This is a genomic window from Natronococcus pandeyae (assembly GCF_008122205.1).
GTDB classification, from domain to species: Archaea; Halobacteriota; Halobacteria; order Halobacteriales; family Natrialbaceae; genus Natronococcus; species Natronococcus pandeyae.
Map to the genome: position 1 here is coordinate 55439 of NZ_PHNJ01000012.1, position 97500 is coordinate 152938.

The 97500-nt window shown below is 63.4% G+C and carries 94 protein-coding genes (1 of these 94 running past the window's edge); 41 read left to right on the forward strand and 53 right to left on the reverse strand.

Features of this window, described 5'->3' with window-relative positions; all coding sequences use genetic code 11:
• The 3 genes from CV102_RS18715 to ggt all read right to left on the reverse strand — a co-directional run.
• A protein-coding gene (locus CV102_RS18715; RefSeq protein ID WP_148859551.1) for a 1,4-dihydroxy-2-naphthoate polyprenyltransferase crosses the window boundary here: on the reverse strand, positions 1-378 show its 5' end (the start). It extends 567 nt beyond the left edge of the window; the window shows 378 of its 945 coding nt (coding positions 1-378); it begins with the start codon at positions 376-378; its stop codon lies beyond the left edge, outside the window.
• 171 nt (positions 379-549) lie between these two features.
• On the reverse strand, positions 550-1443 hold the full coding sequence (locus CV102_RS18720) for a 1,4-dihydroxy-2-naphthoyl-CoA synthase (protein WP_148859553.1): 894 nt from the start codon (positions 1441-1443) through the stop codon (positions 550-552).
• A gap of 93 nt (positions 1444-1536) precedes the next feature.
• Positions 1537-3351, reverse strand: a complete 1815-nt coding sequence (ggt, locus tag CV102_RS18725) for a gamma-glutamyltransferase (RefSeq protein ID WP_148859555.1) — start codon at positions 3349-3351, stop codon at positions 1537-1539.
• Between the two features lie 296 nt (positions 3352-3647).
• On the opposite strand from ggt, the gene CV102_RS18730 reads away from it, so the two are divergent.
• Together CV102_RS18730 and CV102_RS18735 are read left to right on the forward strand one after the other, a co-directional pair.
• Positions 3648-4658, forward strand: coding sequence for a M14 family zinc carboxypeptidase (locus CV102_RS18730; RefSeq protein ID WP_148859557.1), 1011 nt, complete (start codon positions 3648-3650; stop codon positions 4656-4658).
• A 235-nt stretch (positions 4659-4893) separates the two neighbouring features.
• Entirely contained in the window at positions 4894-6270 is a 1377-nt protein-coding gene (locus tag CV102_RS18735; RefSeq protein ID WP_233710742.1) for an LVIVD repeat-containing protein, read from the forward strand.
• Between the two features lie 48 nt (positions 6271-6318).
• On the opposite strand, the gene phoU is transcribed toward CV102_RS18735, so the two are convergent.
• From phoU to CV102_RS18755, 4 genes are all read right to left on the reverse strand, one after another.
• A complete protein-coding gene (gene phoU / locus CV102_RS18740; protein WP_148859559.1) occupies positions 6319-6978 on the reverse strand; it encodes a phosphate signaling complex protein PhoU in 660 nt (219 codons plus the stop codon).
• A 112-nt stretch (positions 6979-7090) separates the two neighbouring features.
• The gene (pstA, locus tag CV102_RS18745; protein WP_148859561.1) at positions 7091-7990 is read right to left on the reverse strand and encodes a phosphate ABC transporter permease PstA; all 900 of its coding nucleotides are present in this window, start codon (positions 7988-7990) and stop codon (positions 7091-7093) included.
• Entirely contained in the window at positions 7987-8979 is a 993-nt protein-coding gene (gene pstC / locus CV102_RS18750) for a phosphate ABC transporter permease subunit PstC (RefSeq protein ID WP_148859562.1), read from the reverse strand. Before pstC ends, pstA begins: the two co-directional genes overlap by 4 nt.
• Positions 8980-8994: 15 nt before the next feature.
• Positions 8995-10029, reverse strand: coding sequence for a PstS family phosphate ABC transporter substrate-binding protein (locus CV102_RS18755; RefSeq protein WP_148859563.1), 1035 nt, complete (start codon positions 10027-10029; stop codon positions 8995-8997).
• Positions 10030-10449: 420 nt separating this feature from the next.
• Between CV102_RS18755 and CV102_RS18760 the strand changes: the two genes are divergently transcribed.
• Positions 10450-11445: a phosphate uptake regulator PhoU gene (locus CV102_RS18760; RefSeq protein WP_148859564.1), complete on the forward strand. Its 996-nt coding sequence runs from the start codon at positions 10450-10452 to the stop codon at positions 11443-11445.
• A gap of 280 nt (positions 11446-11725) precedes the next feature.
• On the opposite strand, the gene menD is transcribed toward CV102_RS18760, so the two are convergent.
• From menD to CV102_RS18775, 3 genes are all read right to left on the reverse strand, one after another.
• Positions 11726-13528 carry a 2-succinyl-5-enolpyruvyl-6-hydroxy-3-cyclohexene-1-carboxylic-acid synthase gene (menD, locus tag CV102_RS18765; RefSeq protein ID WP_148859565.1) on the reverse strand — a complete coding sequence of 601 codons (1803 nt, stop codon included), beginning with the start codon at positions 13526-13528 and terminating at the stop codon, positions 11726-11728.
• Entirely contained in the window at positions 13525-14874 is a 1350-nt protein-coding gene (locus CV102_RS18770) for an isochorismate synthase (protein WP_148859566.1), read from the reverse strand. Before CV102_RS18770 ends, menD begins: the two co-directional genes overlap by 4 nt.
• A gap of 62 nt (positions 14875-14936) precedes the next feature.
• Complete coding sequence (locus CV102_RS18775) at positions 14937-15542, reverse strand: sulfite oxidase-like oxidoreductase (protein WP_148859567.1); 606 nt, start codon at positions 15540-15542, stop codon at positions 14937-14939.
• Between the two features lie 295 nt (positions 15543-15837).
• Here CV102_RS18775 and CV102_RS18780 point away from each other — a divergent pair, with 295 nt between their 5' ends.
• Both CV102_RS18780 and CV102_RS18785 read left to right on the forward strand, forming a co-directional pair.
• Positions 15838-16137 (forward strand): hypothetical protein, encoded by a 300-nt coding sequence (locus tag CV102_RS18780; protein ID WP_148859568.1) that lies wholly within the window; start codon positions 15838-15840, stop codon positions 16135-16137.
• Positions 16138-16307: 170 nt separating this feature from the next.
• Positions 16308-16532: a ribbon-helix-helix domain-containing protein gene (locus CV102_RS18785; RefSeq protein WP_148859569.1), complete on the forward strand. Its 225-nt coding sequence runs from the start codon at positions 16308-16310 to the stop codon at positions 16530-16532.
• A gap of 3 nt (positions 16533-16535) precedes the next feature.
• Here the strand turns inward: CV102_RS18785 and CV102_RS18790 are convergent, their stop codons facing one another.
• Positions 16536-16730 (reverse strand): DUF7550 family protein, encoded by a 195-nt coding sequence (locus tag CV102_RS18790; protein ID WP_148859570.1) that lies wholly within the window; start codon positions 16728-16730, stop codon positions 16536-16538.
• Positions 16731-16914: 184 nt separating this feature from the next.
• Here CV102_RS18790 and hisF point away from each other — a divergent pair, with 184 nt between their 5' ends.
• Positions 16915-17730 (forward strand): imidazole glycerol phosphate synthase subunit HisF, encoded by an 816-nt coding sequence (hisF, locus tag CV102_RS18795; RefSeq protein WP_148859571.1) that lies wholly within the window; start codon positions 16915-16917, stop codon positions 17728-17730.
• A 286-nt stretch (positions 17731-18016) separates the two neighbouring features.
• On the opposite strand, the gene CV102_RS18800 is transcribed toward hisF, so the two are convergent.
• Complete coding sequence (locus CV102_RS18800; protein WP_148859572.1) at positions 18017-18454, reverse strand: TIGR03668 family PPOX class F420-dependent oxidoreductase; 438 nt, start codon at positions 18452-18454, stop codon at positions 18017-18019.
• Positions 18455-18574: 120 nt separating this feature from the next.
• Between CV102_RS18800 and CV102_RS18805 the strand changes: the two genes are divergently transcribed.
• Positions 18575-19405 (forward strand): hypothetical protein, encoded by an 831-nt coding sequence (locus CV102_RS18805; protein ID WP_148859573.1) that lies wholly within the window; start codon positions 18575-18577, stop codon positions 19403-19405.
• Between the two features lie 86 nt (positions 19406-19491).
• Here the strand turns inward: CV102_RS18805 and CV102_RS18810 are convergent, their stop codons facing one another.
• Positions 19492-19776, reverse strand: a complete 285-nt coding sequence (locus tag CV102_RS18810) for a DNA-directed RNA polymerase subunit L (protein WP_148859574.1) — start codon at positions 19774-19776, stop codon at positions 19492-19494.
• A 115-nt stretch (positions 19777-19891) separates the two neighbouring features.
• Between CV102_RS18810 and CV102_RS18815 the strand changes: the two genes are divergently transcribed.
• Complete coding sequence (locus tag CV102_RS18815; protein WP_148859575.1) at positions 19892-21691, forward strand: rhomboid family intramembrane serine protease; 1800 nt, start codon at positions 19892-19894, stop codon at positions 21689-21691.
• Positions 21692-21738: 47 nt separating this feature from the next.
• Here CV102_RS18815 and CV102_RS18820 read toward each other — a convergent pair whose 3' ends face one another.
• From CV102_RS18820 to CV102_RS18835, 3 genes are all read right to left on the reverse strand, one after another.
• Positions 21739-22896 carry a DHH family phosphoesterase gene (locus CV102_RS18820; protein WP_148859576.1) on the reverse strand — a complete coding sequence of 386 codons (1158 nt, stop codon included), beginning with the start codon at positions 22894-22896 and terminating at the stop codon, positions 21739-21741.
• 364 nt (positions 22897-23260) lie between these two features.
• Positions 23261-23896, reverse strand: coding sequence for an METTL5 family protein (locus tag CV102_RS18830; RefSeq protein WP_148859577.1), 636 nt, complete (start codon positions 23894-23896; stop codon positions 23261-23263).
• A 10-nt stretch (positions 23897-23906) separates the two neighbouring features.
• Entirely contained in the window at positions 23907-24308 is a 402-nt protein-coding gene (locus CV102_RS18835) for a hypothetical protein (RefSeq protein ID WP_148859578.1), read from the reverse strand.
• Between the two features lie 154 nt (positions 24309-24462).
• Here CV102_RS18835 and CV102_RS18840 point away from each other — a divergent pair, with 154 nt between their 5' ends.
• Positions 24463-24633 carry a zf-TFIIB domain-containing protein gene (locus CV102_RS18840; RefSeq protein WP_148859579.1) on the forward strand — a complete coding sequence of 57 codons (171 nt, stop codon included), beginning with the start codon at positions 24463-24465 and terminating at the stop codon, positions 24631-24633.
• 76 nt (positions 24634-24709) lie between these two features.
• Here CV102_RS18840 and CV102_RS18845 read toward each other — a convergent pair whose 3' ends face one another.
• Positions 24710-25741: a hypothetical protein gene (locus tag CV102_RS18845; protein ID WP_148859580.1), complete on the reverse strand. Its 1032-nt coding sequence runs from the start codon at positions 25739-25741 to the stop codon at positions 24710-24712.
• 95 nt (positions 25742-25836) lie between these two features.
• Positions 25837-26748 carry a DUF7139 domain-containing protein gene (locus CV102_RS18850; protein ID WP_148859581.1) on the reverse strand — a complete coding sequence of 304 codons (912 nt, stop codon included), beginning with the start codon at positions 26746-26748 and terminating at the stop codon, positions 25837-25839.
• A 333-nt stretch (positions 26749-27081) separates the two neighbouring features.
• On the opposite strand from CV102_RS18850, the gene CV102_RS18855 reads away from it, so the two are divergent.
• The 5 genes from CV102_RS18855 to CV102_RS18875 all read left to right on the forward strand — a co-directional run bounded on the left by CV102_RS18855 (position 27082) and on the right by CV102_RS18875 (position 31126).
• Complete coding sequence (locus CV102_RS18855; RefSeq protein WP_148859582.1) at positions 27082-27321, forward strand: hypothetical protein; 240 nt, start codon at positions 27082-27084, stop codon at positions 27319-27321.
• A 142-nt stretch (positions 27322-27463) separates the two neighbouring features.
• Positions 27464-28513: a diphthamide biosynthesis enzyme Dph2 gene (gene dph2 / locus CV102_RS18860; protein WP_148859583.1), complete on the forward strand. Its 1050-nt coding sequence runs from the start codon at positions 27464-27466 to the stop codon at positions 28511-28513.
• A 336-nt stretch (positions 28514-28849) separates the two neighbouring features.
• Entirely contained in the window at positions 28850-29287 is a 438-nt protein-coding gene (locus CV102_RS18865; protein ID WP_267903133.1) for an ester cyclase, read from the forward strand.
• A gap of 377 nt (positions 29288-29664) precedes the next feature.
• On the forward strand, positions 29665-29997 hold the full coding sequence (locus CV102_RS18870) for a group I intron-associated PD-(D/E)XK endonuclease (protein WP_267903134.1): 333 nt from the start codon (positions 29665-29667) through the stop codon (positions 29995-29997).
• A gap of 562 nt (positions 29998-30559) precedes the next feature.
• Positions 30560-31126: a DoxX family protein gene (locus tag CV102_RS18875; RefSeq protein ID WP_148859586.1), complete on the forward strand. Its 567-nt coding sequence runs from the start codon at positions 30560-30562 to the stop codon at positions 31124-31126.
• Positions 31127-31243: 117 nt separating this feature from the next.
• Here CV102_RS18875 and CV102_RS18880 read toward each other — a convergent pair whose 3' ends face one another.
• Positions 31244-32041 carry a superoxide dismutase gene (locus CV102_RS18880; RefSeq protein WP_148859587.1) on the reverse strand — a complete coding sequence of 266 codons (798 nt, stop codon included), beginning with the start codon at positions 32039-32041 and terminating at the stop codon, positions 31244-31246.
• A gap of 193 nt (positions 32042-32234) precedes the next feature.
• Between CV102_RS18880 and CV102_RS18885 the strand changes: the two genes are divergently transcribed.
• The 3 genes from CV102_RS18885 (at position 32235) to CV102_RS18895 (ending at position 35813) form a co-directional block, all read left to right on the forward strand.
• Positions 32235-33068 carry an MBL fold metallo-hydrolase gene (locus CV102_RS18885; protein ID WP_148859588.1) on the forward strand — a complete coding sequence of 278 codons (834 nt, stop codon included), beginning with the start codon at positions 32235-32237 and terminating at the stop codon, positions 33066-33068.
• A 63-nt stretch (positions 33069-33131) separates the two neighbouring features.
• On the forward strand, positions 33132-34844 hold the full coding sequence (locus CV102_RS18890) for an AAA family ATPase (RefSeq protein ID WP_148859589.1): 1713 nt from the start codon (positions 33132-33134) through the stop codon (positions 34842-34844).
• A gap of 45 nt (positions 34845-34889) precedes the next feature.
• A complete protein-coding gene (locus CV102_RS18895; RefSeq protein ID WP_148859590.1) occupies positions 34890-35813 on the forward strand; it encodes a hypothetical protein in 924 nt (307 codons plus the stop codon).
• A gap of 198 nt (positions 35814-36011) precedes the next feature.
• Here the strand turns inward: CV102_RS18895 and CV102_RS18900 are convergent, their stop codons facing one another.
• Together CV102_RS18900 and CV102_RS18905 are read right to left on the reverse strand one after the other, a co-directional pair.
• Positions 36012-37052, reverse strand: coding sequence for a tyrosine-type recombinase/integrase (locus CV102_RS18900; protein ID WP_148859591.1), 1041 nt, complete (start codon positions 37050-37052; stop codon positions 36012-36014).
• A complete protein-coding gene (locus CV102_RS18905) occupies positions 37042-37431 on the reverse strand; it encodes a DUF5805 domain-containing protein (protein ID WP_148859592.1) in 390 nt (129 codons plus the stop codon). Before CV102_RS18905 ends, CV102_RS18900 begins: the two co-directional genes overlap by 11 nt.
• A gap of 1879 nt (positions 37432-39310) precedes the next feature.
• Here CV102_RS18905 and CV102_RS18910 point away from each other — a divergent pair.
• Positions 39311-41362 carry a bifunctional metallophosphatase/5'-nucleotidase gene (locus tag CV102_RS18910; RefSeq protein WP_148859593.1) on the forward strand — a complete coding sequence of 684 codons (2052 nt, stop codon included), beginning with the start codon at positions 39311-39313 and terminating at the stop codon, positions 41360-41362.
• Between the two features lie 56 nt (positions 41363-41418).
• Here CV102_RS18910 and CV102_RS18915 read toward each other — a convergent pair whose 3' ends face one another.
• The 8 genes from CV102_RS18915 to CV102_RS18950 form a co-directional block, all read right to left on the reverse strand.
• On the reverse strand, positions 41419-42996 hold the full coding sequence (locus CV102_RS18915) for a PH domain-containing protein (RefSeq protein ID WP_148859594.1): 1578 nt from the start codon (positions 42994-42996) through the stop codon (positions 41419-41421).
• Positions 42993-43481 carry a PH domain-containing protein gene (locus tag CV102_RS18920; RefSeq protein WP_148859595.1) on the reverse strand — a complete coding sequence of 163 codons (489 nt, stop codon included), beginning with the start codon at positions 43479-43481 and terminating at the stop codon, positions 42993-42995. Before CV102_RS18920 ends, CV102_RS18915 begins: the two co-directional genes overlap by 4 nt.
• Before the next feature lie 53 nt (positions 43482-43534).
• Positions 43535-44002 carry a DUF4395 domain-containing protein gene (locus CV102_RS18925; RefSeq protein ID WP_148859596.1) on the reverse strand — a complete coding sequence of 156 codons (468 nt, stop codon included), beginning with the start codon at positions 44000-44002 and terminating at the stop codon, positions 43535-43537.
• Between the two features lie 122 nt (positions 44003-44124).
• Complete coding sequence (locus CV102_RS18930) at positions 44125-44358, reverse strand: transcriptional regulator (protein WP_148859597.1); 234 nt, start codon at positions 44356-44358, stop codon at positions 44125-44127.
• 303 nt (positions 44359-44661) lie between these two features.
• Complete coding sequence (locus CV102_RS18935) at positions 44662-46077, reverse strand: class II fumarate hydratase (protein ID WP_148859598.1); 1416 nt, start codon at positions 46075-46077, stop codon at positions 44662-44664.
• A 20-nt stretch (positions 46078-46097) separates the two neighbouring features.
• Positions 46098-47813 (reverse strand): PH domain-containing protein, encoded by a 1716-nt coding sequence (locus tag CV102_RS18940; RefSeq protein ID WP_148859599.1) that lies wholly within the window; start codon positions 47811-47813, stop codon positions 46098-46100.
• Complete coding sequence (locus CV102_RS18945; RefSeq protein ID WP_148859600.1) at positions 47810-48271, reverse strand: PH domain-containing protein; 462 nt, start codon at positions 48269-48271, stop codon at positions 47810-47812. Before CV102_RS18945 ends, CV102_RS18940 begins: the two co-directional genes overlap by 4 nt.
• Before the next feature lie 141 nt (positions 48272-48412).
• On the reverse strand, positions 48413-48664 hold the full coding sequence (locus tag CV102_RS18950) for a BolA family protein (protein ID WP_148859601.1): 252 nt from the start codon (positions 48662-48664) through the stop codon (positions 48413-48415).
• A gap of 90 nt (positions 48665-48754) precedes the next feature.
• Here CV102_RS18950 and CV102_RS18955 point away from each other — a divergent pair, with 90 nt between their 5' ends.
• The 4 genes from CV102_RS18955 (at position 48755) to CV102_RS18975 (ending at position 53106) form a co-directional block, all read left to right on the forward strand.
• The gene (locus CV102_RS18955) at positions 48755-49267 is read left to right on the forward strand and encodes a DUF7523 family protein (RefSeq protein ID WP_148859602.1); all 513 of its coding nucleotides are present in this window, start codon (positions 48755-48757) and stop codon (positions 49265-49267) included.
• A 412-nt stretch (positions 49268-49679) separates the two neighbouring features.
• The gene (locus CV102_RS18965; protein ID WP_148859603.1) at positions 49680-50657 is read left to right on the forward strand and encodes a patatin-like phospholipase family protein; all 978 of its coding nucleotides are present in this window, start codon (positions 49680-49682) and stop codon (positions 50655-50657) included.
• 80 nt (positions 50658-50737) lie between these two features.
• Positions 50738-52246 (forward strand): cysteine--tRNA ligase, encoded by a 1509-nt coding sequence (gene cysS, locus CV102_RS18970; protein ID WP_148859604.1) that lies wholly within the window; start codon positions 50738-50740, stop codon positions 52244-52246.
• Positions 52247-52416: 170 nt separating this feature from the next.
• Positions 52417-53106: a DUF6517 family protein gene (locus CV102_RS18975; protein WP_148859605.1), complete on the forward strand. Its 690-nt coding sequence runs from the start codon at positions 52417-52419 to the stop codon at positions 53104-53106.
• Between the two features lie 586 nt (positions 53107-53692).
• Here the strand turns inward: CV102_RS18975 and CV102_RS18980 are convergent.
• From CV102_RS18980 to CV102_RS19005, 6 genes are all read right to left on the reverse strand, one after another.
• On the reverse strand, positions 53693-54112 hold the full coding sequence (locus CV102_RS18980; protein WP_148859651.1) for a universal stress protein: 420 nt from the start codon (positions 54110-54112) through the stop codon (positions 53693-53695).
• A gap of 82 nt (positions 54113-54194) precedes the next feature.
• Complete coding sequence (locus CV102_RS18985) at positions 54195-55361, reverse strand: inorganic phosphate transporter (RefSeq protein WP_148859606.1); 1167 nt, start codon at positions 55359-55361, stop codon at positions 54195-54197.
• Between the two features lie 438 nt (positions 55362-55799).
• Positions 55800-56828, reverse strand: a complete 1029-nt coding sequence (locus CV102_RS18990; RefSeq protein WP_148859607.1) for a presenilin family intramembrane aspartyl protease PSH — start codon at positions 56826-56828, stop codon at positions 55800-55802.
• A 99-nt stretch (positions 56829-56927) separates the two neighbouring features.
• Complete coding sequence (locus CV102_RS18995) at positions 56928-57170, reverse strand: H/ACA ribonucleoprotein complex subunit GAR1 (protein ID WP_148859652.1); 243 nt, start codon at positions 57168-57170, stop codon at positions 56928-56930.
• Positions 57170-57451 (reverse strand): signal recognition particle subunit SRP19, encoded by a 282-nt coding sequence (srp19, locus tag CV102_RS19000; protein WP_148859608.1) that lies wholly within the window; start codon positions 57449-57451, stop codon positions 57170-57172. Before srp19 ends, CV102_RS18995 begins: the two co-directional genes overlap by 1 nt.
• Positions 57452-57536: 85 nt before the next feature.
• On the reverse strand, positions 57537-58649 hold the full coding sequence (locus CV102_RS19005) for a PGF-CTERM-anchored ABC transporter substrate-binding protein (protein ID WP_148859609.1): 1113 nt from the start codon (positions 58647-58649) through the stop codon (positions 57537-57539).
• Between the two features lie 59 nt (positions 58650-58708).
• Here CV102_RS19005 and btuC point away from each other — a divergent pair, with 59 nt between their 5' ends.
• From btuC to CV102_RS19025, 4 genes are all read left to right on the forward strand, one after another.
• Positions 58709-59731 (forward strand): vitamin B12 ABC transporter permease BtuC, encoded by a 1023-nt coding sequence (gene btuC / locus CV102_RS19010; RefSeq protein ID WP_148859610.1) that lies wholly within the window; start codon positions 58709-58711, stop codon positions 59729-59731.
• Positions 59728-61086 carry a heme ABC transporter ATP-binding protein gene (locus CV102_RS19015; RefSeq protein WP_148859611.1) on the forward strand — a complete coding sequence of 453 codons (1359 nt, stop codon included), beginning with the start codon at positions 59728-59730 and terminating at the stop codon, positions 61084-61086. The genes btuC and CV102_RS19015 overlap by 4 nt, the downstream gene beginning before the upstream one ends.
• A 74-nt stretch (positions 61087-61160) precedes the next feature.
• A complete protein-coding gene (gatE, locus tag CV102_RS19020) occupies positions 61161-63077 on the forward strand; it encodes a Glu-tRNA(Gln) amidotransferase subunit GatE (RefSeq protein WP_148859612.1) in 1917 nt (638 codons plus the stop codon).
• An 808-nt stretch (positions 63078-63885) separates the two neighbouring features.
• A complete protein-coding gene (locus CV102_RS19025; protein WP_148859613.1) occupies positions 63886-64113 on the forward strand; it encodes a hypothetical protein in 228 nt (75 codons plus the stop codon).
• On the opposite strand, the gene CV102_RS19030 is transcribed toward CV102_RS19025, so the two are convergent.
• Positions 64110-64589 (reverse strand): Lrp/AsnC family transcriptional regulator, encoded by a 480-nt coding sequence (locus tag CV102_RS19030; RefSeq protein WP_148859614.1) that lies wholly within the window; start codon positions 64587-64589, stop codon positions 64110-64112. The two genes, CV102_RS19025 and CV102_RS19030, sit on opposite strands and share 4 nt — an antisense overlap.
• A gap of 186 nt (positions 64590-64775) precedes the next feature.
• On the opposite strand from CV102_RS19030, the gene CV102_RS19035 reads away from it, so the two are divergent.
• The gene (locus CV102_RS19035) at positions 64776-65822 is read left to right on the forward strand and encodes a DMT family transporter (RefSeq protein WP_187433040.1); all 1047 of its coding nucleotides are present in this window, start codon (positions 64776-64778) and stop codon (positions 65820-65822) included.
• 373 nt (positions 65823-66195) lie between these two features.
• Positions 66196-66924 (forward strand): HTH domain-containing protein, encoded by a 729-nt coding sequence (locus CV102_RS19040; protein WP_148859616.1) that lies wholly within the window; start codon positions 66196-66198, stop codon positions 66922-66924.
• 90 nt (positions 66925-67014) lie between these two features.
• On the opposite strand, the gene CV102_RS19045 is transcribed toward CV102_RS19040, so the two are convergent.
• Positions 67015-68067 (reverse strand): hypothetical protein, encoded by a 1053-nt coding sequence (locus CV102_RS19045; protein WP_148859617.1) that lies wholly within the window; start codon positions 68065-68067, stop codon positions 67015-67017.
• Positions 68068-68203: 136 nt separating this feature from the next.
• Positions 68204-68989, reverse strand: a complete 786-nt coding sequence (locus tag CV102_RS19050; protein WP_148859618.1) for an RNA methyltransferase — start codon at positions 68987-68989, stop codon at positions 68204-68206.
• A gap of 1006 nt (positions 68990-69995) precedes the next feature.
• Between CV102_RS19050 and CV102_RS19055 the strand changes: the two genes are divergently transcribed.
• The 3 genes from CV102_RS19055 to CV102_RS19065 all read left to right on the forward strand — a co-directional run bounded on the left by CV102_RS19055 (position 69996) and on the right by CV102_RS19065 (position 73423).
• The gene (locus tag CV102_RS19055; RefSeq protein WP_148859619.1) at positions 69996-71225 is read left to right on the forward strand and encodes a Cdc6/Cdc18 family protein; all 1230 of its coding nucleotides are present in this window, start codon (positions 69996-69998) and stop codon (positions 71223-71225) included.
• A 61-nt stretch (positions 71226-71286) separates the two neighbouring features.
• A complete protein-coding gene (folP, locus tag CV102_RS19060) occupies positions 71287-72480 on the forward strand; it encodes a dihydropteroate synthase (protein ID WP_148859620.1) in 1194 nt (397 codons plus the stop codon).
• Between the two features lie 244 nt (positions 72481-72724).
• Positions 72725-73423: a 6-hydroxymethylpterin diphosphokinase MptE-like protein gene (locus CV102_RS19065; RefSeq protein ID WP_148859621.1), complete on the forward strand. Its 699-nt coding sequence runs from the start codon at positions 72725-72727 to the stop codon at positions 73421-73423.
• Positions 73424-73503: 80 nt separating this feature from the next.
• Here the strand turns inward: CV102_RS19065 and CV102_RS26420 are convergent, their stop codons facing one another.
• Positions 73504-73653, reverse strand: coding sequence for a hypothetical protein (locus CV102_RS26420; RefSeq protein WP_306438862.1), 150 nt, complete (start codon positions 73651-73653; stop codon positions 73504-73506).
• A gap of 384 nt (positions 73654-74037) precedes the next feature.
• On the opposite strand from CV102_RS26420, the gene CV102_RS19075 reads away from it, so the two are divergent.
• A complete protein-coding gene (locus tag CV102_RS19075; protein ID WP_148859623.1) occupies positions 74038-74367 on the forward strand; it encodes a hypothetical protein in 330 nt (109 codons plus the stop codon).
• Positions 74368-74556: 189 nt separating this feature from the next.
• Here CV102_RS19075 and CV102_RS19080 read toward each other — a convergent pair whose 3' ends face one another.
• Together CV102_RS19080 and CV102_RS19085 are read right to left on the reverse strand one after the other, a co-directional pair.
• Positions 74557-75561, reverse strand: coding sequence for a TIGR04024 family LLM class F420-dependent oxidoreductase (locus tag CV102_RS19080; RefSeq protein WP_148859624.1), 1005 nt, complete (start codon positions 75559-75561; stop codon positions 74557-74559).
• 201 nt (positions 75562-75762) lie between these two features.
• Positions 75763-76923, reverse strand: coding sequence for a tubulin/FtsZ family protein (locus tag CV102_RS19085; RefSeq protein ID WP_148859625.1), 1161 nt, complete (start codon positions 76921-76923; stop codon positions 75763-75765).
• A gap of 366 nt (positions 76924-77289) precedes the next feature.
• Here CV102_RS19085 and CV102_RS19090 point away from each other — a divergent pair, with 366 nt between their 5' ends.
• The 4 genes from CV102_RS19090 to CV102_RS19105 all read left to right on the forward strand — a co-directional run bounded on the left by CV102_RS19090 (position 77290) and on the right by CV102_RS19105 (position 81968).
• On the forward strand, positions 77290-79035 hold the full coding sequence (locus tag CV102_RS19090) for an ABC transporter substrate-binding protein (protein ID WP_148859626.1): 1746 nt from the start codon (positions 77290-77292) through the stop codon (positions 79033-79035).
• Between the two features lie 109 nt (positions 79036-79144).
• On the forward strand, positions 79145-80020 hold the full coding sequence (locus tag CV102_RS19095; RefSeq protein ID WP_148859627.1) for a phosphatase PAP2 family protein: 876 nt from the start codon (positions 79145-79147) through the stop codon (positions 80018-80020).
• Between the two features lie 88 nt (positions 80021-80108).
• Positions 80109-81509: a cryptochrome/photolyase family protein gene (locus CV102_RS19100; RefSeq protein ID WP_148859628.1), complete on the forward strand. Its 1401-nt coding sequence runs from the start codon at positions 80109-80111 to the stop codon at positions 81507-81509.
• Positions 81510-81656: 147 nt separating this feature from the next.
• Complete coding sequence (locus CV102_RS19105; protein WP_148859629.1) at positions 81657-81968, forward strand: HalOD1 output domain-containing protein; 312 nt, start codon at positions 81657-81659, stop codon at positions 81966-81968.
• A gap of 32 nt (positions 81969-82000) precedes the next feature.
• Here the strand turns inward: CV102_RS19105 and CV102_RS19110 are convergent, their stop codons facing one another.
• The 6 genes from CV102_RS19110 to trmB all read right to left on the reverse strand — a co-directional run bounded on the left by CV102_RS19110 (position 82001) and on the right by trmB (position 89497).
• Entirely contained in the window at positions 82001-83068 is a 1068-nt protein-coding gene (locus CV102_RS19110; RefSeq protein ID WP_148859630.1) for a Gfo/Idh/MocA family protein, read from the reverse strand.
• 186 nt (positions 83069-83254) lie between these two features.
• Complete coding sequence (locus CV102_RS19115; RefSeq protein ID WP_148859631.1) at positions 83255-84442, reverse strand: ABC transporter ATP-binding protein; 1188 nt, start codon at positions 84440-84442, stop codon at positions 83255-83257.
• A gap of 51 nt (positions 84443-84493) precedes the next feature.
• Positions 84494-85579: a carbohydrate ABC transporter permease gene (locus CV102_RS19120; RefSeq protein WP_148859632.1), complete on the reverse strand. Its 1086-nt coding sequence runs from the start codon at positions 85577-85579 to the stop codon at positions 84494-84496.
• Entirely contained in the window at positions 85579-86607 is a 1029-nt protein-coding gene (locus CV102_RS19125) for a carbohydrate ABC transporter permease (RefSeq protein ID WP_148859633.1), read from the reverse strand. The genes CV102_RS19120 and CV102_RS19125 overlap by 1 nt, the downstream gene beginning before the upstream one ends.
• Complete coding sequence (locus CV102_RS19130; protein ID WP_148859634.1) at positions 86597-88057, reverse strand: extracellular solute-binding protein; 1461 nt, start codon at positions 88055-88057, stop codon at positions 86597-86599. Before CV102_RS19130 ends, CV102_RS19125 begins: the two co-directional genes overlap by 11 nt.
• 375 nt (positions 88058-88432) lie before the next feature.
• Entirely contained in the window at positions 88433-89497 is a 1065-nt protein-coding gene (trmB, locus tag CV102_RS19135; protein WP_148859635.1) for an HTH-type sugar sensing transcriptional regulator TrmB, read from the reverse strand.
• A 131-nt stretch (positions 89498-89628) separates the two neighbouring features.
• On the opposite strand from trmB, the gene CV102_RS19140 reads away from it, so the two are divergent.
• Positions 89629-90621: a mechanosensitive ion channel family protein gene (locus CV102_RS19140; protein ID WP_148859636.1), complete on the forward strand. Its 993-nt coding sequence runs from the start codon at positions 89629-89631 to the stop codon at positions 90619-90621.
• A 28-nt stretch (positions 90622-90649) separates the two neighbouring features.
• Here CV102_RS19140 and CV102_RS19145 read toward each other — a convergent pair whose 3' ends face one another.
• Positions 90650-91063: a universal stress protein gene (locus CV102_RS19145; protein WP_148859637.1), complete on the reverse strand. Its 414-nt coding sequence runs from the start codon at positions 91061-91063 to the stop codon at positions 90650-90652.
• Positions 91064-91201: 138 nt separating this feature from the next.
• Here CV102_RS19145 and CV102_RS19150 point away from each other — a divergent pair, with 138 nt between their 5' ends.
• Positions 91202-91441, forward strand: coding sequence for a DUF5816 domain-containing protein (locus CV102_RS19150; protein ID WP_148859638.1), 240 nt, complete (start codon positions 91202-91204; stop codon positions 91439-91441).
• Between the two features lie 243 nt (positions 91442-91684).
• Positions 91685-91990 (forward strand): DUF7116 family protein, encoded by a 306-nt coding sequence (locus CV102_RS19155; RefSeq protein ID WP_148859653.1) that lies wholly within the window; start codon positions 91685-91687, stop codon positions 91988-91990.
• A 50-nt stretch (positions 91991-92040) separates the two neighbouring features.
• Here CV102_RS19155 and CV102_RS19160 read toward each other — a convergent pair whose 3' ends face one another.
• Complete coding sequence (locus CV102_RS19160; RefSeq protein ID WP_148859639.1) at positions 92041-93243, reverse strand: pyridoxal-phosphate-dependent aminotransferase family protein; 1203 nt, start codon at positions 93241-93243, stop codon at positions 92041-92043.
• 168 nt (positions 93244-93411) lie between these two features.
• Between CV102_RS19160 and CV102_RS19165 the strand changes: the two genes are divergently transcribed.
• A complete protein-coding gene (locus tag CV102_RS19165; RefSeq protein WP_148859640.1) occupies positions 93412-93612 on the forward strand; it encodes a dodecin in 201 nt (66 codons plus the stop codon).
• 107 nt (positions 93613-93719) lie between these two features.
• Here the strand turns inward: CV102_RS19165 and CV102_RS19170 are convergent, their stop codons facing one another.
• The 4 genes from CV102_RS19170 to CV102_RS19185 form a co-directional block, all read right to left on the reverse strand.
• On the reverse strand, positions 93720-94094 hold the full coding sequence (locus CV102_RS19170) for a HesB/IscA family protein (protein WP_148859641.1): 375 nt from the start codon (positions 94092-94094) through the stop codon (positions 93720-93722).
• Between the two features lie 180 nt (positions 94095-94274).
• Entirely contained in the window at positions 94275-94490 is a 216-nt protein-coding gene (locus CV102_RS19175; RefSeq protein ID WP_148859642.1) for a hypothetical protein, read from the reverse strand.
• Between the two features lie 87 nt (positions 94491-94577).
• On the reverse strand, positions 94578-95876 hold the full coding sequence (hisD, locus tag CV102_RS19180; RefSeq protein ID WP_148859643.1) for a histidinol dehydrogenase: 1299 nt from the start codon (positions 95874-95876) through the stop codon (positions 94578-94580).
• A 37-nt stretch (positions 95877-95913) separates the two neighbouring features.
• Positions 95914-96135 (reverse strand): hypothetical protein, encoded by a 222-nt coding sequence (locus tag CV102_RS19185; RefSeq protein ID WP_148859644.1) that lies wholly within the window; start codon positions 96133-96135, stop codon positions 95914-95916.
• A 288-nt stretch (positions 96136-96423) separates the two neighbouring features.
• Between CV102_RS19185 and CV102_RS19190 the strand changes: the two genes are divergently transcribed.
• The gene (locus tag CV102_RS19190) at positions 96424-97050 is read left to right on the forward strand and encodes a metal-dependent hydrolase (protein ID WP_148859645.1); all 627 of its coding nucleotides are present in this window, start codon (positions 96424-96426) and stop codon (positions 97048-97050) included.
• Positions 97051-97500 lie beyond the last annotated feature (450 nt).

Here is a 97500-nt window from a genome sequence, read left to right on the forward strand (position 1 = left end):
GACCACGAGGATCGGCACGCCGCCGACGTAGACGAGGTAGGTCCCGGAGACGATCGCCAGCGCGAACGTGACGATCGTCGCGAGTTTGACCCGTTCCGGCGAGATGAGGCCGGACTGGGTAACGCGCGTAAAGCCCTCCCGATCGTCGGTATCGGCGCCCTTGATCGCGTCGTAGTAGTCGTTGGCGAAGTTGGTTCCAATCTGAATCAGTGCTGCACCGATTACCGCCATCAGCGCCGGTAACGGGGCGAACACGCCCTCGTGAACCGCGAGCCCGGTCCCGACGATGACGGGCGCCGCCGCTGCCGGCAACGTCTGTGGGCGTGCGGCCATCACCCACGCTTTCGTCCGCGAAATATCGACTTCCGCCGTACTCATTGGTCGAGTAGTCCCACTCGAGGAAGTGTCAACGTTGGCATTGCGATCCGCCGTCGATCCCGGACCCGAACCGAGTCGGCCGATCTCTCACCGCGTGGTCCCGACAGAAATCCACCGCTCGTGTCCGTCAAACGTGAGAGGCTGTCGTTCAGCGACGCTTCGCGGATCGGCTCAGTAGTGCCATGGGTAGTCGTCGAAGTCGGGGTCGCGGCCCTCGACGAAGGCGTCGCGTCCCTCCGCTGCCTCGTCGGTCATGTAGCCCAGCCGGGTCGCCTCGCCGGCGAACACCTGCTGGCCGACCATCCCGTCGTCGGTCATGTTGAACGCGTACTTGAGCATCCGCATCGCCGTCGGGCTCTTCGAGTTGATCCGGTCGCCCCACTCGAGTGCGGTCTCCTCGAGTTCTTCGTGGGGAACGGCTTCGTTGACCATGCCCATCTCTGCGGCCTCTTCGGCGCTGTACGTTTTCCCGAGGAAGAACACCTCGCGGGCCTTCTTCTGCCCGATCTGCTTGGCGAGGTAGGCCGAGCCGAAGCCGGCGTCGTAGCTCGCGACGTCGGGGTCGGTCTGGAGGAACTTCGCGTGTTCCTCGCTCGCGAGGGTGAGATCGCAGACGACGTGCAGCGAGTGGCCGCCGCCGACGGCCCAGCCCGGCACGACGCAGACCACGACCTTCGGAATGTGGCGGATGAGTCGCTGGACCTCGAGGATGTGCAGTCGACCCTGGTCGGACGCACGCTCTTCCTCACCCTCGTACTGATAGCCATCTTCACCTCGAATCCGCTGGTCGCCGCCGGAACAGAACGCCCAGCCGCCGTCCTTCGGCGAGGGACCGTTCCCGGTCAGCAGGATGCAGCCGACGTCGGTCTGACGCTTGGCGTGATCCAGGGCGTCGTAGAGTTCGTCGACCGTCCCCGGCCGAAAGGCGTTGCGAACCTCGGGTCGGTCGAATGCGATCCGGACCGTTCCGGAGTCGACCGCCCGGTGGTACGTGATGTCGCGAAAGTCCCGATCGACGTCCTCGATCGGCTCCCATCGTTCCTCGTCGAAGAGTTCCGAAACCATTGGCTCGAGTTTGGTGGCCGTCGGGTGAAATAGGTTCGCGTCGCCGGCCGACGCGCTCCCGAACCTCTCCGAGAGGCGACGGTCTTCGCGCCGTCAGTCGTCGCTTCCGCGACCGGGAGCGCGGTCGAAGCCGACAGCCTGCCCGTCGCGGTTCGGGTCAGCCGCACCGGTCAGCGTGTCGTTCTCGGCGGCGATGACCTGAACGTTGCCGATCTCACCCGGCTCGTCGTCTACGTCGTGACCCCACTCCGCGAGCGTGTCGCGGGCCTCCTGTGGCACGCCCTCGTCCCACTCGATCCCGCCGAAGGAGTGGGTGTAGATGGTCGGTTCGGTGATCGACTCCAGGGGATCCAGCTCGTAGGCGTAGCGGTGGAGGATCGCCTGGAACGTCGCGCTGACGATCGCCCAGCCGCCCGGCGAGCCGGCCGTGAACTCCGGTTTCCCGTCCCGCATCACCATCATCGGGCTCATGCTACTCAGCGGGCGTTTCCAGGCGTCGGGCTCGTTCGGTCCGCCCGGCTCGTCGTCGAAGTCGGTGAGTTCGTTGTTGAGCAGGAACCCGCGTCCGGGAACCATCTTCCCCGAGCCCATGAACTGCTCGATTGTGGAGGTGTAGGAGACGGCGTTGCCCCACCTGTCGACGACCGAGAAGTGGGCCGTCTCTCCGGGCTGGCCCGGACCCATGGGCCCGTCCTCCGGGAAGACGGTCTGCCCGAACTCGATGGGGTCGGCCCGCGACCGGAGGTAGTCGTCGGAGAGCAGGGCATCGACGGGAACGTCGACGAACTCGTCGTCACCCATGTACTCCATTCGGTCGGCCCAGGCGGAGTAGATCGAGTCGGCGATCAGGTGATACTTCTCCGCCGAGCGGATGTCGTACTCCTCGACCTCGAGGAGTTCGAGCATCCGCAGGACCATCGCACAGACGGTCGGCCCGGAGCTCGGCATCGGCTGGCCGACGAGTTCGACGTCGTACCACTCCTTGCGAACCGGATCGTCGATCGTGACGTCGTACTCCGCCAGGTCGTCCTCGTCGACGACCTGATCGGGGTCCCGGGCGTACTCTCGGATCGTCGCGGCTATGTCCTCCGCGACGGGGCCGCGGTAGAAGCCGTCGGCGCCCCGCCGCCGGATACACTCGAGGGTGTCGGCGAGGTCCGGGTTGGTCATCGTGTCGCCTTCCTCGTAGAGACTCCCCTGGTCGTCGCTGTAGGTCTCGATGGCCGCGTCGTTGAACTTGTCCGTGTTCTCCGCGATCTCCTCGGCGAGGAACCAGTCGACGGTGAACCCCTCGCGTGCGAGGCGAATCGCCGGATCGATCAGCCGCTGGCGCGAGAACGTCCCGTACCGTTCGCGGGCGGTTTCGAGCCCTCGCACCGTCCCCGGCGCCCCCATCGCCTCGCCGGTCTCGATGTTCTGGTCGTACTCGCCCCCGTGTCGAAACAGCTCCGGCGACGCGTTCTGTGAGGCGCGTTCCCGGCTGTTTACGCATTCGACCGTCTCCGAGTCGGCGTCGTAGACGACCATGAAGCCGCCTCCACCGATCCCCGACCCGTGGGGCTGGGTCACGGTCAGGACGTACTGCAGCGCCACGGCGGCGTCGATGGCGTTGCCGCCCTCCCGCAGGACCTTCGCGGCGACCCCGGAAGCGATGGGGTCGACGCTCGAGACCATCCCGTCCGCGGCGGTGACCTCCCGTCCGCACGTGAACTGCGGCTGGTCGCAACTGAAGCCGGGAACGTCGGTTACCTCCTGGACGTCCGCGCCTGCGATGGTCGAGCCGCCGATGGCGAGCGCACCGGCGGCGACCCCCGTCCGGGCGAGGAACGCTCGGCGCCGGAGGCCGGTCGACTCGCTCGGTTTACGCGTGCGGTTCTCGTTTGCAGAGTTCGTGTTATCTCGTGTCATGAAGTGGTGCGTCGTCCGAACCCTCAATATTATTGGTAAAAGCCGTTTCGGAAAATGTAATTTCCTACACCGCTATATTTTCGCCTACTCGACTAATCGATGCGGAACGTGTGGATGATCCAACACGATCGACGAACGAATCTAAATTCGAGAGCGATCCAGCTAGCAGATATCACTCCCGATCAAAATGGTTGAAGAAACCAACGTATACTCCTATTTAAGATTGTCCTACTAATTCAAATTTTGTTAGTTCCAGATGTTTGTATGTCCGTTGCGCCCCCTCCACCGAGTGTATCATGCATCGACGTGACACACTCAAGCTGGTCGGTGGAATCGCGGGAGCGGGTCTGGCTGGATCCGGCATCGTGAGCGCCGAAGGGACGTGGGCCCGCGAAGAGACTCGCCGGTGGTTCACTCACCGCGAACTGTTGAACGAACTCGACCGCATCGAGAGGAACGCGACCGGGAACGTCGAACTCGAGCAGATCGGCGAGAGTCTCGAGGATCGCGAACTCGTCGTCGCGAGAGTCGGCAACGGCGAGACGGACGTCTTCATCACGACCGAACAGCACGGCGACGAGCCGACGGGCACGAACGCGATGTTGAAAGAACTGCAGCACCTGTCGGCGGGCGGTTCCGACTACGCCAAAACGGTTCGCGAGGAGCTCACCGTTCACGTGCTGCCGATGCACAACCCCGACGGCGGGATGCGCAACCAGCGGGTGAACGCGGACGGCGTCGACCCGAACCGCCAGCACCACTACGAGCCCGGATCGACGGACAACCCCTCGCCCGAGACCCAGGCGATGATCGACTACGTAACGGACCTCGACCCGCTGTGGGTCGCCGACCTCCACACGCAGGGCGGTCCGTACTACGGCGACGGCGACAACCCCGGCGACAACTACACCTCCTCGAACTTCTGGCCGATTAACGAGGACGCCGATCCGGACGCTGTCGCGCTCTCTCGACGACTGAACGTCGCGATGTGGGACGAGGTCGAAGGCTTCGGGAACGCCCAGCTCTCGGTCTACCCCGGCGGCACGGGCGCGAACATCGCCCGCAACGCGTACGGCATCCGCGGCTACGGCAGCGTGCTGAACGAGATGACCGGCCAGATCTCGGACAGGGGAGAACGGATGGAAGGCCAGATGATCCGACAGTGCCGGAAGGAGAACCAGGTCATGCTCGCGGAAACCGCCACGGGGACGGTGTTCGACCGAGATTCCGACCGAACGGACGAGATTCCCGACCGTCCGGGCTGGAACGAGGGCGGTGAGTGGCCCTGGGAGAACAAGCCGGAGTGATCAGCGGACGGTCGTAACGCCCCGCCTGCTCCTGCTTCTTTCGCGTTTGCGGCTCGACAAGACCAACTGATTGTTTCGGCCCTCGTGGTCGATAGTACGAGTCGAATGATCGATGGTGTAAATATAGTATATGGTTAGTATCAATTCCTGAATCTAGAATAGAACGTCATTATCTGTGGATACTATGGGTACCGTGAATCGTTCGTCGAGTACCCTCCGTAAACCAACCCAGATAATGAACGCAGATAACTCGGCTCGTCGTGCATTTCTGAAACGACTCGGCATCGCAACCGCAGCAGCTACCGCGGTCGGCACCGGAACCGCGGCCGCGTCGCCGCCGGCCCACGCCAACGCTCGCACTCGAGGGCGAATCGATAAACTCGGACAGGCGCTTCCCGAAGACGCGCCGCGGTACACGTACGGCCACGTCCGCGAGGACGGGCTGTACGGCGCGGTAAGTAGCTTCCCCCGGGGTGGAAACAACTACGGGAGTACGCTATACGATCTCGAAGACCTGGAGAATCCCACCGAAGTCCACCGGCTCGAAACCGCCAACGAGGCCACCCGATCGAACAACATCAAGTTCGACGGCAGCCGCGACGGACTCTACTACCGAACCCAGGAAGCCGACGACCTCGGCGAGGACGACCAGATCGGTCAGATGGGCTTCGAAGTGATCGACTACGGCTGGGGCGAGGGCACTCCCGAGGAGCCGAAGATCATCGCGCAGGTCGACACCCCGAACACGGGTGTTCACACGCTCGCCGAACATCCCGAAGAGCCCATTATCTACGTCATCGACAAGGCCGCGAGCGAGCCTGGCGTGATCCCGGTCGACGTGAGCGACCCGGCGAACCCCGAACTCGCCGGCCTCTACGGTCCACCGGGGTACTGCCACGACACCGAGGTCGATCCCGTCCGGAACGTGCTCCACTGTGCGTACATCGCCGGCGATTTCGAGGGGTACGCGATCCTCGACCTCGAGGAGCCGCTGGCGCCGACGGAGATCGGTCGGTTCGACTACGACGACCACCCCGACTACACCGAGGTTGGCGAACCCGGCTTCGAGGACTGTCACCAGGCCAGTTTCGACCCCGAGCGCGGGCTTGCGATCGTCGGCGACGAGATCTGCGCCGCGCCCGCGATCCCGGGCGGCAAGCACGTCTTCGACATCGGCTGGGGCGAGGGGAGCCTCGAGGAGCCGAAACCCATCGGCTTCACGCACGCACCCGACGCCCGGGAACAAGAGAACTTCTGCTTCTGGACGACGCACTTCCACGACGTCGTTCACGACGGCGACGAGGTGTTGCTCGTCGACGGCGGCTACCGGCAGGGGACGTGGGTCGCGAACATCACCGATCCGACGAACCCGGTTCCGACCGAGCGGTACGCGACCGACGACCGACTGGAGGAGGCCGAGGACCATTCGCCGGGAACGCCGCCGTACTGCTGGTCGGCGGTCTACAACGAGGCCCGGGACTTCGTCTTCGCCAGCGACACCCTCACCGGCGCCTACACGTTCGATATCTCCGCGAAACCGGCCCGGGGCGAGGACGGCGGCGGCCCGGACGGCCACTACGACCTCGAGGCGATTCTCGAGCGCGGTGAGTAAGCCGGCGCGTCGATCGTCACGAACCGACTTTGCGCCGGTACGGACCCATCAGTAGATGAGTTCGTCGTCGTTATCGACCATGTACAGCGTCCGCGCGGCGATGTTCACCGCGTGATCGCCGACGCGCTCGAGATCGCGGATCGTCAGCAACATCCGGGAGACGTCTTCGAGCAGCGGTTCGCCGCCGGCCTCGGTCTCGAGCAGGTCCTGGATGACGACCTCGCTCGCCCGTTCGCAGAGCGCATCGATCTCGTCGTCGGCGGATGCGATCTCGTGTGTCGCCGCGGCGTCGTCGCTCGCGTAGGCATTCATCGCATCCTCGATCATTCCGATCGTCTCCTCGCCGATGTACGCGATGTCGATGTCCGAGTATCGGTCCTGTTTCGCCTGCTGGGTGTACTCCCCGATGTTCACCGCCAGATCGCCGATGCGCTCGAGATCGGTGATGATCTTGAACGACGCGGCGATAAACCGCAGGTCGCCCGCGACGGGTTGCTGGAGCGCGAGCAGGTCGATACACTCCTGCTCGAGGTCGAGGTACAGCTGATTGATCTCGTGGTCGCTCGCGATGACCGACTCCGCGAGCGCGTCGTCTTTTCGTTCGTACGCCTCGAGGGCTCGTTGCAGCCGTCGACAGACGGCGTCGCTCATCTCCACCACGTTCGTTCGCAGTTGCTCGAGTTGGTGCTGATAGTCAGTTCGTGCCATGAGTAACGGGATATTCGGGTGCTGTAGTTCTGAACTTGCCGACGACGGACTCGAGTACGGCCGCTGGCTCGTCGGGACGAGTAGCAAACGATCGCTATCCGACGGTGCTGGCTTAGATATCCGTCTCATATTTATTTCGCAGGTAGACCGCGATCCCGTTCATGACGAACACGAACGCGAGCAACACCGCAATTCCGGTCGCCGCGAGGTGGACGAAGTGCTGGCTCGGCTCGGCCGCCCAGTTGTAGATCTGCGTCGGCATCGCGCTAAACCGATCGAACGGGCCGAACGGGGTTCGGTTGACGAACAGCGCGCCGACCATGATCAGTGGAGCGGTTTCGCCGATCGCGCGGGCGAGCGCCAGGATGGTTCCCGTCATGATCCCGGGCATCGCCGCCGGGAGCACGACTCGACGGATCGTCTGCCACTCGGTTGCGCCGGTGGCGTAGGAGCCGTTCCTGACGCCGTCGGGGACCGACCGGAGTGCTTCCTGCGTGGTGACGATAATGATCGGCATCACCAGCAGCGCGAGCGCGACCGAACCGGCGATCAGGATCGGCCCGATACCGATCCCGTTGACGAACGCGGCCAGCGCGAGCAGCCCGTAGACGATCGACGGCACGCCGGCGAGGTTCGCGAGGTTCGCCTCGATGAGCCGCGTGACGCGTGTGTCGGGCGCGTACTCCTCGAGGTAGATCGCCGAGCCGACGCCGACGAAAAAGGAGAGAATCGCCGTCAGGACCATCAGCATGATCGAGGCGACGATCGCCCCCCTGAACCCCGCGAGTTCTTCGCGACGGGAGCCGTCCCGGGTGAAGAACTCGCCGAGACCGATGTCGTACTCGGTAACGCCGACGTAGAAGTCGGTCGCGACGTCGAGCAACAGCAGCGCCAGCATCACGACGCCGAACATCGAGGCGGCGAAGATGACCCCGAGAAAGAGGCGGTTCTTCAGGTGTTCCCACTCGAGGTCGATTTCGGTGAACAGGGGGTCGTCCGTCTCCGTGCTCATCGGTACTCCTCCTGGAATCGGCGTTTGAACCGGTCGTTGAGCAGATTCATCGTTAGAGTCATCACGAACAACACGAGGCCGACGGCGAACAGGCTCTGGTACTCAACGGTGCCGACCGCGGACGTTCCGCGGGCCATCGAGACCATGTACGCCGTCATCGTCATGATCTCGCTGAACGGGTTGGCGGTAACGTTCGCGTTGAAGCCGGCCGCGAGCGTGACGGCCATCGTCTCGCCGATCGCCCGCGAGACCGCGAGGATGTACGACGCGAAGACGCCCGAGATCGACGCCGGCAGCACGATCTTCGTCGATACGTCGAACCGCGTCGCGCCGAGGGCGTACGCGCCGTTTCGGAGGTCGTCGGGTACCGCCGACATGGAGTCCTCGCTGATCGAGGAAACCATCGGAATCGTCATGATACCGACGACGAGAATCCCCGAGAGCATGCTGTAGCGGCCGATGTTGATGCCGAACAGCGCCTCGGCGATCGGAGCGAGGACGACCGGATTGATGAAGGCGATCGCGAAGTAGCCGTAGACGATCGTCGGAATCCCGGCGAGGATCTCGAGCGTCGGTTTGAGCTTCGCCCGGACGCCGTCGGAGGCGTACTCCGAGAGGTAGATCGCCGTCGCGGTCCCGATCGGGATCGAGACGAACGCCGCACCGACGGTGATCGCGAGCGTGCCGAAGATGATCGGCAGCGCGCCGTGGGCCGGCGTCGCGTGGTCGGGCGCCCACCGCGTTCCGGTGAAGAACTCGGTGAACGTGACCTTCTGCTCGGCGCTCGCACCCAGCAGCATCTCTGTGATCCTGGCGCCGAAGAAGTAGCTCGCGGCGTTGTCGATCAACACGAAAAAGATCGCGAGCGTCGTAAGGACTGTGATGGCAGCGCAGCCGAAGAGCGCGCGTCTGGCGCGTCGATTGGCCTCGAGGTCGCGCCTGGCCGTCCCGCCGGCGATCCCCGGTCTCGGCTCGGTATCAGTGCTCATTGCGTTCCCTCCTCGTCAGTCCCGTTGCACGGTGAGATCGTCCGGCGATGCGCCGACCTGGTCCAGCCAGTCGTCGATCTTGTCGTGATTTTCTTCCTGGGCCTCGTCCGTCGTCGCGTAGAACCCCTCGTCGCGGGCGAGTTCGTGCTGCCCGTTGGTATAGAAGCGAGCGAACGACCCGAGGAGGTCGGTCCGTTCCTCGAGACTCGCCATACTGAAGAACGCGAACAACGGCCGGGCGAGCGGCGAGTAGAGTCCCTCCTCGATATTTTCCTGCTCCGGCAGGTAGAACTCGCCGTCCTCGTCGCTCTCGACCGGGACGGCTTCGATCGGTTGGTCGTCCTCGATGTCCCGCAGGTAGCCGAGGCCACCCCAGCCGAAGCCGTCGACGTTGTCGGCGACGGCGCCCATGATCTCGTTGGTCTGGCTGGTCGCGGAGTAGTCGTCGCGGATGTTCCCCATCTCGCCGTTGATCTCGCGCGTAAAGTAGTCGAATGTTCCCGACGCACTGTCGCGAGCGTGGAGTTCGATCTCTTCGTCCGGCCACTCGGAGCGGACGTCGCTCCAGGTCTGGACGTCGGACTCGAACTCCCACACCTGCCGCAATTCGTCGAGCGTGATCTCGTCGAGCCAGTCGTTTTCGGAGTTTTTGACGACCGCGAGCCCGTCGAGGCCGACTTCGATGAAGTCGTAATCGACGTCGTTCCCGTCACAGAGGTCGACTTCGTCGTCCGTGATCTGTCGGCTCGCACTCTGGACGTCGGAGTTTTGCTGACAGAACTCCTGGAAGCCGGCACCGGTCCCTTCGGGTGCTACGTCGACGAGCACGTCCGGGAACTCGTCGGAAAACTGTTCACCGGCCCACGAGGTGATCGGTGCGACCGTATTCGAGCCGGACGCGTCGATCGTTCCGGACAGTTCGTCGCTACCGCCGCCCGACGCGCCGCTGCAGCCGGCAACGCCGACGATTCCGACTGCGCTCGCTCCGGCGAGGAATTTCCGCCTCGATGCAACCCCGGTAGTGTCGTTCGCGGACAGGTCGTCCGTCATCACTCGATCGATGCCAGGGAACGTATAAAGACGATGCTAATATCTATATAGTTTCCCACCCACATCAATAGTTCATTACGTAGCCGACTATAGGACGACGTATCCGGTTTAGCGGCGATCGTAATACTGCCCTCAGCGACCGCAACTATCCCAACAGTCTCGAGATAGCGGATCTCCGACCGATCGGGGGAGTCGGCCGTCTGGCCCAACTAATCGAGGGACGATGATCGTTCTCGACCATCGAATTCGGAACGCTGTTTTACTATATAGCAATATAAAATTCTATCGAACGGAGAGTACTTCTCCGTTCTAGTATAGTCTAAAAACACCAGAAGGTAGTCTGAAAACGGCACAAAATGGCAGAGCCGAATTTTCTATAGAGATGGGTGGATTTATATTGTGGTTCCCAAAAAGCAGCGTATGGAGACGCGAAAGGTCCAGGTGACCGGGGGGTCGACGTACACGGTTTCGCTGCCGAAAACGTGGGCGACGGCAAACGACGTCAGCAGCGGGACGACCGTCGAAATCTACGCCGAGGACGATACGCTTCTGATCACCCCACAGAGCGACGTCGACCATCAGGAGGGAACCCTCGAGGTCTCCGCGCTCGACGACGAACAGCTAAAGCGGGCGATCCTCACGATGTACGTCAGCGGCTTCGACGTCATCCGCCTCGAGGCGGGCCGAATCACGACCAAGCAGCGACGAGCGATTCGAAGCGCGATTCAGGGACTCATCGGGGTCGAGGTCGTCGAGGAAGAGAGCGACTGTGTCGTCGTTCAGGACCTGCTCGATTCGGCGGAGCTGTCGATCGTCAACGCCGTCTCCCGGATGCGTCTGATCGCCCAGTCGATGCTCGAGGACGCGATCACCGCCCTCGTCGAAAACGACGACGACATCGCGTACGACATCATCGAGCGCGACGACGATGTGGATCGGCTCTTCCTCGTCGTCTCGCGGATCTTCCGGGCGACGCTTCGTTCGCCGCGGGCCGCCGAGGGGCTCGGCGTCTCCCGTGAGGACTGTTTCGACTACCACTCGAGCGCTCGCCAACTCGAGCGCGTCGCCGATCACGCCGTCAAGATCAGCCAGTTCGCGCTCAAACTCGGCGAGATCCCCGAAACCGTCGCGGAGGCGCTGTACGAACTGCACGCCGACGCCGCCGACATCATCGAGAAGTCGATGGACGCGCTGTTCACCGAGGAGGTTGAGGAGGCGAACGCGCTCGGACACCGCGCACTCGAGGCCGTCCCCGAGATAGACGAACATACCCGACACATCGACGAGATGCTGCGCGAACTCGACCCCGTTCAGGCGCAGTCGCTGGGCCTGATTCTGGACTCCATCTCTCGAAGCGCGGACTACGGCGGGAACATCGCCGAAACGGCGCTCCAGAAGGCGGCACCGCGGCCGTAGTCGGCGCTCGTCCACCTCCGTCTCCTCGAGTACGTCTCAGAGCGGCTAATTCGACGGGTATCCTGCTCCGAGGCGGTTTCTGGACGAGTTGCGGCGATGCAATTTAGTATACCAACATATCGTTTACTCGTTGCAGTTCGGTCACAGTCTCGACCGCAACTCCTCGACTGAACGCGGAATCGAACGGACAGCCATCGGTTTGGCGAGTTCGCTGCTGGCGTGTCAGGTGATCGTCGAAGAAATCGCTTCGTCGAACGGATCATACACTGCGCGAGAAGTCTTACGAGCCCGAAGCGTTCTCGAGGTCCTCCGCAACCGCGGCTCGAACCTGCGCCTCGAGGTCTTCGCGCCGCCGGTGGCTCGACTCGGAGTCGAACCCGACCGAGAGCACCTGCGTTCCCTCGGCCTCGAGCGATCGGCGATACGCCTCCGAAAACTCGGCGGGCGAGACGCGCTCGAACTCGAGTCCGTACAGGTCGGCAAGTTTGTCGAACTCGAGGCCGTGTGGCGTCTTGAACTGGTCCGTAAAGGGCGGCTCGAACTCTTCGATCGGGAGTTTGTGGAAGATGCCGCCGCCGTCGTTGTCCAGCAGGACGATCGTCGCGTCGACGCCGCAGCGGTCGACCGCGAGCAGGCCGTTGGCGTCGTGATAGAGGGCGAGATCGCCGGTAACGAGCACGAGCGGGTCGTCGGTCGCGCTGCCGGCGCCGAGTGTCGTGCTCGTGATGCCGTCGATGCCGCTCGCGCCGCGGTTTCCGAGCACGGTGAGGTCGGCCGTCCGCGGGCGACCGAACCGGTCCGCGTCCCGGATCGGCATGCTGTTCGAGACGAAAACTGTCGCCGGATCGGGCGCGTCCTCGAAAACCGACGCGAGAATCGCACCCTCGAAGGGGGTCGACTCGAGCGCATCCCCTTCGAGCGCGGCGTCTCGAATCTGCCAGTGGTGTTTCTCCGCCCGTTCGAACTGCTCGAGCCACTCGGCGCCGGGATCCGGTGCGGTCGCTTCCTCGTCTTCCTCGAGTCGCTCGAGCAGGGCCGTGACGACCGAGTCCGGCGTCGCGGCCAGGAGATCGGTGGCAGTGAATGTCGCCTCGCGCCACTCGCCCGCGGGGTCTACCAGGCACTGGTCGGCGTCGGCGTCCCGGAGCGCGTGTCGAAGCGGTTTCGACGTCGGCGAGGCGCCGACCCGGAGGACGGTGTCTGGCGCCGGCAGTTCGTCGATATAGGAATCGTATCCCCCGAAGACGGGGCCGTCCCTGGTGTGTGCTCCGAAGCGGAGGTTCGAGAGCGGATCGGCGAGGACCGGCGCACCGATCCGATTCGCGAGGTCGACGACCGCTGCGGGCTCGAGATCGACGAGATCCGCGGGATCGGCCGGTCCGGCGACGATCAACGGACGGTCGGCGCTCGCGAGCGCACGCGCGAGGTCTCGGATGGTGGCAGCGTCGAGGGTTGGCCCTCCGCCGCTCGTCTCGACGAACGCCCCGTCGCGCCCTCTCCCGGCCAACGTGTCCGCGAACGCGTCGGGGACCTCCCCCGTCTCGGTCGGCTCGAGCGGCTTCCGGAACGGACAGTTCAGGTGTACTGGGCCCGGCGGAACGCCCGTCGTCTTCGCGAGCGCTCGAGCGGCCGTCGTCCGGAGGCTTCGAACTTTTCGCTCGTCGGCCTCGGGTTCGGGAAGTTCCGCGTCCCAGCGGACGGCGTCGCCGTAGAGGTCGACCTGGTCGATCGTCTGGTTCGCGCCGCTGTCCCGCAGTTCCGCCGGTCGGTCGGCGGTCAGCACGAGCAGCGGAACGCGCGCCTGATTGGCCTCGACGACCGCCGGGTGGAAGTTGGCGGCCGCAGTGCCGGACGTACAGACCAGCGCGGTTGGTTCTCCGGTGCGCCGGGCGCGACCGAGCGCGAAAAAGGCGGCCGAGCGCTCGTCTAAGTGCGAGAAAACCTCGATATCGCTCTCGGCGAACGCGACCGTCAGCGGCGTCGACCGACTGCCGGGGGAGAGACAGACCGCCTCGAGCCCGCCCTTCGCGAGTTCGTCGACGAGGATGCGACCCCACAGCGTCGCGCGGTTCGGTGCACTCATCTGAGTTCGTCGAGGATGGGGCGGAACTTCAGTTGTACCTCCTCCCACTCCTCGCTCGGGTCGCTGTCGGCGACGATCCCGTTACCCGCGAACAGCGTCACCGTCTCGTCGGCGGCGAGCCCCGATCGAATCCCGACCGCGAACTCGCCGTCGCCGGCGGCGTCGAACCAGCCGATCGGGGCGGCGTACCAGCCGCGGTCGAACGATTCGGTCTCTCGAATCGTCTCCAGCGCCGCACGTGGCGGCACGCCGCCGACCGCCGGCGTCGGATGCAGCGCCTCGACGAGGTCGAGGACGTGCCCGTCGCGCTCGAGCATCGCCGAAATCGGCGTCTGCAGGTGCTGGATCGTCGCGAGCCGACGGATCGTCTGCTCGTCGATAGCGAGTTCGCGCGCGAGGGGCTCGAGCTGGTCGCGGATCGCCTCGACCACGAGGCCGTGCTCGCGCTGGAACTTCTCGCTCTCGACCATCCGCTCGACGTACTCGTCGTCCTCTTCGGGCGTCTCACCCCGCGGGACGGAGCCCGCGAGCGCCTCGGTCTCGACCCGGTCGCCGCGTTTCGAGACCAGCCGCTCGGGGGGCGCACCGAAGAACGTCCCACCGACATCGCGCCCGATCAGGAACCGGTAACAGTTCGGATACTGGCGACGCAGCCGCTCGAGCGTCGCGGGGACGTCGACCGGACCGCCGAGTTCGACCGAGAGCGCCTGCGCGAGGACGACCTTCGTGAGGTCGCCGTTCGCGATTCGCTCGAGCGCCGCCTCGACCTGTCTCTGCCACGCTTCGGGTGCGGTCGTGCGTCCCGTCGATCGAACGCCGGGACCCGACCCGCTCGGCCGCATCGCCGGCAGGTCGGCCAGTCGCTCGTGCCAGTCCTCGAGGCAGCGCGTCGCCTCGTCCGCCCGCTGTGCGATCGTCGTGAGCCACGTGCCGTCGTCGCTCCGGGTAACCAGTACCTGCGGAACGACGAACGAGGCTGCCTCGAAGCCGTCCCAGGGGGACTCGGGCTCGTGACCGTCGTGAAACGAAAAGCCGCCGAACGCGCGCGGACGAGCGACCTCGGGGCCGACGTGATCGAGGCCGTCAAAGGCCGCGGCGGCCTGCGTTCGGATCTCGTCGAACCGTTCCGGGCCGCTGGCGGCGAACCGAGCGGCGATGCCACGACCGACGACCTCGAGGCCGGCGGGCGTCGCCCACTGGATACGGCACGCGTCGTCGGCTTCGACGATCGCGCCGAAGGAAACGTCCTCGAGTTCGCGACTCCGGCTCACCAGCTCGCTACTGTCTCCCGCTCCCGCTGGCCGCGAGTCGCCAGTCAGTTGTCGCCCGCCCGACGTTCGGTCCATCGAACGCACGTCAGGACTGCCGCGCCTTCAGCCTAACTATTCGGTCGGATCGTTCGGAAGAACTAGCTGTACCGCTCCTCGTTCCACGGGTTCGCCGTCTCGGAGTAGCCGCGCCGTTCCCAGTAGCCCGGCTCGGGTTCGGTGAGAAACTCGATCCCGTCGACCCACTTGGCACCCTTGTAGGCGTACTTGTGGGGGGTGACGACCCGCAGCGGACCGCCGTGATCCGCCGGTAGCTCCTCGCCGTCGTAGCTCCACGTGAAGAGAACCTCGTCGCGGAGACAGTCCTCGAGCGGCAGGTCCGTCGTGTAGTCGTCCAGCGCCGAGAACATGACGTGAACCGCATCGTCACGAACGCCGGCCCGCTCGGCGATAGTGGGGAAGGGGACTCCCGTGAACGCGCAGTCGAACTTGCTCCAGCCGGTCACACAGTGGAAGTCCTGGCGCTGGGTCACGGCCGGTAGCTCCCGGAACTCCTCCCAGGAGAAGGACAACTCCTCCTCGACGGCGCCGGTGACGGTGAACTCCCAGGTTTCGGGATCCCACTGCGGGGTACCGCTCTTCGAGAGCACCGGGAAGGCGGACGTCTCGCGCTGGCCCGGGGGTAGCCGCTCGTCGCCGAACTCCTGGTAGAGTTCTGTAACGTCGGTCGCGTCGTTCGCACTCATACGCGAGCGTTGGGTTCACGGTCACGTAGATGTGACGCTGGCGGCGCCATCGACCGGCGGATGGTCGCCCCGACGTTCGAAACGTCGAGGACGAGTTCGGCCGCCGCACCCGTGTACACAATCGTGTGGACTGATAACTACGATCGTGAGACGATCTCCCGAGGGAAACGTCGAATTAGCCGGACGGGGCGGTTATCGAAACAGGCCGAAATAGTCGAACCGGCGTCACAACTCGGGGGTACCTCGCGAAACCCTCGTCAGCCATTAGTAGTGTCTCGCCGACTGTGCTCCCTGTATGGCTAGTAAACAGCAGATGGCAGACCGCGAAATGTCAGGAGAGAAAGCAGAGGAGGTCGGCGAACAGGCTATCGGACCCGCGGCGATCGCATCCGCCGCCTCGGTTGGACTGTCGTGGTACTACTTCTTCATCCGCGGCGACCGCCAGCGAGGGATATTCGTGGGACTCTGGCCGCCGACGATCCTCGCGTTCGCGAGCTACTTCAATCAGCGGAAGATGCGCAAACAGCTCGATTCGATCACGCAGCCGGGCACGACGCTCAAGAACGCGATCGACTCCATGATGGGCAACAAGTAGCCTCGTTCCCCATTTCGGTCCCTCGCCGACGCGGTTCGGCCAGTAATTCCCGGCAATCAACCCTGCCATCACGACAGGGGAACAATAGTTTCGCGCGAGAAATTTTTTCTTTCCCATCGACGCAGATTGCCCGTCAGAGCTAAATACCCCCTCGCCGAAAGCCGAATCAGATGCCGAAAGTAGAGATCACCATCCCCGAACACCTCGAGATGCAGATTGCGCAGATGGTCGAGCGTGGCGAGTTCGTCAACCGCGAGGAAGCGATCGAAGACCTCCTCTCGACGGGCATCAAAGCGTACAAGACCAGTGGACCGATGGACGAGGACGACGAAGGAATGGGTAGCGGACTCGAAGACGACGGAATGATGGGCCACGACGACGAGTACGTCTTCTAACTTCTACAGCCCGAGTGCGAGCAACGGGATCCCGAACGCGATCAGGATGCCGACGAGCGCAACTGCAACGCCGACGCCGACGTCGCGCGTCGTGTAATCGTCCATCGGCGCGGTCGTTCGGTCGGCCTCGAGATCGTGGCCGACGTCGGCGGCCGAGTCGTGATCAACCGCAGGGTCGGTGTCGGTGTCGTCTGCCATACCTGCGTGTTGCCGACTCGGGATCTTAAATTCACCTACAGCGAGACGGACAGCCCCTGGCTCGAACCGGGGTTCAGTTCGAGCGGACGTGTCCCGGAACGGAGGCTGCTCCCGCCGGAGGTATGTCACCGACTGTTCGATCCAGACGGCTTTACTACCCCGGGTTCCAACGTCCGGCTAACAAATGGCCCTGACCAAGCGAGTCATCCCGTGTATCGACGTCGATCTCGACGAAGACGGGAACCCGGCGGTCTACACCGGCGTTCACTTCGAGGATCTAAAATACACCGGCGATCCGGTCGAGATGGCCCGGGCGTACAACGAGGCGGGCGCCGACGAGTTCGTCTTCCTCGACATCACCGCCTCGGCGGAGGGACGCGAGACCATGCTCGACGTCGTCCGCGACGTCGCTGACGAGGTCTTCATCCCGCTCACCGTGGGTGGCGGCATTCGGACCACCGACGACATCAAGGAGACGCTCCGGGCGGGGGCCGACAAGGTCTCGATCACGACCGGCGCGCTCGAGCGACCCGAACTCATCACCGAGGGGGCGCGTGCGTTCGGCAGCCAGTGTATCGTCATCAGCGTCGACGCCAGACGGCGATTCGACGAGGAGGGCGAACACTACGTCGAGGTCGACGGCGAGTCCTGCTGGTTCGAGTGCACCAAGAAGGGCGGTCGCGAAGGGACCGGGATCGACGTCCTCGAGTGGGCCCGGGAGGCCGAAACCCGCGGTGCGGGCGAACTGTTCGTCAACTCGATCGACAAGGACGGTACCAAGGACGGCTACGACGTTCCGCTGACGAAGGCCGTCTGCGATGCCGTCGACACGCCGGTCATCGCCTCGTCGGGCTGTGGCGGCCCCGAGGACCTGTACGAGGTGTTCACCGAGGCCAACGCCGACGCCGGCCTCGCGGCGTCGATCTTCCACTTCGACGAGCACTCGATCCAGGAGTGCAAGGAGTATCTGGACGAACACGACGTGCCGGTCCGGTTCTGAGCCGTGAGCGATGCGCGGTTCGGAGGCCGAGGGCCGAGAACCGCGAACAGCGAACGGAGGCGACGCATCCGTGAGCGAGCAGCGCGAGTGAGCGGCTTTTTGGTGCAGATTCTTGCGCGAGGGTGAACTGAAGCGAACCGGAGTACAACGAGGTGCCAACGGAGAAATGCTGACGGAGAGATGCTAACGGAGTACCTAGACGAGCGTGACGTGCCGATCCGATTCTGAAGCGGCTTTCGGGAACTGTCTCGGTGGGTCGCCCGTCCACCGTTGCATCGTGGGCCGATCACGTCCACTCCTCGAGGGCGCCCCACGATCGCGTCTCGTCGATGCGGATCGAGACGACCGGTCGCTCCTGGAGGTCGTGATCGTCGTACTGTTCGTAGGTCGACCGGAGCGCTCGAACGGCCGCTTCGTGGCCGCTCTCGTCCGGGTGAACCACGTCGGCCCGTCCGCGGACCTGCACCCACGCGAGACGAGACCAGTCCTCGCTGTAGCGGTCGACGAGCACCGAGACCCACGGATTCGACCGAATATTTCGAACTCGCCGGAGTTCCCGCGTCGATTTCGGCTTCTCGTCGATCGCCGAGACGAGTCGGACCTCGTGCGCCCCGTCGACGAGCGCGTAACAGATCGGAACGGGGTGTGGCCGATTCCGTGCGTCGACCGTCGCCAGCGACCCGACTCGAGCCCGCTCGAGGAACGCCCGCTCTGCCGGCGTCATACGGAGACGACGCCGACGAGCGGGAAAACGCTGGTCCCGGATCGGAGCGGCCCTCGCGCGACGGGCCAAGGAGCGCGGTATCCAGTACGCTTATAGCTCCGTAGTCGTGCTCTTCTACCAGTGAAGTGGCGGTGCACCTGGTGTGGCAAACCACACGCGGAAGACGATCCTCCCTGTGACGAGTGCGGACACAACACGTTCGAGGAGGCGGTCGTTCGACAGGGCGAAGAGGGGCCAGCACGGACGAAGACCGTCGATACCGGCACGACCTACGTCTGGCGGTGCCAGAACTGCGGCCGGAATCACGTCAAAAACAATCCGCCCTGTGCTCGCTGCGGCGAACACGACCTCGAGAAGATCGAGCAGACCTACGACGACGTCGGTCGCGAGCTCGACGTCCCCGGCTGGCTCGAGGTCGCAAAACCCTATCTTCCGGCGTTCGCCATCATCGGCGTCGTCGCCCTCCTGTTCGTGACGGGGATCATCCCTGCCTCGATCCTGCCGGGAATCGGCCACCCCTCCCCGCCGGACGCCCCCGGCGAGGGATCGACGGCTGCCGGACTCGATCTCGAGGAGACCGAACTGCTGGTCCACGAGCGACTCGAGGCCGAGCGAACGGACAGTGAGACGCAGTACGACGACGACCTCGCGGCGTTCGCGGAGTACCAAAACCGGGCGCTCGTGTCACAGGAGTACGACGGCGCGGAACCTGATCCCGCCGGACTCGACGAGTTCGGCGTCGACTGTAGCGTCAACCCCGCCGGCACGTCACTGTCGCTCACCGAATCGACTATCGACGAGTACGACGACGAGGCGACACTCGCCGACGACGTCGCCGCCGCGTTGCTCGCCTCGGATCTCGGCGACGACGTTCGATCCGGCTATCCGAGTGAGGGACTCGACGTCCACGCGACCGACGACGCCGTCCACGTCACGTACGTCACCTGTTGAAACGGACCGACACGGCAACCAGAACGGAGACGCGACGCTCGTAAACCGGATCGAAACGCGACGAGAAGGGTCCGATTCGAAACGAGTTACGCTGCTGCTTCGAAGGCGTCGCGGAAGTCGCTTGCCTTCTCGCGAACGTCGACCGCGGCCCCTTCGAGGGCCTCGAGGGGATCGACGCCGTCTTCGGTCTTGATCGTCAGAATCGGCTCCGTCTGTCCACCGGACTGTTCGGGATTCACGTCGTACGTTGCCGCGCTCACGTCGTCGTGCTCGAGGAGGGCACCCTTGAGGACGTTCATGAACGTGTGATCCTCGCCGGCGATCTCGATCGAGAGTTCGTTCTCGCTGCTCTCGGTGACCCGCAGTTCCATACCCATTTCTGGGGTCGTCAGCCGCTTGTACCTTTCCTTTTCGACCCCTCTCGGTGGGGTGCGATCATCACGAACGTGGAGAAACTCATATAGGGAGACGGCCAAACCACAGGACATGGATCCGATCACGGTCGTGGTCGCGGGACTCGTCGTGGTCGCGCTGCTCGGTTCCGTGGCGATCGTCCGGCGACTCCACCGGCCGGACCGGCCGTGGATCGAGATCGCACGGGCGCGACTCGTGATGGGCGTCCCGTGGGGGTCGCTGGTCGTGATCGGCGCGGTCTGTTTCGTCTATCTGTTCGTCCAGGACGGGATCACGAACCCCGCGGATCCCGTCACCGTTCCGTACCGGGCCTGGTCGTACTTCTACCCGTTCGGGATGCTTACCGCGTCGTTCTCCCACGTCGGGCCGACGCACCTCGTCGGAAACGTCCTGGGTGCGGCCGTCGTCGCACCGATCGCCGAGTACGCCTGGGGCCACTACCCGGACGAAGGCGACGCCGAGGCGGCCGACTCCTGGCGAAGCAACCCCTGGGTTCGAGCGCTGGTCGTCTTCCCGCTGGTCGTGTTCGCCATCGGGATCGGTACCAGCCTCTTCGCGCTCGGCCCCGTGATCGGCTTCTCGGGACTCGTCTTCGCGTTCGCCGGCTTCGCCATCGTCCACTACCCGATCGTGACGCTCGTCGGAACGCTCGGCGTGCAGGGTGCGCTTCTGACGATCGTTCGGGCGCTTCGAGATCCCGTCAGTGTCTACGTCGCCGAGCCGAGTCCGCCGGGGCCGCCCACGTGGGCGACGATCGCCATCCAGGGACACGCGCTCGGGTTCTTCATCGGCGTCGTCCTCGGAATCGTCCTGTTGCGGCGCCGTGGTAGCCGCACCGACCCGCTCCACCTCTGGATCGCCATCCTCCTGTTCGGTTTCGCCAAGTCGCTGTGGGCGATCTACTGGTTCGGCGGCGACAACACGTTCGTTCTCTTTCGGGGGCCCGGAGTCGTCGCCGTCACGGTGCTCGCGGTCCTGATCACGCTCGCGGTCGCCGGCTCCGAACGGTCGGTCGTTCCGCGACGATTCCGAACGGCTGATACCCGCCCGAGCGACCGATCTTCGCCCGAGACACGATCGCTCGAGATCGTCGACGGCCGTTCCAGCCACACCGACCCCGCCACACGACTCGAGCGCATCACGGAGATCGCCCGCGGGACGCGGACGGACGAACGGAGATCGGGCCCGAGTCGCCGACGAACGGCGTTCCTGACGATTCTCGTCGTGACCGCGGTGCTCGCTGGAATTGCCGTCCCCGCCAATCTGCTCGTCGTCGAGGGTGGCGACCCGTCCTCGGAGTCACACGTCGAGATCGAGGGGTACACCGTCGAGTACGCCGAGAGCGTCGAGAACGAACTCGTCTCTCCGGTCGCCGTCGGGCCGCTCGACGACGCCATCACCCTCGAGTCGAGCGGCGTGATCGTCACGAGCGACCAGCGCCAGATCTGGCTCGAGGCGGTGACGAGCCAGCGACTCGCGTTCACCGGCGAGGAGACGGTCTACGTCGGCGGACCCGGCTGGCGGGAAGCCGTCCACGTCGAGCGAACCGGCTGGGAACCGATCGGCAACGAGACGGTCTACCAGGTCTGGATCCAGGAGGACGGTGGGGAGCGCCAGCTCGCCCACGAGTCGAACGGCTCGGAAGCCGACGTTCGTATCGACGACCGTGAGGTCGCGGTCGCATCCGAGGACGGCGAGTTCGCTCTCGAGGTCACCGAGGCCGATGGAGACGACGTCACGACGGCACCGATCCCCGAGGAAAACGAGTCGACCGAGGTGGGCGGACTTACCTTCGAGCACGACGACGGAACGATCTACGCGGTCTCGAACGGAACGGAAGTCGCCGTCGCGACCGAAGAGACGTACAGTTGAGGTGTGACTGGCTATCGTATCAACTTTCGAATTCGGAACCCAGTTCGTCAGTCGCGTTCCGTTCTCGAAATGTCCGCATCCTCGTATCCCGTCGCCCTGAAAAAGCGCCGTTCGATGATTCTCGCGGCGATGTCGATGAGATCGTCACCGTTCTTCGACGCATCTGCGAAGAGGCCGAGCGGAATCTGTGCGGCCGCCCTGTCGTCGTGGCCCCCGGCGGAGCCGACGTCGCCGAACACCTTCTCGAGGAGAGCGCCCAGGTCGACCCGCGAGTCGGTCGACCGGGCGCTGACGTGTATCTGATCGCCGCTGATACCGAACACGAGAACGGTCTGTACGCCCTCGAGATTCAGCAGGTAGTCCGCGGCCTGCGGAAGCACGTCCCGTTCCGTACTCCGGCCGACGCTCGCGACGAGGTAGGCCGATTGAACCGTTCGGGTACGGATGGCCTCGGCGATGGCGTCGACAGTGATTTCCGACAGTGGTGGGTCGTTCATTTCCCTGAGGAGACTGAGATCGACGAACGGATGGAGATACAGCGCCGCTGCGTACTCCTTTTTGGTGACGTTCTGGAGAAAGTCGAGCGTTTCCCGTCGAATCGCGAACAGGAGCGCCGTCGCCAGCTCCGAGTCGAGCGGGAGGTCGAGCGCCCGATGGTACTCGACGATGATCGACGTCGTACTGCTGTACTCCTCACGCACGTCGACGAACGTGGCCGGCGGTTCGTCTCCGGGATGGTGATCGATCACGATGTCGACGCTCGTCTCGGGCTGGAGACCGTTGTTTCGTCCCGGAATCGAGCAATCCACCAGCGCGATGCGGTCGAACTCCGCCACGGCGTCCGCCGTACACTGCTCGAGGTCGATATCGAGGAGGTTCACGAAGACGCGATTCTGTGGGTGGGTGACTTCGCCGCCGTAGAAGAACGTCACGTCCCAGACGCTCGCGTACTCGGCGACGCGCTTGAGCGCGAGCGCGCTCGCCAGACAGTCCGGATCCGGGTTATCGTGACAGATGATGGCCAGTGACTCCGTGTCAGACAGCAAGTCGACTAGCCGCTCGGCGCGAGATACTTCGATCGGTGGTTCGCCCGCGGAGCGATCCTCGGCCGGCGCGTCGTCCACCTCGACGGACGCCTCTCCGGTTGTGTCCTCTTCGGTCGAATCCGCCTCCGGGGTCTCTGACCGAGACTGTTCGTTGGCCATGTATCGTTCCCACCTCCTGGACCGGGACGATCTGTAACGCTTCAACTCCTCTCCGGTGGATCAAGATGCTTGTCGCTGCACTTGCCGTCTCGCTTGTCAAAAATCGAATCGAGCGGTGAGAACGAATCCGGCTATAGTAACGACTGAAACCACCTACACAGCGATCGCGCTGTCTGCGGTTCTCGCTCGCGTTCCGCGGTTCTCACTCACTTCGTTCGCTCACGGGTCGTTCCTCCCCGTTCGCGTTCCGCGGTTCTCACTCACTTCGTTCGTTCCGAACCGCGCACGTTCCGAACCGCGCACGTTCCGAACCGCGCTCACTCCGACCCGCGCTCCCGTTGTGCGCTCGGGTGTGCAGTGAGTTTCAGTGGCTACTATCGCTCCACTCGATCCGGAACACTTCCGCCTCGAGCGTCGCCTCCGCCTCGGTGTGGAAGTCGAAGCGCTTCGCGATCGGAAACGCGGCACGAAACGCGTGCGTGACCTCGCCACCCTCGTCGTCGGCGAACGATTCGACGAACGACTGGCTCCCCTCGTTGTGGATCGTGTAGGAGACGGTCGCGAGTTCACGCGCCGTCTCGAGAAACTCCCGGTCGGCGTGGCGGTTACCGCGCTGTGCACCGAACGGCGGATTCGAGAGCACGGTCGCATCGGTGATCGACAGCGGATGCCGCGTGACGTCGCCACGGACCCAGTCGATCGCGGCAGTAGCACCGACTTCGGTCGCGTTCCGGCGCGCGAGCGCGAGCGCTCCGGGGTCGACGTCGACGCCGACGACACGGTCGGCTCCCGCCATCGCGGCACCGATCCCGAGCATCCCCGTTCCGGTTCCGAGATCGATAATTGGCCGCTCGAGATCGCCCTGGAGGCCCGCGAGGTGACAGATGTGGGCGGCGATCTCGGGCGGCGTGAGATACTGTTCGAGCGTCGCCGACGGCTCGGCGAAGTCCTCGAGCGACTCGAGCCGACGAGCGAGCGTGCGCCGGGAGGGGCCGGACATTACGCCGGCGTCAGTGCTCGATCGTAATGGGCCCGTCGAGTTCCAGTTCGATACCCTCTCGTTCGGCGCGCTCCGCGCAGGCCGCGAGCGCCGGGCGAACCTTCTCGACGTTGGCGACGTCGTCGGTCTCGACCGTGACGGAGCCGACGCCGAGGAACGCACCCGCGCGAACGTAGCTCCTGATCCGGTCGATCTCGTCCTGCGTGGCGAGCGAGCAGTCTTCGTCGAAACAGGCGCCGACGGTCAACCCTGCCGGGAACAGCTCTTTTCGGGTCAGTTCCTGTTTGAGGTCGCGAAGGTATCCTGGTGACGTCGATTCGAGCGCCGATGCCTCGAGAGTCACCGGAGTGACGTCTGCGGGTCGGCAGCGATCGATCGGCGACTCGAACTCGGACGATGGGGTGGTGCTCATTGAACGTCCATACACAGCCTGCATACAAAAAGTTTGTTGATGCATGAAAGTAATATTTGGGCCGGCGGACTCAGTTCTGCTCTGACGGCGTAGTAGCTATCCGCTGTCTGGTAGGTTCAAATAGAGTTAAGAACGGGCCGGAACAGGGACAGATATGGACCAGTGTCCACGGTGCCAGAGCCCGCTCGAGGAGCTCTCGTTAGGAGAGGCTGCGACGGTTACGTGTTCCCGCTGTGGGTACGCCGACGTCCCCGTGGAGCACGAGCGTGTCGGCGAAGAAGTGGAATCCTGGCGCGACGCGCTCAACCGCTTCTACGAGGGGTAGACGCTGCGCGGCGTCTCGCGAGTCGAGAGTACCCGTAGAGCGTACCGCACAAAAAGAGCTGAAATACCGACTCCCGCTACTCGCTCGCTGCCGCTTCGGCTTCCGCCTCCTCGCTCTGATCGTGATCGACGTCCTCGTCGGACCGGGCGGCGACGAGGCCACCGCGTGCGACGCTGTACAGCGGTTCGTTCGCGTGGGAGACACCGCTGATCGAGAACGGGATGTTCGCGTCCTCGAGGTGGTCGCGGAACAGGTCCTCGAAGCCGCTGGGGCTCGAGGTGCCGCCGGTGACGACGACCGGAACGTCGAGTCCCTCCTCGACGTCCTCCTCGTCGACCTCCTGGACGATGTTCTCGATGACGTAGTCGAGCAGGTTCTCGTAGTAGATCGAGAGCGCGCCCTCGACGCCGCCGACGTCCGTCGTAAAGTCGAGTTCGAAGTCGTTCTCCTTGATCGAGGTCACCTTGTCGACCGGCGTGCCGGTCGCGCGGGCGGCCTGCTCGTCGACCCAGTCGCCACCGCGAGCGACGGAGAACTTCATGACGGGCACCGCGTAGTAGGACAGACAGACGTTCGTCATCCCCGCACCGAAGCTGATGCCGAGTCCGGTGAAGTTGTTGTCTGCGAGTTCGGAGTAGATGACGGACATCCCCTCGTTGATCGGCTCGGAGTCGTACCCCATATCGTTGAGGAACGACTCGATCGTTTTCTGGTGGTACAGCGTCGAGAGATCCGAATCGATCGGATCGGCCGGTGACGAGAAGTACAGCTTCTCGTCCGGATACGCAGGTTCTCCGACGACCTGTTCGATGATGAGTTTCATCATCGGGATCGCGCTCTTCTCGTCGTTCGAGAGGATCCCGTGTTTCATCGGTCGTCGCGTCTCCTTGTTGAAGATGTTCGCGAAGTTCAGGGCGTCGTCGCCGACGACGTACACCTTGTCGTCCTTGCGAATGTGGAGAACCTCGCTTCGCGAGAGCATCTGTTCGGCCATATCCGAGTACTCGATCTCTACGAAGGAGTTTCGCTGCTGTACGAACACCGTGTCGTTTCCATCCTGCTGTGCTGACAGGATGTTCATTGTTCCGACGTCTAGGCCTTTGGCCATATTGGCCAAGGTAACTGATTCGTTATAAGTCTAGTGTACCGACTGTCTTAATTTCTTGAGCATTCGGGAAGGATACGTTTCTCGACGGCTCGTCGTTACTTCCGTGCGACCAGCGTACGGAACCGCCCGAGCAGTGTCGAGACGACTCCGGTCGACTGCGAACCCTCGTCGGCGGCGGCCTCTTGGCGCTTCTGTTCGCGAAGTTCCTTCAGTTTCGATGTCTGGTCGTCCACGGTCGAACTCGAGGTCGTCTTCTTCGTCTCGCCTCTTTTCAGCCCCTTGAGACCGTCGACCTGTGCGTCGACACCCGAGGAGCGGGTGGTCTTGGTTCCGGCGCTCGCGTCGATCGAGACGCCCTCGAGATCGTTCTCGGAGAAACTCAGCCGCTTGTGTTCGGTCTTTTCGACGCCGCCCCAGGAGAGTTCGACGTCCTCCATCGCCTCGTCGATGTCCCGCTGGACGTCGGCGTCGGAGAACTCGTCTTCCTCGTCTGTGTCGTCGATCTCGACAGTTTCCGCCTGGCGCGCGAGGTCGAGGTAGTGTGCGACGAGCGCCGCGCCGGTCGACGCGATGAGGCCCGACAGACCGACCGCGTACGTCGCGACGACCTCGACCGTGTAGTCGACGTCGCGGACGAAGTGCCAGTTCGTGGGATACGCGTAGAGGAAGCCGCCGACTGCGGCCGCGGTGATCACGGCGCCACCGATCGAGGTGTACAGCATTCGGCGCTCGGACGGCAGGAGGACGACGATTCCCAGCATCATCGCCGGGAGCGAGAGCATTCCCAGCGCGTACGCCGGCTGGATCAAATCGTAGTACGCGCTGTCTAGCGTGTGTGCTTCGTGCGTGCTTCCCCAGAGGAAAAGCACGAGCGCTGTCATCGCGATCCCGATACCGCCGAAGAAGAGAGCGAACCCGACGTAGACGTCGGTTCGTCCCTCCGGTTCGCCGATGTACCGACGGTAGAGGTCGAAGAGGTACCCATCAGGGGACTGTTCCGCTGCCATTGACTCCCCGTTTACACTCCAGTACTATGACTGTTGGGCTCACCGATAGGTCTTGTTTCATGAATATCATCGACCGTGAAAGCAGCCGTGATAGGCCCTCGAAGCTTGAGAAAGCAATACGACGTCGTGCCGAACCACCACATTTCATTTGTATTATGGTTCAGGTCCGCCACACTGCGGCTCAGCCGCCCAGTACGAACGCGAACGACTCGCGTGGTAGCCGAACGACTCGCCGTTCGGTCACAGTCTCGTGAGTGGAACGAGTGCTCGGCGAACCGTTTTCGAATACAGACTGGACAGAATACTTAACAATAGTCGCATGATGGTAGATGTGTGCCCAACGAACCGTCCGAGGACGAACTCGAGGTGCTCGAAAAGCGAGTCGAAGCACTCGAAACGCAACTCGACGGTCAATCCAGCCAGTTGCGACGTCTCTGGGGTGTCCTCTTGCTCGTCGTCGGCACCATCGTTCTCTTCGGCTTCAGCATCCTCGTTCCGCAAACTGGAACGAGGGCGCTGCTGATTTTGGCGATCTGGAGTCTCCCGTTCGTCATTTTCTACCTGGCACGATGATGAACACACGAAGGAGCGCCACGACGGAGCTAACGGATCGGTTCGGCGGTCGCTCGAGTCGCTCGCTGTGGTACGGAGTGCGTGAACGCCGGCTAACACGAAAAGCGCCGCCGTTATACGTCCGTGGCCGTTACGACGGACAATGAGCCAGGAGTCGGAGTACAGCGAAGGGGACCTCAGGAACGTGGGGATGAGCCTCAAGCACGATCGAGAGTGGGACTACGAACTTGACCGCATCCTCGAGGCGATCGAGGAGCGCGACGCGACGAAGGTTGGACTGCAGTTCCCCGAGGGGTTGAAACGACGTGGTCCGAAGGTCGCGGACGACCTTCGCGAACTCGCCGACGACGACGTGACGTTCATGCTCTCGGGCCAGCCGTGTTACGGCGCCTGTGACCTCGACACGTATCTGATGAAACGCACCGACGTGTTCGTCCACTTCGGCCACTCGCCGATGAAGAACACGGACAAGGTGATCTACGTCCCGCTGTTCTCGAACGTCGAAGTGCAGCCGATCATGGAGGAGGCCCTCGACACGCTCGAGGACCCCGAGGAAACCGAGGGCGTCGGCCTCGTCACCACGGCCCAGCACATGAACCGCTACGAGGAGATGACCGAGTTCCTGGAAGAGCGGGGCTACGAGGTCCAGAGTCGTCGCGGCGACGACCGACTCACCCACGAGGGCCAGGTTCTGGGCTGCAACTACGCGAGCGCAGACGTGCCCGCAGACCAGGTCCTGTACGTCGGCGGCGGCAAGTTCCACCCTCTCGGGCTGGCGATGGAACACCCCGACAAACACGTCGTCATCGCCGATCCGGTCAACAACGTCGTCACTCCCGCAGACACGGAGAAATTCATGAAGCAGCGCTACGGTGCGGTCCATCGCGCGATGGACGCCGAAAAGTGGGGAGTCATCTTCTGTACGAAGATCGGCCAGGGTCGCTGGGAACAGGCCGAACAGATTATCGACGACAACGACAACGCCTACCTCATCACGATGGACGAGGTGACCCCCGATCGACTCCGAAACTTCGATATGGACGCCTTCGTCAACACCGGCTGTCCGCGGATCACGACCGACGACGGCCCGCAGTTCCACAAGCCGATGCTGACGCCCGGCGAGTACGAAATCGCCGTCGGCAACAAGCCACTCGAGGATCTCTCCTTCGACACCTTCCACGGCACCTGGTAGACCGCTCGACGGTCTCTCGAGGGTCTTCGCCGATCGCACCGAATTCGAAGACCGGTCTTCCGCTACCAGTAGTTGGCAATACGGTTTCGTTATTCAGTCTGGGCCGTTAGTCTGAAGCGCCGAATTGTTACGTGCAGATGCGAACCTAACACAGTTTCTTCTATCAGCTATCGGTGGTGTTGGTAGAGCCGTGCTGAATATAGGGCGCGTATTCATCAACTGTCGTGATCGTTTGTAGATATTGGCCGATTTTTCAGAGACTGCATGATAGGCAGACAGTGTCGAAACTTCAGGTGATAGTTATTTTACTTACATTATCGAGAGTACACGACGGCGGTGGCGCGAACCAATGAGAACCGAAACCAGAGAAGCCAACAAAAACGCAGTGGAAAAACCTTTAAATTAATTTCGAGTGACAACTTAGACGCCTTGGACGACGTGATGGACGAAGATATGACGTTCTCCGATCCACTAACGGAAGTAGAAGGACTTGATGACTACAAAGATCTTATGCGAGGTCGACTATCGGCACTCCCGGATACCGACGCTGAGTTCCATGAAATAGTAGCAGAAGATGACGTAGTAGTCGTACACTTCACGTATCGCGGTACACACGAAGGTGAGTATAAGGGTATTGAACCGACAGGAAATAAGGTTGAAGGAACAGCCGTCATGATCGACCGATTAAAAGACGGAAAAATTGTAGAGAGAACGGAGGAATTTGACACGCTCTCCTGGTTTCAACAACTTGGGGTAAACCCGGCTGAGATCTGAAACCCCACTAACTCTTCTATCGTACCCATATCAACGAACTAATGTATATAGTATATGTCTGATATGAACCTCGCGATCACTTCGAACGCTCTACCAACCAGCAGATTCATCGATTTTTAGTGAAATAAACAGTGGCAAGATGTTGCATAGACCTCTGTATGCAGCACGCACTTTCTACCAGCTACTGGATAGGATGAGCGAAGCGTTTGAGATATACAGTGCGAATGCAGCACGAGAGAGGGATGAATCGTGGAGAGTTCAGATCAGTCAGTGTAGAAAGCGAGAGTAACAAGCCGTCCGGTATTATCGAAATCAGGCTATTGTCTATATGTATCGAAACTGGAGTTTTCGATAGTTGATGCTCCCCCGAAGAGAAGATTCGCAACCCTGGACACGTTGATGGAGAACTCACCGAGTTTCACACAGCGGCGGATTTGGTTGACCACAATTGTCGGGTCTCATACACCCATGGGCTGTACAAGTACGACCCCATCGCAGACAAGGAAGATGAACCCATCCGCGTTCAGGTGAAGAAGGCCAGCCAAGATACGGATGAAAATTGGAAAAACTCCATCCCGACAGACGGGTACACTGACGATGAAATTGACCTGTTTGCTGGGTACGCTCCCGAACCTGACAAAGTGTTCTACGTCCTCATCGAGGAGACTGGGTCGGAATTTAGCGTGCTGAACGAGACGGGAGAAATATGAACGAATATAACCGTGATCTCGCTAAATTGATCGACGACTATAGCTTCGGACGTGCGTTCCGGAAATTGACTGACGAATAAGCTTGGGGACCGGCTCCAAGGGTTATCAATCCGACGAGAGATTCGCACGCTCCACGGTACGGTTTGTTCAGAAGAATTGTGCTGAAATTGGCGAGGTTATCCTGCTGGATTCATCCTCTTTATCTCACACACGCATTCTACCAGTTGCCGGATAGATCAAGCGAGGCACGCGAGATACGGGGCGCGAATGTCACACGAGATTCGGCTTGATTTGCGAAGTTGGTGATCGCTCAGTACCAGGGTACACAGATAGGGTGCAAATCCATCCACCGGTCACGTGGGCACTGCTGTAACAGACGGACCCCTATTTCAATCTCGAGCGGAGTCGAACGACGGAACTGACAGTAGACCGTGGGAATCGATGTCGAAACGGCCGCCGATGGAGGGACCCTCAAGCTCACTATATAAAGATCCCTTCAAATAAAGGAAGATTACTCACCCGTGTTCGGCCCCTCCGTTCAAATACAAGAGATCAACCGATTATGTCCACTACTACTCGAAACAGACTCGAAAGCCGGTACGCGGGAATCACGCTCGAAGGACACCCTCACGCGCTGTCGGCGTGGTTCATCGTCGCACTACGAGCCGTGATGGGCGGCATGATGCTGTTCGCCGGACTCGGCAAATTCGCGTTCGTCAGCGGTGAGCCGTTCGACGCCGGCGGCTTCCTCGTCCACGGTGTCGACCCAGTTAGCCCCGTCAGCGGGCTCTACGCCGCGATGGCGGGCAACGCGATGCTGCTCGAGGTCATCAACGTCGTCGTCCCGGTGACCCAGGTGCTGATCGGCGTGGCGCTCATCGTCGGCGCGTTCGTCCGGCTGGCCGCCCTCGGCGGTGCGATCCAGATGTCGGCCTTCTACCTCGGCGGCTGGGAGGGACAGTGGCTCGCGCTGTTCGACTCGACGTTGATCTACGCCGTCGTCTTCCTCGCCATCGCGGCCTTCGGCGCCGGCCGAATCCTCGGCCTGGACCGCTACATCGAACGGATCGAAGTCGGCGGACAGGCGCTCGTCGAGCGCTTCCCGAAGCTTCGATACGTTCTGAGCTAACTCCGATTCGTTTTCTATGGAAACCGGAAGAATACACGCGGCTTCAGCCGTGAGCCACTCAATTGTGCTACTATTTAGTGCTGCGAAATCGCACCCGCGGGTGACGTCAGTCGTCGGTCAGTCGTCCGTTTTCTGTCCCTCGGACTCGTCGGTAGCGTTCTCGCTCGCTCGAGTCTGGGTCAGGAACTCGTAGCGCCGACAGACGTCGGTCCAGTCGACGACGTTCCACCACTCCTCGACGTAGCTCGCTCGTTCGTTCTCGTACTGGAGGTAGTAGGCGTGTTCCCAGACGTCGAGGGTCAGGATCGGGATCGCACCCTGGTGGGCCAGTTCGTTCTGGGACTCGACCTGGCCGATCACCAGGAGGTCCGCGACGGGTTCGTAGAACAGCATCGCCCACCCGCCGCCTTCGACGCTCTCCGCGGCCGCGGTGAACTCGTCCCGGAAGGCCTCGAACGAACCGAACTGCGCCTCGAGCGCCGAGCGGAGTTCGCCGTCGGGTTCGCCACCGCCGTCGGGGCTCATGTTCTGCCAGAAGATGGTGTGGTTGATGTGGCCGGAGAAGTTGAACGAGAAGTCCCGCTTTGCGGCCTTGATCTCCTCGTAGTCGCCCGCGGAGCGCATCTCCTCGAACTCGTCGAGGGCGGCGTTCGCGCCGTCGACGTACGCCTGGTGGTGCTCGCCGTGGTGGAGTTCCATGATGCGCTCGTCGATGTGAGGCTCGAGCGCGTCGTACTCGTAGGGAAGTTCCGGAAGGGCGTACCGTCCGTTTTCCGTCGCGTCGTGTCCCTGTCCGTCGTAGTCGTCCTCGGCCGCCGCGCCCGTGGGGCCGACCAGCGCGAGGCCGGTCAGTCCGCCGATCGTTTGCAACACGTCGCGGCGCGGTCCCATTGGAAGAATCGAGTCGTTCGTCATGCGCTCTCGAGAACGACGGTTCGGTCAATCAAATCCGACCCGGCAATAGAAAGCGTTGAAATTAGCGATGGGGGTTGGTGAACTAACTAGACGAAGCCGACGTCCGCCGAGGACGGCCACCCTCCCCGGTTCGACGCGACGGAAACTCGCGGAGACAATAACACTTACCCAGCCGGTCCGCACATCCCCGAGTATGACAGACAGCGACTGGGGCGACTGGCTCGTCCGTGACGTCGAAGACGCATCGCCGGACGGCGTCGCAATCTGGTATCTCGGCTGTAACGGCTTCGTACTCAAGGGGAACGAGGGGACGACGATCTTCATCGATCCCTACGTCGGGCTGGGCGATCCACCACGAACCGTTCGCATGATTCCCGTCCCGTTCGATCCCGAGGACGTGTCTGAGGCGGACGCGGTTCTCGCGACCCACGAACATACAGACCACGTCCACGGACCGAGTCAGGCACCGATCCTCGAGAACACGAGCGCGTCCCTGTACGCTCCCGACGACAGTCTGGCGGTCGCACGCGAGGACGAGAACTGGACCGAGGAGTGGGACGTAACTGACGACCAGTTCGACGAAGTGAGCGAGGGTGACACTCTCGAGATCGGAGAGTTCACGCTTCATGTCGAAGCGGCACACGATCCGGACGCAACTCATCCCGTAAGCTACGTCCTCGAGCACGACGCGGGAACGTTCTTCCACGGCGGGGACACGAAACCGTCCGACGAGTTCGAACGGATCGGTTCGGAGTACGACATCGATCTCGGCGCCCTCGCATTCGGCACCGTCGGCCAGATCCCCGACAAGGAGACCCGAGAACCGAAACGGACGCGCTGGTACAACGACGAGAACCAGATCGTCGAGACGGCGGCCGCCCTCCAACTCGAGGCGCTCCTGCCGAGTCACTGGGACATGTGGCGCGGTCTCACTTCGGACCCGAAGGTGCTCCACCACCACGCGAAGAGTTTCGAGTATCCGCGCCGGCTGGAACTCGTCGAGATCGGCGATCGAGTCAACCTCTGATACGTATATCAGAACTGATACTGTCCGCACAATTTATAATAGTGCTATGGTAACGTTGGCGTCATGAGTAGCACCGCCGACACGGACGACGTGATCGAGGTCAGTGCCGATGGGTTGACCGTCCGGAAGCGGTTCGCGGCAGACGAGTTTCCCGTTCCGGCGATCAGGTTCGAGATCGAGTCGGACCACGACGAACCGGTCACGTTTCGCCTCTCCGAGGAGATCCCCGAATCGTTCCCGATGGACAAGGTCGGATTCCACCCGGAGTACTACAGCGACGACTGGACGGCGTTCCAGGACAACCACGTCGAGTTTACCGGGACGCTCGAGTCTGACGAACCGCTCGTCACCGTCTACGGAATCCGGATCGACGACGAGAGCGTCGTGACCGAGTTCCTCACGGAGCCGACGGTCGTCGAGGTCAGCTCCGAGGATGCGGCCGATTCCGACGCCGACGCGATCAGCGACGACGTCATCGAGACGATCGTCGGAGACGACCGCAGCCAGCCCGTCAAAGACATGATCTCGGGTGAGTCCGATTCCGTACCGGGCCTCGAGGACGAGGATCTGGATATCGATCTCGAGGACGACGTCGATCTCGACGAGACGACGGAGTTCGAGGACGACGAGCCTGACGTCGAACTCGGATTCGAAGAGGACGAGATCCCCGGGACCGACGAGGACGAGGCAATCGAAGCCGCGCCGCCGGACGAGGAGGCGCTCGATCTCGGCCTGGACGCCGACGAAACTGGCGAGGACGAAGCCGACGACGCAGACGCCGATCCGTCCAACATCGATCTCGGACTCGAGGAGGAGTCCGACCCCGAGCTACCCGAGGACGCTGCGGTCGACGACGCCGAGACGAGCGCGGACGTCGCCGACGAGGAGAGCGAGGATATCGGTACCGAGGACGAAGACGGCGATACCGAGAAGACAGACGACGATACCGAGGACGTGGATATCGGCGACGACGAAGGCGACATCGATCCGAAGGCCGACGATGCAGACGACGGCGACGAGCCAGCGGACGCCGACTCGCCCGCTGACGTGGCGGACACCGACGTCGAACCGGACGCGTCGGACGAGTCGCCCGCGGTCGACGAGAGCGAGGACGCTACCGACGGGACGAGCGACGAAACGAGCGAATCGGACGCCATCGAGACGGAGCCAGCGGAAACCGAGTCGGCCGAAGACGAGTCTGACGTCGCGTTCGAGGGATCGATCGGCGCCCGACTCGCGACGGAGATTCGCGAGGGGACCGTCGACGAGGACGACCTCGAGGCCCTCCGTTCGGAACTCGATCTCGAGCCCTCCGGTTCGGAGATCGCGAAAGTCGAGCACCTCCAGTCCCGGGTCGAGGAGGTCGCCGCCTACACCGACGCGCTGGAACGATTCCTCGACGAACAGGGGACCGGCGAACAGTTGATCGAAGAGTTCCAGACGGAGCTGGCGTCGTTCGAGGACGAGCTCGCTGCGATGGACGACCAGCTCGAGGACACCGAGTCGCGCGTCGACGGCGTCGAAACCGACGTCGAGTCGCTGACCGACTGGACCGCCGACCTCGAGACCGATCTGGGCGAGGTCGCGGCCGACGTCGAGACCGTGGAAGACGACCTCGAAGACGTTAGTGACGACGTCGAGACGGTCGACGAACGTGTCGACGACGTCGCGGACGACGTGGCCGACCTCGAGGACGACCTCGAGGACGTCCAGGAGGGGCTGACCGACATCCAGGACTGGCGAGACCAGCTCGGATCGATGTTCTCGGACAGCTAGCGGGAAACGCAACTCGTTTATCCGTCGCTCGTCGAGAACTGGTCGATGGGCGAGACGATTCCGATCGCGGTCCCGCGGAAAGGGCGGCCGCTCGAGTGCGTGCTCGATCGCATCGCTGCACGCCTCGATGTGCCGGCCCTCGCGGACGACATCACGTCGACGCTTCGACACGAGAAGGCACGGACGAAAGGCACCGTCGACGCCGACGAGGACGTCTACCATCGTCTCGCAACCTACAGCACCGTCGACGATCCGACCGAACCCGAGTATACGCTCCTTCGCGACGACCGCGCCGGAAAGCCGCGACGTATCGTCTTCGACAGCGTGACGATTCCGCTCGAGGACGCCGATGGCATTTCCGACGGGACGTCGATCCAGCTCGTCGGTCGCGAAGAGCCGTTTCGGGCGTTACGAACCCACGAGTTCGCGCTCGGGTTCGACAGCGCCGACCTGGTTCTCGAGGAAGTCGTCGAGCTCCGGCCGGAGCCACTCGACCGAATCGCCGACATCAACGTCCGGATCGACCCCGTCGACACCGACGTCCGCGTCGTCACGGGACTCGGCGACACCGTCTACCACACCCTGATGGCGACCCCCGAGACGGCGCCACCCTCCGAATCGATCGACCGGGAGTTTCTCGAGGGCTACGAGGGACCGATCTGTATCGAACCGCGGTACGAGCGGCTGGTCCAGGCCGTCCTCGGCACGAAGACGCTCGACGGCGTCGACTTCCGCTATCCCGCGAACGGTCGCGAGGAGGAGGCGGCGATCGCCGAGACGGGCCTCGGCGTCTACCTGACGGTGACCGGGTCGACCGCTCGCGAACACGGCCTGTTGCTCGGCGAACAGTTGTTCCCCAGCGAGACGGTGATGCTCGAGAACACGCCCGAGGTCACCGAATCCGTCGCCGCAGTCCGATCGGTACTCGCGAACGGTACTGCGGAGACAGAACTCGCGGTCACGCACTGATTCACTCCGACCCTCCTGTTATTCCCAAAATTTTGTAGACAGTTGCCAGAGCGCCAGCCACGGCAGTAGTAGTGGTCTGTCTCGAAAAGGGAAGTCGGCCGAATTCGATATAGCAACATGAGATTTATCTGGGTGAGATCGGGCACACCAATGATAATCTAGTTTTTATTTTTGTAGTGTCATATGTGGCGAGACACTCTATAGGAGCGAGTAAATGTTCGTCTCGTACACGGTGCGAACCTGGTCGCCCCAGTTGTGGGTGTAGGTGTCGATGACGTCGCTCGCGACGTCTCCACGGAGGTACTTGACGACGCCGCGGTCGCCCGTCCGGTCCCGAAGGTGCGTCGTGAAGAAGTGTCGGAAGTAGTGTGGCGTCACGTTCTCTGCCGCGCCGCCACCGGTCCGGTACCAGCCGTGCGTTCGGGCGTGTTTCTCGACGATATACCGGACGTCCGAAGTCTGTAACCGCTCGCCCCAGGAGTCGCCGGTGTCGATGAACAGCGGGTCGGCCGGCGAAATCGGATCCGGACGGATCGCCAGCCACTCGAGCAAGGCTCGCCGGAGTTCGGCGTCGACGGGGATCACGGTGTCTCGCTTGCGCTTGTTCGAAGCACGTCGCTCTTCCCCGTTGACGGTCCGGCCGCGAGCCGGCTCCTCGGAGACGAATATCGACGACGGGCGGCGCTCGAGTTGAACGCGTGCAGTCCACTCGAGGTCGAGTTCCGGCGTCTCGAGGTGACAGTCCCGGAGGTCGAGGTTGCAGAGTTCGCCGACGCGCATCCCGGTTTTCAGCAGGGTGACGACCACGGCGCGCTCGAGCGGATGCGCGATCGAGTCGACGAACGAGCGCATCTCGGGAATCGAGATATCCCGGCGAGTTGGGTTCGTATCGATGGATTCCGACAGTTCCTCCATCACGAGCACCATGGGATTCTCTTCGAAGACGCCGACGCGATTCATGTAGTCGTAGAACCGGTTGAGGTAGGACGCGTACGTCGCGATCGTGCTCGATTCGAACCGATCACGAAGCGAGTGGACCCAGGCCATACACTCGCGGCGCCCGACCGCCGATACCTCCTCGATGTGGTCGAAGCGCTCGCGGACGAATTCCTCGAACTGGCGGAGGACTCGCTCGTAGGCCTCGAGCGTCCGTTCGCTCTTCCCGTGGTATCGCTGGTCGTCGAGGAAGTACGCGATCGGGTCCGCCACGTCCTCGGGTGCGTCGGTCCTAGTTGCCATCGTCCTCGAGAGTCGTGTACCCGCCGTGGCGACCGCTGTATCGAATGCGGTTGTCCGCCTGGAGCTCTTCCAACGTGTCGTCGAGTCGAGACTCGATGTCGCCGCTGACCGCCTCGAGGAGTTCCTCCCAGGAGTACGTGTCAGACGACAGTAAATTAAGGACTTGCGTTTCGAGGGCGTTACCCCCAGGGTTTGCGTCCGGAGAACCGGGTTCCTCGTGGTCGGTTTCGAACCCTCGACGGCCGGCCTGCACCATCGTTCGGACGAACTCGCTCTGGCTCATCTCGAGGTCGTCAGCGTGGGATTGCCACTCGTCTTTCTGGTATGCAGGAACGTAGGTCTTGACGGCAGTCCGAGATGTATCGGCTGAGTCGGCCATACGAAACCGATCAAACTCCCGGACCTTCAATCTAACTACTATTCCAGCTAAGTGACCTTATCTCATTTCATATGGTGAAAATTCGAGTCCAGATAGTCCCACCAGAGTAGATACATCTACTCGAAGTACTACAGTTAGGGATATTAAACTCGAGAGAACTGTACCCAGAAGTTGAGATATAGTATCCGGGACGCATCGAAGACGAGGGGTTAACGCCGTTCGAGAGAGACGAAATACCGAGGATTTGGAACCGAATCGAGACACCTTCGTCGCGATCCGAAGAGTGAATCGATCGCGAACGCGTCCCGATTTGAGGGGCACTCGATCGTCGTCGACTTCCACAACTGCCTGGGACGACGAGTGATCCTGTCCGTTCCACGGACTACCTTCCGTCATCCAGGTGGTGAGAACTCGGTCGGTGAAATCCGGTCGACGGACTTCCATCGAGAGACTCCGAGTAACGCCTCTGTGAAAGCACGCAGTGTTCCTCGAGCGATCGAGTTCCACAACACACCGATCAAGCGAAAGCCGATTGAAGCCAGTTAGAGGGGCTTTGAGAGATCGTATAGTCCGACAACGATCAGGGCCGGATTCGTTTCTCCAGCGCACCACAGCGTAGAGCAGACGGGTGCGAAAATTCCGGTCACCTCGTCGTCGGACAGACATCGCGCTCCACCGGGAACGAAACGCGCAGGTCCCGATGAGGGACTTGGTCTATAGTGACACCTGAAACGATTTGCACACGGTCGCATTGTCCGCGGTTCTCTCTTGCTTTGCTTACTCCGAAGCGCGCTCGCGTCGTGCGATCGGGTGCGCATTGAGTTTCAGTGGCTACTATAACGCATCGTCAGTTCGGGCACAGTCCGTCGGTACGACGAACCAACCTGGGGTAGCATCCTGACCGCAGTCGTTCACCGGCGGTCTCGGACTGCGCGAGCGGTCGAACCGGCACCCTGACCCGCCCTTGTAGCCGGGACGATAACCGAGTTCGTCGACGACTCGTTCAGCGACTGCCTCCACCTTCCCCTGACCTCCGGCGAGTGTCTCCTCTTCGAGGCCGAGATCGGCCAAACTCGCTAGGGCGGACAAGGGCGTTTTCGATATCGTCTGCAGCCAGGTCCTCGGCGACCAGCCGGCGAAGACTGACGGGTTCACAAAACTCCGAGAGCTCACACCGATCAACTCTCCGAGTCAGCTGAGTCGTCTCGAGGCGGACGGGGAGCCGTCGTGAGTGGGGTCGGACTCGAGAGTTCCGACGAACCTCGAGACGCAAGCGACGAAGAAGCGTCGCGAACGCCTCCTGGAGAGGCCGGGATTCTGACGACAAAATGCGAGAACCGGGGGGTTCGAAAGTCGACGGCAGTTCGTGACGACTCGAGAGGAGCAGTCTCTCTTTTCGATCGTCACGGGACCAGACTCGCGGTTCGGACGGAGCCCGCTGGAGTCTCCCGCTCGAACAAATTCAACTCGACCGAAACGGCGAACGTATCGCGTGAGCCGACCGTAGACCGGGGGTCGATGTTGTGACACGCACACAACTCGAGTTGCCACGAATAACTCGATTTCGAGTAAATAGTCTGCTGGGTATCGGCGGATTTCGGACAGGTAAATTCTATTTCGCTATATCTAATTGGATGGTGATCGAGAAGAACAACTACCCGCTGAGAGGGACTGAGGGAACGAAATTCTGGTCGGATAATTCGATCTACCGTGACAGAACAGATACTGGAGGCGGAATCGCGATCGCAGAGTGGTGTTCGGCGTCCGGCATCAGTTTTCAGTGAGACGCCCACTTCGCCGAAATCGGACGCGGTACGAGTATGTTTCTCATCAAAATCCCCATACAAATCATTAAGTGTGCGGTTTCAGAGTTTCAGGTATGGTAGACAATCACCAACCGGTGAAAAACGTCGACGAACGCCGCCGTCGACTACTCGCGACGGTCGGGGGAGTAACGCTCGGGGCACTCGGTACGGGCGCGACGGGAACCGCAGCCGCCGTCGAGGAAGACACCCTGACGATTCTCCACGACACCCACTTCCACGGACGGTTCCAAGATTCGGACTATCCCGAGCTGGATATCGCACGCTACCAGACGCTCGTCGGGGACCTACTGGCGGAGTACCCGAACGCCGGCTTCTTCGGTAACGGTGACGACCTGGCGCCGTCCGTCCTCGGACTCGAGTTCGAGGGCGAGCACATGATCGAGGCGTTGAACGAAATGGAGCCGGCCGCTATCGGCGCCGGCAACCACGAGTTCGACTTCGGTACCGACGTCGCCACGGAGCGCTTCGAGGAGTCCGAGTTCCCCTGGGTGATCGCCAACCTGCTCACCCCCGAGGGCGAACCCGTTCCCGGCGCCGAGCGCTGGACGACGGTCGAACTCGGCGACCACACCGTGGGCGTCTTCGGGCTGGGCGTCGAGAACTTCCACGGAATCACCGACTACCCCGACGACTGGCAGGTGCTCGGCCACGAAGAGGCGTCCGAGGAAGCCGTCGCCGCTCTCCGGGAGGCGGGTGCGGAGTTCATCGTCTGTGCCTCCCACGCCAACACGGGAGACCACCCGACGATCGCTTCCGTCGACGGCGTCGACGCGGTCGTCGGCTCTCACTCCGGAGTCGTCTTCGACGAACCGGACGAGAGTCACGGTGCCGTCATCTCCGAGTTCGGTGACGAGTTCGACCACGTCGGACGCCTCACCTTCGACGTCGACTCCGGCGAACTCGTCGACTGGGAGCGACTCGACCTGTACGACTCCGAGGAACTCGACGAGGCAGACTACCCCGAGGAGACCGACCACCACACGCCGGTCGACGTCCAGGACGTCGAGCGCGATCCCGGCGTGGCGGAGATCGCCGACGAGTACATCGATGAACTCGAGGAGCGACTCGGCGAACCCATCGTCGAGAGCGAGGTCGAACTCAACGCCTCGTTCGACAACTACTCGATCGAAACGGGCTGGGGGAACCTGATGACCGACCTGATGCGCGAGGTCGGCGACCTCGACGAGGAGATCGACGTCGCGCTCCAGAACGCCGGCGGGATCCGCTCCGACGCGACGTACGGTCCCGGAGAGATCACCGGCAGCGACGTGATGAACATCCTCCCGTTCCCGAACGAGATCGAGGTGTACGAACTCACCGGGGAACAGCTTCACTCCTACCTCGAGGGATCGGTTCGACCGATGCCCGACGACTTCGGCGCCCAGCCGGGGATTCAGGTCTCCGGAGTCTCCTACGAGTGGACCGGTCATCACGACGATGGGAGGGCCCGAAACGTCTGGGTCAGGGGCGAGCCACTCGAAGACGACGAGACGTATCTCGTCGCGACGAACGACTTCGTCGCCGGTCGCAACGACGAGTTCACCGAGGACGGCCTCGTCCTGCACTCGGGCCAGTTCCTGGGCCCGTTCGTCATGGATCTCCTGGACGAGGAGTACGAGACGGTCGCTCCCGAGCGCGAACACCGGATGATCCGCGTCGACGAGGTCGTCGACGACGTCGACGCCGACGGGGACGCCGAGACGCTCACGCTGTCGTTCGCCGAAACCGACGCGATGAACGCCGTCGAGGAGGGAACGTTCCGACTGGTTGCACCCGAACACGGCGTCGTCGAGGCTGAATCGGTCTCCGCGGACGACGGCGTCGAGGTCGCCCTCGAGACGGAAGCGGTGCTGGACCTGTTCGACGACGCGAACGTGGCGGAACTCTCGCTGGTCGGCGGCTTCGATCCCGACGAGGAGTACTACGACTACGACGACTCCATCGAACTTCCTGCCAACGAGATGTACGACCATTACAAGGTTCGCGTCCCCGTCACGGCCGCGGACGTTCGCCCCCTCACCGGGGACGTGAAGGGACGAGGAGCGGACGACCGGCCCGACGAGGGACGTGGAGACGAGGCATCCTCCCGAGAGAAAGACTGCTGACGACGCTTCCACTGTAACGCTTCCCGTCGATTCCGCCGACGACCGTTTCGAGGGTCCTACGCCGACTCGCTTCCAGCGGAGTCGTCCTTGTCGTCGGCGACCGGGCGCTGGAACCACTCGCCGACCGTTCGCTCTCGTTTGCGCGCGCGAAGCCGTTCCTGTAACTGATCCTCGATGTGTTGTTGCAACTCGAGTCCCCGCTCGGCGTCGACGTCGTAGGCGGTCGCCGCCCGCCCGAGGAACGAGGCGGAGCTCGCGGTGTCCGCCGTGACGCTGGCGAGTCGGCGGCGGCGCTGGAAGATCGACTGCGTGTGCAACACCGCCTGCACGCGGTAGTAGGGGACGACCTTGGTCGATCGGTTCCAGAACCCGGTTCGCGCGAGGACGTACCGATCCCCGACGCGGTAGCCGCGGTTCGACCACTTCAGGTGGGCAGCGACCGGAACGAGGGCGAGCAGGCCGGCGAGCAGATACCAGCGTTCGACGAACGTGGCGCTGGCGAGCAGGTAGCCGGCGCCCACCACGACGGCAACGACCAGGAGGTACCGGACGCCGTATCGCTCCCGCGCCCGCTTCGGCGGCGCCTCGAGGTCGACATCGCCGAAGGGTTCGATGTCGCGGGCGAGCGTCACGACCCGGTCGAACCTGGCGAGCGGAATCGCGGACTCCGACCCCCGGCTGCTCGACTGGCCGGGCGCGTAGCCGGCGGTTTCGACGGCCAGCGCCCCGTAGCCGAACCATCGGAACGGGACGCGTTCGGTGATCGTCAGCGTCTGGACCTTCTCGAGCGGGATCGTCCCGCTGTAGCGCTGGACCAGCCCGCGCTCGTAGTAGAGTTCGTCGTCGACGCGCGTGAGTCGGAAGCCGTAGTACCGGTTGAACGTCAGGACGGCGCTCACTACCCAGGCGGCGAGCAAAAAGAGCACGATGGCCCAGGCGATGGCGACGATACCGCTGCCGGTTCCGGGAATGCCCTCGACGAGGCCGACCGGAACCAGTGTCGTCGGGTCGAATCCGCTGACGAACGAGAGAGCGATCCCCCCGAGAAGGCTGGCTCCCGGGTCGATCGTGAACACGCTCAGGATCGCGAGCTCTCGCGGCTGAATCTCGAAGAGGAGTTCCTCTTCGTCTCCTTCCTCCTCGACCGTGTCGCGATCGGTTGCGTCGTCGGCCGTCGCGTCGTCTTCCTCGTCGGCCTTCGCCCCGCGACGGAGCTGTCGCCTGAGGTTGCGGGCCTCGTCCTCGCCGACGTACTGTAGCGAGACCTCCGTCTGTCCGCCGCCCGCGGTTTCGATGTGGACGGCCGCGACGCCGAGCGCCCTGCTGAGGATCGTCTGTCGAATGTCGACGTTCTGGATCCGGCGCAGCGGCACCTCGCGGTCGCGCCGGGCAACGACGCCGGAAGCGACGTCGAACGTGTCCGCCGTGAGTTCGTACCGGAATCGTTCGTAGTAGGCGATCTCGTAGACGACCGCGACGAGGATCCCGACGAGAACCATTCCGCCGACAGAGAGCAGGTTCGGTCCGGCGCCGCCGGGCGAGGCGATAATTCCACCGATGAAAAACAGCAGGCCGACGTTCACGCTGCGCGAGAGGGAGCGAGCCGCGACCGAGGCCGGATGAAGTTTTTTCATACTGCGTCCTCACCCTCGCTCTCGATCGCGAGTCGGCGCAGTTCTTCGCGGAGCGTTTCGGCTCGTTCTGGGGTCAGTCCGGGAATCGCTACGTCGGCGCTTCGGGAGCCTGCCGTGTAGACGACGACGGTCGAGAGTCCGGCCGTTCGCTCGAGCGGCGACCGTCGGGAGTCGACGTGCTGGACGCGGACGTACGGGACGACCGTCTTGATGCGGGTGAAGACGCCTCGCTCGATGAACAGCCCGTCGTCCTGTACCTCGAACCGCCAGACGGAGTAGCGGAGCCAGGCGACGATGAGACGAACGATAGCCAGGATCACGGCGAGCGCGACGGCTCCCGGGACGAGCAGATCCGGTGGGTTTCCCCAGAAATCGGTGATAGAGAGCAACAGCGCTCCTCCCACGATGAAACCGCCGGCGAGACTGGCCCGGAAAACCGCCATAATGAGCCAGACGACGCGGACCCGTGGGTTGAGTCGTTCCATAGCTCCCGAAATGTTCGGTATGAGAATAAAGAGTGGGATAGCGGATCCGGGCGTCAGACGATATCACGAGCACGAAGGAACGACACCTGGCGATACATCCGGCAGCCGAGACAGATACCGGTCACCGCCGCGAGTCCAGCGGCCAGTCCGACCAGCGCGGCGATGGCGAACCCGAGAGTGGGAACGCCCGCGAGAAGCAACAGGATGGCGAGTCCGGATCCCGCCGCACCCAGGAGTTTCGCGAACCGGTGCGGTGCTGCAGGCTCACGATGCTCCGGTCGGCCGACGATCGGGATCACGAGGCGTTGCCAGAGGAACCGATAGAGGTCGAACCGCCAGCCGGAGAGCACCGAGACGCCGAGGATCACGGCGACGGCACCAACCAGTATCGGCTCACCGAGCCCGACACCGAGTAACAGGAGCGTTGCGGTGATCGACTGGCCGAACCGAGGGGCTCGAGGGTCGACGAGCGTGGTACTCGAGTCGTTCGTCCGATCGGTCTGTACTTGGGTACTTGTCACACACCCATTACGCGGTCGAACAGTATGAGTGCGCGGTCGTTACGAAAGCAGAGTGGCTAGAATCGATACCGTTCTGGAAGGAACGATAGAATGATCGGATCGAAATCGCCGTCCGGTCGACCTCAGTGCGTCGCTGTTCTGAGATCGTCGATCTGGAACAGGTCCTCTTGCAGTCCCGTCCCGTCGCAGGCTTCGTTCGGGCAGTCGTAGTGCCAGCCATCCTGGGTCGCGTCGCCCTCGCGGAAACGCTCGCCACATACCTGACAGAACAGCTGTCCTTTCTCGCAGGTATCTCGGTGAAGTTCCAGTGCAAGTTCCGTCTGGAACGACTGATTACAGTCTCGACAGGTGTGCATATTTCGTCTGACGCGAGCGGTCCTCAAAATTGCTTGGGTTCGTTTCTTCCGTGCGGATAAGCAGTGATTCGGCTCCGCTACGCCGATTTACCGCGAACAGTCCGGGAAAAAAGAAGTATCGAACGCACTGTTTACTCGAAAGCGTGTTTCTCGAGTACTGGTAGCTGTGTGAATTCGAAACACACCCGAATTACCGTCGGTGAACACTGTCAACTATTCGGTACGTTTGGCTGTTGGGTCGATATCAGTTCGAGAGACGAGGGATGAACGCGAGCGGTGAGTACGCGACCGCAGTGCTCCCGATCAGTCGTCCTGGCCGAGGATTCCGCGGTGGGTCATCTTCTCGGGGTCGAGCACCTCGTCGGCTTCGTCCTCGTCGAGGTACCCCTTCTCGAGGACGACCTCCCGAACCGTCTTCCCTTCCTTGAGCGCGGTCTTGGCGACCTCGCTGGCCTTGTCGTAGCCGAGGTGGACGTTGAGCGAGGTGGCGAGCGCCATCGACTGCTCGACCTGGGTCTCACAGTGCTCGCGGTTGGCCTCGAGCGGATTGACGAAGCGCTCGGCGAAGACCTGACTCGAGTTCGAGATCAGTTCGGCGGACTCGAGGAAGTTGTGTGCGAGGACGGGCTTGTAGAGATTGAGGTCGATCTGGCCTTCGGCGGCGCCGGCAGAGACGGCAGCGTCGTTCCCGACGACCTGCTTGTGGACCTGGTTGACGGCCTCGGCGACGACCGGGTTGATCTTGCCGGGCATGATCGAGGAGCCGGGCTGGTTCTCGGGCTGTTCGATCTCGCCGAGTCCGTTTCGGGGACCCGAGGCGAGCAGGCGCAGGTCGTTGGCGATCTTGTTCAGCGAGCCGGCGACGACGCGCAGCGCACCGTGGGCCTCGGACATCGCGTCGTGGGCTGCCTGGGCCTCGAAGTGGTTGTCGGCTTCCCGGAACTGGACGCCGGTCTCCTTGGTGATGTACTCGGCGGCGCGGCCGGGGAACTCCTCGTGCGTGTTGAGGCCGGTTCCCGTCGCAGTTCCGCCGAGGGCGAGTTCCGCGAGGTGGTTGCGAACCTTGTCGACGCGGTCGAGTCCCTTCTGGATCTGGGTCCGATAGCCGCCGAACTCCTGGCCGAGCGTGACCGGAGTAGCGTCCTGGAGGTGGGTCCGACCCGTCTTGACGACGTCGTCGAACTCCTCTTCTTTCGCCTCGAGCGCCTCGCGAAGCGTATCGAGGGCGGGGATGACGTCCTTCTCGACGGCCTCGAGGGCGGCGACGTGCATCGCGGTCGGGATGACGTCGTTGCTCGACTGGCCGTAGTTGACGTGGTCGTTCGGGTGGACGACGCGGTCGCCGATCTCCGCACCCATGATCTCGGCGGCGCGGTTGGCGATGACCTCGTTGGCGTTCATGTTCGATGAGGTGCCGGAGCCGGTCTGGAAGACGTCGACCGGGAACTGATCGTCGTGCTCGCCGGCGATGACCTCGTCGGCTGCCTCGATGATCGCCTCCGCGACGTCCTCCTCGATCAGTCCGAGGTCGCGGTTGGCCTGTGCGGCGGCCTTCTTGACGACGCCGAGCGCGCGGACGAACCGGCGACTGAAGCTGATCCCTGAGATGGGGAAGTTCTGGATAGCGCGCTGGGTCTGGGCGCCCCAGTAGGCGTCCACCGGCACCTGCATCTCGCCGAGGCTGTCCTCCTCGATACGGAACTCGTCGTCACGTGTCATACCCGAAGCGTTGCGACCGGTCAGGTAAAATCCACCGAAAAGCCGACGTCGTCGGCCCGAGCGCGCTCTCGCAGGGCCGACTGCAGGCGCTTCCTGCCGGTCCTGTGTGTATCGCGCGCGTCCTCGAGGTCGACGTCGTAGATGGTCGGCGTCGCCCAGAAGAACGTCCGCGAACTGGCAGTGTCGACGACCAGCGACGCCAGCCCGAGCCGACGCTGGAAGATCGATCGCCGCGTCGTGACGGTCTGGATGCGGTAGTACGGGATGACGGTCGTCCGCCGGCGCCAGAATCCGCGGCGGATCACCAGGTGATCCTCTCCAACGTAGTAGCCGAGGTGGACGTACCGCAAGTGCGCCGCCGGCGGCACCGCCGCGAAGACGATCGCGGCGAGATACCAGCGCTCGAGCGGCGTCACGTGGGCGATAGCAAAAACTATCCCGACGACCACGGCGGCGATCAGCGAGTATCGGACGAGGTATCGACGGCGGGCCAGCGGTGGCGGACTCTCGAACTTCGGCGTCTCGACGCCCGTGAGGGTCTCGGTGAACCGGTGGACGTGCGCCGTCCGAGCGAGGGGAACGGCGGACTGACTGCCACCGCTACTGTCGGGGCCGTAGCCGGCCGTCTCGACCCACAGGCCGGCGTACTCGATGGCCCGCTGGAGCGGGTTGTCGGTGACGGTTACCGACTGAACTTTCTCGACCGGAATCGAGCCGCTGTAGCGCTGGAGGAGGCCGCGCTCGTAGACGAAGTCGTCGCCGACCCGGCCGAGTTGGAAGTCGTAGTACGTCGCGAACGTGTAGGCGACGCTGACCAGGTAGGTGATGACGATCCCGTTGATCGCCGAGACGACGGTCAACACGCCGTAGCTCTGTGCGTCACCGGTTGCGAGGTCCTCCGGGCCGCCGAACGGCTGCGAGATGGTGAGGAGCACCTCGAGGATCGAGTCGGTCGCGAGAAAAAAGACGAAGCCGACCGCCGCGATCGCCGCCGGTCGCAGCGTCGTCAGCGAGTAGAGGAGGAGTTCCCGTGACTCGAGGGCAAACAGCCGCTTTCGCTGGGGCTCAGGCCGCCGATCGGTCGACGGCGCTGGTCGTCGCTCCGCGGGCGGACGACCGGCTTCGTCGGGTTCGGTCGGTGCCGGGACCTCACTCTCCGACGACTCAGAGGGGGCCTCTCGCTCCGCTTCGGCGTCGACCTCGCTCGGTTCCGTCGGCTCTCCCGACTCCGCACGCTCCCGTGGCGCCTCGCCCTCCGTCGGTTCCGTCGAGGGGGTCTCGGAGCGGCCGTTCACCTGGGCCGTTCGGCGCCGAATCTGGTGTTGCAATCTATCGGCTTCGGACTTGCTGACGAAACTCAGGGCCGCCTCGCTGCTCCCACCGCCGGCCGTCTCGATGGTGACGACGGCGAGGCCGAGCAGCCGCTGGAACACGCCCTGCCGAACGTCGACGTTCTGGATCCGCCGGTAGGGGATCTCTCGGGACCGGCGGGCGAACACGCCGGAGGCGACGTCGAACGTGTCCGGCGTGACGGCGTACCCGAACCGGTAGTAGTAGACGACACCGTAGGCGGCGCCGAGGAGAAAACCGAGCAACGCACCGAACGGCAACCACGCCATGCTGACGGGTTCGAAGACGCCCGCGAGTCCGATGACGAGAAAGACCGGGATCCAGAGCCAGAGCAGCCCGTACTGGATGGCGTACGTGAACGCGCTGAACGGATGGAGGCGGTTCATACTGCGTCGTCAGCCTCGCTCTCGACGGCCAGTTGGCGGAGCGTATCCTGCAGGTCCCGCGCCCGGTTCGGCGGCAGTCCGGGAATCCGGACGTCCGCGTTCCGCGAGCCGGCCGTGTAGACGACGACGCTCGAGAGTCCGAGCGCCCGCTCGATGGGGCCGAACTGCGTGTCGACGTGCTGGACGCGGACGAAGGGGACGGCAGTCTCGACGAACGTGATGACGCCGCGCTCGAGGTAGAGCGCGTCCGGCTGGAGTTCGAACTGCCAGACCTGGTAGAGCCGGATGGCGTAGGCGGCACCGAGGACGAGCGCGACGGCGACCACGCCCACCAGTCCGGCCGTCGGGACGGCGGTGATCCAGCGATCGATGGCGACGAAGACGGCGCCGAGAACGATCGCCATGATCGCCGTCTGGGCGACCCAGAGGATCCTGATACGCGGATGAAGCGACTCCATACGAGTATCCTATCAGGAGTGAAGGATAAACCTGCGGTTCGAGCCGGTGTTCGCCCGACGGGCGGCGCGTACCGACGCAGTGGGCGAACGACTCCCGGACTGTCGCGACGGCGTATTTCGCCCGGCCATCATCGACCTCCGCTACTCGAGGTCCTCGTACTCCTCGGGCGTGTACGTCGAGAGCTCGAGCGCGTGGATGTCCGTCGTCATGTGATCGCCGAGCGCGTCGTAGACCTGCTGGTGTTGCTGGACCAGCGGGAGTCCCTCGAAGGAAGGCGAGACGACCGTCGCCGCGAGGTGATCGTCGTCGTGTTTGTCGCGTGCGTGTGTGACCGTCGCGTCGGCGTCCTCGAGTCCCGATTCGATGACTGCCTCGACGTCGTCTGGCTTCATACGGGATCGGTCGACCGCTCGGGGCAAAAACACCGCGGTCGACGGCGCGTGATCACGACGCTTATATCTATGCAGGGGTGTGCCACAGCTATGTCACTCGCGAGCGAGACGCGCCGCGCCGTCGACGACCACCCGTTTCTCCTGGCCGCACTGCGGGCCGGCGTGGTGAACTATACCGCCGCCGCCCGATACCTCGACGTCGATGGCGAGGCCGACGCGGTGGCGACGGCGATTCGCCGGTACGCCGAGGAGCTACCGGCGTACGAGACCGGGGCATGCGACGCCCGCGTCAGGATGGAAAGCGGAATCACGGCGGTTCCGATCGATGGATCCCATCCGGAAACCGCGCTGCTCGCCGTCGGCGGAACGTCGTTCAGGACCGACGGCGGCGATCTGACCGCGATCGTCGCGACCGGCGCCGTCGATACGACCGCGCTCGCGGAGGCGCTACAGCACCTCTCGATCGAGGAAATTACACCGGTCGCCGCCGGCGTGAGCGAGGGCGCGATGATGATAATCGTCGATCGTCTCGAGGGGGCAAACGCGCTGCGCGCGGTCGAGGACGCGCTCGAGGCAGTTCCCCAGACGTATAGTACCAACTGAAACGGTTTCCACACCGATCACGCTGTCCGCGGGTCTTGCTTGTGTCGCTCACGGGTCGTTCCTCCCCGTTCGCGTTGCGCGGTTCTCACTCACTTCGTGCTCACGGGTCGTTCCTCCCCGTTCGCGTTGCGCGGTTCTCACTCACTTCGTTCGTTCCGAACCGCGCTCGTTCCGAACCGCGCTCGTTCCGAACCGCGCTCGTTCCGAACCGCGATCCCGTCGTGCGATCAAGTGCGCACTGACGTTCAGCGGCTACTATCGTCCTCGAGAACGGACTGCCGGAAAGTTACTTGCGGCCCGCTCACGGAGTGGTATCGATGACTGTCTCGAGAGCCGTACGGCCCCGTCCGGAACCGAACGATCGATCGTGTCCGCGGACGCCCGTCGGTCCCGAACTCGGGGGGGAGAGCGAATGAACGACGATCGGACGCAGGTGGCGATCGCCTGCCAGGGCGGCGGGAGTCACACCGCTTTCACGGCCGGTGTCCTCCGCGAACTCCTCTCGCAGTGGCAGACCCAGGAGGAGACGTTCGAACTGGTCGGGATCAGCGGCAGTTCCGGGGGCGCGTTCAACGCGCTCGCGGCCTGGTACGGATTCGTCACCGGCGACGAGACGAGGGGAATCGAGATCCTCGACGACCTCTGGGACGACATCGCTGCGAGCAACGTCGCAGACCAGCTATTCAACGACTGGGTGACGAGCTACGCCCGGCTCGCCAGTACCGGTGTCGGGCTCCCGCAAGTGAGTCCGTACTACTCACCGGCAGCCAGATGGAGTCAGGGGCAGCTCGCCGACCTTCTCGAACGCCACATTCCCTTCACGAAGATTCCGGTCCTCTGTGCAGCCGAGGTGCCGAATCTGGTCGTCGGCGCAGTCAACGTCAACGCCGGCGAGTTCGTGACGTTCGTCAACGAAGACGTCACGGTCGACGCCGTCCTCGCTTCGGCCGCAGTACCGGGGCTGTTCGAGGCCGTCGAGATCGACGGCGACCACCACTGGGACGGGCTGCTCTCGCAGAACCCGCCGGTCGGGGACCTGCTCTCCCTTCCCGGCGACCGGACGCCCGACGAGCTGTGGATCGTTCAGATCAACCCCCAGGTTCGGCCGGAGACACCGACCTCGCTTTCGGAAATCGGCGATCGACGTAACGAACTCGCGGGTAACATCTCTCTGAACCAGGAGCTTCGCATCGTCGAGCGGATCAACGAGTGGATCGAGAGCGGTCACTTCGACCACCCGGAGTACACGACGACGGAAGTCAAGCAGATCGAGCTAACGGGCTATCACCAGTCGACAAAACTCGACCGCGACCCGGACTTTCTCGAGCAACTCGCGGCCGAAGGCGAGGAGCGAGCCGCGGCGTTTCTCGACGATCGGGCGGCCGACTGAAAGGCGATCGACTGCGCCGAAAACCGACTCGAGCGGCGGCCACCACACTGCTTAACTGCCGTCCGGAAAAAATCAGGGTAATGACCCTGCACGTGACGAACACGTTAACGGGCGAGAAAGAGCCGTTCGAGCCACAGGACCCCGAGAACGTTCTGCTCTACTACTGTGGCCTGACGGTCTCCGATCCGCCCCACCTGGGCCACGCACGCTCGTGGGTCCACGTCGACGTAATGCACCGCTGGCTCGAGCATATCGGCTACGACGTGCGTCACGTCGAGAACTTCACCGACATCAACGAGAAGATCGTCGCCCGCGTCGGCGAGGACGAGTTGGGCGAGGACGAGGCCGACGTCGCGGAGACGTACATCGAGCGGACGCTCGCTGACATGCGCTCGCTCAACCTCCTGCGCGCGGAGGTCTACCCCCGCGTCTCCGAGCACGTCCCCGAGATCGTCGACCTCGTCGAGACCCTGATGGAGAAGGGGTACGCCTACGAGTCCAACGGCTCGGTCTACTTCGACGTCACCGAGTTCGACGAGTACGGCGCGCTCTCGAACCAGGATCTCGAGGAGATCGAGTCCCAGGGCGATCCGGACGAGCGCTCGGAGAAGCACAACCCCGCCGACTTCGCGCTCTGGAAGGCCGACGGCGTCGGTCCGGACGCGGTCGAAGAGCACCGCCACGAGGGTGCGGCACCCGCCGAGGAGTCCTGTGAGACCGCCCTGACCTGGGACTCGCCCTGGGGCGAGGGCCGACCCGGCTGGCACATCGAGTGCTCGGCGATGAGTATGACCCACCTCGGCGAGACCCTGGACCTCCACGTCGGCGGGCGGGACCTCGTCTTCCCCCACCACGAAAACGAGATCGCCCAGTCCGAGGCGGCGACGGACCAGCGGTTCGCGAAGTACTGGCTCCACTGCGAACTGTTCCAGATGGACGACGAGAAGATGTCCTCGAGTCTGGGCAACTTCGTCACCGTCGACCAGGCGGTCGACCAGTGGGGAACGAACGTCCTCCGGACCTTCCTCACCGCCGGCGCGTACAACAACGTCCAGCTCTACTCGGACGAGACGATCGCCGAGGCCGAAGAGCGGTGGGATCGCCTCGAGCGCGCCTACGAGGCGGCCGTCGACGCCGTCGACTCGCCCGAGATGAGTGCGAAAGCCGCGGACGACGACCTCCGCGAGGCCGTTTCCGACGCCCGCGAGGAGTTCACGGCCGCGATGAACGACGACTTCAACACCCGCGAGGCGCAGTCGGCACTGCTCTCGGTCGCGACGGCGATCAACCGCCACCTCGAGGAGACCGACGCGAGCGAGGGGTACGACTACCGCGGCCTCCGTCGGGCGATCGAGACCCTCGAGGAACTGGGCGACGTTCTCGGGCTCTCGTTCGAGGGCGACACTGACGGGACGGCGACCCTTGCAGGCGACGTCGTCGAACTCGTCCTCGACGTGCGCGAGCACGAGCGCGAGGCCGGCGACTACGAGCGGGCCGACGAGTTGCGCGACGAACTCGAGGCGCTGGGGATCGAAGTGCAGGATACCGACGAGGGGCCGACGTATCGGCTCCCGTCGGGCGACGAGTAGTAGCCGGTCGCCGATTCGCACGATCGTCTCCGTTCTCGGGCGCCGCATTTCGACCACGAGCGCCTCGCCCTGCGAGCGAGGTAGGAACCGATTACCCCGATCGGGTAACTGGTTCACCAGTGGGACTACCCACGTAACTTATACGTTAGAAAACGATGAACGAGAGTAGCATGAATCGACGACAGTTCGTTGCCACGGCCGCGGCCGGCTGCGTCGGCGTCTCGGCCGGCTGTCTCAACGGGCTCATCGACGACGTGACGACCTTCTCGGCGTCGCCGGCGGTCGTCGACGAGAGCGCGGCCGACGAGGCCGGCTACACGTACCAGGGGACCGAAGAGACCGTCAGATCCGAAACGGTCGCTGGCGAAGACGTCGAGGCGACGAACTACATCACCGAGTACACTCGGACGATCGAAACGCCACTCGGTGTGCTCGGTGGCGACGTCGACGCGGGCGTGTTCGCCGTCATCACGACGCCGCAGGTCAGCGTCGCCGACGAGGACTTCAACCCGGTCGGCGACATGACCAGCGAGGAGATCGTCGAGTTGATCCAGGACCAGTACGACGAACTCGAGGTCGGGGACTCCATCGATGGGCGCGCGGTCGAGGCGCTCGACGGAACGACCGTCTCGCTCGACTCCTACGAGGGGGAGGCGGCCTTTCAGGGCCAGCAGGAAGTCGACGTCTTCCTCGACATCGCCACGCCCGACCACGGCGGTGACCACTTCGTGATCGTCGGCGTCTATCCGGACGACGGAAATCTCCCGAGCGACTCCGAGCGCGACCGGGTCGACGTGATAATCCGGGGACTCGAGCACGGCGACGACGTGGACGCGGAAATCGTCGAGGACGACGGGTAGCTGGCGAGAGAGGTCGAGAAAACCGCGGATCGGTACCGCCCGGGTGCAGTTCGATCGGAGACCGTGTTTTGGAACGGACTCTGTGTCATCAAACAAATATACTCAGCTTTGGCTGAGAAAATTATTTCCGCTGGCGAGAGAACAAGGGACCGACCGGGGATCCATCGACAGTCACAAACACCGATCAGCCAACTCCCCGGTCGTACCCTACTAACTGTGACGTGAGAGGACTGCTGAATATCTTCTGGCTCGAGAGTATTATCAGTAGAAGTAGCACGGTTTCGTTATTCAGAATCCCGTCTGAAACTCGCGTTGCGTGCAGGTCAAGTGGGTAACGGAACGACCGTCGGTTTCTCCGATAACTGTCAAAAGCCGCGTGCTGAATACAGAGGATGGGTGCAGCACGGCAACCTATTAACGTAATGCTCCGTTTTGTCGCTAAATCATATCCGATACCCCATGCGTGATCTGTACTGAACGCTCACTCCACCTGTGCAAATCGAGTCTCAGCCCATGCAACATTCGCGCCTTACGCTCAGACCTCTCTCAAATAGCGATGGCGGTGATAGAGTCGTATTGGGTCGACTTACCGGACAACTGTGACCGGCACGGGCGACCGGCGAAAGAGTTTCTGAGCGACGTTACCGACAAACAGCCGTTCCGCGACGGTACCGCCGTGACTCCCAATTACCACCGTATCGTAGTCCCCAGCTTCCCGGAGGATCGCCCGCACCGGGTGGCCGAGTTGGAATTCAGTATCGATCTCAGCATCGTGTTCCGCGGCGATCTCGTGGGCACGATCGAATACGTCTTGGGCGTGTTCTTGGGCCGCTTCCTCAAGATCGTCGGCGAGGGCGAGCGCTGACGCCCCACCCCACATCGACGACGGCTCACCGACGACGTGCAGAACGGTTATTTTGGCGCCGGGGTGTGCTTCGAGAGCATATTCGAGGGCGTGTGCTGCCATCTCAGAATCGTCCATCGGGACGAGGATGCGGGAAAGCATACCGTACTGTACAACGAGTCCACGAATAAACGGGAAGGGAAAGTACGCCATCGTCCGGTATCAACTGAACAGTCTCGTTGTGTTACGCGACGCCCGGGATTACGACGAAAAACGCGTATGCGAGGAGCGTCGACATCGCTGGACCGATAATCCACATTGAGACGTACTTGATGATGGCTCTTGGATTAAACAGATCGTCCGCGTTCAGGACTTCTTCGGATTCTTCTTCACCGATCTTCGTCACTGGGGCGTCGGGCTCCGCTTTCAGGGCACCCGTCGTAATCTCCGTGTCGGTCTCGCCTTGAATCGCTTCGCGGGCGGTGATAGGACGGGTTGCACGACCCCAGCCGAGCCCGACGATAGTCATCACTGACGCCATCACGAGGCTGATCGGGATGCCGATCCACGAGAGGGCGGTCGTGATCGTCGCCGCAGTGGTCATGACCACGAGGGCCGCAAGAAGTGGGATATCGCTGAGTTCGCTTCCGACGGACTCCATCGTGCGGCGGGCAATCGTGAACCCACCGAGTCCGATTGCTACCGTTGCGATCAGGATTGCGGGGTTTGCCTCGAGTGTCCCGCTGCTAACCAGCGGTGCGACCGCGTTTGGAACATTACTCGCGCCGGCACTAAAGGCCATATAACACCCGATAATGAGAACGACGACTGTCCCGACGAGTTCCCCATAGGTGGAGTTCGGGCCGAGTGCTGGCCTCGGAAGCGAACTACTGCGATCGAGCGTGATCAGGGGCCCCTCGGATGCTTTGATCTGGACCCGCCGGTTGAGTTCGGGATAAATATACCGACCAACCATTGCCCCAACCCAGAACCCAAGGACCGGCGTGACGACCCACCACGAGACGATCCAGCCGATCGTCTCGAAGTTTGCTGTCCCAGTTGCGAGTCCGAGTCCGACGATCGCACCGACGGTCGTCATTGACGTCGGGACAGGGACACCGAAAACGTTAGCGATCAGGATTCCCAGACCGATAAAGAAGAGCACGGCGACTCCCGCTGCGATCGAAATTTCGATCGTAATAATGTCGCCTGCGAGCGTGTCCATCACGTTCCGTCCGACGGTCCAGCCGCCGAGAAAGACGAAGAACGTCATTAGGCCGGCGGCAGCCACTTTACTGAGGAGTCCGGCACCTACTGCCGGGCCCCACGCAATCCCGGTTGACGAGCCGCCGATGTTGAAGCCGACGAAAATAGAGGCGACAATTCCGACCAGTAGAATAGTTTCAACCATCAGTAAATAATATGAGTGAGATCGTAAAAGGATTATTGCATCCAACCATTGTGTTCAGTCCGGTCCTTTTGATAGCTAGTGGGGCTAGATTGCCGCTTCAGTAACTACCCTACCTGCACTGAGCAATCTCCATCGTCGCAAATCAACCAGAATCTTGTGCGACATTCGCGCTGTGTATTCAGCACGCCTCTCTCAACATCTCTATTAGCTGATGGAAGTAATCGCGTTAGGTTCGCATCTGCACGTAACGACTCGACCGATTCAGATGCACAGCTCAGACTGAATAACAACAGTGTATTACCAACTACTGCTATCGATTCGTTTCCGCTCGATCCACGGCCGACAGTCCAATCGGCGGGGACACCGGTTCCATCAGGAGAGTATCACTCGGCGCAGTCGGTCTCCGAGAAAAACCGCAGTGCGCTCCGGGTGATCGAACTACAAACCGAGCGCGCCGACGATCGAGAGACCGCTCGCGAGCGCGCCGAGCAGGTAGCCGCCGATCGCGCCACCGTTGAGCAGCGGCAGTCCCGCGTGCGGACGCCCCTTGAGCACCATATGCATGAGGACGAGCAGGCCGGCGAGCGTTCCCAGGATGGCACCGAGGGCAGGGACGTTCAGGACGATTCCGGGCACCTCGAGCGTTCCGGCGTCGACGAAGTACGCCGCGCTCGCGACGAGGATGGTCGGGATGACGGCGTCGCCGAGTCCGATGAAGAGCGCGTCGCGGGAGGTATCGACTTCCTCGTCGTCGCTCGGTTCCGAACCGCTCGTGACGTCCTCGTCGGAGAGACTCGAGCCACCGTCGGTCTCCTCGGCGGCCTCACCGGTTTCGTCTTCGAGAACGTCGTCCGTGCTCCCGGCGGCGAGATAGGAGTAGGAAAGCGTCGTCGGAATCACGAGGACGACGGGGATCTTGAGGTCCATTACGCCCTCGGCGAGGTCGAGCATGTGCTCGGTTCGGTAGACGCTGATCGCGTCGTAGATGGCGAGGACGGCCAGCAGCAAGATCGCCGGCAGCAGTCCAAAGCTGATCCCGAACAGGGCCGCGGCGCCCGCCCCCATCAGGACCCCGGTAAGATCGATCACGTACCACTCGGGGTAGAACAGCAGCGCCGCGCCGACGCCGAGTGCGGCGAGGACGGCGAGCACGTTGGCCGACCCGGCTGTGACGACCGGCGGGACGAACTCGGTGAAGACGAACCAGGCGAGCATCACGCTCACGCCGATGATCATCGCCCTGATGAGCCACTCGAGGTCGTACCGGAAGGTCGCGAGCATGAAGCCGGTCGCGACGAGGATGATTCCGAAGTAGACGAGACTGTTGGTCGGGTTTTCAGGGTCGTCGACGGCCTGCCGTTCCGAGTCGTGGAACGGTTCGATCAGTGCCAGCGCGCCGAGCTGGACACCGAGAAACAGCAGGACCGTCACGCCGACGGCCACGTAGACCCGGCTCCGATGGTTCATGAACCGGCGTTTGCACCCGCTCCTCTTGGGGTTTTTCGTTGGTCCGCTGCCGGCCAGTCGTTCGCTGGTCCGCGGGCGACTCGGCCAGTTGCCGTCGGCTCACCGCGAGTACAGCGTCGAACTGACCAGCGACGGCAGGTGGACGCCGTCGTCCGGCGTCACCGCCAGGTAGGGACGGTCGACGGGACCGAAGACGTCGACGACGCGGCCGACGGTCTCGAGCGAGTCGTCGAGCACCATCGTCCCGATCTCGTCCTGGAGCGTCTCCTCGTCGACGTCCGCATCCGTTCGCAGGATCGCCAACCCCTGCGCGGTGCGAACGACCTGCCCGACGCGACGCATCATTCGCGCATCGCGGCGACGTAGGCCGCGACGGCCTGGACGAGGTCGTTCTTCGTCGAGTCGTCGGCACCCCGAACGACGACCCGGCCGCGGTCGGCCCAGTGCTCCCGCGAGTAGGACTTGTCCCGCTCGATCGTGGCGTCGTACCCGATCTGCTGGACGGCTTTCGCGATCTCGTCGACCGTCGGCTCCTCGACCGCCAGGTCCTCGGCGACCCGTCGCCCCTCGGCCCGGGAGAGGTCCGTATCGAGATAGGCGGGCCAGATGACGTTCTCGACCATACCCTCATTTCGGCAGGCCTACGGGTAAACACTTTTCAAAAGTGGTCGGTTCCGCGCTCGAGTTTCGTCGGCGCTCGAGGGCGCGTTATCGGCGGTGAGTCAGTCCCGCCAGCAGGGCGAGTAGCGCCGCGACGGCTGCCGGAACCCCGAAGCCTGGGATCGTGTCGTCGTCGGCAGCTTCGTCGTCGGTGTCCGCGTCGTCGGCAGCGTCGTCGTCGCTCGCATCGTCGTCGGCGTCGTCGCTACCTGCCTCGAGTTCGGCCTCAGCCTCGGCATACGCGTCGGGATGGATCTCCTGGACGATCTCCTCGATCGCGAGCACGACGAGCGGTCCGGGCTGGTTGAACTGCTGGGCGTCAACTTCGACGAACTGCTCGTTCTGGTAGGCGGTCGTCCCCATCACGGATTCGCTGACCGGCGGCTCCTCGGCGGAGTCCTCGTAGATGATCCACTCGGGGTCCTCTTCGATGATATCCTCTTCGCTAATCTCCTGCCAGCCTTCGATTCCGACTTCCGCACCGAGGTTCTCGACGCCGGCAGTCGTCATGAGCTCGTGCTGGAAAGTGTCGTCGCCGGCGGTAAAGCTCCCAATCATTGCGTAGTACGCGAGCGGGTGCTCCTCGTCCGCGGTCGCTTCCTCGATGATCTCGAGGCGTTCGTCCATCCACTCGACGGATTCGGCGGCGCCCTCACACTCGCCGACGAGCTCGCCGGTTGTCCGCACGTTCTCGGCAACGTCGTCGAGGGACTCCTCGATCGGGAAGACGTAGACGGTTAGCCCCGCGTCGCGGAGCTGGTCGACCACGTCGTCGTTCGCGAGGTGGCTCGCCGCGAGAACGACGTCGGGATCGCGGTCGATGACTTCCTCGGCAACCGGACTGCCCATATCGTCGCTAATATCGAGTTCCTCGTCGGCCTCGAGGTAGGCGGTGTACTCGTTGACCGGCATGCCGTCGACCTTCTCTTCGGCGCCGATCTCGAACAGTATCTGGGCGTCGCTCGGTTGTAAGGCGACGACCGAGTCGGGTTCTTCCTCTATCGTCACCTGCTCGCCGGTCGCGTCCTCACCCTCGAAGGGAAACTCGCAGGTCGGTTCCTCCTGTGCAACGTTCGCTGCGTGTCCTCCCGCGGCGACGGCCGGCGTAAACGCGGCGAGGACGGTCAGTACGGCGACGAAAACGATTAGTGCGCTTCGCATTACCGAACAGTGGACCCCACTCCAACAAATATTTGCCTACTGCAAGCGAGCTTTCAGCCGTGTCTAATCGGGGTCGTATCGTCTCGTGGTCGCTCGGGCTTTCGGTACTGCTCGTCGCCGTCGTCGTCGCGAGCGCGGCGCTCGGGCCGGTTCGGATCGACCCGGTGACCGTCTCGAAGGCGATGGCCAACCTCGCCGGGGCCGGGACGTACGACGTGCCGGCGACCCACCAGACGATCGTCGCGGACGTCCGACTCCCCAGAATTCTGTTGGCGGCGACCGTCGGCTTCGCGCTCGCGGCCGCCGGAACGGTCATGCAGGGCTTCTTCCGAAATCCGCTCGCCGATCCCTCGATCATCGGCGTCTCGTCGGGGGCGGCCGTCGGCGCCGTCGCCGCGATCGCCTTTCCGGCGCTGGTGCCGATCGGGAGCATCCACCTGCCCGCGTTCGTCGGCGCGATCGCGACCGCGTTTCTGGTCTACGCCATCGCGACCGAGGGCGGTCGAACGCCGGTCGCAACGCTGTTACTCGCCGGCGTCGCCGTCCAGGCGTTTCTCGGCGCGGTGATCTCCTACATGCTGGTCCACAGCGGCGAGAGCCTCCGGGAAGCCGTCGTCTGGATGATGGGCCACCTCCACCGGAGCAACTGGGCCGACGTCGGCTTCGCGCTGCCGGTGACGCTCGTCGGCGTCCTCGTGCTCGGTGCGTACACCCGCGAGATGAACGTCCTCCTGCTCGGCGAGGAGGACGCCCAGCACCTCGGCGTGAACGTCGAACGGACCAAACTGCTGTTGCTCGCGATCGCGAGCATCGTCACCGCCGCCGGGGTTGCCGTCGCCGGAATCATCGGCTTCGTTGGCCTCGTCGTCCCCCACATGATGCGGCTGATCGTCGGCCCGGATCACCGCATCTTGCTGCCGACCAGCGCGCTCGCGGGCGCCTCGTTTCTCGTCGTCGCGGACACCGTCGCTCGAGTCGGCGCGTTCGGCATTCCGATCGTCCCCGTCGGCATCGTCACCGCGTTCGTCGGCGCACCGTTTTTCCTCTATCTGCTCACGAGTCGGGAGGTCCACGCCCTATGACCGGTGACCGAACGGAATCGCCTGCGGCGAACGGGGCACGGATCGAAATCAGTGACCTCGCAGTGTCGCTCGGAGGGGTAGAGATCCTCGAGAACGTCTCCGTGACGGCCGAACCGGGAGAGTTCGTCGGCCTGGTCGGGCCGAACGGCGCCGGCAAGACGACCCTCCTGCGGGCGATCAGCGGCGCGGTCTCGCCGACCCGAGGAACCGTCACGATAGACGGTACGGACCTCCACGACCGCTCCTCGAAGGCGGCAAGCCGGCTGGTCGCGGTCGTCCCGCAGGATACGACCCTCTCCTTTTCGTTCGACGTCCGGACCGTCGTCGAGATGGGACGGTATCCCCACCGATCGCGCTTCTCACCACCGACCGAGGACGATCGAACGCACGTCGAGCGCGCACTCGAGCGGACCCGAACCGCCGAGTTCGCGGACCGACCGATCGACGAGGTCAGCGGCGGGGAACGCCAGCGTGTCGTCCTCGCCCGTGCGATCGCACAGGACACCCCCGTCCTGTTGCTGGACGAACCGACGGCCAGCCTCGACGTCAACCACCAGATCGAGACGCTCGAACTCGTTCGCGACCTCGTCGAGGACGGCACTACCGTCGTCGCCGCGATTCACGACCTGAACCTCGCCGCGCGGTACTGCGATCGTCTCGTCGCCCTCGCGGACGGCTCGGTGCTAGAGGCGGGACCACCCGAATCGGTGCTGACGGCGAAGACGCTCGAGTCGGCGTTCGACGTGACCGCGACGGTGATGGAAAACCCCGCAACGGGGACGCCGGCGGTGACCGCACTTCGCGAGACGGAGAGGGAACCCCTTCCGGAACGAGTCCACGTCGTCGGGAACGGGTCGACCGCCGCGAACGTCGTCTCTCGGCTCGTGACCGCCGACATCGAGTGTACGGTCGGTCCCGTCTCGAGCGGTGACGTCGCCGCCGAGGTCGCCCGCCAGCACGGACTCGAGACGCTCGAGGTCGAACCGTTCGCAGCGCTTTCAGCCGCGGACCGGTCTTCGGTCCGGCGACACCTCGAGGCGGCGGACGTAACGGTCGCGGCCGATCTCGAGGTCGGTGCCGGAAATCAGCTCCTCCTCGAGGATCTGGCCGAGACGCCGAGCCTCGTCGTCGTCGACTCTCGCCCCTTCGCCGAGCGAAACCACGCTGGCGACCGAGCGCGGACGCTGTACGAGCGCTGTCGGCAGTCCGCGAGGATCGCCTCGGTAGGCGGGATTCTCGAGGCCATTGACGAGGTCGACGACGGGTTCGGATCACCGCTCGAAACGGGTGGCGAGTCGTCGGAGGGGGAACCGGAAGACGTCGAGCCACCGGACGCCGAATCGACGGACGACTGACGGGCGGAGCCTCGATCCGGAGCCGCGATCCGGACTGGACGGTTTTTTACCCCCGCGCGCCCGAGTGGCGATCAATGACCGAGTACGACTACGACGAGCTCGGACTCGTCGCCGGACTGGAGATCCACCAGCAACTCGACACGGCGACGAAGCTGTTCTGCCAGTGTCCGACCGAGATTCGCGAACCCGAGGAGTCGACGCGGCGGTTTACCCGCTACCTCCACCCGACCCGCAGCGAACTGGGCGAGATCGACGACGCCGCCCTAGAGGAGAGCAAGGTCGACCGCGAGTTCGAGTACCTCGCGTACGATTCGACCTGCCTCGTCGAGGAGGACGAGGAACCACCGCACGAGTTGGACGACGAAGCGCTCGAGACGACCCTCGAGGTGGCCCAGTTGATGGACATGAGCCCGGTCGATCAGGCCCACGTCATGCGCAAAATCGTCGTCGACGGCTCGAACACCTCCGGCTTCCAGCGCTCGACGCTGATCGCCACCGAGGGCGAGATCGAGACGAGCGAGGGAGCGGTCGGCATCGAGGACCTGCTGCTCGAGGAGGAGAGCGCCCAGCGCGTCGCAGAGACCGACGACGGCGTTCGCTACAGCCTCGACCGACTCGGCATTCCGCTGGTCGAGATCGGCACCAAGCCGGATATCTCGACGCCCGACCAGGCGCTCGAGGCCGCCGAACGGATCGGCATGCTGCTGCGCTCGACGGGCAAGGTTAAGCGTGGACTCGGAACGATCCGCCAGGACGTCAACGTCTCCATCGCGGCGGGCGCTCGCGTCGAGATCAAGGGCGTCCAGAGCCTGGACGACATCGACGACATCGTTCGCAACGAGGCCGCCCGACAGGTCGAACTCGTCGAGATCGCCGACGAACTCGCCGAGCGCGAGGCCTCCGTCGGCGAGGTACAGGACGTGACCGACGTCTTCGAGGGAACCGACAGCGGCGTGATCGCCGGCGCACTCGGCTCGGGCGGCTCCGTGATGGCCGTCCCGCTGTCCGGCTTCGACGGCCTCGTCGGCCGCGAGATCGCTCCCGATCGGCGCCTCGGCACGGAGTTCTCCGATCACGCGAAACGCCACGGCGCGGGCGGGATCTTCCACACGGACGAACTCCCTGCGTACGGAGTAACCGAGGACGAGGTGGCAGCGCTTCGAGACGCAGTCGGTGCCGACCCCGAGGACGCCGTCGCGATCGTCGCCGACGACGACGAGATCGCCGAGTCCGCGATCGAAGCCGTCGCCGAGCGGGCGAGAAGTTCCCTCGAGGGCGTCCCCGAGGAGACCCGCGGGGCGAACGACGACGGGACGACTCGATACATGCGTCCCCTCCCCGGCGCGGCGCGGATGTACCCCGAGACGGACGTTCCGCCCGTCGAACCGGACCCGAGCGAGGTTCCCCAGCCCGAACTGCTCACCGAAAAGGTCGAGCGCTACCAGGCGGAGTACGATCTGGGATCGGGACTGGCCGAGCAGGTCGCCTACGGCAAACACATGCCCCTCTTCGAGGACGTCGTCTCCGAGGGGATCTCCGCGAGCGACGCGAGCGGAGGCTCGCCGGACGAGTCCGACGGTGTCGATCCGACGCTGGCCGCGACGACGCTCGAGTCGACGCTCACGGAACTCCGGCGGGACGGCGTGCCCGTCTCGGACCTGCACAGGGAGCACATCGTGTCCGTGCTCTCGATGGCCGAGAGCGGTGACCTCCCCAACGAGGGCGTGCCGGACCTTCTGCGGGCACTCGCCGAAGAGCCGGATCGCTCGGCCGAGGAGGCCGCCGAGGAGGCTGGCCTCGGCGGCGCCGACGAGGAGGAGGTTCGCGAGGCCATCGCCGAGGTCGTCGAGCGCAACGAGAGCCAGGTCGAAGAAGAGGGAATGCAGGCGTTCTCCGGACTCATGGGCGAATGCATGGGCGCCCTCCGCGGCAAGGCCGACGGCGACCTCGTGAGCCAGTTGCTGCGCGAGGAGATTCAGAAGCGGGCCTGATCGTGAAGTAAAGACTACTCGAGGACGAACCGAGTACCAATCGACCGTTCTTCGAAGGGACCTGCTGCTCGAGTTCGGTTACGAGTAGCCAACTCGTTGCGGACTTCGAGAGAGCTATAGTGGCCACTGAAAGTCAGTGCGTACCCGATCGCACGACGGGAGCGCGGTTCGGAACGTGCGCGGTTCGGAACGTGCGCGGTTCGGAACGTGCGCGGTTCGGAACGTGCGCGGTTCGGAACGAACGAAGTGAGTGAGAACCGCGAAACGCGAACGGAGAGCGAACGCGACCCGTGAGCACGAAGTGAGTGAGAACCGCGAAACGCGAACGGGGAGGAACGACCCGTGAGCGCGAAGTGAGTGAGAACCGCGAAACGCGAACGGGGAGGAACGACCCGTGAGCGCGAAGTGAGTGAGAACCGCGGACAGTGCGATCGGTGTGGAAACCGTTTCAGTTGGTACTATATCCGGAGATATCACAGGAGTACAGAACTCTTCGAAAGCCCTCGGTGGGCTCGCGGTCGCTTCGGCAGATATCCTCCCTTCGGTCGGATAGAGCTGCCGTAGCGACGCTCTGCGCTGCCGCTCAGCGCGACCCCACCTCGCCCTTTCAGTCCGCCAGGATGGTGGCAAACCTGCCCTTCCCCGGGTTACGTGGCTCTCACTGTTATTCGAGCCACGCGCCCGGCCACCGGTCTGGCGCGCGCTGATGGAGCGGCCGAGCACCGCGAGGGCGCTCCGGTGACGCCGTGCGAGGGACGGCGCGAACGATAGTGAGCGCCGAGGCTGGGGAGGTCCGAGGTGCGGTCGGGTGGGACTGAAAGGGGCCGGCAGGCTCGAGGACGGCGCGCGATACAAGGACCGCAGCCGACTGCTGGAAGGCGAGGACCGCAGCGAGCGCACCGACTCGAGCCTGCCGGGGGCTTTCGGAGTTTTCAACGACAGCCCGTTCACCACCCCCTCGGTCGTCTCACTCACCACCCCCTCGATCGTCTATCGGACGATAGCTCGAATACGAACCACCGATCACGGTAACTAGTCGACGAGTTCCTCGAGCAGCGTCTCGAGTTCGTAGCTCTGAAGCGCGTCCCGTTCTTCGATCGCCGAGATGACGAACGTGGAATCCGTCCGGTCGACGCCCTCGAGTTGTTCGAACTCGGCGATCAGCCGTTCGACCATCCCGCTGTCGCTCAGCCGAGCGATGACGATGAAGTCCGTCTCGCCCATCGTGAAGTAGACGTTCGTCACGCCCTCGACGGTCAGCAGCCGATCCGCGAACGTCTCGTAGGAGCCCCGGTAGTCGGCGTGGATCTCGACGATGACTGTGACGCCGAGACCGAGTTCCTCGAGGTCGACCTCGTAGCGATCGTTCGTGATGACACCCTCCTCCCGGAGGTTGTTGAGTCGGTAGTGGATCGTCGAGACCGGAATCCCGGTCGCCTCGTTGAGCCGTTCGGGGCTCCCGGTCTCGAGTTCGGCGATCGCTTTCAGCAGGCGCACGTCACGTTCGTCCATGGGTCGAATTCGGGCGGGGGTGGTTTCTGTGCTTCGAAGAAGTCGAGCCTAGTTAGAGATTTCTCTAACCGGGGTGTGGTGTAACGGACATGGGTTCGGATACGATTCATATGTGTGATTCTGCATCCGACTTTTGGCGAGTTCTTGTAGAAGGGACTAAATACAGGCATCAGTTTCGAACTGAGCATGAGTCGATCTCAATCTGTTCGTTCTGGATACGGAGATACGGTGCTGTTCTCGATCCTCGCTCTCTGCTGGGGGACCTCGTTCGTCGCGATCGAGGTTGGTCTCGAGTACGTGCCACCGCTTCTGTTCGCCGGCCTTCGCTACGCCCTCGCCGGCGTAATCGTCCTCGGATACGCGGCCGTCGTCACCGACCGACTGCGACCGGTCGACCGAGCCGAGTGGCTCGCGGTCGGTGTCGCCGGCGTGTTCGTTATCGCGCTCTATCACGCGCTGCTGTACGTCGGCGAACTGTACGTCCCGGGTGCGATCGCGGCGACGATCGCCAGCACAGCCCCGATCCTCACGGCCGCGTTCGCCGGCGTAGTCCTCCCGAAGGAGCGGTTCGCTCCGGCCGGCGTCGTCGGACTCGTCCTCGGACTCGTCGGCGTGACCGCCGTCGTCCAGCCGTCGCCGACGGGACTCGAGAGCGAGGTCCTCCTCGGGGCCGGGCTCGTGTTCGGCGCCGCGATCGCCTTCGCGATCGGGACCGTGCTCATGCGTCCGATCGATTCCGCACTGCCGATCGAGACCCTTCAGGCCTGGGCGATGCTCGTCGGCGGAGCGGTACTCCTGGTCGCCGCACCGCTCCGCGGTGAGTCGCTGGCCGCGATCGACGTGACGCCGACGGCGCTGCTCTCGTTTGCCTACCTCACGCTCGTCTCGAGCGTGTTCGCGTTCTTCCTCTACTTCGAACTGCTCGACCGGGCCGGTGCGACCCAGGTCGCGCTCGTGGGGTACGCCGAACCGGTGGTCGCGATCGGCGTGAGTTGGCTGGTGATCGGCTACGTCGTCGACTCGCTGACGATCGTCGGGCTGCTCACGATCCTCGCCGGCTTCGCCGTCATCAAGCGGCGGGCGCTCTGGCGAGTCGGACGATCGACCGTCGAGAGGCGGCGGCAGTCGACCGGTGGAGCCCTCCCCGCGGAGCCACGCCCCGAGGCGAGGACCGACGGTGGTGTGCCCTGCGACGCCGAGGGTGCGGATCCGGAGTTACCGGTCGACCGATAGTAGTCCGGCTGTGTAGTCAGCTGACCGTAGTCCGGCTGTGTAGTCAGCTACCGATAGTCCGGCTGTGTAGTCAGCTACCGATAGTCCGACTATCTAGTCGGCCGACGGTAGCACGGAGGTGGTTGGCTGACCGGAGCCTGGCTGACGGAGTACGGACGTGGCTGGCTAACGGGCACGGAGTAATCGGCTGGTGGGTGTACGGCAGGCAGCCGACAGGAGTTGCAACGTGCGGCCGACCCCGGTATTCTCGGCCTCGTACCTGTGATCTCCAGCGAATCGACGGGTTTTGTTTGCTACAGTCTGCCGTGACAAATATCCTCACGAAGGTTTATACGACACAACGTGGCCCGATCACACGGAAACGGGGTAGACGATGAACACGAAGACAACGACACTTACGGCGGTTTGTTACGTGCGGGCGCCACTGCTGCTCGAGCCGGTCGACAGACAGGTCGAGACCGTGCGAGCCTGCGAGTCCGAGGGAACGATCGACGACCTTCTCCTTCGGAGCTGGCCGAAGGAGCTCAGGCTGTCCGAGGACAGCCCGTATCAGGAGGCCCTCGAGGCGTACGATCGGTTCCGGACGTGGGCCGATCGGCGGGGAGTGGACATCTGTCCGCCGTTCAGGGAGCGGACGACGACGTCGCCGGTGACCGGAAAGACGAAAGAGCTGCTCGTGACGCCGCTTCTCTGTCTCGAACTCTACGCCGACGACGAGCTAGTCGGGGTGTTCCCTCACTCCGCCGACGACGAAACGATCACGACCGAGGATGCGATCGCCAGCCTTCGGTGTGGCGACGTTCCAACGCCGCTCGAGGGCGACGCGTCCGGCACAGCACCGCAGACGGACGAGACGACCGAGACAACCGTTTCGATGTCACACGCGGGTGGCGCATCCGAAACTCGCGAATCAGAAGAGTCGACAGCCGTGGAGTCGGACGGCTGTCCCGACTGCAGCGGTGGACTGATCGATGGACAGGGCCTGTTCACCTGTCCCGACTGCGGATGGACCGGCACGCTCACCGAGAGGGGTGAGAACGTGCCGGCAACGGTGCGGGAACTCGAGACGCGCGAAGCGATTTCACCGATCGACGGTAGATAGCGACGACAGGCCAATCGCCGCCCCGTTGCGGACAATGCTGACAGGTGACCGCCGCCCCGTTGCTGATCGCGACGACAGGTAACGGCGCAGTTACTCCTCCTCGACGGCGGTACCGTCGTACGCGGCCTCGATCGCAACTGCGGTTCCGTCGCGAACGGTCTCGGTATCGTCTGCGTCCGTTCCGAACGACGACTCGAGTCGCTCCACGTCGACGTGGTCGTCGTCTCGATAGCTCACGACGGCGCTTGCGGCCGCACTGCTACCGTCGAGCGAGAGCTGCTGATGGATGCCGGTTGCGCCCTCGATGGCCTCGAACTGGAAGCCGAGTTCGTCGGTCTCCGCGTCGGTCTGGTCGTCCTCGAGGTCGTCCGCGGCGAAGGGCTCCTCCGGAGCGTACAGTCCGAGCGAGATTCCGTCGGCGTCGTCGTCGCGAAGAAGTTCGGCGAACTCGTCGTCGGTCTCGGACTTCGACTCCTGCTCGCCGACGGCCGTCGCGACGGTTCCCTCGACGGCAGTCGCCGGATCGAACGCGTCGTCCTCGCTCGGGTACGAGTAGGCGAACAGGTCGTCCGTGACGCCGACAGCCTCCTCACTCTCTCCGTCGACGTAGACCGCGTAGGCGTCTCCGGTCGCCTCCCGATCGTATCCTGCGTCCTCGAGCGCCCCGGCGAGGTCGTCGCGCTCGAAGGTTCCCGTGATCGCGTAGACGCCGTCCGCGTAGACGAACGTGCTTGCATCGGTCGTCTCGCCGTACGCATTGAAGGCGTCTACTGCCGAAGAGTCGCCGAGTTGTGTGAGGCCGAACGACGAGAGCTGTGCGAACGCGATCGGATTGACGAGCAACGGATCCGTCGGCTGCTCGTCGTCCTCGAGATCGTCGCGCTGAAAGGTTGCTCCGAAGTCGATGGCACCGTAGAACGACGACGATCGATCGGTCTCCCGAAGGAGGGACGCGTACGGCGGGAGATCACCGGCGTCGAGCAGTTCGCGGTCGGAATCGGTCGCCGGATCCTGGTCGTCGCTACCGCTGGTGTCGGTATCGTCAGTGTCGTCGGTTTCGTCGCTCGTTTCCGAGCAGCCGGCGAGAGAGGCCATTCCTGTCGCCAGAAGGGAAAGGGAGGTTCGTCGGTGGAGTCGTGTCACATCGTGATGATCCTCGCCGGATGTTTATCACTGTAATGGAATGTATGGAACTGGTGAAAGTCAGGACACAGAAGGGGACGCTCTGCAACCGGTCCGCTCTTGGATCGGTGGAGATCGGTACGCTGGAAATCGGTACTCAATCCTCCGCCGGCCGCTCGGTCGCTCGACGGAGCAGGCCGAGCAGCGTGTTCGCCTCTCGCGTCGTCAGATCGGCGCGACCGAACACCCGACGAAGCATCCGCATCGTCTTGTCGCGTTTCTCGACCGGGTGGTTAATTTCGGCGAGCAGCGCACCCCACTGGTCGTAGAGGCGGTCGACCGTCTCCTCGGGCGCGCGGGTGCGCTCGAGATCCGGTAACTGGGTTTCCTCCGGCGACAGGGTGAGCGTCCGCAGTTCGTACAGCGTCACCGTCGCGGCCTGTCCGAGATTCAACACGGGGTACTGGGCGCTCGCGGGAATCGCACAGATTTCGTCGATTCGCGCGAGTTCTTCGTTCGTGAGTCCGACCTGTTCGCGGCCGAAGACGAGCGCCGTCGGTCCCTCGACCGCCGGGAGACGTTCGGCAAGATCCGCCGGCGTGGAGTACGGGAACCGAATGTGACTCCGATCGTCTTCGTTCGTCACCGCCGTACAGCCGATCGTGTGGTAGCTCTCGACGAGTTCGTCGAACGTGAGTTCGGTCGCGTTCGGGAGGACGTCCTCGCGGGCGTGCCCGGCGAACCCGTACGCTTCGCCGTCCGGATCGAGCGTCGGCGGATCGACGAGCAGGAGTTCTTCGAAGCCGAAGTTCTTCATCGCCCTGGCGATGGTGCCGACGTTCCCCGGCGTCTGTGCGTCGACGACGGCGACCGCTGGCGGCGTTCGATCGGTTTCCGACGTCGATTCCTCGCTGGCGGTGTGCGTACTCGAGTCCTCAGTCATGATTTGGCGCACTGAATCGTGCAAAGCGATTCCTTTCCGTCGACCACTCGTAGGCACCCACGCAGGGAGAAAATGTCGTTCGGAAAGGATGCATCCATCGAACCGTGTTCATACCGCAGGTAACGAGTGCGGGTGCAAAAGTCACCTGATGCCGGGGTGAAAGACATGGTAGAAAAAAGACAGAGTACGAGAGAACCAGTATTCGCACTGGGACTAGCCACTCGCTATTTCTTAACAACTTTATTTATCTTACTAGAACTGTTACTAGAAACTAGTCTAGTAGTAGTCGTCTCGTTGTTTGGGAGAATACTCCCGATTTGATCGCGTGTTCGTCGCTCTGTCTGGACCCGTCGTTCCTGTTCGTCTGTCACCAGTCGGTTGCATCCCTCTCGCCGGAGTTTTTCTCCTGAATCTTTCGACGAATTTTGTCCGCTGACTGGCCTCAGAATCGAGATTCCGGGACAGATCGGCTGGATGGGAGAGGGACACACCCCCCTCGCGTTTGTAATGGCGATCAGGTGGGGGGAGGGTCTGTTCTGTAACACACCAGTGTCGCGCTTGTAAAATATCGGGGTAGTGGTCGATATTTGCGCCAATTCGGCTGTTTTGATTCAGGCCCACCCACCTGTTTCCCGTTACATCCGCGACGGTGGTGTGTGTGCCATCTGTTGTACAGCGTCTCGAGTCTGCGCCCGCAGCTAGCGTAGTTTTTACGCTGCGAGCCGTGTATTCTATCGCTACCACCCCGGAACGTCCGACAGCCTTCGTTCCGGCTTCGAGAGTGCAACCGTCGCACGCACCGTCGAGCCCGTTACATCCGCGATGGGGGTGTCCGTCTCCTCGCCGCGAGTCGGACGGGCACTTAGAAACGCGAGGTCGGCGATTTTCGGAGTGTCGCCCAGTGGATCGCCTGAGGCCCGTCTAAGGCACTCACGAGGGCTATTTACATCCGCGATCGATCTCCATACCTTTATTTCAGTTCAGTTGGAAGGCACGGGGTACCGCAATGTCCGCGAACGACGATCGTGATCCACTCTTTCGATACGACGACCCGGTCTTTGCCGACGAGCGATTGCTCGAGATCACGCACCTCCCTGGCCCGGACCGGATCGTCGGTCGCGACGAGCAGATGCAGCGAGTAGCGGACGCCCTGAATCCCGCAATCTTCGGGAGCGAGCCCAACCACCTGTTCATTTTCGGCAAGACCGGCACTGGCAAGTCGCTCATCTCCCGATCCGTGACCAAGCGCGTGATCTCGGAGGCGAAACGCGACGACATCACGGTGAAGTACGCCTTCATCGACTGCGGCGAGCAGAACACCGAGGCGTCGATCGTGAAGACGATCGCCCAGCTCGTCAACGAACCCAAAAAGAGCGGGGTCTCCGTCCCCGACCGGGGCCTCGGGACCGGCGACTACTACAAGCGGCTCTGGCAGGCCGTCGACCACTGTACGGACGTCACTATCGTTATCTTAGACGAGATCGATATGCTCGAGGACGACGAGGTGCTCCGGAAGCTCTCGCGTGCGGGCGAGAACCGACGGATCTCCGACTCGAGTATCGGCATCATCGGCATCTCGAACAAGATCGACTTTCCCGACCATCTCTCCGAACGAGTCAAATCGAGCCTCTCGCGGGACGAACTCGTCTTCTCGCCGTACGACGCCAACCAGCTAGTCGAGATCTTGGAGAAGCGACGCGACGCCTTCCACGACGGGGTGCTCTCGGGTGACGTCATCCCGTTGACAGCCGCCCTCGCCGCCCAGGAACACGGCGACGCGCGCAAGGCGATCGACATCCTCCGGAACGCGGGTCGGATCGCCAAGAAGCAAAGCGCCAGTCGGGTGACCGCGGAGCACGTCCGCGACGCGAAGGAGAAGACCGAGGCCGACCGGTTCAACGAACTGATCGAAGGCTCGCCCCAGCAGGCGAAGGCGATTCTCTACTCGCTGACGCTCCTGACGGAGAACAGTACCGAGAAGGAGTTCCCGACGAAGATCATCTACAACCAGTACAAGGAGGTCGCGCGCCGACTCGACTTCGACGTCCTCTCGGAACGACGCGTCCAGGAGATCCTCCAGGAGCAGAACTTCCTCAACGTCATCCAGTCCGAGCGCGAGGGGCGGGGGCGCGGTCGCGGCGCGCACGCGAAACACCGCCTGCTCGAGAACCCATCGATCGTCAAGAAGGTGCTGTTGCGGGATTCGCGGCTCGCTCCGCTCGAGGAGGAGAGCTAGCGGTCATCTCCTGGTTCGCCGGGACCGCGGTATCTTTTTGCCTCGCTTCCAGAGTACCCGTATGGACAGTGTCGACGCGGCTGGGCTCGGGATCGGTGACGAGTTCCCGACCCGGATCATGGGGGTGTTGAACGTCAGCGAGGAGTCGCCGTACGATCCGAGCGTCTACGACGATCCCGACGAGGCGGCCCGATACGTAGACGAGGAACTGATCGACGAGGGTGCGGACATCGTCGACGTCGGCCTCGAGTCGGCCAACAAACGGTTCGACGTGCTCTCGGCCGAGGGGGAACTCGAGCGTCTCCACATTGCGTGTGAGACGATCGATCGCGTCACCGGCGACGCGATCTTCTCCATCGAAACCCGGTATCACGAGGTGGCCGAGGCGGCGCTCGAAGGCGGGTTCGACATGGTCAACGACATCTGCGGCTTCGCGGACCCGGAGATGCCGACCGTCTGTGCGGCCCACGATGCCGCCGTTGCGAAGATGGCGAGTCCGCCGAATCTCGAGCGGCCCGGTGCGATCGAAGAAACCGACTGGGCGAGTCGGAAGTCTCCGGACTGGGCTTCTCAGGCCGACTACGTCGATCAGGTGTACGCGGCGTTGAAACAGAACGGTCTCACGGACAAGACGATCGTCGATCCCGCCTTCGGCGGCTGGAGCGAGGCCCAGACCCTCGAGGACGACCGGGAGACCTTCCGTCGGCTTCGGGAGTTCCGCGCCCTCGATCGTCCGATGCTGGTCTCGATCAACCGGAAGAACTTCCTCGGCGAACTCGCCGGCCGCGAGACCGACGAGCGCCTGCCGGTCAGCCTGGCGGCGACGTCGCTGGCGATCGAACGCGGCGCTCACGTGATCCGAACGCACGACGTCGCGGAGACCAGAGATGCGGCCGCGATCGGCGACGCCTTCACGGAACGTGCAAGCGCACAGACCGACGGCGTCACCATCACCGAACTGGACGTTCGGTCCACTCGCGAACTTCGACTGCACTTCGAGGAGCGCGGACTCGATCCGTCGCTCGCGAGCGACTGGCGAACGCACGTGCTCGAGATCGAGGGACTCGACCGAGACGAGCGGGACCGACTGCGGTCGGTCGCCACTGAACACGACGTGGTCGTGCACGCTGTGGACGAGACGCACACGCTCGTTCTCGGATCAGAATCCTCGATTTCTACCATTTCAGAACGTATACAGAAGAATGACAGTCAACTCGGACGAGTCTGTTCTGATTTCCGACGATTGTTAGAGTAAGAGAAAGCTTATGACGGAGGCTCCGAAAGGAGAGGATGGACGCCGGGCGGTCTCCCGGGTAGGGGTACTTGGAGGCGACCCCCGGCCCACAACACGGAATTATTGTGGTGTTACGTCGACCAGCGACGGCGCCGGCCTGGAACGGTGACGACTTCAGCACGATACAGTGACGACCCCGGCACGGTACAGTGACGACCTCAATCTGAATACACAGACACATAGGCTCCCGGAGACGACCACGAGTATGGAGTTCGACGAGTGGGAGCCCGTCTACGACGCCATCTGTCGCGACTTCGGCTACGAGCGAGCGGGCGACGAGCGAGCGCGGGACGTTCTCGCGTCGCTGACCGGGCCGTTCGACCTCGAGCGACTCGCGGCCGTCCGCGACGCGACGGTCGCCGTCGCGGGAGCCGGGCCGTCGCTCGAGACCGACGCCGCGCTCGAGCGCGCCCACGAGGCCGACGTCGTCTTTGCGGCCTCGACGGCAGCGGATACGCTCGCCGAAGCGGGACTCGACGTCGACTGCATGGTCACAGACCTCGACAAGAATCCCGACACCGTGCGCCGGTTGACCGAACAGCATACGCCGGTCGCGGTTCACGCCCACGGGGATAACGTGGCGTCGGTCCGTTCGGTCGTTCCTAACTGCGTCGACGAGTACGTGCTCCCGACGACGCAGGCCGAACCTCGCGGACCGGTCTCGAACGTCGGCGGATTCACCGACGGCGACCGGGCGGCCTTCCTCGCCGATCACCTCGGCGCGGCCCGCCTCCGGTTCGTCGGCTGGGACTTCGACGATCCCTCCGTGGACCCGATGAAGGCTCGAAAGCTCGAGTGGGCCGAACGACTGCTGTACTGGCTCGAGACTCGGCGCGGCGACCGTTTCGGCGTGCTGGACGGGCGACGGGACGACATCGAGACGGGACCGCTTCCGATCGACTGACGTCTGCCGATCGACTGACGGCTGTCGACCGTCCGGCCGCTGGCGGAACCAGCGAGGGTCGTACCGCCTGCCACCGTCGATTACTCGATTCGGTACTCGACGATGTCGTCACATTCACAGGCTGGACACGGGATGTGGGCGGACTCGACTGTCGTTCCACAGCGCCGGCACTCTTCGATGATCGTCTCGTCACCGTCACGAGACAGCACTGACTCGAGCGTCGCTCGCACAGTCGATACCGATACCACCCCATCACTTCGCCGTTCGCCGTTCATGTCCCGACCATCAGTCGTATCAATGTTTGTTATTGTACTCCTAACGTGAACGTCGCTCCCGATTCAACATCCGTTACAGCAGCTGTGGCATTGCACTGCGAGTCGACCTCAACAGTGACAAATAAGTAGTAATTCGGGAGCACTCGAGAGCTAACGGCCGACGATATCACAACCAGAACGGTGAACAACTTGCTGCCTCCTTTCGATTCCGATCGCTCGTGCCGACTCCGAACCGGTTGACGAACTGGAACCAGCTTCGGTTCGAAATACTGTATGTCAATCAATCCTACCATTAGTTCGACAAGAAAGCTTATGCCGGGATGATCAACTTATGGAATTATGTCACAGGACACTTCGGTGGAGAACCAAACTGGCGGGAGCGATCCTGATCGGCTCCCGAATCTCGTAACGATCGTCGGGCGTGGGGTCCCGTCGAACTTCGAAATCGCCGTCGACGGCGAGATCGAAATGATCTCCGACGATCCGGTCGCGGAGGGAACGGTCGTCTCCGGCAGCGTCGCGGAGGGTGCAATCGAGGTCGGCGTCCAGCGCTTCCGATTCTCCGGTCAGATGGCTAACGTCCACGTCGTCGACTGGAACGGGACGGAGATGCCTGACTCTCCCAGTACGCCGGAAGTCCACGTCGATTACGGCGTCGCTACCCGCTAACTGTTTTTGCGAGTATTGTTTGCGTCCTGACTACGCCTCGCCCCTGCACCGGGTGCCTCTCACCCCGCACGTGGTCAGCTCCGGTACTGGCAGTCCCATCCCGTCTGCGACATCGCGGTCGCCGTCCGCCCGCCGGATCGCGCGTCGACTCTCCGCGAGTTGATCGGCTACGGACGACGGCGCTCGCGTTCATTCGTCCGGCGCGAGTTCCTCGATCGTTGCTTCGATCTCGTCGCTCGAGGCACCACGCGGGAAGCCGATCGCGATGTCGTCGATGCCGTCGATGTCCTCGAACTTCGCCAACTCCTCGCGGGCGCGGTCCGGCGTCCCGGCGGCGCCGAGGTCGTCGAGCAGGTCGTCGGAGATACAGTCGAGCGCCTCCTCCGTATCGCCGCTCGCCCACGCGGCGGCGATCTCGTGGGCTTCCTCCTCGTAGCCCTGTCGCGAGAGCGACTCCCGGTAGTAGGTTCCCATCGCGCCGACGTAGAACGCGAAGTGCTGGCGGGCGAGCTCTCGAGCCCGCTCTCCGTCCTCGAGTGCACACGCGGTCAGCGAGAGCGTGACGCGGACGTCGTCGGGGTCGCGGTCGCCGAGCTCCATCCCGCGACGGAGATCCTCGAGTCGGTCCTCGAGGCCGTCGGGGGTGAAGACGACCGCGTGCCAGCCGTCGGCGAACCGGCCCGCGAGTTCGACGGACTTCGGCCCCATCCCTGCAGCGTCGATGGGGACCGGTTCCGCTGGCGGATCACAGCGGAGGCGAAAGCCGGCCAGTGAGAAGATCTCGCCGTCGTAGTTGACGGTTTCACCGGACATCACGGCGCGCATGATCTCGAGGTACTCCCGGGTGCGGCGGAGCGGTCGGTCGAACTCGGTGCCGTGCCAGCCCTCGACGACGGCGGGACCGCTCGGGGCGATCGCCATCCGCAGTCGGCCGTCGGCGACCTCCTGGAGCGTCGTGGCGGTCTGGCCGAGCAGTGCCGGCGACCGCGAGTAGACGTTGACGATGCTCGGACCGACCCCGATCTCGTCGGTCTCGCGGGCGATGTCGGTCAGGACGGTGACCGCGTCGCGGCCCCAGGTTTCTGGTAACCAGGCGAAATCGTAGCCGTGGCTCTCGCCGAGTCGTGCGAGATCGACGAGTGAATCGACGGATGGCTGTGCTGCGACCGGAAGGTGAAGGCTTCGTACTGTCATGGATTGGATCTCATCGGATCAGGCGCCGCTCGGTCGGGCCGGCCCCGCACGGCTGCCGACTGCCGTCCACGCTGGTCGGCTACGGTAACCGTGCGAGACAGTGCTATCCGTAAATACACAATCAACTCTCTTAATGTTGACTACTGCTCACGGCTCTCGGCACGCCGTTCGAAAACTGGGGTGAAACCGGACGAGGACCGTTCAGAATAGTGCGTCGAGTTCGCCGCCCGTGTCCATCAGGGTCGCGAACTCGTCCTGTGCGTTCGCCCGCACGGTTTCGGTCCTGTCCTGGGCTTCGATCGCAACCTCCTGGAGCTGCTGAATGCGCGGGACGTCGGTCACGCCCGAGAGGAGGACGATCGCTCCCACCTCTTCTCGATCCGTCGTCGGATAGTCGCCGCCGCGAATCTCCATGCTTCCCGTCTCGTCCTCGAGCCACTGTCGACCGCGCTCGACGCCCTTCCGGTTCAGGTGTTCGGGCGGCCCGGTCGCGACGACCAGTCCGCGTTCGGCGCTCGAGACGTCGCAGGGAAGGGTGAGTCGACCGAGTGTCGCCTTCCGGACGAGGCTCGTCATCCGGTTCGTCGCCTCACCCTCGTCGAAGCTGTCGTCGCCGGTGAACGACGAGAGCAGACCGCTCGAGCTGTCGACGGTCTCGCTCGCGTAGCCGACCGTCGAGATGCCGCCTCCCGAGAGCGTATTGATGATCTCGGAGGAGTCGACGACGCTCTCGGCGACGTGGTCGCCGTGGCCGACCTCGCCGGCGGCGAACAGCAGCCCGAACCGCTCGACGATCTCGCGGTTGATCCGGTCGTAGCCACCCTCGACGGACTCGCCGGTGCTTCGCCAGACGTCGTTGTCGAAGACGAGCAGATTGTCGACCTCGCGAACGAACGTCTGGAACGAACGGGCCGCGTTGAGCGTGTAGATGCCGCCTTCGTCGGTCCCCGGGAGGACGCCCAGTCCGTAGACCGGTTCGGTGTAGATTCGCTTCAGGTGTTTCGCGAGGACGGGTGCGCCGCCGGAGCCGGTACCGCCGCCCATGCCGGCGACGATGAGAAAGGCGTCGATCTCGTGTACCGGAACCCGGTCGATCGCCCCCTGGATCTCGTCGATGTCCTCCTCGGTGACGTGCGCGCCGAGTTCGTTGTCCGCACCGACGCCGTGACCTTTCACGCGGGCCTGCCCGATGAGTACCCGATCCTGCTGTGGGACGTGCTCGAGCCCCTGCAGATCCGCGGTCGCCGAGTTGACTGCGATGGCCGATTCCACGAAGCCGCCGTCGATCCTGCTGTCGAACGCGAGGAACTCGTCGACGACCTTTCCGCCTGCCTGACCGAAGCCGATGAGTGCGAGTTTCATAACTGATTCTGGTGGCCGCTTCCCACCCGCCACGGATCGAACGGATCGATCGGCTGGGAAACGGGTTCCACGTCCGGATGCATTTCGGATCAGGGTATTGTTATGGCTGTTTTACCATCGAGTAAAGAGTGTCTTCTATCTATGAATGTAATCTGTAGAACACACTCACGAAAAGTTACTAAGCTCTCTTCCCATACTGGCCGTTGACAGGGATCTCGATCGGTACCGTCGCCCACGAACTCTCGCGCCGGACCGAGATCGACGGTTTCAGCCGGAATTTCGGCCGGGTAGCGGGGTCGAAACGTCAGTTCGAGCTATCGTTCTCAGAGTAAGTCCTATACACGGTGATGGCATATCCACACGTATATGGACGACGTCGGTGCGACGACGACGCGTCGGAGGGTACTCACGGCGGCGACTACCGGAATCGCCGGTGCGCTCGCCGGCTGTACCGAGAACCTCTGGTCGCGGGCCGAAAGTCCCGGCCCGGAGCAGGTCTCTCTGACCATCAAGGCGGTGCCCGCGGACGACGACGTCGTCGCCGCGAAGATCGCGAGCAAACTGCGAGAGAACTTCCAGGCAGCCGGGATCGACGCGACCTTCGAGCCGACGGCCAAGGCGGAACTGTACCGCGAAGTCCTCCTCGACGGTGAGTACGACGTCTTCGTGGCCAGATGTCCCGAACTCGACGAGTACGACGGCCTCCGCGGGCTGCTCCACTCGAAGTACGTCAGCGAACGCGGCTGGCAGAACCCGTTTCACTTCTCCGACGTAACCGTCGACGAACTGCTCGAGTCGCAGCTTACGAGCGAGGGAGAAGAGCGCGAGCAGTCGCTCTCCGAGCTATTCGAGCACCTCACGGAGACGGTTCCGTACGCCGCCGTCGCGTTCCCCCACCGAATCGGGGCCACGCGGGACGAACTCTCGATCTCCGTACCACCGCGAGAGTCACTCGACTACGCCGAGATCGTGTCCCAGGAGCCCGACGAAGGGTCCCGGGAGGGACCGCTCGAGGTCGGCGTCTTCGGCGAGCAACTCACCGGCCGGCTGAATCCGATCGTCGTCGATCGCAACGCGATCTCCGGACTGGTAGAGCTGGTGTACTCGCCGCTGGTCTATCGGATCGACGACGAGGACGTCCCGTGGCTCGCCGACGACGTCGAGTGGGAGTCGGGTAGTCGACTCCGTGCGACGGTCACGTTACACGACGACTCGACCTGGCACGACGGAGAGTCACTCGACGCCGACGACGTCGCCTTCACGTACCAGTTCCTCGAGGATACGTCGCTGGGCGAGGCCGAAAGCGGTATCCCCGCACCGCGGTACCGGAGTCAGCAGAGCCTCGTCGAGAACGTCGCTGCGGTCGACGATCGAACGGTCGAGTTCACCTTCGAAACCGGAACCCAGTCTATCGCGGCCCGGGCGCTTCGGGTCCCGCTGTTACCGGAACACATCTGGGAGCCCCGCTCGTCCATCGTCGGAGAACGCCAGACCGAGGCGCTCGTCGACGACAACGAGGACCCGATCGGCTCGGGCCTGTTCACGGTCGACGACGTCACGGAAGACGCCGAGGTCGAACTCGGACTCTTCGACGATCACGTCTTCCGCGACGAGACGGCGGATCGCCCCTCTATCCTCGAGGACTTCCCGCAGTTCGAGGGCATCCGGTTCCAGGTCGCACCGAACGCCGGCGCGCTCGTCGACCTCCTCGCCGAGGGGGAGGTCGATCTCACGGGCAGTCCGCTTCCGGCGGACGAGACCAGCACGATCCTCGAGAACGCGGAGCTCTCCGCGCTCACCGAACCGACCGAGGAGTTCTACATGATCGGCTACAACGGTCACCACCAGGAGCTCGGATATCCCAACTTCCGCCGGATCCTCTCCCGACTGATCGACCGCGAACACGCCGTCGACCAGATCTTTGCCGGCTTCGCGGATCCGGCACGGACGCGAGGCTCGCTCTTCGGGATCAAAGACACCGAACTGGCGGCGGACGAGGACACGGTCATCACGAACTTTCCCGGATCGGACGGCGAGGTCGATTCGAGTCAGGTTCGAAGCCTCTTCGAGGACGAAGGATACGGGTACGACGACGGTGCCTTACTCGAGTAGCCGGCGAGACGCCACCCCGTAACGGGTGGGGATCCGTGTCCCCGTGGTAGCGACACGCGGGTGAGCCAACCGGTCCGTATTAATGCTTCCCGAGCAGTATGTACTACACATGACGCTGCTCGACGTCGTCCTCGAGCTCGTGATCGTCGTGACGGCGATGCTCGCCACGGCGACACTCGTGCTCGTCGGACCGAAGCGGATCGCGGCCGCGATCCGCGGCTATCGGTGGCGACTCGAGGCCTGTCTGCTCTCGATCGCCGCACTCGTGGTCGTGCTGGCCCTCCGATTGTCGACACGGGACGTGGTCCGGCGGCTCGAGCGACGCGTGATCGGACACAATATCACGGACGATCTGTTCGCGCTGGAGGAACAGCTCTTCGGCGAGACGCCCGTCGCGATCCTCCAGTCCCTCCAGACAGAGGCACTCACCACGTTCTTCGTCTTCATCTACATCTACGGCTACGCGTTCTTGCTCCTGTTCCCGATCATCGCCTACTTCGCACTCGAGGAGATGGACGAACTCTCCACGCTGCTGCTCGCCTTTACCGCCAACTACGGCATCGGACTGCTCTGTTATGTTCTCTTTATCGCCTACGGGCCGCGGAACTTCGATCCGATGCTGTTCGAGGGGCTCCTCTACGATGCGTTTCCGCAGTCCCACTCCCTCACTGGCCAGGTAAACCAGAACACGAACGTGTTTCCGTCGCTGCACACGTCGCTGTCGATGACGGTATTCTTCGTCGCCTGGGTGACCCGTGATCGGTACCCGCTGTGGGTCCCGCTGTCGGGCTTTCTCGCGATTAGCGTCGCGCTCTCGACGATGTATCTCGGCATCCACTGGTTCTCGGACGTCGCCGCGGGAACGGTGCTCGCGCTGATCAGCGTCTACATCGGAGTCAACTATACCGTCGACGGTCTTGTCGCAACAGGGCGGCAGTACCTCGGGCAGCGATTCGACGTGCTCGGAAAACCGGGCGGCGAGTGATCTCGCCGCTTTCGGCCGTCAGCGCCGTTTTCAACTCGTCGATCGCCGGTATCCGGGGATTTTCACGGTCGGGGTCGTCGATACGAGTATGATCGTTCACTGGCACCGGCGGGATCTTCGCGGCACGGACAACCGTGGGCTCGCTCGAGCCGCTGGAGACGGGCCGGTCGTTCCGGCGTTCGTCTTCGATCCGGCCGTTCTCGAGCACGCCTCGCCGGTCCGGGTCGCGTGTCTCCTCGAGGCGCTCGGAGAACTCAGAACGTGGTACCGCGACCGAGGATCCGATCTCGTCGTCGCTCGCGGGGAGGCGAGTGCGGTGATTCCCGAACTGGCGGCCGAGTACGACGCCTCGACCGTCGTCTGGAACGCGGACTACAGCGGACTCGCCCGGGAGCGCGACGAGGCGGTGACGGCGGCGCTCGAAGACGACGGGATCGCGTGCGAACCCGTCCACGACGCGATTCACCACGAGCCGGGATCGATCTCTCCGAATCAGGGCGAACACTACTCGGTGTTCTCGTACTTCTGGAAGAAGTGGCGGGACAGGCCGAAACGAGACCCCGTTTCCGCACCGGCCGACGACGACCTCGCCACCGTTTCGGGTGACCCACTCCCGTCGCTCGCGGATCTCGGTTTCGACGATCCCAACGCGAATCCGCAGCGGGTCACGCAAACTGCGGCTCGGGACCGCCTCGAGGCGTTCTGTTCGGGGCCGATTTATCGGTACGACGAGGGACGGGAGTATCCCGCCGCCGAGATGACCTCCCGACTCTCGGCCCACCTCAAGTGGGGGACTATCGGTCCACGCGAGGTGTATGCGGCGACCGAACGGGCGGCCGACGATGCGGAATCGGCCGCGGAGCGCGAGAGCGTGACCGCGTTCCAGCGCCAGCTCGCCTTCCGTGAGTTCTACGTGCACGTGCTCGCGTTCAATCCCGAGACTGTCGTCGAAGACTTCAGCGAGTACAAACGCGAGATCGGCTGGCGGAACGACCCCGACGAACTCGAGGCCTGGAAGGCCGGCGAAACCGGCTATCCGATCGTCGACGCCGGGATGCGCCAGCTTCGAGCCGAAGGGTGGGTTCACAACCGCGTCCGAATGCTCGCGGCGTCGTTTTTGACGAAGGATCTGCTGGTCGACTGGCGCGAGGGGTACGACTGGTACCGACGGACGCTGGCGGATCACGAGACGGCGAGCGACGTCGGCGGCTGGCAGTGGGCCGCCTCGACGGGAACCGACGAACAGCCGTACTTCCGCGTGTTCAACCCGATGAAACAGGGCCGGGAGTACGATCCTGACGCCGAGTACATCCGTGAGTACGTCTCCGAACTCGAGGGGGTCCCGGCCGAACGGATTCACGAGTGGCACGAACTCGACGACGACGACCGAGACGCGCTCGCGCCGGGCTATCCGGCGCCGATCGTCGACCACGCGGAACGCCGGGAGAACGCCATCGCGGCGTTCGAGCGGGCGCGTGGCGAGGAGTAACGAGGGTAGTCGGCACAGCAGCGATGGATCGTGACGATCCGGCCTCGGTAACTGGCCTCTTCAGCGCGTAGTCGGCCCGTACTGGGTGTTTGTCACGGATCCACAATGACCACTATCCTTATCGGTGGGAACCTGTTAGCTACTCGTATGACCTCTCCAGACGATACGTCGACGCCCGGAGGAGGGGGGAAACCGACACAGTCGATCATCGAGGGAGTCGCTCATCACGAGGGTGTCGACGTGACGGAGGTCGAGCCACCCGCGTACGAACCGCTCTACGCCGTTATCAATCCCGAAGCGCTCGACAACCTGTTTCGAACCGCAACCGGTTCCGCCGCGGCCGACGCACACGTCTCACTCGAGTACGCGGGGTACGATATCACCGTCTACGGTGACGGAAGAGTGGACGTCGCGGACCCGTCGACCGGGGAGATCGTTCCCGACCACGTCGACGAGTGACCGAACCGACCGGAACCGACGCTGGGACCGTTCTACTCGCCGATCTCGATCGTTCGACCCTCATCGCTCGAGCGATAGATCGCGTCGATCACTCGCTGGACGGCGAGCGCCTGCTCGACACTGGCGGTACTGCTCTTGCCCGTCGCGACCGCGTCGAAGAACGCGCGCTGTTCCTCGCTGTGGGTGTCGTTCTGGTGGGTTTCGATCGACGTGTCCTCGAGGTGATCGGGGCCGACCTTGCTCGCGGAGTGAACGGAGAGGTTGCCGTCGAGCAGATCGAACATGGCGGCGGACTCGGTCCCGCGGATGACGAACTCGTTGTTTTCGGGTCGGTTCGTCGCCCAGGCTACCTCGAGTGAGATCGTTCGGTCGTCGGCCGTCCGGATGAACGCGCTCGCGGAGTCGTCGACGTCGAAGCCGGCGGGCCCCGCGTCGTCGCCCCACATATCGAGATACGCGTACTCCTCGCGGGAGCCGAACTCGCCGCGGGCGACGCCGTTTACCTCCGCGACGGTCGGATAGTCGAGCAGATAGAGTGCGAGATCGATGGCGTGGACACCGAGGTCGATGAGGGCGCCGCCGCCAGCGATCTTGCGCCGCGTAAACCAGGAGCCACGACCCGGAATCCCGCGTCGCCGGACGTAGTTCGCCTCGACGTGTGAGACGTCTCCGAGTGCGCCCTGTTCGATCCGGTTGTTGACGATCTGGACGGTGTTCGCGAATCGGTTGTTGAAGCCGACCATACAGTAGCCGTCGCTTTCGGTTGCGGCACTGGCGATCCGCTCGGCGCTCTCGAGGGAGTGAGCCAACGGTTTCTCGAGGAGAACGTTCAGATCACGGTCGAATGCGTCGACGGCGTACTCTTCGTGATACTTGTTCGGTGTGGTGATGATGACGGCGTCGACCGCGTCGTACAGTTCGTGGTGGTCGTCGTAGACATCGACGTCGTACCGGCGGGCAAAGCGCGTGCGTGCCTCGGCAGCGACGTCCATTCCACCGATTAGCGAGACGTCGAGGTCGCGAAGGCGCTCGGCGTGATATCGGCCGATGTTCCCGAGCCCAACAATACCGGTTCTGATGTCGGTTCGTGGTGTTGTCATTGGCGTCGTGTTTCGTGGAGTGGTCGTGATTCGGTGGGGCGATTCGAGCGTGACGGGTTCATTCTCGGTTTCGTATTGAACCACCTTTGCTCCGTCGCTCTGTCGAGACAGTTCGGACTCTGCAACGAACTGTCCCAGCGGGTAGTCGGTAGCTATCTCGATAGAAAGAGATCGACTTCGAGGGAACTAGTCTTCGGCCTCGGTCGGGGTCGTCCCAGGTTCGGATCCCGGAAGGTCGACGATCCCGTGAACGAGCGCGTTTCCGTTTGCCGCATCGAAGAGGTGGACGTTCGACCGATCGAGCACCACGTCGACCGTCTCCCCCTCACGGATGTCGGTGTCAGGAGTGACGCTCATCAGGAGCTGATCCGGAGACTCCATGGGATCTTCCTCCATCGTCCGCTCTGCGCCCTCACCGAGCATGAGGTAGACGAAAATCTCGTCGCCCATCGGCTCGAGGACGTCGGTCGTCACCTCGATGCGACTCGTCGGGTGCGTGACCGCGTCGGCCTTTCTCGCGAGATGGATATCCTCCGGCCGAACCCCGAGCGTAGCGGTGTCGCCGGTGCCTGCACCAGGAACCGCCGCGTGGTCGAGTTCGACGTCGAAGTTCTTCGTCTCGAGTCCGCCGTCGACGACCTCTCCCTGGACGAAGTTCATCGACGGCGAACCGATGAAGCCCGCGACGAACAGGTTAGCGGGCTCGTTGTAACAGACCAGCGGTGGATCGATCTGCTGGAGTTTGCCGGCGTTGAGGACCGCGATCCGGTCGGACATCGTCATCGCCTCGGCCTGATCGTGGGTGACGTAGACGATCGTCGTCCCCAGTTCGCGGTGGAGTCGCTGCAGTTCCGTCCGCATGTGGACGCGCAGCTTCGCGTCCAGGTTCGCCAGCGGCTCGTCCATCAGGAAGACGTCCGGGTTGCGAACGATCGCGCGGGCGATCGCGACCCGCTGGCGCTGCCCGCCGGACATCTCGTCGGGCATCCGCTCGAGCATTCCCTCGAGCTGGACGATGTCGGCCGCCTGTTCGACGCGACGTTCGATCTCCTCGTCGTCGTACTTGCGAAGCCGGAGACCGAACGAGACGTTGTCGAAGACGTCCATGTGCGGGAACAGCGCGATGTTCTGGAAGACCATCGCGACGCCGCGGTCCTTGGGGGCGAGGTTCGTGACGTCTCTGTCGCCGATGTAGACGTTCCCGTCCGAGGGCCGGGTCAGTCCTGCGATGGTCTCCATCGTCGTCGACTTCCCACAGCCCGAGGGGCCGACGAGGCAGACGAACTCCCCGTCTTCGATGTCGAGGTTCATGTCGTCGACCGCGATGACGTCTTCGTAGCGTTTCGTGACGTGTTCGAGTTGTACTCGTGCCATTGTTGTGAGTTGGGTGAATCGGTTTGGATTGGATTCTTGGTTCGAATCGGATTACTCCTTGAGTGCGCCAGCGGTGAGTCCGCTGACGATCTTTTCCTGGGCCACGATCACGAGGATCGCGACCGGAAGGACGCCGATGATGCTCGAGGCTGCCATCAGGTGGAACAGGATCTCGTACTGTCCCTGGTAGCCGAGGATGCCCTCGAGCAACGGCGCCCAGTTCTCCGGCTGGCCGTCGGTCATCAGGAACGAGAAGAAGAACTCGTTGTAGACCGCGATGAACGTCAGCACACCGGCGGTCGCGACGCCGGGTGCCGACAGCGGAATGATGACCCGGAACAGCGCGCCCAGGCGGGTCGTCCCCTCGACCCGGGCGGCGTCCTCCAAGCCGTCGGGAATCTGTGCGTAGAACGTCGTGAGGATGAAGATTGAAAGCGGTATGAAGATCGCCGAGATCGGAATCACCATCGCACCCGGCGTGTTGTAGAGGGTCCCATCGCTCATGATGGGCTCTAACATCGAAACCGGGGTGTTGAACAGGTCGTTCAACGGGATGAAAAACGCCGCTGGCGGGAAGAACGACACGACCAGCACGAGCAACATCAGCGGCGTCCTCCCGGGGAACTCGAGCCGGCCGAAGGCGTAGCCCGTGAGGCTGGCGATGACCAGCACGAGGATCGTGGAGGCCGTCGCGATGACGAAGCTGTTGAACATGTACCAGTGGAACGGCAGCACTTCGAACACTTCGATGAAGGCCCCGGGATTGAACCCGTTCGGCGTGAACACGATATCCTCCAACTGTCCTTCGGGCGTCAACGCGACCATTAGCAGCCAGTAGAACGGGAACAGCGTCGTGAACAGGAAGAATATTGCCGCGACGTAGAACATCGCTTTGTAGACGCGCTCGGGGCTCTGAATGGAGCTCTCGACCCATCGCGAAAACGGGCCGCGATCGAGTTCGGCATCGTCGGTCCCCCCGAGCGCTGTGCCGCCGTCGGCGACCCGGGTGTGCGGTCGACCGCCTCTCGGAAGGTGACGATTCACGTTCTCGCTGTAGCCCTCGGAGCCGGCAGTTTCGCCGCCAGCTTCGACGTCGGTGCCTCCGTCTCGGCTCGTATCGTGATCGTTGGGTGTCATCAGTAGAAACCAGCCTCCGTATCGCGGAAGAGGACGATATACACCGTGATGAGCAGGCCAATGACCAGGGCCGTCAGGAACGCCACGGCGGCGGCCGTCCCGAAGATGCGGGTCCCGCCGAACATCGCCTCGACGACCATGCAGGTCAGCGACGGGACGGTCGTACAGCCGACGCTCGACTCGATCAGTCCGTACACTCGCATCGCGTCCATCGTGCGGAACAGCATCGCGACGAGCAGCGCCGGCAGGATGAGCGGCAGCGTGATCATCTTGAACCGCTGCCAGGGTGAGGCGCCGGACACTCGAGCCACGTCGTACAGGCTTCGGTCGACGCTCTGGAGGCCGGCGAGGATCAACAGTGCCATGAAGGCTGTCGACTTCCAGATGTCGGCGATGAGGACGATGATGAACGCGTCCTGACTGTCGGCGAGCGGGTTCGGACCGAAGACGCCGAACCACTGCATCAGGTCCGTCCCGAAGCCGACTTCCGGCTGGAACATCAGGAAGAAGATCATCCCCTGGATGACGATCGGGACTGCCCAGGGAAGGATGATCGCGACGCGCACCCAGCGTCGACCGCGGAACTCCTGGTCGAGGATGAGCGCCTGACCGAAGCCGAACACCGTCTCGAAGAAGACGCTGATGACGGCGAACCCGAGCGTGACGAACAGCGCCTGCTGCAGCAGCGGCACGCCGAAGTCGACGAACGGGAACGACGCCGACAGTGTCACGTCCATGAACTGCTGTGCCAGCCTGACGTCGCCCGTGAGCACGTTGACGTAGTTTTCGATGCCGACGAAGTCGCCGAGCGCCTCACCGCCCCGCGTTTGATCCGCCTGGAGCGACATGATAAACGTCATAATGAGCGGGTAGAACGCGATGAACCCGAGCAACAGGAACGCGGGGATCAACAGGAGGTACGCGTAGGCCGCCTCGCTGAGGCTTTCCATCCAGTTGACGACGGCGTTGCCGGTCCGCTCCCGTTCGGGAGTTTCGCCGCCGATCCCGGTATCGGCGTCAGTCGCCATCTTCGTCCTCCACGTCAGCTTCGCTCAGTTCGAGCCGTTCTTCCAGGTCTTCCATCGCGGCCTCCGGCGACTTCACGCCGCGGTAGGCCCTGTTCACCTCCTGAAAGATGTACGCCGACTGCTCCGGCCAGATGTCGGTCACCGGCCGAGGAACAGCGTTGTCGCCGGCGATCTGGATGGTGTCGGCGTAGTGTGCGACGGGGCCGCTCTCTTCGGGGTCGACCTCCTCGAGCAGTTCCAGGATCGGCGGCAGCCAGCCCTGTACCTCGAAGACCGTGAGCATGACCTCCTCGGTTGCGAACGCGTCCAGTACCTGGATCGCTTCCTCTTCGTTCTCGGATGCGGGATTCAACGTCAGGTGCCAGCCGCCGAGGGCGGACGCGGGACCGCCGAGTCCGTCGTACTCGGCCTCGTCCTCTTCGACGCCGTACGGCATCGGCATCATGTCGATGTCCTCGCCCATTCCTTCGTCGTGGGCGATCGCGATCGAGTACGGCCAGTTCCGGTGTGTCACCACGTTTCCGCCCGCGAAGGGGCCGCGAGCCTCTTCTTCGGTGTACTGGACGATCGCCGTCGGTGCGATCTGCTCGTACCCCTCGAGGGCGTGCTCGTCCTCCTGGCCGCGGATGAACGTCCGCATCATCCGGATCGCATTCAGGACGGGTTCCTCGTTGACCGTGACGTCGCGGCCACCTGCTTCGAACAGGTCGTCCAGTCCGCCGAAGTACGCCCCGCCCCAGGTGCTCATCACCTCGTTGAAGGTACAGCAAGCAAGCCCCTCGTACGGGGCCGCCTGCGTGGTAAAACCCGTGGCGACGCCGGTTTGGTCCCGGACGTCGGCCGCGACCTCGGAGAACTCCTGCCACGACAGTGGCTCGGTGTCCCAGTCGTCGGTGTCGTAGCCGGCCTCCTCGACGAGATCCGTGCGGTACTGCATCGTCCCGAAATCGGGGAACAGCGGCAGCGCGTGAAGCTCGTCGGTCTCCGGGTGACGGGCGGTCTCGACCGCCGCGTCGAGGTACTCGTTCTCGATCATGTCGACGGTGTCATTCGAGAGTCGATCCTCGAGGTTCACCGTCTGTTCGCGCAGGATGAACGGGATCGTCCACCCGCTGTCCATCATGAACACATCCGGCTGGGAGCGCTCTGCTTGCAGCGCGGACTGTGCAGCGAATCTGCGCTGCCCGGTTTCGTCGGGTCCGGTTCGAACCTCGATGGTGATATCCTCGTCGAGGCCGGCGTCCCAGAGCGCCTGATGCAGCTCTCCGTCAGGGGCCATGATGTCCTGAAAATCAGTGTCTCCGTAGGCGATAACTGACCCTTCTTCTGCTCCCCGACCGAGACAGCCCGCCAGACCGACCGTTCCGGCGCCAGTCACCGAGGCCGCAGCGATGAACGACCTGCGAGAGACACTGGCAGTTGTCTTTTGCCGTCTCCGATCTCGATCCATCTTTCTTTGGGACCACGTTCACAGCCTTAATTGTTAGCCTATAAACATCATAATACCATGAAAATCTCCCTATCAGGTTCGTATAATCTTGGAATACTTGGCCAATGTGGACATATGGACAAATGACTGTGTCGCCACCTGATACGTCGGAGCGGAGCCGATCCCGGACCGGCGAGTGATCGGTAGCGAAGACGTGCCAGCGTGGCATCCAAATCGATCGGGATCGCTTTCAGAGACGTATCGGTCGTACCGACGCAGAGGCGGTCCGCGGCGTGGGTCACGATCGCGAACGTCTGCGGGATACGTTCCGCTGAGTCGACTGTCGTCGATCACGGAACGAGTCGATCGGGGCTGATCAGTCTCGCGTTTCGCTCGTCAATCGTCGATGACCGGCGGCTTGTGGCGACCGATGTGGATCTCGTGGGATTCGACGTCCTCGAGTGCGGCGACCCGACCGCCGACGGTAACCTCCGTTTCCTCTTCCGTCTCGAGGGTGATCGCGGCGACTTCCTCGCTCACCTCGAAGGAGACGTCGATGATTCGGCCGCGAACGATCCGCTGTCCGCCAACGGCGACGTCTCGCCCGACGATCGTCGCGTAGAACTCGCCGCCCTCTTCGATGATGTCTTTCACGCAGCGGCGGATCGACGCGTACTTGCGGGGGTAGTTTCGTGGATCGCTGTCCTCGCCGAGCGTTCGCTCGGCAGTCGTCCAGAGGACGGTCCCGAAGAACCCGGAGACCAGAAAGCCGAGCGCCGAGCGGTTGAAGATGACGCCGTACCGATCCTTGTCGTCTCGAAGCGCATCCTGTGTCGCGTAGACGGAGTAGTTCCCGTCGGCGACGGCGAGTACCGGCGTCGTAATCCCACGTCGCGCACGCGTCGTCGTCGCGACCGCGGTGTAGTCGAACGCTTCTGGATCCGGCGCTTCGGCCGCCGGCGTAACGATCAGATCGATGCTCACGCCACTGTCGAGTGCGGCCGCGAGTTCGTCCTCGAACCGAGTGAGCAGGTCGGGCGTCAGCGACAGGGAGAGTTCGTACTCGGCGTCGTTGATGATCTCCTCGAGGTAGCGCAGGATCGTCGACCGGGACTTGACGAGCGAGACGGCCTCCGTCTCCCGGGCCGGCGCCGTGTAGCGCGCCTCGAGTTCGTCGATCATCTCCTCGAGCGAGTGCTGGACCTCGTCGAAGGCGTCGGCGGGATCGATCGCGACCACCTTCATCGGTCGGGATTCGCGGAGTTCGACCAGACCGCGATCGCTGAGACTGCGAACGGTGTCGTAGACCCGCGGCTGCGGAATATCGGTTCGGTCAGCGATCTCGCTCGCGGTCAGTTGCCCCTGCTCGAGGACGGTCAGATAGGCGTCGATCTCGTACTCGCCGAGGTTGAATCGATCCCCGACGTGCTCGACCGTCGAGCGAAGTTCGTCTGGTGCCATACGTGTTCGCAGTATTCCAACGAATAAATGATTTATTCTAACTCGAGTAGCATCGCGTTTCGAAACGGCGTTATCGGTCGGCAAGCGAGAGGGTCAGAACCCTTAACCACGATGGCCATGAGAGTGTTGCCATGCTCGAGGACGACCCGATGAACGAGAGCGCCGCGGTCGAAGCGGTCAGCGACGTGGTTCCCACGGTCGTCCCGGAGTTCGTCGTCGCGCTCGCTCTCGCCACGTTCGTCCTCGTCGTTGGCTGGTACCTCTCGAAACTCGTCGTTCGGCTCACCGGCCGAACCGTCGCGCGTCGAATCGAACGACCGAGCGTCACGCGAACCGTTCTACGCGCCGTCAGAGCGTCCGTTCTGGTGGTGACGCTCGTCGTCGTCGCCAGCATTTTCGGCGTCGGTGGGACGGAGATCTTCCTCTCGGTGACCGTCATCTCGGCCGTGATCGCGGTCGTGCTCGCGCCGCTGGTCGGGAGCTTCATCAACGGGCTGTTCGTCATCGCCGACCGGCCGTACGAGATCGGCGACATGATCGAGATCACCGACGAGGGTCACAGGGGGTTCGTCGAGGACATCACGATCCGATACACCAAAATCTTCACCCTCCAGAACACGTTCATCGTCATCCCGAACTCCGACATTCAGGAGCGGGACGTGATCAACTACTCCGCCGAGGACGAACGCACGCGACTTACGCTGGAGTTCGAAGTCACCTACGAGTGCGACCTCGAGACCGCCCGAAGCCTGGCCGAGCGCGCGGCCCGGTCCGTCGAGGTCGTCATCACGGGCGGTCCCGACATTCGAATCGGGAGCGCTCGATACGGGGCCGCACCGTCCTGTACTATCAAGGAGTACGGCGATAACGGCGTCGTGCTGGAACTGTTCTTCTGGGTCCAGCACCCGTACAAACTGTCCGTTGCCCGCTCGGCCGTACAGACGGCTATCTGGGAGCGGTTTGCGGACGCCGACATCGAGTTCGCCTATCCGCACCGCCACCACGTCTTCGACGAACACAGCGGCACCGCACAGATGGCCGTCGACGAACCCAGTCTGGATCGGTCGAGTGCCGATTCGCCGGTCGATCCGGCCGAGGGTTCGACTGATGGCGGCGACCGGTAAGTAAAATGGAGTGAGAACGTAGACAGAGCTACGTCGCGCGCGCGCTCTCGACGGTGATAACCTCGCAGTCCAGATGCGTGCGCAGGTAGCGGTCGATGTCCGGATTGTCGGTGAACCGGCGGAAGAGCCGACGCAGTCGGCTTGCCTGCTGGCTTCCGATGACTACGGCATCGGCTTCCTCGGCGGCAACCTCGTCGAGGATGCTCTCCTCGACGAGAAAGCCCGTTCGAACGACGTACCGCGCGTTCTCGAGTCGGCCGAACGTCGATTCGACGGCGTTTTTGAGGTCGATTCGCGTCACTTTCTTCCCGTTCTGGTAGAGGTCGACGTGGAGGACGGTCAACGCGGCGTCGCGTTCGCGCGCGACCTCGATCGCCCGCTCGAGCGTCCGGCGCGAGTGCTTCGACAGGGGATACCGGACGGGAACCACGACCAGCGTCATCACCCAATTGAACGATACCTGGCCGGGTAAACCTTTCAGTTAGGACAGTCCGGGTTGTGAACGTATCGCACGTTACGGTTCGACGACAGTCGATTCCGGAGAGACAGTCATTTACTGCGAGCGACGATATGGGGAGATATGGAAACGAGGTCGACCGAGGACGGCAATACCGTCTACGTCTCGACGACAGACGGCGATAGAGGCTCCAAGGGGCCATTTCTCGTCGCATACGAGACGCCGGATGCGGAGCGACGGTACGGCTGGTACTGTACCAACTGCGAGAGCTTCGACAACGCGATGGATTCGATGGGCCGAATCCAGTGCAACCAGTGTGGGAACTTCCGGAAACCGACCGAGTGGGACGCGGCACACGAGTAGGTTTGGTTCCGGGATATCGCGAGGCGGTCGGTTCCGCGATACAACCAACCGCCGGATTCCCACCCCGACGGCTTCGGCGACAATCGCTACTTACTGTCCACCGATCGCGGTCCATCGTTTGCATCTGTTGTCCAAAATCCTCGTATTTCGTTTCATCACACGTCGTTCGCGCCGAAGGACTGTGCAGGACCAACGTTTATGAGGTATGCCACCGTAAGTAGCAATTGAATGGGTCCTGTTAACATGCGACTCGTCGAGCAGGCCAGGTCGATCTTCGCCGACATGGGTTACACCGTCGAAGGCAACGGCCCCGAGTTCCGTGCCGAACGCAAATGGAAGGTCGTTCACGTCAGTACGGTCCTCGAACTCGACGAACTTCCGCCAGCCACCGGCCAGTTCCACTGCTTCGTCGCCCAACCCGAGGACGCGGACAGCCTCGAAGCAAAACTCGAGCGAATGAACCCGAACTACGAGTGGGCGATCATCGTCGTCGACGGCGACGACTATCAGGTCGAACGCGCGCCGCCCGGTCCGCACGTCTCCGCCTGAGCAGCCCCGAATCACTCGTTTTCAAAACAGTTACGCGGAGCGAGGAGTCGTTACTCGAGCGCCCCGCGCGTCGCCGTCACGCCCGCGCCGGGATCGACGTCCGCTCCCATCGACTCGAGGACGTCACCCAGCGCTGTCACCGCGTAAATGACGTTCTGCGGTCGCGCGGAGTGGCCCATACAGCCGATCCGGAAGATCTCGCCGTCCAGATCGCCGAGTCCGCTGGCGATCTCGAGGTCGTAGCGCTCGAGTAACTCACCACAGACCTCGCCGTCGTCGATCCCGTCGGGGACGCGGACGGCGTTCAGGCTCGGCAGCCAGTACTCGTCGGGCGCGTTCATCTCGAGTCCCATTCCCTCGACGCCCGCTTTCAGCGCGCCGGCCAGTCGTTCGTGGCGTTCCCAGCGCTCTTCGATCCCCTCTTCGGCGACGAGTCGCAGCGCCTCGCGGATCGCGTAGACGTTCGTGATCGGCGCGGTGTGGTGGTAAGCCCGTTCGTCCCCCCAGTAGCCCTCGAGCAGGGAGAGATCGAGGTACCACGAGCGGGGGTCTTCCTCGCGCGAGAGGACTTTGTCCATCGCGTCGTCCGACAGCGTCAGGGGGCTCGCGCCCGGCGGACAGGAGAGACACTTCTGGGGGCCCGCGTAGGCGACGTCGACGTCCCACTCGTCGACCCGGAGTTCGACGCCGCCGATCGAGGTGACGGTGTCGGCGATCACGAGCGCGTCGTGGTCGTGAGCCGCGGCGGTGAGTTCCGGCACGTTCGGCTGGAGGACGCCCGTGCTGGTCTCGGCGTGAACGAACCCGAAGACGTCGGGATCGTGTTCGGCCAGGGCGTCGGAAACCTGCGCAGGGTCGAGCGGCTCGCCCCACGGCGCATCGACCTCGACGACCTCGCCGCCGGCGCGGCGGGCCATCGACGCCATTCGGCCGCCGAAGTAGCCGTTCGTCGGCACGAGCATGGTGTCGCCCGGCTCGACGACGTTTCCGATTGCGGCTTCCATCGCGGCTGACCCGGTCCCCGAAACGGGGATCGTCCACCGGTTGTCCGTCCGGAACGTGTACCGCAGCAGCTCCTGGACCTCGTCCATGATCTCGACGAACGACGGGTCGAGATGACCGACGAGCGGCGTGCTCATTGCCCGGAGCACGCGGGGATGCACGTCGCTCGGCCCTGGTCCCATCAGGGTTCGGTTCGGCGGCGTCAGTTCGTCGGTCTCGGGTACGTCCATCGAATCGTCGGCACCTGCCATGCCACGTAGTGGGACGGGGATCCTCAAAAACGTTCACCGACCGGCGAACGATACCACTACCGGACTCGGGCGATCGTCCGTCTCGAGTCGTGGTCGGGTGTGGATCGGTCGCATCTTGCTATCACTAGCCGTACTTTGAATACCTCTCACAGTGTACCGTAGCCAGCAATGGTATTCAAGAAGATCACACTGATCGGAACGAGTACGGAAAGCTTCGACGCTGCCGCCGACGACGCAATCGACCGCGCCGAAGACACGCTCCAGAACGTCTACTGGGTCGAGGTCGACGAACTCGGCGTCGAGATCGCGAGCGTCGACGACCGACAGTACCAGGCGGAGGTCACCGTCGCCTTCGAACTCGAGGACTGAGGCCGCCTCGAGCGTCGATCACCGCCGACTCTAAATGATCGCGATGCGTTCCTCGAAAAGAGCTGTACTGAGACGGGACTGTTCGTGGTGACGAGTTCGAAAACGGACTACGTCCGGAACGACTCGCCACAGCCGCACTCGCTGACGACGTTCGGGTTCTCGACGTGGAACCCTTCGGCCTGCAGGCCCTCCTCGTAGTCGAGAATGCTGCCTTCGATGTACTTCAGGCTCGCCGGATCGACGAACACGCGCAGCTCGTGGTGTTTGTAGATCGTGTCGTCCTCGTCGGGGGCGTCGTCGAACCGCATTCCGTAGGAGAGACCGGCGCAGCCACCCTGCTGGACGAAGAGTCGAAGCCCCGCCTCACCGGCGTCGAGACCCTCGCTTTCGAGCAAGGAGAGTGCCTGTTCGGCCGCTATTTCCGTCACCTCGATCTCGGGACGAGCGTCCGCGGTCCCACTGTCCGCGCTATCCGTGCTCATGTAGTACCCTTCCGGCGCAACGGTGTTAACCTTGACGCCGCGAGAACACGGTACTGACAGCGCCGGCGCTAGCCGTATCGGTCCGGAGACGACGATCTGCCGGCGACTCGATCTCTCGTCGTTCCACGCGCGCTCTCGCGTTAGCGACGTCGATTCCCGCCGTCGTCGCTTGGACTCGCCCTACACTCGTGATCGCTGCTGGACCGACCGATAGTACGTCCCGAACAGCCGTTCGTCGTTTGCCGAGAGTTCGACGTTGTTCTCGGCTAGCAACTCGATCATCCGTTCGATCTCGCACTCGTACCACATCGAGAGGAGTCGGACGTTTTTCTGCGCGTAATCGTAGTTACGTTCGAGGACGCGTGCATCGGTCGGGTCGACCTCACACGGTTCCATCTCTTCTCGTACTCTGTTATGCAGCTACGTAAAACCAATCGCAGATTAGTGACGTGTGTGGTAACTCCTACCTCGCGTAGGGCCGGATTACGAGTCGTCGACGGGATCGGTTTCGAGTCGGAGCCGGACGCTCTCGGCGTGGGCCTCGAGTCCTTCCGCCTCGGCGAGGCTCGTGATCGTCCCTCCGAGGTCGGCGAGTCCCTCGCCCGAGAGCCGCTGGACGGTCGTCGACCGCAGGAAGGTTTCGACCGAGAGCCCGCCCGTCACGCGCGCACCGCCGTTCGTCGGCAGGACGTGGTTGGTGCCGCTGGCGTAGTCGCCCGCGGCGACCGGCGTGTTCGGGCCGAGGAAGACGCTGCCGGCGCTGTCGATCCGCTCGAGGATCGACTCGTCGTCGGCGGCGAGGATCGAGAGGTGTTCGGGGGCGTAGGACTCGGTAAAGAGGATCGCCTCGCTCATCGACCGGGCGAGCAGGACGCCGCTGGCGTCGTTCGCGAGGGTCTCGCGGATCACGTCCTCGCGCTCGCGCTCGCTCGCCTGTTCGTCGACGGCGTCGGTGACTGCCTCGGCGGTCGCCTCGTCGTCGGTGACGGCGACGACCGACGCGTTCGGATCGTGCTCGGCCTGGGCGACCAGTTCGCTCGCGACGAGTTCGGCGTCCGCAGTTTCGTCGGCGACGACGACGACCTCGCTCGGGCCCGCGAGGAAGTCGATCTCGACGTCGCCGCGAACTTCGGCCTTGGCTGCGGTAACCCACCGGTTTCCGGGACCGACGATCTTCTGAACGCGGGTGATCGTCTCTGTCCCGTACGCCAGCCCCGCGATGGCCTGTGCACCGCCGACACTGAAGACCTCGTCCGCGCCAGCGACGTGGATCGCGGCCAGCGTCACCGGGTTGAGTTCCTCTGCTGGGGGCGTGACGACCGTCACGTGGTCGACGCCCGCGACGACCGCCGGGACGACGCCCATGATCGCGCTCGAGGGGTACGCCGCCGAGCCGCCGGGGACGTAGACGCCGACGCGCTCGAGCGGTCGAAAGCGACGACCGAGTTCTCTCCCGTCGTCGAACTCCTCGCGCCAGTCCGTCGGAAGCTGCGCCTCGTGGAACTCTCTGACGTTCTCGGCGGCCGTCTCGATCGATTCCAGCAGGTCGTCGTCCAGTTCCTCGGCGGCTCGTTCGCAGTCGTCGGTGATCTCGAGGTTCCCGACCTGGACGTCGTCGAACTCGGTGGTAAACTCGCGAACGGCGACGTCGCCCTCCTCGCGAACCCGGTCGACGATCTCCCGAACGTCTCCCCTGACCGACTCGATGCCGGCGTCGCGTTCGAAGAGGGCGACGCGGTCGTCCGGCCCGAGGTCGGCGATCTCCCGCACATCGACTGTCATACCCTGCCTTCGCGTGGCGATCGAAAAACCGTTTTCATCACGGCTCCGAGTTCTCGATCTTCCAGATCCCCGTCGCATCGAGGGTCGCCCTGACGAAGAGATAGACCAGGAGTACGAATCCGACGACGGCGAACGGCGCCTGGAGCAACTCTGCGACGCCCCGACCGAAGACAAGTTGGCTGAAGCCCCGAACGAAGAAGCTCAGGATAACGAGTCCCAACGCGACGATGGCGAGTTTGACGAACCCGGATCGGTCCATGTGTCGACGTACGCGCAGGACCGCTAAACCGTACCGGTTACGCGTTTCATCCGACGGTCGCGCTCACTGTGCACAGCTTCCGACCTGCCCGTTGGCAGCACGACAAAACGCTCGTCGAGCGTCGGCGCTCGGATGTCGAATCCCGGGATGCCACTCACCTCGGGCCGTAGCGCATTTTTCGGTTGTACTTCGCGTGCGCGCGAAGCGCGAGACGCGTAGTGCAGTACGCTCGCACCGCGAGCACACAGGCGTCGCATAACTATCCGCTCCCCGCGTGGACCTCCGGCTATGTGGCCCTGGGAACACGCAATCGTCGGCTATCTCGCGTACTCGCTGTTCTGCCACGTCGTCTACCGGGAGTCGCCGGGGGGACTCGAGGCGTTTGCAGTCGTCTTCGCCTCGGTGCTGCCGGATCTCATCGACAAGCCACTCGCCTGGGAGTACGGCGTCTTCGGGTCGGGGTACGCGCTCGGCCACTCGATCTTCTTCGCCGTGCCGCTCTCTATCGTCGTCGGACTTCTCGCGCGCCAGGCGGGCCGGCCTCGAGCCGGTCTCGCCTTCGGACTCGGGTATCTGCTACACCTCCCGTCGGACGTGCTCGATGCCTACGCCCGGAACGGCGTCTTTCAGTACGAACTGATGCTCTGGCCGGTTGAAACGACCCAGGGCTCGAGCCAGGGACAGGGGTTCATGATGTACTTCATGCAGTTGTTCGAGGGATACCAGAGTGATCTCCTCGCGGGAGAGCTCTCGACGTACCTCTGGATCCAGCTCGGTATCGGGCTGTTTGCGTTCGTGGTGTGGCTCTACGACGGGGCACCGGTGCTCCGCGAGTGTCTACTGGGGGCCAAGCGGCTTCTCGTCGACCTGCGGCGGCGAGCCTTCGGGTCGCTCGAGGATTCTCCGGAACGCTAGGGCCGAATTTCTGGACGACCGCTGTCGGAGCCCGTTTCCCGCATCTGGGAGAAGGGAGAACGTCCACTGTGTATCTCACTCTTTTTTCGAGTACGTTCTCCGCTGGGTGTGATTCTCCCTCTCGACAATGATCAACGTGGGGCAGTCAACGTCCGAGACGACGGCCTTATGTATTACCCGGGCACTCGATACTAATGTGAACGACGTGGCGCACGCCGCCACGTTCCCTCCGGCCGTTCTCCGGCACGGAGGCAGGTCACATATTCGACCCTCGTCTTCGACGCCGTTCTCGGCGTCGCGGTACGACGGCCTTATAAGGATAGGTCGCGTACTCTGGGTTACGTGCATCACCTCGCCGGATGCGGTTTTCGGCGCAGGTGCGATCCGTTGCCCTTAAGTGTATACGGGGGTTCGGATGTAATGCAACACGTGATCGACGGAGCGTTCAAC

Bases quoted from the DNA above. Each gene is read 5' to 3' on its own strand.
- CV102_RS18720 (WP_148859553.1), bottom strand. From the start codon at position 1,443: ATGGTTTCGGAACTCTTCGACGAGGAACGATGGGAGCCGATCGAGGAC.
- ggt (WP_148859555.1), bottom strand. From the start codon at position 3,351: ATGACACGAGATAACACGAACTCTGCAAACGAGAACCGCACGCGTAAA.
- CV102_RS18730 (WP_148859557.1), top strand. From the start codon at position 3,648: ATGCATCGACGTGACACACTCAAGCTGGTCGGTGGAATCGCGGGAGCG.
- CV102_RS18735 (WP_233710742.1), top strand. From the start codon at position 4,894: ATGAACGCAGATAACTCGGCTCGTCGTGCATTTCTGAAACGACTCGGC.
- phoU (WP_148859559.1), bottom strand. From the start codon at position 6,978: ATGGCACGAACTGACTATCAGCACCAACTCGAGCAACTGCGAACGAAC.
- pstA (WP_148859561.1), bottom strand. From the start codon at position 7,990: ATGAGCACGGAGACGGACGACCCCCTGTTCACCGAAATCGACCTCGAG.
- pstC (WP_148859562.1), bottom strand. From the start codon at position 8,979: ATGAGCACTGATACCGAGCCGAGACCGGGGATCGCCGGCGGGACGGCC.
- CV102_RS18755 (WP_148859563.1), bottom strand. From the start codon at position 10,029: ATGACGGACGACCTGTCCGCGAACGACACTACCGGGGTTGCATCGAGG.
- CV102_RS18760 (WP_148859564.1), top strand. From the start codon at position 10,450: ATGGAGACGCGAAAGGTCCAGGTGACCGGGGGGTCGACGTACACGGTT.
- menD (WP_148859565.1), bottom strand. From the start codon at position 13,528: ATGAGTGCACCGAACCGCGCGACGCTGTGGGGTCGCATCCTCGTCGAC.
- CV102_RS18770 (WP_148859566.1), bottom strand. From the start codon at position 14,874: ATGGACCGAACGTCGGGCGGGCGACAACTGACTGGCGACTCGCGGCCA.
- CV102_RS18775 (WP_148859567.1), bottom strand. From the start codon at position 15,542: ATGAGTGCGAACGACGCGACCGACGTTACAGAACTCTACCAGGAGTTC.
- CV102_RS18780 (WP_148859568.1), top strand. From the start codon at position 15,838: ATGGCTAGTAAACAGCAGATGGCAGACCGCGAAATGTCAGGAGAGAAA.
- CV102_RS18785 (WP_148859569.1), top strand. From the start codon at position 16,308: ATGCCGAAAGTAGAGATCACCATCCCCGAACACCTCGAGATGCAGATT.
- CV102_RS18790 (WP_148859570.1), bottom strand. From the start codon at position 16,730: ATGGCAGACGACACCGACACCGACCCTGCGGTTGATCACGACTCGGCC.
- hisF (WP_148859571.1), top strand. From the start codon at position 16,915: ATGGCCCTGACCAAGCGAGTCATCCCGTGTATCGACGTCGATCTCGAC.
- CV102_RS18800 (WP_148859572.1), bottom strand. From the start codon at position 18,454: ATGACGCCGGCAGAGCGGGCGTTCCTCGAGCGGGCTCGAGTCGGGTCG.
- CV102_RS18810 (WP_148859574.1), bottom strand. From the start codon at position 19,776: ATGGAACTGCGGGTCACCGAGAGCAGCGAGAACGAACTCTCGATCGAG.
- CV102_RS18815 (WP_148859575.1), top strand. From the start codon at position 19,892: ATGGATCCGATCACGGTCGTGGTCGCGGGACTCGTCGTGGTCGCGCTG.
- CV102_RS18820 (WP_148859576.1), bottom strand. From the start codon at position 22,896: ATGGCCAACGAACAGTCTCGGTCAGAGACCCCGGAGGCGGATTCGACC.
- CV102_RS18830 (WP_148859577.1), bottom strand. From the start codon at position 23,896: ATGTCCGGCCCCTCCCGGCGCACGCTCGCTCGTCGGCTCGAGTCGCTC.
- CV102_RS18835 (WP_148859578.1), bottom strand. From the start codon at position 24,308: ATGAGCACCACCCCATCGTCCGAGTTCGAGTCGCCGATCGATCGCTGC.
- CV102_RS18840 (WP_148859579.1), top strand. From the start codon at position 24,463: ATGGACCAGTGTCCACGGTGCCAGAGCCCGCTCGAGGAGCTCTCGTTA.
- CV102_RS18845 (WP_148859580.1), bottom strand. From the start codon at position 25,741: ATGGCCAAAGGCCTAGACGTCGGAACAATGAACATCCTGTCAGCACAG.
- CV102_RS18850 (WP_148859581.1), bottom strand. From the start codon at position 26,748: ATGGCAGCGGAACAGTCCCCTGATGGGTACCTCTTCGACCTCTACCGT.
- dph2 (WP_148859583.1), top strand. From the start codon at position 27,464: ATGAGCCAGGAGTCGGAGTACAGCGAAGGGGACCTCAGGAACGTGGGG.
- CV102_RS18875 (WP_148859586.1), top strand. From the start codon at position 30,560: ATGTCCACTACTACTCGAAACAGACTCGAAAGCCGGTACGCGGGAATC.
- CV102_RS18880 (WP_148859587.1), bottom strand. From the start codon at position 32,041: ATGACGAACGACTCGATTCTTCCAATGGGACCGCGCCGCGACGTGTTG.
- CV102_RS18885 (WP_148859588.1), top strand. From the start codon at position 32,235: ATGACAGACAGCGACTGGGGCGACTGGCTCGTCCGTGACGTCGAAGAC.
- CV102_RS18890 (WP_148859589.1), top strand. From the start codon at position 33,132: ATGAGTAGCACCGCCGACACGGACGACGTGATCGAGGTCAGTGCCGAT.
- CV102_RS18895 (WP_148859590.1), top strand. From the start codon at position 34,890: ATGGGCGAGACGATTCCGATCGCGGTCCCGCGGAAAGGGCGGCCGCTC.
- CV102_RS18900 (WP_148859591.1), bottom strand. From the start codon at position 37,052: ATGGCAACTAGGACCGACGCACCCGAGGACGTGGCGGACCCGATCGCG.
- CV102_RS18905 (WP_148859592.1), bottom strand. From the start codon at position 37,431: ATGGCCGACTCAGCCGATACATCTCGGACTGCCGTCAAGACCTACGTT.
- CV102_RS18910 (WP_148859593.1), top strand. From the start codon at position 39,311: ATGGTAGACAATCACCAACCGGTGAAAAACGTCGACGAACGCCGCCGT.
- CV102_RS18915 (WP_148859594.1), bottom strand. From the start codon at position 42,996: ATGAAAAAACTTCATCCGGCCTCGGTCGCGGCTCGCTCCCTCTCGCGC.
- CV102_RS18920 (WP_148859595.1), bottom strand. From the start codon at position 43,481: ATGGAACGACTCAACCCACGGGTCCGCGTCGTCTGGCTCATTATGGCG.
- CV102_RS18930 (WP_148859597.1), bottom strand. From the start codon at position 44,358: ATGCACACCTGTCGAGACTGTAATCAGTCGTTCCAGACGGAACTTGCA.
- CV102_RS18935 (WP_148859598.1), bottom strand. From the start codon at position 46,077: ATGACACGTGACGACGAGTTCCGTATCGAGGAGGACAGCCTCGGCGAG.
- CV102_RS18940 (WP_148859599.1), bottom strand. From the start codon at position 47,813: ATGAACCGCCTCCATCCGTTCAGCGCGTTCACGTACGCCATCCAGTAC.
- CV102_RS18945 (WP_148859600.1), bottom strand. From the start codon at position 48,271: ATGGAGTCGCTTCATCCGCGTATCAGGATCCTCTGGGTCGCCCAGACG.
- CV102_RS18950 (WP_148859601.1), bottom strand. From the start codon at position 48,664: ATGAAGCCAGACGACGTCGAGGCAGTCATCGAATCGGGACTCGAGGAC.
- CV102_RS18955 (WP_148859602.1), top strand. From the start codon at position 48,755: ATGTCACTCGCGAGCGAGACGCGCCGCGCCGTCGACGACCACCCGTTT.
- CV102_RS18965 (WP_148859603.1), top strand. From the start codon at position 49,680: ATGAACGACGATCGGACGCAGGTGGCGATCGCCTGCCAGGGCGGCGGG.
- cysS (WP_148859604.1), top strand. From the start codon at position 50,738: ATGACCCTGCACGTGACGAACACGTTAACGGGCGAGAAAGAGCCGTTC.
- CV102_RS18975 (WP_148859605.1), top strand. From the start codon at position 52,417: ATGAATCGACGACAGTTCGTTGCCACGGCCGCGGCCGGCTGCGTCGGC.
- CV102_RS18980 (WP_148859651.1), bottom strand. From the start codon at position 54,112: ATGCTTTCCCGCATCCTCGTCCCGATGGACGATTCTGAGATGGCAGCA.
- CV102_RS18985 (WP_148859606.1), bottom strand. From the start codon at position 55,361: ATGGTTGAAACTATTCTACTGGTCGGAATTGTCGCCTCTATTTTCGTC.
- CV102_RS18990 (WP_148859607.1), bottom strand. From the start codon at position 56,828: ATGAACCATCGGAGCCGGGTCTACGTGGCCGTCGGCGTGACGGTCCTG.
- CV102_RS18995 (WP_148859652.1), bottom strand. From the start codon at position 57,170: ATGCGTCGCGTCGGGCAGGTCGTTCGCACCGCGCAGGGGTTGGCGATC.
- srp19 (WP_148859608.1), bottom strand. From the start codon at position 57,451: ATGGTCGAGAACGTCATCTGGCCCGCCTATCTCGATACGGACCTCTCC.
- CV102_RS19005 (WP_148859609.1), bottom strand. From the start codon at position 58,649: ATGCGAAGCGCACTAATCGTTTTCGTCGCCGTACTGACCGTCCTCGCC.
- CV102_RS19015 (WP_148859611.1), top strand. From the start codon at position 59,728: ATGACCGGTGACCGAACGGAATCGCCTGCGGCGAACGGGGCACGGATC.
- gatE (WP_148859612.1), top strand. From the start codon at position 61,161: ATGACCGAGTACGACTACGACGAGCTCGGACTCGTCGCCGGACTGGAG.
- CV102_RS19030 (WP_148859614.1), bottom strand. From the start codon at position 64,589: ATGGACGAACGTGACGTGCGCCTGCTGAAAGCGATCGCCGAACTCGAG.
- CV102_RS19035 (WP_187433040.1), top strand. From the start codon at position 64,776: ATGAGTCGATCTCAATCTGTTCGTTCTGGATACGGAGATACGGTGCTG.
- CV102_RS19040 (WP_148859616.1), top strand. From the start codon at position 66,196: ATGAACACGAAGACAACGACACTTACGGCGGTTTGTTACGTGCGGGCG.
- CV102_RS19050 (WP_148859618.1), bottom strand. From the start codon at position 68,989: ATGACTGAGGACTCGAGTACGCACACCGCCAGCGAGGAATCGACGTCG.
- CV102_RS19055 (WP_148859619.1), top strand. From the start codon at position 69,996: ATGTCCGCGAACGACGATCGTGATCCACTCTTTCGATACGACGACCCG.
- folP (WP_148859620.1), top strand. From the start codon at position 71,287: ATGGACAGTGTCGACGCGGCTGGGCTCGGGATCGGTGACGAGTTCCCG.
- CV102_RS19065 (WP_148859621.1), top strand. From the start codon at position 72,725: ATGGAGTTCGACGAGTGGGAGCCCGTCTACGACGCCATCTGTCGCGAC.
- CV102_RS19075 (WP_148859623.1), top strand. From the start codon at position 74,038: ATGTCACAGGACACTTCGGTGGAGAACCAAACTGGCGGGAGCGATCCT.
- CV102_RS19080 (WP_148859624.1), bottom strand. From the start codon at position 75,561: ATGACAGTACGAAGCCTTCACCTTCCGGTCGCAGCACAGCCATCCGTC.
- CV102_RS19085 (WP_148859625.1), bottom strand. From the start codon at position 76,923: ATGAAACTCGCACTCATCGGCTTCGGTCAGGCAGGCGGAAAGGTCGTC.
- CV102_RS19090 (WP_148859626.1), top strand. From the start codon at position 77,290: ATGGACGACGTCGGTGCGACGACGACGCGTCGGAGGGTACTCACGGCG.
- CV102_RS19095 (WP_148859627.1), top strand. From the start codon at position 79,145: ATGACGCTGCTCGACGTCGTCCTCGAGCTCGTGATCGTCGTGACGGCG.
- CV102_RS19100 (WP_148859628.1), top strand. From the start codon at position 80,109: ATGATCGTTCACTGGCACCGGCGGGATCTTCGCGGCACGGACAACCGT.
- CV102_RS19105 (WP_148859629.1), top strand. From the start codon at position 81,657: ATGACCTCTCCAGACGATACGTCGACGCCCGGAGGAGGGGGGAAACCG.
- CV102_RS19110 (WP_148859630.1), bottom strand. From the start codon at position 83,068: ATGACAACACCACGAACCGACATCAGAACCGGTATTGTTGGGCTCGGG.
- CV102_RS19115 (WP_148859631.1), bottom strand. From the start codon at position 84,442: ATGGCACGAGTACAACTCGAACACGTCACGAAACGCTACGAAGACGTC.
- CV102_RS19120 (WP_148859632.1), bottom strand. From the start codon at position 85,579: ATGACACCCAACGATCACGATACGAGCCGAGACGGAGGCACCGACGTC.
- CV102_RS19125 (WP_148859633.1), bottom strand. From the start codon at position 86,607: ATGGCGACTGACGCCGATACCGGGATCGGCGGCGAAACTCCCGAACGG.
- CV102_RS19130 (WP_148859634.1), bottom strand. From the start codon at position 88,057: ATGGATCGAGATCGGAGACGGCAAAAGACAACTGCCAGTGTCTCTCGC.
- trmB (WP_148859635.1), bottom strand. From the start codon at position 89,497: ATGGCACCAGACGAACTTCGCTCGACGGTCGAGCACGTCGGGGATCGA.
- CV102_RS19140 (WP_148859636.1), top strand. From the start codon at position 89,629: ATGCTCGAGGACGACCCGATGAACGAGAGCGCCGCGGTCGAAGCGGTC.
- CV102_RS19145 (WP_148859637.1), bottom strand. From the start codon at position 91,063: ATGACGCTGGTCGTGGTTCCCGTCCGGTATCCCCTGTCGAAGCACTCG.
- CV102_RS19150 (WP_148859638.1), top strand. From the start codon at position 91,202: ATGGAAACGAGGTCGACCGAGGACGGCAATACCGTCTACGTCTCGACG.
- CV102_RS19155 (WP_148859653.1), top strand. From the start codon at position 91,685: ATGCGACTCGTCGAGCAGGCCAGGTCGATCTTCGCCGACATGGGTTAC.
- CV102_RS19160 (WP_148859639.1), bottom strand. From the start codon at position 93,243: ATGGCAGGTGCCGACGATTCGATGGACGTACCCGAGACCGACGAACTG.
- CV102_RS19165 (WP_148859640.1), top strand. From the start codon at position 93,412: ATGGTATTCAAGAAGATCACACTGATCGGAACGAGTACGGAAAGCTTC.
- CV102_RS19170 (WP_148859641.1), bottom strand. From the start codon at position 94,094: ATGAGCACGGATAGCGCGGACAGTGGGACCGCGGACGCTCGTCCCGAG.
- CV102_RS19175 (WP_148859642.1), bottom strand. From the start codon at position 94,490: ATGGAACCGTGTGAGGTCGACCCGACCGATGCACGCGTCCTCGAACGT.
- hisD (WP_148859643.1), bottom strand. From the start codon at position 95,876: ATGACAGTCGATGTGCGGGAGATCGCCGACCTCGGGCCGGACGACCGC.
- CV102_RS19185 (WP_148859644.1), bottom strand. From the start codon at position 96,135: ATGGACCGATCCGGGTTCGTCAAACTCGCCATCGTCGCGTTGGGACTC.
- CV102_RS19190 (WP_148859645.1), top strand. From the start codon at position 96,424: ATGTGGCCCTGGGAACACGCAATCGTCGGCTATCTCGCGTACTCGCTG.